Source organism: Polaromonas aquatica (assembly GCF_050626995.1).
In the GTDB taxonomy this organism is placed as follows: domain Bacteria; phylum Pseudomonadota; class Gammaproteobacteria; order Burkholderiales; family Burkholderiaceae_C; genus Polaromonas; species Polaromonas aquatica_A.
The window spans coordinates 3,340,411-3,453,787 of the sequence record NZ_CP192467.1 but is presented as its reverse complement, the minus strand read 5'-3'; the positions used below and the strand labels follow the sequence as shown (position 1 = coordinate 3,453,787).

The 113,377-nt window shown below is 60.8% G+C and carries 109 protein-coding genes, 1 tRNA gene and 1 riboswitch (1 of these 111 cut by a window edge); of the genes, 60 read left to right on the top strand and 50 right to left on the bottom strand.

Translation table 11 applies throughout. The annotated features are described in order from the left end of the window. The 4 genes from tilS to cysS form a co-directional block, all read right to left on the bottom strand. On the bottom strand, positions 1-352 hold the 5' end (the start) of the coding sequence (gene tilS, locus ACQ4MS_RS16610; protein ID WP_431095737.1) for a tRNA lysidine(34) synthetase TilS. 656 nt of this gene lie to the left of the window's left edge; only the first 352 of its 1,008 coding nucleotides appear in the window; the start codon lies at positions 350-352; its stop codon lies beyond the left edge, outside the window. Between the two features lie 32 nt (positions 353-384). Next, positions 385-1,365 carry an acetyl-CoA carboxylase carboxyltransferase subunit alpha gene (locus ACQ4MS_RS16605; RefSeq protein WP_092131429.1) on the bottom strand — a complete coding sequence of 327 codons (981 nt, stop codon included), beginning with the start codon at positions 1,363-1,365 and terminating at the stop codon, positions 385-387. A gap of 27 nt (positions 1,366-1,392) precedes the next feature. After that, on the bottom strand, positions 1,393-2,100 hold the full coding sequence (locus ACQ4MS_RS16600) for a DNA-3-methyladenine glycosylase family protein (RefSeq protein ID WP_431095736.1): 708 nt from the start codon (positions 2,098-2,100) through the stop codon (positions 1,393-1,395). A 76-nt stretch (positions 2,101-2,176) separates the two neighbouring features. After that, a complete protein-coding gene (gene cysS, locus ACQ4MS_RS16595; protein ID WP_431095735.1) occupies positions 2,177-3,553 on the bottom strand; it encodes a cysteine--tRNA ligase in 1,377 nt (458 codons plus the stop codon). 321 nt (positions 3,554-3,874) lie between these two features. On the opposite strand from cysS, the gene ACQ4MS_RS16590 reads away from it, so the two are divergent. The 9 genes from ACQ4MS_RS16590 to ACQ4MS_RS16550 all read left to right on the top strand — a co-directional run bounded on the left by ACQ4MS_RS16590 (position 3,875) and on the right by ACQ4MS_RS16550 (position 12,288). Continuing rightward, entirely contained in the window at positions 3,875-4,909 is a 1,035-nt protein-coding gene (locus tag ACQ4MS_RS16590) for a L,D-transpeptidase Cds6 family protein (protein WP_431095734.1), read from the top strand. Between the two features lie 87 nt (positions 4,910-4,996). Next, a complete protein-coding gene (locus ACQ4MS_RS16585; RefSeq protein WP_431095733.1) occupies positions 4,997-6,244 on the top strand; it encodes a L,D-transpeptidase family protein in 1,248 nt (415 codons plus the stop codon). Continuing rightward, complete coding sequence (locus ACQ4MS_RS16580) at positions 6,244-6,969, top strand: peptidylprolyl isomerase (protein WP_431095732.1); 726 nt, start codon at positions 6,244-6,246, stop codon at positions 6,967-6,969. Before ACQ4MS_RS16585 ends, ACQ4MS_RS16580 begins: the two co-directional genes overlap by 1 nt. Before the next feature lie 33 nt (positions 6,970-7,002). Next, entirely contained in the window at positions 7,003-7,512 is a 510-nt protein-coding gene (locus tag ACQ4MS_RS16575) for a peptidylprolyl isomerase (RefSeq protein ID WP_431095731.1), read from the top strand. 37 nt (positions 7,513-7,549) lie between these two features. Further along, positions 7,550-8,353, top strand: a complete 804-nt coding sequence (locus ACQ4MS_RS16570) for a UDP-2,3-diacylglucosamine diphosphatase (protein ID WP_431095730.1) — start codon at positions 7,550-7,552, stop codon at positions 8,351-8,353. A gap of 37 nt (positions 8,354-8,390) precedes the next feature. Then, positions 8,391-9,158, top strand: a complete 768-nt coding sequence (locus tag ACQ4MS_RS16565; RefSeq protein WP_431095729.1) for a zinc-dependent peptidase — start codon at positions 8,391-8,393, stop codon at positions 9,156-9,158. Between the two features lie 192 nt (positions 9,159-9,350). Further along, on the top strand, positions 9,351-10,262 hold the full coding sequence (locus tag ACQ4MS_RS16560) for a hypothetical protein (RefSeq protein ID WP_431095728.1): 912 nt from the start codon (positions 9,351-9,353) through the stop codon (positions 10,260-10,262). A 239-nt stretch (positions 10,263-10,501) separates the two neighbouring features. Further along, positions 10,502-11,098, top strand: a complete 597-nt coding sequence (locus ACQ4MS_RS16555; protein WP_431095727.1) for a sigma-70 family RNA polymerase sigma factor — start codon at positions 10,502-10,504, stop codon at positions 11,096-11,098. Next, the gene (locus tag ACQ4MS_RS16550; protein ID WP_431095726.1) at positions 11,095-12,288 is read left to right on the top strand and encodes an ankyrin repeat domain-containing protein; all 1,194 of its coding nucleotides are present in this window, start codon (positions 11,095-11,097) and stop codon (positions 12,286-12,288) included. Before ACQ4MS_RS16555 ends, ACQ4MS_RS16550 begins: the two co-directional genes overlap by 4 nt. Positions 12,289-12,395: 107 nt before the next feature. Here ACQ4MS_RS16550 and trhA read toward each other — a convergent pair whose 3' ends face one another. From trhA to ACQ4MS_RS16535, 3 genes are all read right to left on the bottom strand, one after another. Continuing rightward, positions 12,396-13,073 carry a PAQR family membrane homeostasis protein TrhA gene (gene trhA, locus ACQ4MS_RS16545; protein ID WP_431095725.1) on the bottom strand — a complete coding sequence of 226 codons (678 nt, stop codon included), beginning with the start codon at positions 13,071-13,073 and terminating at the stop codon, positions 12,396-12,398. Then, on the bottom strand, positions 13,070-15,931 hold the full coding sequence (locus ACQ4MS_RS16540) for a DUF349 domain-containing protein (protein WP_431095724.1): 2,862 nt from the start codon (positions 15,929-15,931) through the stop codon (positions 13,070-13,072). The genes trhA and ACQ4MS_RS16540 overlap by 4 nt, the downstream gene beginning before the upstream one ends. A 185-nt stretch (positions 15,932-16,116) precedes the next feature. Continuing rightward, complete coding sequence (locus tag ACQ4MS_RS16535; RefSeq protein ID WP_431095723.1) at positions 16,117-20,325, bottom strand: DUF748 domain-containing protein; 4,209 nt, start codon at positions 20,323-20,325, stop codon at positions 16,117-16,119. A 904-nt stretch (positions 20,326-21,229) separates the two neighbouring features. On the opposite strand from ACQ4MS_RS16535, the gene ACQ4MS_RS16530 reads away from it, so the two are divergent. The 20 genes from ACQ4MS_RS16530 (at position 21,230) to tolA (ending at position 40,929) form a co-directional block, all read left to right on the top strand. Next, entirely contained in the window at positions 21,230-22,111 is an 882-nt protein-coding gene (locus tag ACQ4MS_RS16530; RefSeq protein ID WP_431095722.1) for a transglycosylase SLT domain-containing protein, read from the top strand. Positions 22,112-22,246: 135 nt separating this feature from the next. Then, positions 22,247-22,376: riboswitch (ZMP/ZTP riboswitch) on the top strand. A 46-nt stretch (positions 22,377-22,422) separates the two neighbouring features. Beyond that, positions 22,423-23,667: a serine hydroxymethyltransferase gene (glyA, locus tag ACQ4MS_RS16525; protein WP_431095721.1), complete on the top strand. Its 1,245-nt coding sequence runs from the start codon at positions 22,423-22,425 to the stop codon at positions 23,665-23,667. 100 nt (positions 23,668-23,767) lie between these two features. Further along, a complete protein-coding gene (gene nrdR, locus ACQ4MS_RS16520) occupies positions 23,768-24,217 on the top strand; it encodes a transcriptional regulator NrdR (RefSeq protein WP_431095720.1) in 450 nt (149 codons plus the stop codon). An 85-nt stretch (positions 24,218-24,302) separates the two neighbouring features. Then, a complete protein-coding gene (locus tag ACQ4MS_RS16515) occupies positions 24,303-24,884 on the top strand; it encodes a GspH/FimT family pseudopilin (RefSeq protein WP_431095719.1) in 582 nt (193 codons plus the stop codon). Positions 24,885-24,897: 13 nt separating this feature from the next. Continuing rightward, positions 24,898-25,488 carry a type IV pilus modification protein PilV gene (gene pilV, locus ACQ4MS_RS16510; RefSeq protein WP_431095718.1) on the top strand — a complete coding sequence of 197 codons (591 nt, stop codon included), beginning with the start codon at positions 24,898-24,900 and terminating at the stop codon, positions 25,486-25,488. An 8-nt stretch (positions 25,489-25,496) separates the two neighbouring features. Further along, a complete protein-coding gene (locus ACQ4MS_RS16505) occupies positions 25,497-26,429 on the top strand; it encodes a PilW family protein (RefSeq protein WP_431095717.1) in 933 nt (310 codons plus the stop codon). Then, positions 26,426-27,010 carry a pilus assembly PilX family protein gene (locus ACQ4MS_RS16500; protein ID WP_431095716.1) on the top strand — a complete coding sequence of 195 codons (585 nt, stop codon included), beginning with the start codon at positions 26,426-26,428 and terminating at the stop codon, positions 27,008-27,010. The genes ACQ4MS_RS16505 and ACQ4MS_RS16500 overlap by 4 nt, the downstream gene beginning before the upstream one ends. Continuing rightward, on the top strand, positions 27,007-31,674 hold the full coding sequence (locus tag ACQ4MS_RS16495) for a pilus assembly protein (protein WP_431095715.1): 4,668 nt from the start codon (positions 27,007-27,009) through the stop codon (positions 31,672-31,674). The genes ACQ4MS_RS16500 and ACQ4MS_RS16495 overlap by 4 nt, the downstream gene beginning before the upstream one ends. Before the next feature lie 20 nt (positions 31,675-31,694). Next, a complete protein-coding gene (locus tag ACQ4MS_RS16490) occupies positions 31,695-32,132 on the top strand; it encodes a type IV pilin protein (protein ID WP_431095714.1) in 438 nt (145 codons plus the stop codon). 134 nt (positions 32,133-32,266) lie between these two features. Beyond that, positions 32,267-32,761 carry a hypothetical protein gene (locus ACQ4MS_RS16485; protein WP_431095713.1) on the top strand — a complete coding sequence of 165 codons (495 nt, stop codon included), beginning with the start codon at positions 32,267-32,269 and terminating at the stop codon, positions 32,759-32,761. A 41-nt stretch (positions 32,762-32,802) separates the two neighbouring features. Then, positions 32,803-33,915, top strand: coding sequence for a bifunctional diaminohydroxyphosphoribosylaminopyrimidine deaminase/5-amino-6-(5-phosphoribosylamino)uracil reductase RibD (gene ribD / locus ACQ4MS_RS16480; RefSeq protein ID WP_431095712.1), 1,113 nt, complete (start codon positions 32,803-32,805; stop codon positions 33,913-33,915). Positions 33,916-34,157: 242 nt separating this feature from the next. Further along, the gene (locus tag ACQ4MS_RS16475; protein ID WP_431095711.1) at positions 34,158-34,817 is read left to right on the top strand and encodes a riboflavin synthase; all 660 of its coding nucleotides are present in this window, start codon (positions 34,158-34,160) and stop codon (positions 34,815-34,817) included. A 2-nt stretch (positions 34,818-34,819) separates the two neighbouring features. After that, positions 34,820-35,926, top strand: coding sequence for a bifunctional 3,4-dihydroxy-2-butanone-4-phosphate synthase/GTP cyclohydrolase II (gene ribBA / locus ACQ4MS_RS16470; protein WP_431095710.1), 1,107 nt, complete (start codon positions 34,820-34,822; stop codon positions 35,924-35,926). Between the two features lie 60 nt (positions 35,927-35,986). Next, on the top strand, positions 35,987-36,451 hold the full coding sequence (gene ribH / locus ACQ4MS_RS16465; RefSeq protein ID WP_431095709.1) for a 6,7-dimethyl-8-ribityllumazine synthase: 465 nt from the start codon (positions 35,987-35,989) through the stop codon (positions 36,449-36,451). A 37-nt stretch (positions 36,452-36,488) separates the two neighbouring features. Beyond that, positions 36,489-37,004 carry a transcription antitermination factor NusB gene (nusB, locus tag ACQ4MS_RS16460; RefSeq protein WP_431095708.1) on the top strand — a complete coding sequence of 172 codons (516 nt, stop codon included), beginning with the start codon at positions 36,489-36,491 and terminating at the stop codon, positions 37,002-37,004. Between the two features lie 25 nt (positions 37,005-37,029). After that, on the top strand, positions 37,030-38,226 hold the full coding sequence (locus ACQ4MS_RS16455) for a pyridoxal phosphate-dependent aminotransferase (RefSeq protein WP_431095707.1): 1,197 nt from the start codon (positions 37,030-37,032) through the stop codon (positions 38,224-38,226). Positions 38,227-38,350: 124 nt separating this feature from the next. Beyond that, on the top strand, positions 38,351-38,773 hold the full coding sequence (ybgC, locus tag ACQ4MS_RS16450) for a tol-pal system-associated acyl-CoA thioesterase (RefSeq protein WP_431095706.1): 423 nt from the start codon (positions 38,351-38,353) through the stop codon (positions 38,771-38,773). A gap of 13 nt (positions 38,774-38,786) precedes the next feature. Further along, on the top strand, positions 38,787-39,479 hold the full coding sequence (tolQ, locus tag ACQ4MS_RS16445) for a protein TolQ (RefSeq protein ID WP_431095705.1): 693 nt from the start codon (positions 38,787-38,789) through the stop codon (positions 39,477-39,479). Between the two features lie 107 nt (positions 39,480-39,586). After that, positions 39,587-40,027, top strand: a complete 441-nt coding sequence (locus ACQ4MS_RS16440) for a biopolymer transporter ExbD (RefSeq protein ID WP_431095704.1) — start codon at positions 39,587-39,589, stop codon at positions 40,025-40,027. Between the two features lie 17 nt (positions 40,028-40,044). Then, positions 40,045-40,929, top strand: coding sequence for a cell envelope integrity protein TolA (gene tolA / locus ACQ4MS_RS16435; protein WP_431095703.1), 885 nt, complete (start codon positions 40,045-40,047; stop codon positions 40,927-40,929). 54 nt (positions 40,930-40,983) lie between these two features. On the opposite strand, the gene dnaE is transcribed toward tolA, so the two are convergent. Next, the gene (gene dnaE, locus ACQ4MS_RS16430; RefSeq protein ID WP_431095702.1) at positions 40,984-44,466 is read right to left on the bottom strand and encodes a DNA polymerase III subunit alpha; all 3,483 of its coding nucleotides are present in this window, start codon (positions 44,464-44,466) and stop codon (positions 40,984-40,986) included. An 83-nt stretch (positions 44,467-44,549) separates the two neighbouring features. Between dnaE and ACQ4MS_RS16425 the strand changes: the two genes are divergently transcribed. Beyond that, on the top strand, positions 44,550-45,359 hold the full coding sequence (locus ACQ4MS_RS16425; RefSeq protein WP_431099605.1) for a sulfurtransferase: 810 nt from the start codon (positions 44,550-44,552) through the stop codon (positions 45,357-45,359). Between the two features lie 126 nt (positions 45,360-45,485). After that, complete coding sequence (gene egtB, locus ACQ4MS_RS16420) at positions 45,486-46,829, top strand: ergothioneine biosynthesis protein EgtB (protein ID WP_431095701.1); 1,344 nt, start codon at positions 45,486-45,488, stop codon at positions 46,827-46,829. Between the two features lie 16 nt (positions 46,830-46,845). On the opposite strand, the gene ACQ4MS_RS16415 is transcribed toward egtB, so the two are convergent. From ACQ4MS_RS16415 to ACQ4MS_RS16390, 6 genes are all read right to left on the bottom strand, one after another. After that, complete coding sequence (locus ACQ4MS_RS16415) at positions 46,846-47,541, bottom strand: DUF599 domain-containing protein (RefSeq protein WP_431095700.1); 696 nt, start codon at positions 47,539-47,541, stop codon at positions 46,846-46,848. A 55-nt stretch (positions 47,542-47,596) separates the two neighbouring features. Beyond that, positions 47,597-48,481, bottom strand: a complete 885-nt coding sequence (locus ACQ4MS_RS16410) for a pirin family protein (RefSeq protein WP_431095699.1) — start codon at positions 48,479-48,481, stop codon at positions 47,597-47,599. Further along, positions 48,478-48,885 carry an OsmC family protein gene (locus ACQ4MS_RS16405; protein ID WP_431095698.1) on the bottom strand — a complete coding sequence of 136 codons (408 nt, stop codon included), beginning with the start codon at positions 48,883-48,885 and terminating at the stop codon, positions 48,478-48,480. Before ACQ4MS_RS16405 ends, ACQ4MS_RS16410 begins: the two co-directional genes overlap by 4 nt. 25 nt (positions 48,886-48,910) lie before the next feature. Further along, positions 48,911-49,465, bottom strand: a complete 555-nt coding sequence (locus ACQ4MS_RS16400) for a flavodoxin family protein (protein ID WP_431095697.1) — start codon at positions 49,463-49,465, stop codon at positions 48,911-48,913. A 93-nt stretch (positions 49,466-49,558) separates the two neighbouring features. Then, positions 49,559-49,954: a DoxX family protein gene (locus ACQ4MS_RS16395; protein WP_431095696.1), complete on the bottom strand. Its 396-nt coding sequence runs from the start codon at positions 49,952-49,954 to the stop codon at positions 49,559-49,561. Positions 49,955-50,079: 125 nt separating this feature from the next. Next, entirely contained in the window at positions 50,080-50,781 is a 702-nt protein-coding gene (locus ACQ4MS_RS16390; protein ID WP_431095695.1) for a pirin family protein, read from the bottom strand. A 125-nt stretch (positions 50,782-50,906) separates the two neighbouring features. Here ACQ4MS_RS16390 and ACQ4MS_RS16385 point away from each other — a divergent pair, with 125 nt between their 5' ends. From ACQ4MS_RS16385 to ACQ4MS_RS16365, 5 genes are all read left to right on the top strand, one after another. After that, the gene (locus ACQ4MS_RS16385; RefSeq protein ID WP_431095694.1) at positions 50,907-51,854 is read left to right on the top strand and encodes a LysR family transcriptional regulator; all 948 of its coding nucleotides are present in this window, start codon (positions 50,907-50,909) and stop codon (positions 51,852-51,854) included. 183 nt (positions 51,855-52,037) lie between these two features. Further along, positions 52,038-53,111, top strand: a complete 1,074-nt coding sequence (locus ACQ4MS_RS16380) for an NAD(P)/FAD-dependent oxidoreductase (RefSeq protein WP_431095693.1) — start codon at positions 52,038-52,040, stop codon at positions 53,109-53,111. 112 nt (positions 53,112-53,223) lie between these two features. After that, positions 53,224-54,204 carry a tRNA glutamyl-Q(34) synthetase GluQRS gene (gluQRS, locus tag ACQ4MS_RS16375; protein WP_431095692.1) on the top strand — a complete coding sequence of 327 codons (981 nt, stop codon included), beginning with the start codon at positions 53,224-53,226 and terminating at the stop codon, positions 54,202-54,204. Then, positions 54,201-54,941, top strand: coding sequence for a tRNA (guanosine(46)-N7)-methyltransferase TrmB (gene trmB / locus ACQ4MS_RS16370; protein ID WP_431095691.1), 741 nt, complete (start codon positions 54,201-54,203; stop codon positions 54,939-54,941). Before gluQRS ends, trmB begins: the two co-directional genes overlap by 4 nt. 51 nt (positions 54,942-54,992) lie before the next feature. Further along, on the top strand, positions 54,993-55,874 hold the full coding sequence (locus tag ACQ4MS_RS16365; RefSeq protein WP_431099604.1) for an RluA family pseudouridine synthase: 882 nt from the start codon (positions 54,993-54,995) through the stop codon (positions 55,872-55,874). A gap of 62 nt (positions 55,875-55,936) precedes the next feature. On the opposite strand, the gene ACQ4MS_RS16360 is transcribed toward ACQ4MS_RS16365, so the two are convergent. The 15 genes from ACQ4MS_RS16360 to ACQ4MS_RS16290 form a co-directional block, all read right to left on the bottom strand. Beyond that, positions 55,937-56,479 (bottom strand): class I SAM-dependent methyltransferase, encoded by a 543-nt coding sequence (locus ACQ4MS_RS16360; RefSeq protein WP_431095690.1) that lies wholly within the window; start codon positions 56,477-56,479, stop codon positions 55,937-55,939. 120 nt (positions 56,480-56,599) lie between these two features. After that, positions 56,600-57,289 (bottom strand): hypothetical protein, encoded by a 690-nt coding sequence (locus tag ACQ4MS_RS16355; protein ID WP_431095689.1) that lies wholly within the window; start codon positions 57,287-57,289, stop codon positions 56,600-56,602. A 58-nt stretch (positions 57,290-57,347) separates the two neighbouring features. Continuing rightward, positions 57,348-57,695 carry a hypothetical protein gene (locus tag ACQ4MS_RS16350; RefSeq protein WP_431095688.1) on the bottom strand — a complete coding sequence of 116 codons (348 nt, stop codon included), beginning with the start codon at positions 57,693-57,695 and terminating at the stop codon, positions 57,348-57,350. A gap of 30 nt (positions 57,696-57,725) precedes the next feature. Continuing rightward, complete coding sequence (locus tag ACQ4MS_RS16345; protein ID WP_431095687.1) at positions 57,726-58,025, bottom strand: hypothetical protein; 300 nt, start codon at positions 58,023-58,025, stop codon at positions 57,726-57,728. 10 nt (positions 58,026-58,035) lie between these two features. Beyond that, on the bottom strand, positions 58,036-58,617 hold the full coding sequence (locus ACQ4MS_RS16340; RefSeq protein WP_431095686.1) for a DUF2867 domain-containing protein: 582 nt from the start codon (positions 58,615-58,617) through the stop codon (positions 58,036-58,038). A gap of 97 nt (positions 58,618-58,714) precedes the next feature. After that, positions 58,715-59,122, bottom strand: coding sequence for a hypothetical protein (locus ACQ4MS_RS16335; RefSeq protein WP_431095685.1), 408 nt, complete (start codon positions 59,120-59,122; stop codon positions 58,715-58,717). 93 nt (positions 59,123-59,215) lie between these two features. Continuing rightward, positions 59,216-59,878 (bottom strand): HAD family hydrolase, encoded by a 663-nt coding sequence (locus ACQ4MS_RS16330; protein ID WP_431095684.1) that lies wholly within the window; start codon positions 59,876-59,878, stop codon positions 59,216-59,218. 38 nt (positions 59,879-59,916) lie between these two features. Further along, the gene (pyrF, locus tag ACQ4MS_RS16325; protein ID WP_431095683.1) at positions 59,917-60,612 is read right to left on the bottom strand and encodes an orotidine-5'-phosphate decarboxylase; all 696 of its coding nucleotides are present in this window, start codon (positions 60,610-60,612) and stop codon (positions 59,917-59,919) included. 399 nt (positions 60,613-61,011) lie between these two features. Continuing rightward, positions 61,012-61,533, bottom strand: a complete 522-nt coding sequence (locus tag ACQ4MS_RS16320; RefSeq protein WP_431095682.1) for a hypothetical protein — start codon at positions 61,531-61,533, stop codon at positions 61,012-61,014. A 414-nt stretch (positions 61,534-61,947) separates the two neighbouring features. Beyond that, a complete protein-coding gene (locus ACQ4MS_RS16315) occupies positions 61,948-62,355 on the bottom strand; it encodes a DUF2251 domain-containing protein (RefSeq protein ID WP_431095681.1) in 408 nt (135 codons plus the stop codon). Between the two features lie 86 nt (positions 62,356-62,441). Next, positions 62,442-63,011: a hypothetical protein gene (locus ACQ4MS_RS16310; protein ID WP_431095680.1), complete on the bottom strand. Its 570-nt coding sequence runs from the start codon at positions 63,009-63,011 to the stop codon at positions 62,442-62,444. A gap of 530 nt (positions 63,012-63,541) precedes the next feature. Then, the gene (locus ACQ4MS_RS16305; RefSeq protein WP_431095325.1) at positions 63,542-63,904 is read right to left on the bottom strand and encodes a hypothetical protein; all 363 of its coding nucleotides are present in this window, start codon (positions 63,902-63,904) and stop codon (positions 63,542-63,544) included. Positions 63,905-63,996: 92 nt separating this feature from the next. Beyond that, entirely contained in the window at positions 63,997-64,344 is a 348-nt protein-coding gene (locus ACQ4MS_RS16300; RefSeq protein ID WP_431095679.1) for a hypothetical protein, read from the bottom strand. 390 nt (positions 64,345-64,734) lie between these two features. Further along, a complete protein-coding gene (locus tag ACQ4MS_RS16295) occupies positions 64,735-65,856 on the bottom strand; it encodes a transglutaminase-like domain-containing protein (protein ID WP_431095678.1) in 1,122 nt (373 codons plus the stop codon). A gap of 128 nt (positions 65,857-65,984) precedes the next feature. Further along, positions 65,985-66,530 (bottom strand): TlpA disulfide reductase family protein, encoded by a 546-nt coding sequence (locus ACQ4MS_RS16290; protein ID WP_431095677.1) that lies wholly within the window; start codon positions 66,528-66,530, stop codon positions 65,985-65,987. Between the two features lie 176 nt (positions 66,531-66,706). Between ACQ4MS_RS16290 and ACQ4MS_RS16285 the strand changes: the two genes are divergently transcribed. Together ACQ4MS_RS16285 and egtD are read left to right on the top strand one after the other, a co-directional pair. After that, entirely contained in the window at positions 66,707-67,213 is a 507-nt protein-coding gene (locus tag ACQ4MS_RS16285; protein WP_431095676.1) for a GNAT family N-acetyltransferase, read from the top strand. A gap of 242 nt (positions 67,214-67,455) precedes the next feature. Next, positions 67,456-68,484 carry an L-histidine N(alpha)-methyltransferase gene (egtD, locus tag ACQ4MS_RS16280; RefSeq protein ID WP_431095675.1) on the top strand — a complete coding sequence of 343 codons (1,029 nt, stop codon included), beginning with the start codon at positions 67,456-67,458 and terminating at the stop codon, positions 68,482-68,484. A gap of 121 nt (positions 68,485-68,605) precedes the next feature. Here egtD and alaS read toward each other — a convergent pair whose 3' ends face one another. Both alaS and ACQ4MS_RS16270 read right to left on the bottom strand, forming a co-directional pair. Beyond that, positions 68,606-71,272, bottom strand: a complete 2,667-nt coding sequence (alaS, locus tag ACQ4MS_RS16275; protein WP_431095674.1) for an alanine--tRNA ligase — start codon at positions 71,270-71,272, stop codon at positions 68,606-68,608. Between the two features lie 93 nt (positions 71,273-71,365). Beyond that, positions 71,366-72,781, bottom strand: coding sequence for a PLP-dependent aminotransferase family protein (locus ACQ4MS_RS16270; protein ID WP_431095673.1), 1,416 nt, complete (start codon positions 72,779-72,781; stop codon positions 71,366-71,368). 181 nt (positions 72,782-72,962) lie between these two features. Here ACQ4MS_RS16270 and gabT point away from each other — a divergent pair, with 181 nt between their 5' ends. The 11 genes from gabT (at position 72,963) to ACQ4MS_RS16215 (ending at position 82,802) form a co-directional block, all read left to right on the top strand. Further along, positions 72,963-74,255 carry a 4-aminobutyrate--2-oxoglutarate transaminase gene (gabT, locus tag ACQ4MS_RS16265; RefSeq protein ID WP_431095672.1) on the top strand — a complete coding sequence of 431 codons (1,293 nt, stop codon included), beginning with the start codon at positions 72,963-72,965 and terminating at the stop codon, positions 74,253-74,255. Positions 74,256-74,281: 26 nt separating this feature from the next. Further along, the gene (locus tag ACQ4MS_RS16260; RefSeq protein ID WP_431095671.1) at positions 74,282-75,367 is read left to right on the top strand and encodes an ABC transporter ATP-binding protein; all 1,086 of its coding nucleotides are present in this window, start codon (positions 74,282-74,284) and stop codon (positions 75,365-75,367) included. A gap of 68 nt (positions 75,368-75,435) precedes the next feature. Then, the gene (locus ACQ4MS_RS16255) at positions 75,436-76,464 is read left to right on the top strand and encodes an ABC transporter substrate-binding protein (RefSeq protein WP_431095670.1); all 1,029 of its coding nucleotides are present in this window, start codon (positions 75,436-75,438) and stop codon (positions 76,462-76,464) included. A gap of 20 nt (positions 76,465-76,484) precedes the next feature. Then, positions 76,485-77,738: an ABC transporter permease gene (locus tag ACQ4MS_RS16250; protein WP_431095669.1), complete on the top strand. Its 1,254-nt coding sequence runs from the start codon at positions 76,485-76,487 to the stop codon at positions 77,736-77,738. Positions 77,739-77,776: 38 nt separating this feature from the next. Then, the gene (locus ACQ4MS_RS16245) at positions 77,777-78,601 is read left to right on the top strand and encodes an ABC transporter permease (protein ID WP_431095668.1); all 825 of its coding nucleotides are present in this window, start codon (positions 77,777-77,779) and stop codon (positions 78,599-78,601) included. A 173-nt stretch (positions 78,602-78,774) separates the two neighbouring features. Beyond that, positions 78,775-80,253: an NAD-dependent succinate-semialdehyde dehydrogenase gene (locus ACQ4MS_RS16240; protein ID WP_431095667.1), complete on the top strand. Its 1,479-nt coding sequence runs from the start codon at positions 78,775-78,777 to the stop codon at positions 80,251-80,253. After that, positions 80,250-80,699, top strand: a complete 450-nt coding sequence (locus tag ACQ4MS_RS16235; RefSeq protein WP_431095666.1) for a DsrE family protein — start codon at positions 80,250-80,252, stop codon at positions 80,697-80,699. The genes ACQ4MS_RS16240 and ACQ4MS_RS16235 overlap by 4 nt, the downstream gene beginning before the upstream one ends. Positions 80,700-80,761: 62 nt before the next feature. Beyond that, positions 80,762-80,835: transfer RNA gene (locus ACQ4MS_RS16230), tRNA-Gly, on the top strand. A 159-nt stretch (positions 80,836-80,994) separates the two neighbouring features. Then, positions 80,995-81,576: a MarR family winged helix-turn-helix transcriptional regulator gene (locus ACQ4MS_RS16225; RefSeq protein ID WP_431095665.1), complete on the top strand. Its 582-nt coding sequence runs from the start codon at positions 80,995-80,997 to the stop codon at positions 81,574-81,576. 89 nt (positions 81,577-81,665) lie between these two features. Then, positions 81,666-81,821, top strand: coding sequence for a hypothetical protein (locus tag ACQ4MS_RS16220; protein ID WP_431095664.1), 156 nt, complete (start codon positions 81,666-81,668; stop codon positions 81,819-81,821). A 102-nt stretch (positions 81,822-81,923) separates the two neighbouring features. After that, entirely contained in the window at positions 81,924-82,802 is an 879-nt protein-coding gene (locus tag ACQ4MS_RS16215; RefSeq protein WP_431095663.1) for a DMT family transporter, read from the top strand. A 44-nt stretch (positions 82,803-82,846) separates the two neighbouring features. On the opposite strand, the gene ACQ4MS_RS16210 is transcribed toward ACQ4MS_RS16215, so the two are convergent. Beyond that, on the bottom strand, positions 82,847-83,485 hold the full coding sequence (locus ACQ4MS_RS16210; protein ID WP_431095662.1) for a 3-oxoacid CoA-transferase subunit B: 639 nt from the start codon (positions 83,483-83,485) through the stop codon (positions 82,847-82,849). A gap of 1 nt (position 83,486) precedes the next feature. Further along, complete coding sequence (locus tag ACQ4MS_RS16205; RefSeq protein ID WP_431095661.1) at positions 83,487-84,194, bottom strand: CoA transferase subunit A; 708 nt, start codon at positions 84,192-84,194, stop codon at positions 83,487-83,489. 97 nt (positions 84,195-84,291) lie between these two features. Between ACQ4MS_RS16205 and ACQ4MS_RS16200 the strand changes: the two genes are divergently transcribed. Beyond that, the gene (locus ACQ4MS_RS16200) at positions 84,292-84,849 is read left to right on the top strand and encodes a LuxR C-terminal-related transcriptional regulator (protein ID WP_431095660.1); all 558 of its coding nucleotides are present in this window, start codon (positions 84,292-84,294) and stop codon (positions 84,847-84,849) included. 70 nt (positions 84,850-84,919) lie between these two features. On the opposite strand, the gene ACQ4MS_RS16195 is transcribed toward ACQ4MS_RS16200, so the two are convergent. Together ACQ4MS_RS16195 and ACQ4MS_RS16190 are read right to left on the bottom strand one after the other, a co-directional pair. After that, positions 84,920-86,395, bottom strand: coding sequence for a protein kinase domain-containing protein (locus tag ACQ4MS_RS16195; protein ID WP_431095659.1), 1,476 nt, complete (start codon positions 86,393-86,395; stop codon positions 84,920-84,922). Further along, positions 86,392-87,144 carry a metallophosphoesterase family protein gene (locus tag ACQ4MS_RS16190; RefSeq protein ID WP_431095658.1) on the bottom strand — a complete coding sequence of 251 codons (753 nt, stop codon included), beginning with the start codon at positions 87,142-87,144 and terminating at the stop codon, positions 86,392-86,394. Before ACQ4MS_RS16190 ends, ACQ4MS_RS16195 begins: the two co-directional genes overlap by 4 nt. A 244-nt stretch (positions 87,145-87,388) precedes the next feature. Between ACQ4MS_RS16190 and ACQ4MS_RS16185 the strand changes: the two genes are divergently transcribed. Next, positions 87,389-87,874, top strand: coding sequence for a GNAT family N-acetyltransferase (locus ACQ4MS_RS16185; RefSeq protein WP_431095657.1), 486 nt, complete (start codon positions 87,389-87,391; stop codon positions 87,872-87,874). An 8-nt stretch (positions 87,875-87,882) separates the two neighbouring features. Here the strand turns inward: ACQ4MS_RS16185 and ACQ4MS_RS16180 are convergent, their stop codons facing one another. From ACQ4MS_RS16180 to ACQ4MS_RS16165, 4 genes are all read right to left on the bottom strand, one after another. After that, positions 87,883-88,239 carry an HPF/RaiA family ribosome-associated protein gene (locus ACQ4MS_RS16180; RefSeq protein ID WP_431095656.1) on the bottom strand — a complete coding sequence of 119 codons (357 nt, stop codon included), beginning with the start codon at positions 88,237-88,239 and terminating at the stop codon, positions 87,883-87,885. A gap of 288 nt (positions 88,240-88,527) precedes the next feature. After that, complete coding sequence (locus ACQ4MS_RS16175; protein WP_431095655.1) at positions 88,528-89,376, bottom strand: extracellular solute-binding protein; 849 nt, start codon at positions 89,374-89,376, stop codon at positions 88,528-88,530. Continuing rightward, on the bottom strand, positions 89,373-90,062 hold the full coding sequence (locus ACQ4MS_RS16170; RefSeq protein ID WP_431095654.1) for a phosphate ABC transporter ATP-binding protein: 690 nt from the start codon (positions 90,060-90,062) through the stop codon (positions 89,373-89,375). The genes ACQ4MS_RS16175 and ACQ4MS_RS16170 overlap by 4 nt, the downstream gene beginning before the upstream one ends. After that, on the bottom strand, positions 90,059-90,805 hold the full coding sequence (locus ACQ4MS_RS16165) for an ABC transporter permease (protein WP_431095653.1): 747 nt from the start codon (positions 90,803-90,805) through the stop codon (positions 90,059-90,061). Before ACQ4MS_RS16165 ends, ACQ4MS_RS16170 begins: the two co-directional genes overlap by 4 nt. Positions 90,806-91,004: 199 nt before the next feature. On the opposite strand from ACQ4MS_RS16165, the gene ACQ4MS_RS16160 reads away from it, so the two are divergent. After that, complete coding sequence (locus tag ACQ4MS_RS16160) at positions 91,005-92,117, top strand: substrate-binding domain-containing protein (RefSeq protein WP_431095652.1); 1,113 nt, start codon at positions 91,005-91,007, stop codon at positions 92,115-92,117. A gap of 35 nt (positions 92,118-92,152) precedes the next feature. Here the strand turns inward: ACQ4MS_RS16160 and senA are convergent, their stop codons facing one another. Next, on the bottom strand, positions 92,153-93,409 hold the full coding sequence (gene senA / locus ACQ4MS_RS16155; RefSeq protein WP_431095651.1) for a selenoneine synthase SenA: 1,257 nt from the start codon (positions 93,407-93,409) through the stop codon (positions 92,153-92,155). Between the two features lie 470 nt (positions 93,410-93,879). Here senA and ACQ4MS_RS16150 point away from each other — a divergent pair, with 470 nt between their 5' ends. The 4 genes from ACQ4MS_RS16150 to ACQ4MS_RS16135 all read left to right on the top strand — a co-directional run bounded on the left by ACQ4MS_RS16150 (position 93,880) and on the right by ACQ4MS_RS16135 (position 99,625). Then, positions 93,880-95,646 carry a hypothetical protein gene (locus ACQ4MS_RS16150; protein WP_431095650.1) on the top strand — a complete coding sequence of 589 codons (1,767 nt, stop codon included), beginning with the start codon at positions 93,880-93,882 and terminating at the stop codon, positions 95,644-95,646. Between the two features lie 139 nt (positions 95,647-95,785). Continuing rightward, a complete protein-coding gene (gene selD / locus ACQ4MS_RS16145) occupies positions 95,786-96,847 on the top strand; it encodes a selenide, water dikinase SelD (protein WP_431095649.1) in 1,062 nt (353 codons plus the stop codon). Positions 96,848-97,219: 372 nt separating this feature from the next. Beyond that, complete coding sequence (locus tag ACQ4MS_RS16140) at positions 97,220-97,819, top strand: TRAP transporter small permease subunit (RefSeq protein ID WP_431095648.1); 600 nt, start codon at positions 97,220-97,222, stop codon at positions 97,817-97,819. 15 nt (positions 97,820-97,834) lie between these two features. Beyond that, complete coding sequence (locus ACQ4MS_RS16135) at positions 97,835-99,625, top strand: TRAP transporter large permease (RefSeq protein ID WP_431095647.1); 1,791 nt, start codon at positions 97,835-97,837, stop codon at positions 99,623-99,625. A 49-nt stretch (positions 99,626-99,674) separates the two neighbouring features. Here the strand turns inward: ACQ4MS_RS16135 and ACQ4MS_RS16130 are convergent, their stop codons facing one another. The 7 genes from ACQ4MS_RS16130 to ACQ4MS_RS16100 form a co-directional block, all read right to left on the bottom strand. After that, positions 99,675-99,809: a hypothetical protein gene (locus ACQ4MS_RS16130; RefSeq protein ID WP_431095646.1), complete on the bottom strand. Its 135-nt coding sequence runs from the start codon at positions 99,807-99,809 to the stop codon at positions 99,675-99,677. A gap of 57 nt (positions 99,810-99,866) precedes the next feature. Beyond that, a complete protein-coding gene (locus ACQ4MS_RS16125) occupies positions 99,867-100,946 on the bottom strand; it encodes a TRAP transporter substrate-binding protein (RefSeq protein WP_431095645.1) in 1,080 nt (359 codons plus the stop codon). Between the two features lie 231 nt (positions 100,947-101,177). Beyond that, the gene (locus ACQ4MS_RS16120) at positions 101,178-102,257 is read right to left on the bottom strand and encodes a TRAP transporter substrate-binding protein (RefSeq protein WP_431095644.1); all 1,080 of its coding nucleotides are present in this window, start codon (positions 102,255-102,257) and stop codon (positions 101,178-101,180) included. 252 nt (positions 102,258-102,509) lie between these two features. After that, positions 102,510-103,589 carry a TRAP transporter substrate-binding protein gene (locus tag ACQ4MS_RS16115; RefSeq protein WP_431095643.1) on the bottom strand — a complete coding sequence of 360 codons (1,080 nt, stop codon included), beginning with the start codon at positions 103,587-103,589 and terminating at the stop codon, positions 102,510-102,512. Positions 103,590-103,862: 273 nt separating this feature from the next. After that, entirely contained in the window at positions 103,863-105,764 is a 1,902-nt protein-coding gene (dxs, locus tag ACQ4MS_RS16110) for a 1-deoxy-D-xylulose-5-phosphate synthase (protein ID WP_431095642.1), read from the bottom strand. Positions 105,765-105,829: 65 nt separating this feature from the next. After that, positions 105,830-106,750: a polyprenyl synthetase family protein gene (locus ACQ4MS_RS16105; protein WP_431095641.1), complete on the bottom strand. Its 921-nt coding sequence runs from the start codon at positions 106,748-106,750 to the stop codon at positions 105,830-105,832. 60 nt (positions 106,751-106,810) lie between these two features. Continuing rightward, positions 106,811-107,068, bottom strand: a complete 258-nt coding sequence (locus tag ACQ4MS_RS16100; RefSeq protein ID WP_431095640.1) for an exodeoxyribonuclease VII small subunit — start codon at positions 107,066-107,068, stop codon at positions 106,811-106,813. 277 nt (positions 107,069-107,345) lie between these two features. On the opposite strand from ACQ4MS_RS16100, the gene ACQ4MS_RS16095 reads away from it, so the two are divergent. The 4 genes from ACQ4MS_RS16095 (at position 107,346) to ACQ4MS_RS16080 (ending at position 110,855) form a co-directional block, all read left to right on the top strand. Continuing rightward, positions 107,346-108,464 carry an aromatic ring-hydroxylating oxygenase subunit alpha gene (locus ACQ4MS_RS16095; RefSeq protein WP_431095639.1) on the top strand — a complete coding sequence of 373 codons (1,119 nt, stop codon included), beginning with the start codon at positions 107,346-107,348 and terminating at the stop codon, positions 108,462-108,464. A gap of 105 nt (positions 108,465-108,569) precedes the next feature. Further along, a complete protein-coding gene (locus ACQ4MS_RS16090; RefSeq protein ID WP_431095638.1) occupies positions 108,570-109,472 on the top strand; it encodes a DMT family transporter in 903 nt (300 codons plus the stop codon). Between the two features lie 10 nt (positions 109,473-109,482). Further along, complete coding sequence (locus ACQ4MS_RS16085) at positions 109,483-110,382, top strand: sulfurtransferase (RefSeq protein WP_431095637.1); 900 nt, start codon at positions 109,483-109,485, stop codon at positions 110,380-110,382. Between the two features lie 206 nt (positions 110,383-110,588). After that, positions 110,589-110,855 carry a hypothetical protein gene (locus ACQ4MS_RS16080; protein WP_431095636.1) on the top strand — a complete coding sequence of 89 codons (267 nt, stop codon included), beginning with the start codon at positions 110,589-110,591 and terminating at the stop codon, positions 110,853-110,855. A gap of 129 nt (positions 110,856-110,984) precedes the next feature. On the opposite strand, the gene ACQ4MS_RS16075 is transcribed toward ACQ4MS_RS16080, so the two are convergent. The 3 genes from ACQ4MS_RS16075 to ACQ4MS_RS16065 form a co-directional block, all read right to left on the bottom strand. Beyond that, positions 110,985-111,170, bottom strand: a complete 186-nt coding sequence (locus ACQ4MS_RS16075) for a hypothetical protein (protein WP_431095635.1) — start codon at positions 111,168-111,170, stop codon at positions 110,985-110,987. Between the two features lie 353 nt (positions 111,171-111,523). Further along, positions 111,524-112,786 (bottom strand): FAD-dependent oxidoreductase, encoded by a 1,263-nt coding sequence (locus tag ACQ4MS_RS16070; RefSeq protein WP_431095634.1) that lies wholly within the window; start codon positions 112,784-112,786, stop codon positions 111,524-111,526. Between the two features lie 80 nt (positions 112,787-112,866). Then, entirely contained in the window at positions 112,867-113,331 is a 465-nt protein-coding gene (locus tag ACQ4MS_RS16065; RefSeq protein ID WP_431095633.1) for a hypothetical protein, read from the bottom strand. Between the last annotated feature and the right edge of the window lie 46 nt (positions 113,332-113,377).

Sequence of the window (113,377 nt, the reverse complement as noted above, 5' to 3'; positions counted from 1 at the left end):
CACTAAAAGCTTTGTAACGCGCCTTGCGCGCCGCATCTTCGGGGCTTTCACCAGCGGCATAGCGGGCATCCACACGCTGAATGATCAGCGGCACATTCAGTTGCGCGCACAGGGCAACGCAATGCCGCTCAAAGTCGTCGGCCGCCGCCTGCAGGCCGTGGTGGATATGGATGGCATACACCTGACCCGGCCATTTCCCGGCGCAGGCCACCAGCAGGGCAACCGAGTCGGCGCCGCCGCTGAGCGCGACGGCCAGTGGCAAAGAAGGCTGAAATTGGGAGATTGCAGCGGCGATCACGGCGCTGTCACTCTCGGCCTCAACTCCATGGGCTTTCGCATGGTGGCGGACCATGGTCTTGACGCTCCAGCGTATGCCGGGGCGCTTTACTTGCCGGCGTCGGCCTTGGTGTCTGTGAAGCGGCCGTAGCTTTGCAGGCGCTCGTAGCGGCGGTCCAGCAGTTCCTTGACCTTCAGGTCGCTGACCTGGCGGAAGGCGTCGTTGAGGGCGCGCTTGAGGAAAGCCGCCATCTGCTTGTGGTCGCGGTGGGCGCCGCCCACGGGCTCGTTCACGATCTTGTCGATCACGCCCAGGGCCTTGAGGCGGTGCGCGGTGATGCCTAGGGCCTCTGCGGCTTCCTGCGCCTTGTCGGAGGTCTTCCACAAAATGGAAGCGCAGCCTTCGGGGCTGATGACGGAGTAGATGGAATACTGCAGCATCACAACCTGGTCGGCCACCGAAATGGCCAGCGCGCCGCCGGAGCCGCCTTCGCCGATGATGGTGGTGATGATGGGCACTTCGAGCTGCGCCATCTCGAAGATGTTGCGGCCGATGGCCTCGGACTGGCCGCGCTCTTCGGCATCGATACCGGGGTAGGCGCCGGGGGTGTCGACAAAGGTGAACACCGGCAGCTTGAACTTCTCGGCGGTTTTCATCAGGCGCAGGGCCTTGCGGTAGCCCTCGGGCTTGCTCATGCCGAAGTTGCGCAGGCCGCGCTCTTTGGTGTCGCGGCCCTTCTGGTGGCCCAGCACCATGCAGGCCGTGCCGTTGAAGCGGGCCAGGCCGCCCACAATGGACAGGTCATCGGCAAAGTGCCGGTCGCCGTGCAGCTCGACGAAATCGGTGAAGATTTCGTTGACGTAGTCCAGCGTGTAGGGGCGCTCTGCGTGGCGCGCGATCTTGGTAATCTGCCAGGGCGTCAGGTCGCTGTAGATGTCTTTGGTGAGCTGCTGGCTCTTTTTGGCCAGCTGGTCGATTTCTTCGGAAATGTCGACGGCCGACTCGGTCTGTACGTAGCGCAGCTCTTCAATTTTTCCTTCAAGCTCCGCAATCGGTTGCTCGAAATCGAGGAAGGTCTTCTTCGCCATGTGCTGCTCCTCAAGGCTTCATGAAACTTAAATTTGCTCGGTACCCGCTGGGGTACCCAGAACCGGTAATGGGTCCAGAGAGCGCCAAATATACCAAGTTGCCACGCTGCAGTAGGGCGCCCAGGCGGCAGCCACCTCGCGCGCGTCGCTGCGGCTGACGGATTCACCTGAAAAGTAGTTCTGGCTGATGCCGGTGATCAGCCCCACATCGTCCAGCGGCAGGACGTTGGGCCGCATCAGGTAGAAAATCAGGAACATCTCGGCCGTCCAGCGGCCAATGCCACGAATGGCCACCAATTCCGCAATGATGGCCTCATCGTCCATCGACTCCCAGTCCTTCACGTGGACGGTGCCGGCATCGAAGTGGATCGCCAGGTCCACCAGGTATTCGACCTTGCGGGCGCTCAGCCCGGCGGCGCGCATGTCGTCGACCTTCAGGCGCAGAACGTTGCCGGGCGTCACTTTTTTAGGCAATGCCGAAAATTTTGCCCAGACGCTTTGCGCCGCCTTGACCGAAATTTGCTGGCCCACAATGCTGCGCGCCAGGGTACCGAAAGCATCGCCGCGTGCCTGCAGACAGGCGTCGCCGAACTGTGGAATCAGCCGCTTCATCACGCGGTCTTTTTTGACCAGGTGCTTGCAGGCGTCGGCCCAATATTCCGGCACGGTGGTGGCCGGCTCGGGAACGTCGGCCAGCTCGGCGCTGGCCGGGCCGCTTTTTACTATCTTTTTCATAGCTGCTTGCGCACGCCTTTATTGGCCTGGAGGCCGAAATGGCATGAAAAACAGGGTGAAAAAACGACTTTCAAGCTCACGACTGCACCTCCCAGGTGGTACCGCTGGGCGAATCCTTCAACACAATGCCGTTGGCCATCAGGTCCTTGCGGATGCGGTCGGCTTCGGCGAAGTCTTTTGACAGCTTGGCGGCTGCGCGCTGCGCAATCAACAGCTGGATACTGGCGTCATCAAGGCCGGCGCCAGCCTGAAGGTAGGCCCCAGGCGCGCCCTGCAGCAGGCCCAGGCAGCCACCCAGGTTTTTCAGCAAGCCGGCCAGCTCGGCAGAGCCTGTCCGGTTGACTTCACCTGCCAGCTCAAACAGCACGGCGACAGCTTCCGGCGTGCCGAAGTCTTCGTCCATGGCCGCCTTGAAACGTGCTGCAAATGGCTGGCTCCAGTCCGTTGCGAGCTCAGCAGGTTTGACCAGGTCGAGCGACGTATAAAGCCGCTTGAGCGAGCTGCGCGCGTCATCCAGGTGGGCGTCGCTGTAGTTCAGGGCACTGCGGTAGTGCGCGCGCACGATGAAGAAACGGATGGTCTCGGCATCGTACTTGGCCAGCACTTCGCGGATGGTGAAGAAGTTGCCCAGCGATTTGGACATCTTCTCGTTGTCGACGCGCACAAAGCCGTTGTGCAGCCAAAAGCGGGCCAGCGGCTTGCCGTTGGCACCCTCGCTTTGCGCGATCTCGTTCTCGTGGTGCGGGAACTGCAGATCGGCACCGCCGCCGTGAATGTCGAAGGTATCGCCCAGGGTGCCGCGGCACATGGCCGAGCATTCAATATGCCAGCCTGGGCGGCCGGGGCCATAGGCGCTGTCCCACTTGGCATCGTCCGGTTCAGTGGGTTTGGCGCTTTTCCAGAGCACGAAGTCCAGCGGGTCGTCCTTGCCCTCCAGCACCGCGACCCGCTCGCCGGCGCGCAGCTCGTCGAGCGACTTGCCCGAGAGCTTGCCGTAGCCGGGAAACTTGCGCACCGCGTAATTCACGTCGCCGGTGGCCCCCTTGTAGGCCAGGCCTTTTTCCTCGAGGGTGGCGATCATGCCCAGCATCTGCGGCACGTACTCGGTAGCGCGGGGCTCCAGTGACGGCGGCTCGATGCCCAGCGCGCCGATATCCTGGTGCATGGCCGCGATCATCTCGTCGGTCAGCTGGCGGATGGTGATGCCGCGCTCAACCGCACGTTTGATGATCTTGTCGTCGATGTCTGTGATGTTGCGCACATACGTAACCTTCAGGCCACTTGCCTTGAGCCAGCGCTGCACCACGTCGAACGCCATCATCATGCGCGCATGGCCGATGTGGCACAGGTCGTAAATTGTCATTCCGCACACATACATGCGCACGTGGCCGGGATCAAGCGGGGAAAATTCTTCCACGGCACGCGACAGCGTGTTGTAAATGCGAAGGCTCATGAAAATTATGCTGCGGTGTCCGGCATCGCCGGAAGCCGCCGATGCTCGGGCAAAGGAAAGAAAGCTTTATCTCACGGACGCCGCAGGCGGGCAAGGGCCAATTGGCGTACGCGCAAAAACATGCGATAAAAACGGAAAGTACGGAATTCCGGGGGACATGAACTATACCCCCCTCAGTTACAATCAAGCAGTATATCCAGCCCATCTGACAACGTTCAGCCCGCTCGCGGAGCGCACTGAAAAGCCGGGCTGTTTAGTTGACTTTCTGCCCAACAGCGGCCCAACAGCCGCCGGGGCTCTAAAACAAATCGCGAGAGTGCCATGCCCACGCCAAACTTCCTTACACGCCATCGACTGTCTGCCGCCCTGCGCATGCTGGCGGTGGCGGCCACCCTGTCGGTGTCCGTGGCCCACGCCGACGACTATGCAGATGTCAGCCGCCTGATGCGTGCCGGCCAGTATGCCGAGGCGCAGTCCAAGGTTGACCAGTACCTTGCCAGCAAACCGCGCGACCCGCAGATGCGTTTCTTCAAGGGCGTGATCCAGACCGAGACCGGCAAGACGAACGAGGCCATTGCGACCTTCACCAAAATCACCGAGGACTATCCCGAACTTCCAGAGCCGTACAACAACATGGCCGTGCTGTATGCCGGCCAGAGCCAGTTCGACAAGGCCCGGGCAGCACTGGAAATGGCCATCCGCACCAACCCGAGCTACGCCACGGCACACGAAAACCTGGGTGACGTCTACGCCAGGCTCGCCAGCCAGGCCTACAGCAAGGCCCTGCAACTGGACGGCGGCAACGCGGCCGTTCCGCCCAAGCTGGCACTGATCCGCACCCTGTTCTCCGCCGAGTCCAAAAACCTGGCCAAGCCCGCGGCAGCAGCACCGGCCGCAGCTCCAGCGCCCGCTCCCGTCGCCAAGCCGGCACCCGCCCCAGCACCCGCAGCCCCTGTGGCCGCAATACCCACGCCCCCGGCGGCCGCCATACCTGCGGCACCGGCTGCCGCAGCAGGCGCTGAAAAAGAAGTCGAAGCAGCCGTGCGCAGCTGGGCCCAGGCCTGGTCCGACAAAGACATGAACGGCTACCTCGGCAGCTACGGCCAGAACTTTGACCCTCCAGGCAAGCAGGCACGCAAGGCCTGGGAAGAAGACCGCCGTGCGCGCATCGTCGGCAAGTCGCGCATCAGCGTGAAGCTTTCCGACATGGCCATCGCCGTGCAGGGCGCCAAAGCCACGGCCCGGTTCAAGCAGGACTACAACGCCGACTCCATCAATATCTCCAGCCGCAAGACGCTGGAGATGGCCAAGGCCGGTGATCGCTGGGTCATCGTCAAGGAATCCACAGGCGGTTGATCGCCAGCAGCCTGCCTGACCCAAGTGCATTGTTCCGCCTGTCCTTGCCCGTTCCGTGTTGACCGGTAATCTTTCGTGGAAGTCCGCATGAAAAAAGCGGCCGCAGCGCTTCTCTTCATCGCCCCCTGCCTCGTGCTGGCCTTTTCGCTGGCGCGGGCAGAAACCCGCGCGCACGCCAACGGCAAACGGCCCTCTCCGGCACCAGCCACCGCCCCGCATGAGGCGCGCGGCGGCGAGGCAGAAGCCCGGCTGATTGATATCTACAAGTTGATCGGCCAGTCAAAACCACGCGAAGCCCTGCGCAGGGCCGAAGGCCTTGTCAAGGACCATCCCAATTTCCAGCTGGCGCAACTGGTGTACGGTGACTTGCTGGCCAGTTTTTCGCGTCCCGTGCGCACGCCCGGCGATGTTCCGGATACCGTCGGCAAACCCGGGGCCGCCATGCTGGCGGAGCTGCGGCAGGAGTCGCAACTCCGCCTGCGCGCGCTGCGCGAGCGGCCAGCTCCTGGCATGGTGCCCTCCCAGTTTTTGGCGCTGTCACCGCGCAACAAGCACGCCATCGCCATCGACGCGTCCAGGTCCCGCCTGTACCTGTTCGAAAACACCAGCGCAGGCCTGAAGCTCGTGGCGGACTACTACATCTCGGTCGGCAAATCAGGCATCGAAAAATCCGTCGAAGGCGATCTGCGCACGCCCGTCGGCGTCTATTTCATCACCAGCAACCTGGATCCCAAGTCGCTGCGAGACTTTTACGGCTCTGGCGCACTGCCCATCAATTACCCGAACCAGCTGGACATCAAACGCGGCAAAACCGGCGGCGGCATCTGGCTGCATGGTACGCCGCCAGCGCAATTTTCCCGCGCGCCCCTGTCCACCGATGGGTGCGTCGTGCTTGCCAACCCCGACCTGGAGCGCATCATCCGCACGGTCGAGGTGCGCAGCACGCCCGTGGTGATAGCCCATAACCTCAAATGGATGGCTCCGCAGTCGCTGGCAGCTGACAGCAAGTCATTCGAAAACGTGCTGCAAGGCTGGCATCACGCCAAGTCCAGCGGTGACATGGCCAAACTGACTGCCTGGTACGCACCCGATTTCCTCAGCTACGGCAAGACGCTGGCCGAATGGACGCCGCTGCTACAAAGCGAGATCAAACAGCTCGGCGGGCGCGACATACAACTCAAGGACGTGTCTTACCTGCGCTGGACCGACAGCACCGATACGATGGTGGTAACCTTTGGCGAACTGATCAAGGGCGCCAAAACCGGCCGTACCAAACGCCAGTACTGGGTCCGCCAGGGAAGCCAGTGGAAGATATTTTTCGAAGGAACCATTTGATGATGGCAGTTCACAAGATGCTTGCCGTGTTGACGGCACCGTCCGCATTCCAACCCCTGCGCCGCGCCGCATTCGCCCTGGCCGCCGCAAGCTTTGCCTTGCTGTCCGGCCCGGCGCTTGCGCAAAATGCGCCCAAGGTCAAGTTCGCCACCAGCGAGGGCGACTTTGTCGTTGAGGTCTATCCCGACAAAGCGCCCAAGACAGTTGAAAACTTCCTGCAGTACGTCAAGGACAAACACTATGACGGCACGATTTTCCACCGTGTGATCAGCAACTTCATGGTGCAGGGCGGCGGCTACGACGCGACTTATGCCGAAAAGAAAACCCGCCCACCAGTGCCGCATGAAGGCCGCGAGGCGCTCGCCAAGGGTGGGCCCAAAAATGTGGTCGGAACCCTGGCCATGGCACGCACCAATGATCCCAATTCCGCGTCGTCACAGTTCTTCATCAACGTGAAGGACAACGACTTCCTGAATCCCACGGTAATCCCTCCCGGTGACCCGGTTCCGAAGTTCGAATACCAGGGGCGTGTCTATGAAAACACCCCACGCGCCCAGCTCGTCAATGCCCCCCAGCTATACGGCTATACCGTGTTCGGCAAAGTCGTGAGCGGCATGGATATCGTGAACAAAATCAAGGCCGTCCCCACTGGCGCCGGCGGTCCCTTCCCGACGGATGTCCCCAAGACGCCCGTCCTCATCAAATCTGCCACCCTGGTCAACTGACCTTTCCATCTTTTAACCCCTCAGAGGACCACCATGAGCAATCCCAAAGTTGAACTTCATATTGCCGAATACGGCGTCATTACCCTGGAACTGGACGAGGCCAAGGCGCCCAAGACCGTTGCCAACTTCCTGAACTACGTCAACAAGGGCCACTACGCCAACACGGTGTTTCACCGCGTGATTCCCGGCTTCATGGTGCAGGGCGGCGGTTTCGAACCCGGCATGAAACAAAAGCCCACCGACGGCGAAATCGAGAACGAAGCCAACAACGGACTGAAGAACGACAACTACACCGTGGCCATGGCGCGGACCAACGCACCGCACTCGGCCTCCTCGCAGTTTTTCATCAACGTGGCTGACAACGGCTTCCTGAACCACACCGCACCGAACGCGTCGGGCTGGGGTTATGCCGTGTTCGGCAAGGTTGTTGCCGGCACCGATGTCGTCGACAAGATCAAGGCCGTCAAGACCGGCCGCAAAGGCTTCCATGATGACGTCCCGATGCAAGACGTGATCATCCAGAAGGCCGTTGCGCTGGCCTGAGGCGCCGGCAAACCGCGCTAGCGCCCTGCCCCTGCCGGTGAACACCCCACAGACCGTACCCCAGCCGGCGGAGCTTTTGGCGCCGCCGTCCTGGCGTACGGTCGATTTCATTTCGGACCTGCACCTGCAGGCCTCGGAGCCCGCTACCTTCGCGGCCTGGGAGCACTACCTTGAGACCACGCCGGCCGACGCGGTCTTCATCCTGGGTGACCTGTTTGAAGTCTGGGTCGGCGATGACGCCGTGGGGAATGACCTGCTGGATCCCGCCGCCGGCTTTGACGCGCGCTGTGTACAGGCCATGGGCGATGCCGCCAGCCGGCTGGCCCTGTTTTTCATGCACGGCAACCGCGACTTCCTGGTGGGCCAGGCCGTGATGGACCTGTGCAACACCACCTTGCTGGCAGACCCGACCGTGCTGGTGTTCCCGGCACTCACGGAACAGCGCTGGCTGCTGTCGCACGGCGACGCGCTGTGCCTGGACGATGTCGACTACATGAACTTTCGCCGCCAGGTCCGCAGCCCCGAATGGCAGCGCGCCTTCCTGGCCAGGCCGCTGGCTGAACGCCAGGCGATTGCGCGCGGGCTGCGCGAACAAAGCGAAGCGCGCAAACAGTCCGGCGCGCAATATGCCGATGTCGACCCCCAGGCTGCGCGCCAATGGTTACAAGCCGCCAACGCCCGCACGCTGATTCATGGCCACACACACAAGCCTGCCGTGCACGACCTGGGCGGCGGCGTCTCCCGCGTAGTGCTGAGCGACTGGGACCTGGGCGCTACGGTGCCGCGCGCAGAGGTGCTGCGCCTGACGGCCGGAGGAATGCAGCGGATTACGCTGTGCTAACCCTTGTTTCATTTCGTTTAACCACAACCTCCACTTCATGCTGAACTGGTTACGAACACTTGGCGGCGCCAGGGCCCCTGCCAAAACCATCCCCGATACCCTGTGGATGGATACCCTGCTGCAATTTCCCTTTCTGGGCCGGCGGCCCGTCGCCGAGCTGCAGGAGTTGAACGCATTGACGGAAAAATTCCTGAAGCAAAAGGAATTCACCGGCGCACACGGCCTGAAGGTCACCGATGAAATGGCAGTCGCGATTGCCGCGCAGGCCTGCCTGCCGGTGCTGCACCTGGGCCTGCGCTGGTACGACGATTTCAAGGGCATCGTGGTGCACCCCGGTGCCATGCTGGCGCGCCGCAAGGTCACCGACCACGCCGGCGTGGTGCACCACTACAACGAAGAGCTGCTGGGCGAAGCCATGCAGGGCGGCCCCGTCACCCTGAGCTGGCAGGACGTGGCCAGTGCGGGTGACTCGGCCGAGCATGGGCACAACGTGGTGATCCACGAGTTCGTCCACAAGATCGACATGCGCGACGGCATGGCAGACGGCTGCCCGCCCCTGCCCACGCGCAGCGCCCACATGTCCTGGCATGGGGTCATGCAGCCGGCTTACGACGAGTTTTGTGAAAAAGTCGCCATGGCCACGCGCTTCGGCGCCGAGGCGCCGTGGCTCGACGACTATGCCGCGAAGTCACCGGCGGAGTTTTTTGCCGTAGCGTGCGAAGCCTATTTCGTGAACCGCACGCGCTTCACACAGGACTTCGCGCCCCTGACAGCGCTGTTCGACAAGTTTTTTATTCCCAAATAAGCTGCCGGCGATTTTTTTGGCTCCAGCGGCCAAATTCATCATCAATAACGCTGTCAGCCCAATATATATGGGCGATTATAGCTATCAAATTGATAGCACCCGAAAAATCTGACCCGGTGATTTTCGGGCCGGTTTAACCCCGTTTTCCCCGCCCTCTCGTTTCAACGGACTCCACCACTTCCTGGAGTCCCCATGAAAACCTCGCTTCTTGCCTCCTCCCTCCTGCTGGCCACCTGCACCCTGGCCGCCCTGCCCGCGCACGCCATCGGCCGGCTGGCCGATGTGACCGTGATCGACCGCAACACCGGCGCCACGCTGCCGGTGTACCGCCACCGCGGCGAATATTGGGTAGCCGGCCAGTACGGCGCCAAGTACGCGATCGCGGTGCGCAACAAGCTTGGTGAACGCGTGCTGGCCGTCACCGCCGTCGACGGCGTGAACGTACTGAGCGGAGAAACCGCCGCCTGGGACCAGACCGGCTATGTGTTTTCGCCGTGGCAGCACTACCAGGTCACCGGCTGGCGCAAAAGCAGCAGCGAAGTCGCGGCCTTTGAGTTTTCCGCGCTCGGGGATTCTTACGCAAGCCGCACCGGCAGGCCCGGCAACGTCGGCGTGATCGGCGTGGCGCTTTTCAAGGAACGCCTGCCGGAGCCAGTCGCCCAAGCGGCGCCTGCCAGCCCCGCCCGCGCAGAACGCGCTGAACGCGAAGCCGACGCACCCGCCAACCTCAAAAGCGCCCCGCAAAGCGGCGCCGGCAGATCGGCCCTGGCCGACCAGAGCAGCAGCGAGGCGGAAACCCCTGCGCAGGCCCCAAGCGCCTCTGCGGGACTTGAAGGCATGGCCAGAAGGGCGCCGGTCCCACCGCCTGCCGCCCTGCCCGCACCCAAGCTGGGCACAGGGCATGGCGCCCGTGAAACCTCGATGGTGTCCCACACTTCTTTTGCCCGCCTGCAATCGCAACCCAACGAGGTCATCCGCATCCGCTACGACAGCCGCGAGAACCTGATTGCGAGTGGCGTGATCCGTGAACCGGTACGGCCACTTCCCGGCCCCAATCCTTTCCCCGAATCCCGCAGCTACTCCTATGTTCCGGATCCCTATTAACGGAGCAAGAAGCTGTACGCAGTGCGCGACCGCAGCGGCTCTCCTTCACCAGCATGAGCCGCGGAACCGGCTTTGCCGGGCCGCAGGACGGGCGGCCCCCGAGGGGCTGGAGCCCACGGCTCCAAGCCTGCCTGCGCAGGCTTGGACGGGCGACAGAGGCGAAGCGTCTCGCGAGCCGCGGCCTGCAAGGCCTCGGGAGCTACACGCAGTGAGCGACCGTGGGGGCCATAATCTGGCGCATGCCCAGCGCCACGACAGACAACGCAGCCGACGACAGCGACGAATCGCTGATGCTGCGCTTTGCGGGCGGCGACATCGGCGCGTTCGATGTGCTGTATGCGCGTCACGAACTGGCGGTGTGGCGCTATGTGTTTCGCAGTGTGCGTGTGCAGGCTGTGGCCGATGACCTGCTGCAGGACGTGTGGTTTGCCGTGGCGCGCAGCGCGCCTACTTATACCGTGTCGGCGCGCTTCAAGACCTGGCTGTTCACCATGGCGCACAACCGGGTAGTCGACCACTTCCGCACGGCCAAACAGCACGTGAGCATTGATGCACAGGGAGACGACGACGAAGGCCTCGGCCTGGGCGACACGCTGGCGGCCGATTCGGGCTTCGGCCCGGTACGCCGGCTGGAGTCCAGTGAACAGGCCGCGGCACTGATTGCCGCGGTCGAGCGGCTGCCTCTTGAGCAGCGCGAAGCCTTCCTGCTGCAGGCCGAGGCAGGCCTGAGTGTGGAAGGCATCGCTGAGGCCACCGGCGTGAGTTTTGAAACCGCCAAGAGCCGCCTGCGCTACGCACGAAACAGCCTGCGCCAGCAGCTACAGGAGTTTGCATGACAGAGCCCGATCACAGCCCGCACAGCGACGAGCTGCTGCAGCGCTACCGGGAGGCCAGCGCAGAGGACACACGCCGCCCCGGCGCGCATGTGCGCGAAGCCGTGCGCGCCCACGCGCAGATGGTGATCAACGCCGGCAAGCAGCCCGGTGTGTCGCAAGCCGGCGCCACCGCCAATGCAGTGCAGCGCCCCGCAGCCAACCAGTCACGCTGGAAAATCTCCGCGCTGGCAAGCGTGGCGCTCGTGGGCTTGACCGGGCTGTTGATGCTGCAGTTTGACCGGGGTAACAACGAGGAAAAAGAACTGGCCTTCGGTCGGCCCAGTCCCACGGCGCAACCGTCGCCGGCAACTTCACCTTCGGCAGCAACGGCAACGGCACCAACGCCTTCACCACCAATGACCGCAATTCCCGGCCCTGTAGTGCGGCAAACACCTGCACCGGAACCCGACGCCCGGAAGCGGTCCGTCGAAACTGCCAAGCCGGCGTTGAAGTCGCCGGCCCCTTCGGCGCTCGACAAATCAACGGCCTCGCCCTCGGTCAACGAGGCAGCCGCGCAGAAGAAAGAAGCGAAGGCGCCACTGGGCGGTGTCGCAGCCCCTCCCCCTGCGCCGTCTCCCTTGCCAGCGCCCGCTGCTGCGCCTGCGCCTCCCGCCACCGTGCAGGACAGTACCCAGCCTCCGCCGGCACCATACACGGCAGGCGCACGGATCGGATCGTTGACAGCGTCACCACCACCATCGCAGGCGGACACGCCCGCCGCAGCGCCGGCTGCGCGGCCTGTACCTGCCGCGCCTTCTGCGCCAGGCGCTGCGGCGGCCCCCGCGCCTGAAGCGCGCGCCGCAGCGGCTCAACAAAAACAGGAAAACGCCCTGCAATTTCGCGCACCGCGTGCGGAAACGAATGCAGGGCCCAACCGCCTGGCCGGTGCGCTGCAGGACGCGGCCCGCGCAGGACGCCTGGAGCTGCTGGAACGCCTGCTGCAGCAGGGCGCCCCCGTCAACGCAGCCGATACGGCAGGCCGCACACCGCTGGTCCTCGCCGTCATGCAGGGCCACACCGCCGTGGTTCAGCGCCTGCTGGCAGCCGGGGCCAACCCGGCACTGGTGGATCAGGACGGGCTTAACGCCCTGCAACATGCACGGCGGCTGGGCTTTGACGGCATTGCCCGCCTGATTGAAGCAGCATCCTGAGTGTCAGAGCCGCATTGCGATGGAAAATTACAAGGAAATCGGTCTCTAGCCCAAGAATAAAGGGCATCAGCAGCTATGCTTTTGATAGCAACTACAGACCGCAGATCTCAGCCGGCGTAATACAGTACCGCCACAAAATGGCAAACCGTGCCAGCCGCGACAAACAGGTGCCACACAAAGTGGCCGTAGCGGACGCGTGAATCGGTGGCGAAAAAGCCCACCCCCAGCGTGTAGAAAAGCCCGCCAGCGACCAGCCAGAACAAACCCCAGTTCGGGATCAACTCCAGCATCGGTTTGATGGCGATGAGGGCAATCCACCCCATCGCCACATACAGCGCGGTAGAAACACGCGGGTAACGGATGCCCGCCACCGCCTTCACGGCGACACCCGCAATTGCCATGACCCACACCAGTCCGAACAGCGTCCAGCCCCAGGGCCCGCGCAGCACGCCCAGCGTGAACGGCGTGTAGGTACCGGCAATCAACAGGTAGATGGCGCCGTGGTCCAGGATCTGGAAGACACTCTTTGCGCGCGCCGCACGCACGGCGGGCAGCGCGTGGTAGAGCATTGAGGTGAAGTACAGCAACACCATGGTGGCCGCAAACACGCAGGCGGCGGCGATGTCGATGGCATCGCCGTTGCGCACGCTGGCCACCACCAGGAAAGGCGCTGCAATCACGGCGGCCAGCAGCGCCACACCGTGGCTTATGCTGTTTGCGATTTCCTCGCCCAGCGTTTGCTGGCGGTCTAGCACCGCCACCACAGCAGCGGCGTCTTCCTTCATCGCTTGAGCAGCGCCTTCAGCACGTTCTGCACACGCCGCGCCTTGGTGGGGTCAAAGTCGGCGGCCAGCACCTGGGCTGCGTCTTCGCCCCAGGTTTCAGCCGGCGCCGGCGCATTGCGCTTGGTCAGCAGCTGCAGTTGCAGCATGCGGCGTTCGCTGATGTGCTCGGCCGGCGTCGGCAACTCGGCGGCGATTTCCAGGCGCAGCAGCGCTTCGGAAGCATCCTTGCCCGACGGGGTGCTGACGGCTTGCACCCAGCGGTTGCGGACAGCGGGCGGCACGGCTTTGCCGAGTTCCTGCGCGCTTGGCAGTTGTTCCGGGTCGCGCTTTTCCCAGGCAGTCAGCAGGTTCGTCAGCACCTCGCCGTGCGCCTGCATGGCGAGCTTCTTGAGCGCCTGGTTGGCGGCCTCAAAGGCTTCGCGCTGGGCACGGAAAGCCGCATCGCCCAGTCGCGGGCCGCGCTCTTCAAAGGCCGGACGCGCGTTGCGGTCACCACGGTCTCCCCGATCATTGCTGCGGGGGCCGCGGTCATCACGGCCTTCGCGGCCTTCCCGGTAGGGCTCAAACTTGTTGTCGGTGCTCTGGCGCGGGCCGCCGGGCTTGCTGCCTGGGCGTGCGTCCTTGCGGTCGCCGAACTTGCCGCCGCGCCCAGCCGCTGCGGGCTCGGCTTTCTTCATCCCGGGACGGTCGTCGCCGCGCCGCGCCACCACGGGCTTGGGTGCGGGCTTGGGCGCAGGTGCCGGTTCGGCGGGAGCACTGGCCGGCTCGCCTGCTTCAGCAAATTCAGCGGCGGCAGCTTCCGCGGCGCCCTCGGTCACCGGCGAATCTGCTACGTTTTCTGTAGCTGCTTGCGCAGATTCTGCCTGGGATGCGGGCTCATTTTCTTTTGAAACCGGGATGGCATTGGTATCAGCCAGGGCAGCCTCAACCGACTGCGCCGCTGGCGCTGCGGTTGCCGCGGCCGGTGCTGGCACAGGCACTTGCCCGCGCACAATCGCTTCGAGTGCCTTGGCGGCGGCGTGGATTTTTTGTGCGTCGCCACTGGCGGTGGCAGCTTCAACAGCTTTGGAAGCTTCCAGCACCATGCGGTCGTATTCCCCCAGGGCAGCGGCAGCTTTTTCACGCTCGGCGGTCTTGCGCTGGAAAGCGTCGTCGATGGGTTTGCGGAAGGCGTCCCACATCTTCTGCTCTTGCTTGCGCTCGATGGGCACGGCCTGCGCCTCATGCTGCCAGCGCTGCTGCAGCGACTTGACGGCGTCGATGCGCAGCATTGGCTCGGCACCCAGCACATTGGCTTCTTCAATCATGGCCTTGCGGCGCGCAATGCTGTCGTGGCGCGCAGCGGTCAGCGGGGCGTCTGCAGCGTCCATCGCGGCTTTCCACACAGGCTGGATTTCAGCAAATGCCTTTTCACCCAGGTGGCCGGCTTCACGCCATTTTTCGACAAAGCCATTGAGGCTGCGGATGTGGTGCTTCCAGTCGGTGTTGCCCTTGTTGGCTTCGGCCCAGGCCAGCACTTCATCAATCAGCAGCTTGCGCTCGGCCTTGACGGCTTCGCTCTGCTCTTTGACTTTCTCGAGCCAGGCTTCGACGACCTTGTGCGCTTCATTGCATGCGTCGTCAAAACGCTTCCACAGCGCGTGGTTGGGCGTGCCGCCCTGGTCGCTGGTCTTCCACTGCTCGCGCATGGCACGCAGGGCTTCCTGTTGTTTGCGCCCGCCCAGCGGCTTGGCCGCCAGGGCCTCGGCTTTTACGACAAGTTCTTCGCGAATCTGGTCGGCGCGCCAGCGCTGCCAGCCTTCGAGTTCACCGGCGGCCGTCAACGCGGCGTGCGCGGCGGCTTCGAGCTTGCTGTCGATGTTGCGGATATGTTCTTTCAGCGCATGGCGCAGGTCGGCCGCGACCTTGGGGGTGGACTTGCCATGGCCTTCGGTGACCTCATGCTCAAGCTTGGCCAGCGCGGCCTGCACGATGGCCGACGACTTCTCGCGCATGTCTTTGAGCACGGCGGGATCGATCTTGGCCTTGGGCGCGCGTGCGGGCTGCTCACCCGCTGCGGGCGGCAGGCCGCGTGCGGCGCGCAGCTCATCGGCCCACACAGGTACGGCGGGCAAAGGCGCGGCGGTATCTTCAGCGGCTTTCTGGGCTTGGGCGAGTGCGCCCTGGAAGGCCTCCCACACGGCAAGCAACTGTGCGCGAGATGCGTCGAGCAGCGGCGGAAATTTTGCGTCCACGCTGGCCCAGTTGGCGTCGTGCGTGATCTCGTCGGCCTGCGACTGCCAGTGCGTGACGTCACCGCGCAGGGATTCGAGGGCGGCTTCGGCATCGCGCCAGGGCTTGAGCGACAGCACCTCGGTGCGCTGGGCCAGCAACACGGCCGCTTCGCGCTGTACCTGGGTGCGGTGCTGCAGGTCTTCAATCGTCTTGACGCGCTCGGCGAGCTGGACCTTCAGGCCGGCGAGAGGTTCCTTGGACAGCGGTGCGCCAGCTTTGGCGGCGTCACGCTGCCAGGCCAATGCATCGGCCAGGTTGAGCTTCGGCACGGCCAGCAGTGCCTGGGCTTTTTCGGCCCACTCGGCGGCCACGGCTTCCTGACCCTTGCTGCGCTTGAGTTCGTCGAGCTTTTCTTTCAGCGGCTTGGCGGCGCCCTTGTCGCGATTGGCCAGGTCTTTGTAGACCTCGGCCATCTGCTCGGCCGAAGGCTCGGTCGCCAGCCAGGTGCGGATGCGCGCGGTGCGCTCGCCCGAGGTCGGCGCGGAGAACGCGCCGCCGGTCAGGCCGTCCAGCGGATGGGCTTCTGCCTGCTTGGTGGTGGGCGTTTTCACGGCAGGGGTTTCGGGTTTGGAAGATTTAAACATGGGGGCGCAAGGTCAAAAAATAAGTGCCGCCAGCCACAAGGCACCCCGGGAATGAGGGACTTTGCAGGCGGCAGCGGGTGTTGGGATTGGATGGGGAGCCGGCGCCGCAACCCGTGTTGCGCGTCCAGGCCCAAAAGCCCCATAAAAGCTTTATCAATAAAGCGCTGCCGCTATTTTCGCTGTTTTTAAGGCATCGCCAAATTCAGCTCCGCGCGCGGTGTCCATTTGGCCTCCGGCGGTATGGCTTTGGCGGCGCCGAGAAAGAGTCTTTCAGGGGGCAAATCACGCGATGCAAGGTAATCTTTCACCGCCACACCCCGCTGCACGGCCAGTTCGCGCATGGCGCTGTCGTTGACCTGGATATCGGCCAGCAGCAGCTTTTCCATCTCGGGCACGGGCAAATCCCTGGCCAGGCCTACCAGATTGCGCGGCTTGGGCATGTCAGCGCGTTTGTAGACCTCTTTAAGCAGGGCGGGGTATTCGGCCGGGCTGATGCTGATGGCGGCGGAAGTGGTGCCGCCGTCCTTCACGGTGAGGCGGCGCTTTTCGGCGCGCACCAGCGAATCAAGCCGCTCGCGTTTAAAACCGTCCCGCTCGGCATCCACGCTGCTGGTGCCGACCACGGTGAGCCGCAGCGCCGGCCGCTCGGCCAGCGCCTTGGCCACCTTGTCGAGGCCGGCTTTCGCTTCAGGCCCCAGCTCGGCGCTGCCGGCGTTAAAGCCCACAGTGCTGAGTTCTTCCCCACCGCCGCCGAACGCATTGGCCAGCAAGCTGAATGGCGCGGTGACGGCCTTGACGATCACATTGAGGATGACCTTGACGATGACGGGCCCGAGGCTGAACTGCGGATCATTGAGCGAACCGCTGATGGGCAGGTCGATGTCAATCACACCGTTGCGGTCGGCCAGCAAGGCCACGGCCAGCTTCACCGGCAGGCTCGCGGTCGAGCCTTCCACCTTGTCGCCAAAACTGAGCTGGTTCAGGATGACCTTGTTGGTGGCAGTGAGCCGCCCGTCGGGTAGCACCACATAACCCACATCCACACTGAGCTTGCCGCGGTTGATGCCATAGCCCGAGTACTTGACGGAGTACGGCGACAGCGGCGGCAGCTCCAGGTCGCGCACCCTGCCTTTGATGTCGAGCGCCAGCGGCTTGGCCAACGGGTTGAGCTTGCCCAGGATTTCCAGCGAAGCCGTGCCCTCGGCCCGCCCGCGCAGCTCCAGGTCGGCCATGTTGGGCACGGGGGCGGTGGTACCCGGCACCGTGGGTGTGACGGAAGAAAAAGCGCTGAGCTTGCCGGTCAGGTCGCTCAGGTCAGCCGAGTAGTTGGGCTTGACGAAGCGGTCGGAGAACAGCACCTTGCCGTTGATGAGGCTGATCGGGCCGAAGTTGACGATGGGTGGCGGTAAGCCGGCTGCCGCTGTGGCGGAGGCCATCGGGCTGACCGGTGCTGTCGATATAAATTTTGAGCCTTTTTGGCCCCCGGCCGGTAATGGTTGTGCGCCAGCCGCTATCGTTTCAGGAGCAACCGAAGGCAGTGATGATACCGGCGACTGGGCTGGCGTGGCGGGGCCGCTTGTTGCACCGGCATTGACAGCCCCCGTGTCCTTGCCGTTCTTCACCAGGTTCTGCAGGTTGATGCGGCCGTCGGGCAACACGATCACGCGCGCAAAGAAGTCAGTGAGCACAGTCTCCCGTACATCCACCCGGGTGGCCCTGGCCGGGTCCAGCGCCACATTCAGGCCGCGCAGGTTCAGCGCCTTCCAGGCGAGCAGATCTTCGCTGGGTGCCAGGGTGTTGGCGCGGAACTCTTCCAGCGACACGTCCCCTGTCACCTGCGCCTGTGGGCCGGCTGGTGCCTGCCGGTAAGACACGCGCCCCTTGAAGCTGGCATCTGCGCGCAGCAGCTCGATGTTGAGAACGTCGGCAATGTAGGGCTCGAACGCCTGCATCGGCAACCGGTCGACCACCAACCGGCCCTGGGCCTGGACCGGGCTCAAGCCAAGGCTGCCGTTGAAGTCGACCTTGCCGGGCTCAAATCGCCCGGTGGCCAAGCGCAGCGAGGCCGTCAGCGGCATGGGTTTGGCGGCCGGGGTTTTGGCGTCCCGCCTGTCGTCCAGCGCCAGCCCTCCCAGTTGAGCCCTGGCGGCGGTCACTTCAAACACCACCGGCTTGCTGCCCGACTGGTCGGAAAAGGACATGGCACCGCCGTCGAGCTGCACGTCTGCGATGGCCACGGCCCATGAAGGTGCCGCCGCAGGTGCTGCCGCGTCGGTAGGCCGCGGCGCCGGCGTTGCCGTGCCCGGGCTCACCATCCACCGCTGGTACATCCAGCGCTTGTCGGCATCACGGTCCACCTTGGCCTTGGGCTGGTCCAGCACCATTTTTCCGGCCTTGAAGGACTGGCCCGTCACGTCGATATCCACCTGCGCAAGCTCGGCGCGTTTGACGGACACCAGCGAGACCTTGCCCTGCACCAGCTGGATGTCACTGACAGCCAGCTGCGGGGCGGTGAGCTGCAGCTGCTGCGGCTTGTCACCGCTGGGCGCCCGCCAGTCCACACCGAGCTGGGCATCCAGTTGCCCATTCAGCGCCGGCAGCAGGAACTGGCCGACGTATTTGGCAGCCATGCCTAGGGGCCACGCCGCCACGGTGGCCGTGGCCCGGGCGGCCTGGTCGGTGGCCGTGCCGCTGAAGGTGAGCAGCGCGGGTGTTGCAAGCGCTTGAGTGGACGGCGCCGGTGTCTTGGAGGGTTGTTTGGCGCCAGTTTTCGCCGGTAGCGGCGCCGGCGCTGCGGGTGGCGGCTCCAGTCCGATTGAGCCGTTGAACTGCAGAGGGGCGCCGGCCGCAAAGGGCATGGCGATATCTGAAACATCGAGCGTCAGTCCGGCAAGGCGGATGTCGGCGGGTGACGCCAGCGTTTCGTCCAGCCAGTTCACCCGGCCGGCACGCACCGCCACACGAGCTACCTGTATCTTCCAGGGCGCGGCTGAAGGAGTTGCCCCGGCTGAAGGCACAGACGCCGGGGTGCTGGCCGAAGCTACCCCAGCCGGCGCCTGGGCCTGGGCCTGGGCCTGATTATTTGAAGCATTTTGGCCTGTAGCCCCTTCTGATTGGGCGCCAGCAGCTCCTTTTTTAATAGCACCCGGTGCATCGGGCGGCAGCAGGTTCAGCCGCCCTGACCGGTCGCGGGCGATGGACAGCGTTGGCGCTGTGAGCTCTACCGCCGAGAGTTTGACGAACTGTTCCAGCGGACGCACGTCGTCCATCGCAACCTGCAGGCGCTCAAACGCCAGCAACTCAGCGCGGGCTGCCGGCTGGGCATCGGTATCTGCAGCAGGCTTGCCGGCGGGGCCGGGTTTTGCGGCCCGGGCAGGCGCAGTCGCCGGCACTTGCCCGGCCGCTTGCACGGCCAGCACACGCACCTTTTCCGCTGTCACGGTTCCGGAAATCCGCACCACCGTGGCGGGCGTCTGCTCGAAGGCGACCCTGGCGTCGGCATGCAGCACTGCGCTTTGCAGCTTGATTGGCAGGCTGGCCGGCCAGTAGCCAAGGTAAGGCGCCAGGTCCAGCCCGCGCAAGGTAAGGGAGGCATCGGTTTTGTGGGTCTGGGCGAAGGGCGTGCCTTCGGCGGCTGTGTCGAAGCTGCTGCCGTTGAGCTTGAAGGCCAGGTGCGGCGAGGTCTTGACCTCGCGCTTGGAGGCGAGGTTGCTCAGGAAGGGCACCGACAGGCCTAGTTCCCGCAGTTCATGGGTCTTGCCGACGGCCTGGTCGGTGAAGTCCATGCGCCCGCCGCTAGCCACAATGTTGTAGACCGCAAACCGCAGCGGGCTGCCGGCCGGTGCGTCAGCGGGCGTTTTGAAACGCTCCAGGATGTCGTCGACGTCATAGCGCCCTTGTCCCTGGTGCGTCAGGAAGGCCACGGGTTCCTCCACCACCACGGCGTCGGCCACCGGGGCAAGCCGCAAGAGGGACGCAAGTTCGGCATCTATATATATGCGCTTGACGGAAAACTGGGGAGTTCCCTGGGGAGATGCCTGGGAGGATGAGGCGGAAACGCCGCCTCCAGCCGGCCCGGCCCTGGCGATGGCCAGGTCATGAAGGGTTAGTTCGAGCGACCAGGGTTTGAAGTCGACCCCACCCACCGTGACGTGGCGGCCCAGCTTCTCAGAGGCGATTTTCTCAAGCTGGGACTTCAGGATGGGCGGCACAACGGCATAGGCCACTGCCCAAACCAGAAGCAGCGCGCCGACGGCCCACGCGGCGCGGCGCTGCCAAAGACGCGACCGGCCCATAGCCGCCGCCCGTCCCGGCAAGGTTCTAGCCGTCTCCTTCCAGTTGATCTCTCGCCATTTGATTTCCCACCATCTGTTTCTCAGTTCATGACTTGCCATAGGCGTCGAGTTTTTAACGCGACAGCCAATCGGTCAATGATTTATTTGAAAAAGACAGTCACTCAAAGGCTGCCCGCGTTCGGTCGGGCGCATCGGATGAACTGGGTGATCGGGCCGAATGTGATGGCGTGCCGCTGGCTACTCAGTTTTTTGGGCAGCGAGCGGAATGACCATCCAAAGGCATACCCGTGCCGGGCTTGCGCCGACAGGCAACACAATGGGCTCCCCAAATAAAAACCCCGGTCAGTAAAACTGGCCGGGGCTGACGGCGGGCATTTATGACCATGCCGTCGGGGTTCCGCAAAGGAGAGAGTAATCGTCTCACAGTGCGATGAAAGCAAGTGATTGCTTTCGGTTTTACCGGGGTTGGTTACCTGGTTGGATGCCTGAATCAACAGGCAATTGCAGGTTAAACCTCTTGGGCGCCCCAGGCAAGACCATCTTTTCAATCGCAGCGCCTGATGTGATTGCCACTGCCTTTGGAGACCCGCCAGGAGCCCAGGGTCGGTCTAAAAAGACTACATCAGCCGTCGAAAACGGCCTACAACCGGACCCGTGAAGGGCTGATCCCACTTTTTATGGGCTAAACCTAACTTAGAGCTTGGTCTCAAAAAGCGCCCGTAAATGCCTTGATTCAGACCGGTTTTGCCGGGAATCAAGGTTTTTATTTGCATTTTTGATATAAAGAATCAATTTGTTATTATTGACAGGTTATTAACCAACCCCATAGAATCCCGCCAGTCCCACGAATCCTAGGGACAACCCGAACCCGCTGCCCTATTCTTCCAAGAAGCCGGCAACGTCAAACAAGGGTCAACACCCACAAGGCTTGCCTTGGTTTGATGGCGACCCAATCAAAGCCTGCTTGGCCCCCAAAGGGCCTGCAAGCGTAGAAAGGAGTGCTATGACAGCGCTAGGACAATTCGGCCTTAACCTGAATGTCGCTGCACACGTGAAAAATGTGCAAAGCAGTGTTTCCAACATTGTTGATGACATCGCCCAAGGCTTTTTCGAGATTACCCACAACAGCTTTGCCCTTTTGGGCCTTGCCGTCGTGTTTGCGGTGATCACCCTGACAGCCCGTCCCGACTTGCGTCAGGCCGGTGAACTCAAACTCATGACCTGGCTGCAGGAGCGCCGGGAAGCCGCCATCGGCTTTACCGAGCCTGGCGCCATTGAGCGTGCCACGGCGTCCAACCCGAAAGACCTGCCGTCCCAGCAGGCTGCGGTGGCGTACTGGCTGAGCAAAAAATACGGCGTGGCCCCGGAACCGCTGAGCGTGCTGGTGGCCGAAGCCTTCGAGATCGGCCAGAAAGCCAAGCTGGATCCCACCCTGATCCTGGCCATCATGGCAATCGAGTCCGGCTTCAACCCGTTCGCGCAAAGCCCGGTGGGCGCCCAGGGGTTGATGCAGGTCATGACCAAAGTGCACCACGACAAATACGACAACTTCGGCGGCAACCTGGCGGCGTTTGACCCGGTGACCAACCTGCGTGTCGGCGTCAAGGTGCTGCAGGAATGCATCGCCCGCGCCGGTTCCATCGAAGGCGGCCTCAAATACTATGTGGGCGCAGCCAATATGGACGACGACGGCGGCTACGCCAGCAAAGTGATGAGCGAGCACGCCCGCCTGCTGGCCGTGGTGGCGTCTGCCTCCAAACGCGGGACACCAACGCCTTTCTTTGCCGCACCCGGCACATCGCGCCCGGTCCCGGCCTCCCTGCCGGCCAAACCGGAAGCTGAAATCAAAACGCCTGAAAAGGTGGCGCTGCTGAACCAGTCCTGATGGGTCGCTTGCCGGCCTTCGAGCCGCATTCACCGCCTCAAAGCCGGGCCGCAGCCAAAGCGCCCCGGCTTTTTGCTTCCCGGGCCGCAGTGAGTAACCTGGAAGTGGCGGGTTTCGGGCGCCCTCAGTTACACTAACGAGGTGCGCAACTGGCGATAGGCTCAAGGTTTTCGCAACCATTGGAGCTGACGTGGGACACCACTGGGAAGCGCACCGCTGAAAGCCGTTGGGCCGAAGCGTTCAGCCGTTCGCCTGGGCAGCCCTTGCTTCCTTTCACCAAAGGACAAGGATTCAAGTCTTGAAGGACTGCCATGTACCACCGCAACATCCTGGTTGAACAAACCGACCCCGAAATCTTCGCCGCCATCCAGGCCGAAAACGCCCGGCAAGAACACCACATCGAGCTGATCGCCAGCGAAAACTACGCCTCGCCCGCCGTCATGGCCGCACAGGGCTCACAGCTCACCAACAAATACGCCGAAGGCTACCCCGGCCGCCGCTACTACGGCGGCTGCGAGCATGTCGACGTGGCCGAGCAGCTCGCCATCGACCGCATCAAAACCATCTTTGGCGCCGAAGCCGCCAACGTGCAGGCGCATTGCGGCGCATCAGCCAATGAGGCCGTGTTCCTGGCCTTCCTCAAGCCCGGCGACACCATCATGGGCATGAGCCTGGCCGAAGGCGGCCACCTGACCCACGGCATGGCGCTGAATATGAGCGGCAAATGGTTCAACGTCGTCTCTTACGGCCTCAACGACAAGGAAGAGATCGACTACGACGCGATGGAGCGCAAGGCCCACGAAACCAAGCCCAAGCTGATCATCGCCGGCGCCTCGGCTTACAGCCTGCGCATCGACTTCGAGCGCTTCGCCAAGGTGGCCAAGGCCGTCGGCGCGATCTTCATGGTCGACATCGCCCACTACGCCGGCCTGGTGGCCGCGGGCGTGTACCCCAACCCGGTGCCGCATGCCGACATCGTGACCTCGACCACGCACAAGAGCCTGCGCGGCCCGCGCGGCGGCATCATCCTGATGAAGGCAGAGCACGAGAAAGCCATCAACAGCGCCATCTTCCCCGGCCTGCAAGGCGGCCCGCTGATGCATGTGATTGCCGCCAAGGCCGTGGCCTTCAAGGAAGCCATGGCGCCCGAGTTCAAGGCTTACCAGCAGCAGGTCGTGAAGAATGCGCAAATCGTGGCCGACACCCTGACGCAGCGCGGCCTGCGCATCGTCAGCGGCCGCACCGAAAGCCACGTCATGCTGGTGGACCTGCGCGCCAAGGGCATCACCGGCAAGGAAGCCGAAGCTGTGCTGGGCAGCGCCCACATGACGATCAACAAGAACGCGATCCCGAACGACCCGGAAAAGCCGATGGTCACCAGCGGCGTGCGCATCGGCACCCCGGCGATGACCACCCGCGGCTTCAAGGACGAAGAAGCCCGCGCCACAGCCAACCTGATCGCCGACGTGCTGGACAACCCGCGCGACGCAGCGAACATTGAAGCCGTTCGCGCCAAGGTCCACGCCCTGACCAGCCGCTTCCCGGTCTATCGCTGACCATGGCGGACAGCACAGGCACTATGATTTTGATAGCTGTTTGCGCACGTCCTGATTGGGCTGAAGGCCGATTTGCACCTTCAACTTCGGGCTACATCCCATGAAATGCCCCTTCTGCGGCCATCTCGAAACCCAGGTTGTCGAAACCCGGGTGGCCGAGGATGCCGACTTCATACGCCGCCGCCGCCAGTGCGGCGCGTGTGAAAAACGCTTCACCACTTACGAGCGGCCGGACGTCACCTTCCCGTCTATCGTCAAGAAAGACGGCCGGCGCATCGAATACAAGCGCAGCAAAGTCCTGGCGTCCCTGAACCTGGCACTGCGCAAGCGCCCGGTGAGCACCGAACAGGTCGACTCGGCAATAGAGCGGATTGAAGAAAAGCTGCTGAGCCTGGGCCTGCGCGAAGTCGCCTCCAACCGGATCGGTGAACTCGTCATGCGCGAGCTGAAGAAGCTCGACAAGGTGGCTTATGTGCGCTTTGCCAGCGTCTACCGCAGCTTCGAGGATATTGACGAGTTCAAGACCCTCGTGGATGAAGTAAGGCGTTAAAAAAGCAAGACTTGGCACGACGGATGGCGCATTAGCCGCGATGGGCGGCGGCAAGCTTTGGACAGGGCTTGCTTACACTTTGCCAATGAATTCTCACACACTACGCATCGGGCGCCCTCAAAAGGGTTTCACGCTGATCGAGTTATTGATCACAGTGACGATCTTGGGCGTTTTAATGGCAGTAGCACTGCCAAGCATGAAGTCATTCATTGTCAGCAACCGTCTTTCTTCCAATGTCAATGGATTCGTGGGGCTGATTAATTACGCGCGCAGTGAAGCCATCACCCGCAATCAATCGGTGATCATCTGCCCAAAAAGCAACGCCGCCATCACCTGCGCAGCTTCCCAGTTCTGGAATGAGTATGAAACCCAGGTATTTGTGGATGTCGATGGCAGCGACACCCGAAACGCAGGAGACGTTTTGCTCAAAACCGTACCTGCGATGGACGTCAATGGGACCGAAATGGCTTTTGTCAGGCCGGCAGGTGCTGCGAACATAAAGTTTGGCGCAGTCGGCATGTCACAAACTGCCCATCGATTTAACATTCACGCAGTTGCAGCGTCGGATGTCGACTACGAATACAAATACGGAAGATCAGTTTGCATCAGCAAACCAGGGCGTGCCAGGGTTATTTCGTACTCTGCCAACCAATGTGACGCATTTTGACCATGACCTCACCATGAAACTGAAAAATATCACCCAGTTGCGCCGCCACGCGCGCGGCGCCACGCTGATTGAAGCGCTGGTTTCCATTCTTGTCCTGTCGCTGGGCTTAATGGGTATCGCAGGCTTACAGTTAAACGCAATGGCATACCAAAAATCCTCGTGGGCGACGCACCGGGTTGCCGAACTGACGAGTGACATTGGTGAGCGAATAAGGGCGAACCCTGCCGGAGCAACCAACGGCAACTACACCTACACCGCCAACTATGCGACAGCCAAGACCGCAGCCATCGTCAGCAACAGCTGCCGGACCTCTGGCGCCGCCTGCACGACGGCACAGATTGCCAATGACGACCTGTCCGCATGGATCGCAAAGGCTCAAACAGCGCTTCCAGGCGGTGCAGTGAACCTTGAAGGTGCCAGCAATACGGGGTTTACTGTCACGGCCATGTACATGGACAAGGACTTTGTTAACAACACCGGCGTCCTTCAGTCCTCAGCCGTTTGCACCACCGCAACCGTCGGCATCGCCTGGCGAAACTGTTGCCCGGCGGCGGCTGCCACGCCCGCCGGAGTCCGGTGCTCCAGATCCGACATCATTCCATGAGAACAGCCATGCGTTCCATACAAGTCCCGCAGGGATCCCGGCCTAAGCAAAACTTGGGCTTGACATTGATCGAGCTGATGGTTGGCCTAGTCATTGGGCTGGTCCTGGCAATTGTTGCTTCATCGACTTATCTGTACTCCAAGCAAGCCTTTAACGCCGTCTCCGAAAACTCCCAAATGGAGGAAAACGGCCGATTTGCTCTCAACCTCCTCGCACGAAACATACAAAGTGCCGGGTACGTTTCAATCGACCCCAAGGCCAACGGCCCCCAAGGTCCTAGCGACCTGAAAATTCGCGGCTGTGACTTTGGAATGACCAACCCCAAATCCGCCACCTCGACAGCAGACCTGGCTTGCCTGACATCTACCCCCGCAGGGACTACGCGGTCTGCCTCCATTGGCGTTTACTACGATACAGACGCGTACGATACATCTGGCGCGAAATTTCAAGGTTTCGACTGTCTGGGTAACGCGCCTGTCACCGTTCCCAGTAATCCTGCGGGTGGCAGCCCGACCTATGAAGTAAGGTCATATTTCTTTATCTCCACCGCCACCGCCCAGACGCCCTATGGAACTACCACGATGGGTCAATTGAGCTGCGTCACCGACCCCACGACAGCGGCGGGAGCCACTGCGACATTCCAGGCACAGCCGCTCATCCCTGGCGTCCACCAGATGGCAGCAACCTACCTGACCCCATCCGCCATCGACAAAAATGCCGCGCAAGGCGGCAACACAGCCACGGCTCTCGAAACCGCAGGGACGTGGTCTCAGGTAGTGGCCGTGGAGTTGTGTGTTCTGACCAAATCCATCCAGCCCTCCGGCAATGACACCGCAACGCAGGTAACTGACTGTTATGGCAATAGCTTCACGCCACCACCTTCGCAGAGCTTTCGACGGTTTACAAGCATCGTGAACTTACGAAACAGGACGCCAGCATGAACAGCTTTCATCGTTTTCGTTTTGATATGCAGCCGCGAATGCCAGGTCAGCGAGGAATATCGCTCGTTATTGTCATGATTTTCCTTGTGATCCTGAGTGCCCTCGGGATTACTGCCATGCAAAGCTCGACCTTCTCTTCACGCATTGCACGAAATGAATCTGACCGCAATCTGGCTTTTCAGGCAGCTGAAGCCGCCTTGCGCGATGCGGAGCTTGATATTAAAAACTTGCGCGTCGATAAATCGTTGTGCACACCAACAACGGCCGGCTGTCGGACTGAACTGATTAACCGCGGTGACGGCTTCGACGCCACTTGTCCATTGGGCAGATGTGACTCCTCAGCGATCGCAACACCTGTCTGGGAGGATGCCGCCAAGTGGACCACTACCGGTGCAAGCGTCGCTTACGGCACCTACACAGGTGCAGCGGCGCTTCCCGTCGTGGCACAGCAGCCGCGTTATTTACTTGAGTACTTCCCCCTTGGCGACTCAACCGTGTATCGCATTACGGCCGTAGGTTTTGGCGCGAACACCTCCACACAGATCATGCTTCAATCCGCTGTTAAGGCACTCCCCCTATGAATACTACTCACGGAATATCTTGGTTTAAAAAACAAACCGTTTATGTCTGGATCAGGGAGCGTTTCAAGTTTTTCCTGTTATTTGGCAGCGCTTTGCTTGCACTACAAACGCACGCGGTGAATTTCACACCTTTGCCACCTTATCTTTCAGAGATTAAGGGTGCGCCAATGGTCATGCTCAACTTGTCACGGGACCATCAGCTTTTTTACAAGGCCTACAACGAATATTCCGACCTCGACGGTGACGGTGCTCCGGAGACCCAATACAGGCACGCCTATAAGTATTACGGTTATTTTGACAACCAGCGCTGCTACCAGTACAGCACCACCAACAACCGGTTTTTCCCGACCAGGCAAGTTGCCAGTGACGGCTATTGCAACTACACCGGCGGTAGCTCGGAATGGAGCGGCAATTTCATGAACTGGGCAACCATGACCCGCATGGACGTGGTTCGCCGGATTCTCTATGGCGGGTTCAGAAGCACGGATGATTCGATCGTTTCAGGCACCTCATTAACGGTGCTGGAACGCGCCCATTTGCCGACAGATGCCCATGCATTCGCGAAATACTATGTGGGCGCCGACATCAGCAAGCTGACGCCCTTTAACAAGGCGGAAATCACGCTGTGCAACGCCTCCTTCAGCAATACTGCTGCACCGTCCATTCTTGTTGCGGACGGAAACTATTCATTGTGGAACGCCAACGAGCGCTGGCAATGTTACTGGAGTGAAGACAAGGCCGCCTCCAACGGAAATGATCCTGCATTGACCGGCTTGAACGCGGCGAGTTCCAATCCGTCCCGTGCAAGCAAAGGACTCGGAACGGGCTACGCGGCAGGCAGCTATACCGCCAGGGTGGAAGTTTGCAAAACCGGCTTGACCGGCGGGCTCACCGCAGACGAAGAAGCGCGCTGCAAACTTTACCCGCTGGGAAATTACAAACCCATTGGACTGCTCCAAAAGTATGGAGAAAGAAATGAAGCTGCTTTCGGGCTAATGACAGGAAGCTTCGACAAAAACATCTCGGGCGGCGTGCTGCGCAAGAATGTGGCCTCCTTTACCGACGAGGTCGATATTGATGATGGTCAGTTCAAAAACTTCAACGGCATTGTGACCGCGCTCAACAAACTCAAAATTTACGGATACAGCTACGCCGATGGCACTTATGAAAACACTGTCGGCAGATGTAATTTCCAGCAAATTGGCTTGGTAGACGGGGAGTGTTCCAGCTGGGGTAACCCTTTGGGTGAGATGTACCTGGAGTCGCTCAGATACCTTGCGGGGAAAACAGCCACCGCTGCTTACGTGGCCTCCCCGGCAACCAGGGACACCAGCCTGGGCTTGACGATCACGGCATGGTCGGATCCTTTTGCAACGACCACCGTCGCGGCTTTTGGCGACAGGTTGTGCCGCAGAAGCAGTGTCGTGAATTTCAATGCGAGCGTGACATCGTTTGACAACGACCAATGGACCGGGGCGTCAAGTATTTCAGGCTTATCCACGACCACGGTGGACACCTACACGAATCAGATTGGTGCAGCGGAAGGTTTGTTTGCTGCTGGCAAGACGTGGCCGATTGGCCGCAATGGAACGAACAATAACGGCTATTGCAGTGACAAGGCGCTGACCTTTACCGGAGTCACATCGTTGGCAAATGCGACGGGTGTCTGCCCTGAGGCTCCGACCCAGTTCGGAGGGTACAAAATGGCCGGTGCTGCGCTGTACGCGCACACCACGCCGATTCGCAGCGATTTCACAATTCCGGCCAATAACAGGCGCGCGTTCAGGGTGGATACCTACGGCGTCGCTCTTGCCACAGGTAATCCCCGCATCAAGGTTCCTGTGCCAGGCCAGCCTGGAAAGTTTGTATTTATTTCACCCGCCTACCGTCTGGATGTCGGCACCGGTGGCGGCGGAACACTGGTCGATTTCAAAGTCGTTACCCAGACCCCAACGGCCGGCAAATACCTCATCAACTGGGAAGACTCCGAACAAGGCGGGGACTATGACCAGGACGTTTTGGGCATTCTTGAATACTCCGTGGTTGGTACAACCATCAGCATCAAGACCTACGTTGCCGCCGAGGCCACTGGCCAACCACAAGGTTTTGGCTACGCCATTACCGGTACGAACGGAAAGGACGGGATCCACTTCCACTCCGGCATTGAAGGTTTCGACTACAACGATCCGCGCAATATCACCGTAACACCCGCCACGAACGTAAATGGCACCGGCGGTTGCAATAATTGCCAGGTCGCACAGACCGCAACCACAGCCGCCTATTCCATGGTGGGTGTCAGTGGGGAAGAACTTCAGGATCCGCTGTGGTATGCCGCCAAATACGGCGGCTTTGATCGCGATAAGACGACCACATACACCCTTGGCTCTGTTCTTCCCATCGATTCCTGGGATCTTAAGAAAGCCGATGGATCGACGGGTACAGATGGCATTCCCGATAATTTCTTTTATGCCGTCGACCCTGCGCAGCTGGAAAAATCACTGGAGCAGGTCTTTTCAACCATCCTGAAAGCCGGCGGAGCAGCTCCTGCCGCTACATCCGCACGAACCGATGCAGGGGGCTTTGCCTACCAGAGCTCCCACAGCATTAAACCTGCCGGCGGAGGGGCCGATGCCGACGCCAGCGGCCAGTTCCAGCGGTTCAGCTTTCAAAGTAACGGTTTGCTTTCCGCGTCACCTGACTGGGACGCTGGTGCGAAACTCACCATCCAGAACTGGGATACAGGGCGAAGAATACTTTCCTTGAACGGTACGGGAACGATTCCATTCAGGTGGACCAATTTGGACGCAGCGCAGCAAACGGCATTGCGAACCAACCCGCAAACCGGCGCTGTTAACAATGTGGCAACCGGTCAAAACCGCCTGAACTGGCTCCGGGGCGACAACACGAATGAAACTGCAGCGGGTGGGTTACGGGCCCGGCCCGCGACCAAACTGGGCGCAATCATTAACTCCACACCATGGTTCGTGGGGCCGCCATCTGCCGGCTATACCAATTCGGCCTATGGGGGTGGATACAACACCTTCCGAACCAACAATACGGCTACCAATGCTGTGTTTGTGGCCGCCAATGACGGTATGTTGCATGCCATCAACGGAGCAACAGGAGATGAATTGTTTGCCTATGTGCCACGCGCGCTCTACACCACTTCAGCTACTGCGCCTTATTCCAAGCTTTCAGCAATTACCGCCAAGGATTTTGCGCTCAATTCGGGAACAAACAGTATCAATGTGGACGGCAGCGTGATGGCTGCCGACATGAAGGTCGGAGGCACCTGGTCGACCTATCTCTTCGGCACGTTGGGACGGGGTGGTAAAGGGGTTTATGCCCTGAATGTCACCAAGCCCCAAAACATCACGGAAGCGTCCACTGCGGTAGCTAAATGGGAATTCACTGAAGCCACGGGCGATCCGGATATGGGCTATATCGTGGGACGTCCTTCCTCCCGGTCAAACGGGCAGCCTTTTCAAACCGGCTATATGGCCAACGGTAAATGGGCGGCTATTTATGGCAACGGATATAACAGCACCAGTGGCAAAGCAGCACTATTTATCCTCTTCGCTGATGGCCCAGCCAGCGCCGGAACAACAACATGGACGGCGGGAACACATTACATAAAAATCCCGACAGGAACCGCGGGTAATGGACCCGACAACGGACTGGGCATACCAATTGCCATCGATACCGATAACAACGGTGCGATCAACGTCGTTTATGCAGGCGATCTGAAAGGAAATGTCTGGAAATTTGACGTAAGCAATAGCGACCCGGCGCTCTGGAAAGTTGCGACCACAAGCAACGTACCGCTGTACCAGGCCAGCACAACCATCACGGGTAGTACAACCGCCGTGGTTCAACCTATCAGCACGGTGGTTCAGCCCTTCCCTCATCCGAATGGGGGGTACCAGCTTGTATTTGGAACCGGTAAGTCACTTGAAAGTACCGACTATCCAATGTCAGTGTCCTTCACCAATACTATTTATGGTATTTATGATCGTCCTGGCAATACGTCCACTCTCACAGTGGGCCTCACTGACCTGGTTCACAAGTCGACTACTTTTTCGGCTCCCACCCGATATATTCAGAACAACACCGTCAACTACACCAACAAAGATGGGTGGTATGTGAACCTTCCCTTACCTTCAGAGGGGATAGTGTTCAATTTGCTGGCTGAAGATAGCAACAGGGTGTCAATAAAGTCTATTGCGCCTGACGGGACGTCAGATGGTTGCCGTGTGGATAGCGTAAGCATTACTATGGATCTGGACCCCATCACTGGAAGCCCCATACCCAACGCAGTTGATGGCGCACCTGCGATAAACGGCTTTTTGGCGGCAGGAACCACCTCCAATAACAGTTTTGAAATTGGTAGAGGTGGTATCTATAGAAAACCGACACCTCCAGCCAGCACCACTGCTTGCATTCCAGGTAGCCCCAACTGTGTGTGTAACCCGGCGGCCGCGACCGAGTGCGTGCTCTGTCTGGATCCGGCAACGTGCAACCCGCCGTGGGCCCCGAAAGATGCCAATCAATGTGTATTCCGTAAGCTGTCAGCTCTTGGTACAGGTGGTGTGGAAACCACGTTGCGTTACGGAAGTTGTAGCGACGGGCGCCTGACCTGGCGTGAAATTCTCCGCAATCGCTAAACATGCAACGAGGAAAAGCTATGCATACTCAAAAACTGCGTGGATTCACGCTGATCGAGCTGATGGTGACGGTGGCTATCATTGGAATTCTGGCTGCCGTAGCGCTTCCATCGTACTCAGAGTACGTCAAGCGCTCAAAGCGCGCGGAAGCACGTGCCGAGGTATTAAAGGCCGATGGGTGGCTGGAGCGGTTCTACACTGAAAATAACAACTACGCCAGCAACCCGCCAACCAACAATGTGAATGCAGGTTTCAGCGCACGATTTTCAGCAGTCCCCAGTACAGGCGGGGCCAATTACACAGTGACCCTCGCCGTATCAGCTGCGGCGTACACCGTTACGGCAGCACCCATAAATTCGATGGCTGGTGACAAATGCGGTTCATACGTGAAAACGAATTTTGGTTCGATTACCGTCCCGACTGCAAGTGCCAGCGATGCTCCGAAATGTCTAAAGTGACATAAATGTCTTGGTGGTGGAGATGTGTACTCCTGGTGCTGGTGTGCGCCGCTCATATTTCAGTTTTTTTTGTCTTTAACTCAGCGCACCGCTCTCCTCCAGCAAGAATATCTCGAAGCGCTTCGGTGCATTCGATGACCCTATACAAAATCCCCACTTTGAGTGCTGAGGATAGCCGGCAAAGCAGTTACGAGCCCGCAAGGGCTCGTAACATTACGTCGATCAAACCACTCCACGCCCTACATCCGGGCCTTCATCCTGATGAGCTATCCATCAGTGCCGTGGCCTTCTCCAGCACTGACAGTCAAGGCGCAGCCTTAGACATCGAGAATTTTCTGGAGGCCGATGCGGTGGACGAAACAGCGCTACCAGAAGAGCGGTTTGAAGAGATTCTGAAACAATCTTTGCCATTAGGCTTGCAAGCCATAGAACTGGAACTCTGGATTGATCACACTGGAAACACGGTGCTCGTACGATGTCTTGATCAGGATAACTGCGGTGACTCCGCCGATAGCCTTAAACAACTGCTAACGTTACGTTTCACACCAGCCGTTAAAGACGGCATCTCGGTTTCGAGCCGCAAGCATATTTCTATTCACATAGACCCGCCGCCAACTTTTGGTCTTTAATGATAGGTCGAGTCCTTCAATGGGAAAGCTTATCGATCCAAATGACCGACGAAATCCAGAACAACTTATCAGCAGCACTCCACACACTGGCAACACAGGCTTCGGGCCTGTGCTCACCAAATCCTGCGGTCGGATGCATCATCACTGACAAGGCATCCAACGTGTTAGGTCAAGGCCACACCCAGCAGGCAGGCGGCCCGCACGCCGAAATCATGGCCATGCGCGATGCCGCGAACAAAGGCCATTCACTCAAGGGCGCAACCGCCTACGTCACGCTTGAGCCCTGCTCCCATCAGGGGCGAACAGGCCCCTGCTGCGATGCGCTGATCGCGGCAGGCATCAAAAAGGTGGTTGCATCGATCGCCGACCCCAATCCGCTGGTGTCCGGCCAGGGTTTTGAGCGCCTGCGGGCAGCGGGCGTGGAAGTCGAAGTTGGCCCCGGCGCGGCAGAGTCGCGTGAGCTGAACATTGGATTTTTCAGCCGGATGATCCGCAAAACCCCTTGGGTTCGATTGAAAGTCGCGGCCTCGCTGGACGGCACCACGGCATTGGCCAACGGCCAGAGTCAGTGGATCACTTCGCCTGAGGCGCGGACCGATGGCCACGCGTGGCGGGCCCGGGCCTCCGCCGTGCTGACAGGCATCGGCACCCTGCTGGAGGACGATCCGCAACTGGACGTCCGGCTGGTGGAAACACCGGTGCAACCCTTCCGCGTGATTGTCGACAGCCTTCTGCAGACGCCGCCTGGCGCGAAGATATTCCAGTCGGGTGGGCCGGTCTGGATCTACACCGCCACGCAGGGCTCACCCCAGGAAGCCGCGCTGGCCGCCAAAGGTGCGACGGTAATCTGCCTTCCCGACGCCCGGGGGAAAGTCGATCTGGCGGCCATGATGAAAGACCTGGCGATGCGCGAGATCAATGAACTGCACATCGAGGCCGGCAGCAAACTCAACGCATCCCTGATCCGCGGCGGGCTGGTGGATGAATTTCTGGTTTACCTGGCGCCCAAACTGCTGGGGCCGGGCCAAGGCATGGCCGCCCTGGAAACTTTGCAAACGCTCTCAAGTGCGCTCGAACTGCAGTTTCTGTCTACCGAGAAAGTCGGACCCGACCTGCGTATCGTCGCCCGTGTGGTGGGCCGCGACGCTTTTTAGCCCAAGATGGACGCCGGCCTGCCTGGTGACGGCATGCGAGACGCCACAGCATCGCTATCAAAACAGTAGCTACTCGCGCCCATCAATCTTGGGCTACAGCTCTCTTTCTTGTATAAAACTGCCTGATTTGGCCCGCGCGCGCCACTGCCAGCCCTGTGAATCACAGGCTGGACGCCCCCTTTTCCGAGGCCTTTGGCGCCGGTCGGCGGCGCCGCACCCGGAATCCCTGCGAAAATGGTGCCATGTTTACCGGAATCATTACCGGCTTGGGGCGGATCGTCGCCATCCAAAGCCTGGGCAGCTCTTCAGACCATGGCAAGCGCCTCACCATCGAGGCGCCTGCGGGTTATCTTGATGACGTGGGCCTGGGCGACAGCATCGCACTCAACGGCGCCTGTATGACGGCCACGACGCTGGACCTTCCCCTCAATCGCTTCACCATCGACATTTCCGCAGAATCCCTGGCCAAAACCACCGGCCTGGCAGAAACCGGCCCCATCAACCTCGAAAAGGCCCTGCGAGCGCATGATCGCCTCGGCGGCCACATCGTCTCGGGCCATGTGGACGGCATCGGCAGCGTGACGCACTTCGCCCAGGTGGGTGAAAGCTGGGAACTGCGCATCCGCGCGCCGCGCGAGCTGGGCAAGTACCTGGCGTACAAGGGTTCCATCACCGTCAACGGCGTGAGCCTTACCGTCAACCGGGTCACAGACCTGGCCGATGCAACGGGTGGTGCGGGTGGCACCGAAATCAGCATCAACCTCATTCCCCACACCGTGCAGAACACCGCACTGGGCCGGCTGGCCGCAGGCTCCCACGTCAACCTCGAAATCGACCTGATCGCGCGCTACGTTGAGCGCATGCTGGGCGACACCCATAACAACACCTCCAAAAAGCCCTGAACATGACCACTGCCATTTCTCCCGTTGAAGACATCGTTGCCGACATGCGTGCCGGCCGCATGGTCATCCTGATCGATGAAGAAGACCGTGAAAACGAAGGTGACCTGGTATTGGCAGCAGACCACGTCACGCCAGAAGCCATTAATTTCATGGCGCGTTTCGGGCGGGGACTGATCTGCCTGACCCTGACCCGCGAGCGCTGCGAGCTCCTGCAGCTGCCGCCCATGGCCACGCGCAACGGCACCAAGCACTCCACCGCTTTCACGGTTTCCATCGAAGCCGCCGAAGGCGTGACCACCGGCATTTCAGCCGCCGACCGTGCCCGTACCGTGCAGGCCGCAGTCGCCAAGGACGCCAAGGTCACCGATCTGGTGCAGCCCGGCCACATCTTTCCCCTGCAGGCTGTTGACGGCGGCGTGCTGATGCGCGCCGGCCACACCGAAGCTGGCTGCGACCTGGCCGGCATGGCCGGCTGCTCGCCGGCTGCCGTGATCTGCGAAATCATGAAGGACGACGGCACCATGGCCCGGCTGCCGGATCTGCTGCTGTTCGCGGCGGAGCACAACCTGAAGATCGGCACCATCGCCGACCTGATCGAACACCGCAGCCGCAATGATTCATTGGTGGAAAAAATCGGCAGCCGCGCGCTGCAGACCGCCTTTGGCGAATTCACCGCCCACGCCTTTCGCGACAAGCCCAGCCAAAGCCTGCACCTGGCCCTGGTCAAGGGCGCCTGGTCAGCCGACGATGTTGTGCCGGCACGGGTACATGAGCCTTTGTCAGTGCTGGACGTCCTTGAAACAGGCCGCTCCATGCACTCGTGGAGCCTTGACCAAAGCCTCAAACACATCGCAGAGCAAGGCAAGGGCGTTGCCGTACTGCTCAACTGCGGCGAAAGCGCGGCGCAGTTGCTGGCACAGTTTGAAGGCACCGCGCGTGCCAGCCAGGCGCCCGAGCGCGGCCGTATGGACTTGCGTACCTATGGCGTGGGTGCACAAATCCTGCGTGAATGCGGCGTGCACCGGATGAACCTCATGGGCAACCCGCGCCGCATGCCCAGCATGACGGGTTACGGCCTTGAGATCGTAGGCTACACGGCCAAAAACTGAGGCTGTCTTTCCGCTATTTCATCCATCAATAAACCAACAAATCAATCAAAGGGATTCATCGTGTTTGGAGCAGAAAAAGGTTCAGGCGACAAGCTTGACGGCAAAAAACTTTCCATCGGCATTGTTCAGGCTCGCTTCAATGAAGGCATCACCAATGCACTCGCGGAAGCCTGCAAGCACGAGCTGTCCGCGCTGGGAGTGCAGGACGACAACATCACACACATCAAGGTGCCCGGCGCACTTGAAGTCCCCGTTGCGCTTCAGGCCCTGGCGGAAAGCGACAAGTACGACGCATTGATTGCACTGGGTTGCATCATCCGCGGGGAAACTTACCATTTCGAACTGGTGGCCAATGAAAGCGGCTCAGCCGTCACACGCCTGGCGCTTGACTACCAGTTGCCCATTGCCAATGCCATCCTGACCACGGAAAACGTCGCGCAGGCCGAAGCCCGGCAGGTCGACAAAGGGCGCGACGCTGCCCGCGTTGCCGTCGAAATGGCCAACCTGATCAATGAAATTGCCTGAGCGCCCGCTCCTGCATCCCTAACCCGACTGGCACCTCATGGCAGACCCCATCACCAAACCCAAACGCCCGCCTCAAACCCGTACCGGCCTGACCGACACCGGTGTCAAAAAAGCGGCAGATAAATCCGCCCGCACACGTGCACGCGAGTTCGCGCTGCAGGCGCTCTACCAGCACCTGGTGGGCCGAAACGAGGCCGACTCCATCGACGCCTTCACCCGCGACCTGGTGGGTTTTCACAAAGCCGACTCCGCCCACTACGACGCGCTGTTGCATGGCTGCATCGAGAGCGCCACCACGCTCGACGCGCACATCACGCCGCTGCTGGACCGGCCCATGGCCGAAATCTCCCCGGTCGAACATGCCGTGTTGTGGATAGGTGCCTATGAGTTCACCCACTGCCTGGACGTGCCCTGGCGCGTCGTGATCAACGAGTGCATCGAGCTTGCCAAAGCCTTCGGCGGCACCGATGGCCACAAGTACGTCAACGGCGTGCTGAACAAAATGGCGCCCTCGCTGCGCGCCGCCGAAGTTGCCGCCGACAAATCCCGATAGGGGCTTGCCCCGCGAAAGGCCAGCCTTGAAAATCGCCCAGCGGGCTCAGCGGATTGAGCCCTTCTACGTCATGGAGGTTGCCAAAGCGGCCTCCGCAATGGCGCAGGAATTTGCGCACAGCGCGTCGCCGATGATCTTCCTGAACATCGGCGAGCCCGACTTCACGGCACCGCCCCTGGTGCAGCAAGCCGCTGCCCGCGCCATTGAACACGGCACCACGCAGTACACCCAGGCCACCGGCTTGCCGGCCTTGCGTGAACGCATCAGCCAGTGGTACGCCTCCCGCTTCGGGGCACAGGTGGCCCCTGGCCGCATCATCATCACTGCGGGCGCCTCCGCTGCCTTGCAGCTCGCCTGCCTGGCCTTGATTGAGGCGGGTGACGAAATCCTGATGCCGGACCCCAGCTATCCGTGCAACCGGCATTTCGTCAGCGCCGCAGAAGGCAATGCGGTGCTGGTCCCTACCACCGCCGAAGAGCGCTTTCAGCTGACCCGCGAGAAGGTGGAAGCGGCATGGAACCCCAAAACACGTGGCGTCCTGCTGGCTTCCCCGTCCAATCCCACAGGCACCTCGATTGCGCCGGAAGAGCTGCAGCGCATCCACGAATTTGTGCATAGCCGCGGCGGCATTACGTTGATCGACGAGATCTATCTGGGCTTGAGCTATGAAGAGCATTTCGGCCATTCGGCGCTCGCCATGCCCGGCGAGCTGGGCCAGAGCGTCATCAGCATCAACAGCTTCAGCAAATACTTCAACATGACGGGCTGGCGCCTGGGCTGGCTGGTGGTGCCCGAGGCGCTGGCGCCGGTGATCGAGCGCATCGCGCAGAACCTGTTCATCTGCGCCAGCACGGTCGCCCAGCATGCCGCCCTCGCCTGCTTCGAGCCGGAGAGCCTGCAAGAGTACGAACGCCGCCGCGCCGAATTCAAGGCGCGCCGCGACTACTTCATTCCTGAACTCAACCGCCTGGGCCTCACGGTTCCGGTGATGCCGGACGGCGCGTTTTACGCCTACGCCGACTGCACGGCCGCGGCCACCCGGCTGGGCGTCAGCGGCAGTTGGGACTTCGCCTTCGAACTCATGAAGCGCGCCCACCTGGCCGTCACGCCGGGCCGGGATTTCGGGTACGCCGCGCCTGAACAGTTCGTACGGTTTTCCACCGCCAATTCCATGGACCAATTGAAGGAAGCTGTGGCTCGCCTGGAGGCTGCCCTTGCCTAGTCAGAGGTCGATCAAGTCAAACGTAGGCGGCATTCCTTTCAAGCAGGGGCCGCGGGACTGGCTTCGCCAGACCGCAGGCGCAGCGGCCCTCTCGGGGGGCAGCGCATTACACGAAGTGAAAAGCGTGGGGGCCACATTCAGCTGGCCCGTACGGGTTTATTGGGAAGATACCGACGCCGGCGGCATTGTTTTTTACGCGAATTACCTGAAATTTTTTGAACGTTCGCGCACCGAATGGCTCAGATCCCTCGGTGTTGAACAGCAGCGCCTGCGGGAAACTACCGGTGGCATATTTGTGGTGGCTGAAACCACCATCCGCTACCATCGCTCTGCCCGCCTGGACGATGAACTCATTGTTACGGCAAGCCTGATTGAAGCAGGCCGCGCGTCCATGATAATTGGCCAGCAGGTGCTATTAAAAACAGAGCAAGAAGGACAAGCACCCATCCTGCTCTGTGAAGGAAGTATCAGGATCGGCTGGGTCGACGCCGCCAGCCTGCAGCCCAGGCGGATTCCTGCTGCCATTCTTGACAGCCTAAAAACTTGAGCAAAGCTTCAACATGAATCAAGACCTTTCCATTGTCAGCCTCATCCTCAATGCCAGCTGGGTCGTTCAGGCTGTGGTTGCGCTGCTGGTCGGTGTGTCCATTGCCAGCTGGGCCGCCATTTTCCGGAAAATCATTGCCCTGAAAAAAGTGCAGAAGCTCAATGACGAATTCGACCGCGAATTCTGGTCGGGTACGAGCCTCAACGACCTGTTTGCCGGCGCCGCACAGAATGCCAAGCATTCCGGCCCGATGGAGCGGATCTTCGCCAGCGGCATGCGTGAATACCAAAAGCTGCGCGAGCGCCGTATTGTTGACGCGGGCACCTTGCTGGACGGCGCCCGCCGCGCCATGCGCGCGAGCTACCAGCGCGAACTTGATGCCATTGAGGCCAATCTTGCCTTTCTCGCCACGGTGGGTTCCGTCTCGCCGTACGTCGGCCTCTTCGGCACGGTCTGGGGCATCATGCACGCCTTCACCGGCCTGGCGGCCCTGGAGCAGGTCACGCTGGCCACAGTGGCGCCGGGCATTGCCGAGGCGCTGGTAGCTACCGCCATCGGCTTGTTTGCGGCTATCCCGGCTGTCGTGGCCTACAACCGCTTCTCGCACGACATCGACCGCATTGCCAACCGGCTCGAAACCTTCATCGAAGAGTTCTCCAACATCCTGCAGCGCAACCTGGGCGCCCAATCACCTTCGGGCCACTAAAAATGTCGGCCCCCACGCTTTTCACTTCGTGTAATACGCTGCCCCCCCAGGGGGCTGGCCTTGCTCGGGGCGGCCCTTCGCTGCGGCCGTCCGTCTAGGAGACCGCCATGCCAGCAGTCAACTCCCGCCGCGGCCGTGGCCGGCGCACCATCAGTGAAATCAACATGGTGCCGTTTATCGACGTCATGCTGGTGCTGCTCATCATCTTCATGGTGACGGCGCCGCTGATCACGCCCAGCATGATCGCGCTGCCCAAGGTCGGCAAGGCGCCCAGCCAGCCGCAAAACCCGGTGCAGATCCTGATCAGCAAGGATGAAACCGTGCAGATCAAGATCAAGACCGACAGCGTGCCCAGCAATGTGCGCAACGTCGCAGGCGATATCGCCCGGCTGGAACCGGCCGTGAAAGCCGCCGGCGCCGAAGCGGTGCCCGTGGTCATCAGCGCCGACAAATCGATCAAGTACGAAACCGTGGTCCAGGTCATGGACAACCTGCAAAAAGCCGGTGTGTCACGCGTGGGTCTCTCGGTGCAAACCGGCAACAAGTAGCCTCCCGCACCCTCGCCATGCCCAGTGCCGCAGACCGCCTCGAATTCGGACCACCTCGCGACAGCGGGTCGCTGCGCGCATTCGGACTGGCCCTGCTCGCCCACATCCTGCTGATGGCCGCGCTCACCTGGGGCATCAACTGGAAGCACAGCGACAAGGCCGTGTCGTTCGAGGCCGAAATATGGTCCAGCGTACCGCAGGCAGCCGCTCCCAAACTGGTGGAAGCCCCTACCGCGCCTCCTCCACCGCCTGCTCCTCCCACACCGGAAGTAAAGACGCCGCCGCCGGCGCCCAATGTCGACATCGCCCTGGAGCAGGAGAAAAAGCGCAAACTGCTGCAGCAGCAAAAAGAGGCTGAAAACCAGAAGCAGGAAAAGCTCAAAGCCGAACAGCTCGCGAAAAAAGAAAAAGAACAGAAGGCCAAAGAAGAGCAGGCCAAACGCAAGGCTGCCGAAGAGGCCAAAAAGGCCGAGGCGAAGAAGCAGGATGCGAAAGACGACGAGAAGCAGAAGCTGGCCGACGCCGCAGCGAAGAAGCAACGCGAAGACAACCTCAAACGGATGATGGGCCAGGCGGGCGCCACCGGCAGCGCCGACGCCACCGGCACGGCACAAAAGGCCGGCGGTCCATCAGCAAATTACAAAGCGCGACTGGCGGCCTTGTTCAAGCGCCACGTCTACTTTCCAAATTCTGGAAGCATCGAGGGCAATCCTAAAGCCATTGTCCAGGTGCAAGTCTCTTCCACGGGTCTCATCCTAAGTTCGAAGCTGACAAAATCTAGCGGGGTGCAAGCTTGGGACGACGCTGTTCTCCGAGCAGTAAAGAATACAGAACGCATTCCTCCAGATGAAAACGGCAAGGTGATTACAGACTTTCCCGTTGAATTCGGGCCCAAGGACTAGGTGCTACATTTTTATAGCATACTTCCCCCGCTTTTACTGGGCTGAAGGCCTGTTTCACTCGTAAACAATCTGTACCAGCCCCTTGTCGGCTTGCGCCATCCAGCTGGCCAGCGCTGCATCGGTCGGAAAGAATTTGGCCGCCTCACCCAGATGAAGTTCCGCTGCCACACCGCCAGCCTCGCCCTGGCGCCTGAGGCTCAAACGTACCGGCAAGCCGCGGCTCAGCTCTCCCTGGTCTGACATCTCGCGGCGTGGCGGGAAATCCCTGACCAGCCTGGAAATATCCGGTGCCGTACCGTTGACCGCCACGCGCAGGTACTTGCCAAATTTGCAGCGGGCAGTTTCCAGGTCCCATACCTGCGTGACCTTGAAGCGGCGGCCGAAGCGCTCCGACGCACCCTGCAGCGTGCCCTGCACGATCACCAGTTCGTCGTCCTTGAGCAGGTTGCGGTTGGCATTGAATGTCGCTTCGTCCACCGAGGCCTCGAGCACGTCGGTCTTGTCATCAAGTTTGAAGATGATCAACTTGCCGCGGTTGCCGTTGATGATGCGCAGGTCGCTCAGGATGGCAGCCAGCAGCTGCGGTTCACGCGAGTCGATCAGGTCTTCTATCTTGCGTTTGGCGAACTGGCGGACTTCGGTCTCCACCTCATCAAACAGGTGGCCTGACAGATAAAACCCGATCGCGGTTTTCTCCTGCACCAGGCGTGCCTTCACGCCAAAGGGCATGGCCTCGACCAGCGGTGGCTCCTGGGTGCTGGCAGCGTGCGAATCGGACATGTCGAACAGCCCGCCCTGGTTGGCGTTGGCTTCGGTCGCGGCGGCGAATTCAAAGGCACGGTCCACCGACGCCAACAGCGACGCACGGTTGAGCTGCAGGTTATCAAACGCGCCACCCTTGATCAAGGCCTCCACCGTGCGCTTGTTGAGGCGGCTGCGGTCCACGCGCACGCAGAAGTCGTACAGCGAGGTGAAAGGGCCGCCTTCCTTGCGCGCCGCGACGATGGCAGCAATCGCCTGCTGGCCCGTTCCCTTGATCGCGCCCAGGCCGTAGCGCACCGAGGTCGCGCTGATGGGCTCGAACCGGTATTCGCCGCGGTTGACGTCGGGCGACTCGAACTGGATGCCCATCTTCTGCGCGTCGCCGAACAGGATCTTGAGCTTGTCGGTGTCGTCCATTTCCACCGTCATGTTGGCGGCAAAGAATTCGGCGGTGTAGTGCACCTTGAGCCAGGCCGTGTGATAGGCCAGCAGCGCGTAGGCGGCGGAGTGCGACTTGTTGAAGCCGTAGCCCGCGAACTTTTCCATCAGGTCGAAGACCTCGTCGGCTTTCTCTTCGCTCAGGCCGCCCTCGCCCGCGCCCTTGCGGAAGATCTCGCGCTGGGCGTCCATCTCCTCTTTTTTCTTCTTGCCCATGGCGCGGCGCAGCAAGTCGGCGCCGCCCAGCGAGTAGCCCCCCAGGATCTGCGCGGTCTGCATCACCTGCTCCTGGTAGACCATGATGCCGTAGGTCTCTTCAAGGATGGCCTTGACGCGCGGGTCCGGGTATTCGGGCACTTCCTTGCCCTGCTTGCGCGCGATGTAGGTCGGGATCAGCTCCATCGGCCCTGGCCGGTAGAGCGCATTCATGGCGATCAGGTCTTCCAGCCGGTCCGGCTTGGCGTCTTTCAGCATGCGCTGCATACCGATACTTTCAAACTGGAACACGGCTTCGGTCTGCCCGCGGCCGAAAAGCTCATAGACCTTGCGGTCGTTGAGCGGCAGGTCCTCGAATCTGAAGTCTTTTTGCGCCGGGTGGCGCGCAATGATGAACTCCCGGGCGATTTCCAGGATGGTCAGCGTCGCAAGGCCCAAAAAGTCGAACTTCACCAGGCCGATGGCTTCCACGTCGTCCTTGTCGAACTGGCTCACGGCGGAGTCGCTGCCGGGCTGCGCATACAGCGGGCAGAAGTCTGTCAGCCTGCTGGGCGCGATCAGCACGCCACCGGCGTGCATGCCGACGTTGCGGGTCAGGCCTTCGAGTTTTTGCGCCAGTTCCAGCAAGGTGCGCACATCCTCTTCCTTGCGCTCGCGTTCGGCCAGGACGGGCTCCTGCTCCTTCGCCTGTTCAATCGTGATGTGCTGGCCTGGCTTGTTCGGGATCAACTTGGAGATGCCGTCGCAAAAGCCATAGGGGAAGTCGAGCACCCGTCCCACGTCGCGAATGGCGGCGCGCGCGGCCATGGTGCCGAAGGTCACGATCTGGCTCACGGCCTCCTTGCCGTACTTGTCCTTGACGTAGTCGATCACGCGGTCGCGGTTGCTCTGGCAGAAGTCGATGTCGAAGTCGGGCATGGACACCCGCTCCGGATTCAGGAATCGTTCGAACAGCAGGTTGTATTGCAGCGGGTCCAGGTCGGTGATCTTGAGTGAGTACGCGACCAGCGAACCAGCCCCCGAGCCCCGGCCAGGGCCGACCGGGCAACCATTGTTCTTGGCCCAGTTGATGAAGTCACCCACGATCAGGAAGTAGCCTGGGAACCCCATCTTCAGGATGGTGTTGATCTCAAACTCCAGCCGCTTCACATACTCCGGCCGCTTCTGGTCGCGCACCGCCACGTCGCGGTACAGGTGTGCCAGGCGTTCTTCCAGTCCTTCGAAAGACGCATGGCGAAAGTATTCATCGATCGGCATGCGCACGCCGTTGACTTCCGGCGTCGGGTAGTCGGGCAGCATGGGTTTGCCCAGCTCCAGCGTGAGGTTGCAGCGCCGGGCAATTTCCACGGTGTTGGCCAGCGCGGTGGGTACATCGGCAAAAAGCGTGGCCATTTGGGCGGCCGACTTGAAGTACTGCTCTCGCGTGAACTTGCGCACGCGGCGTGTGTTGCCCAGGATTTCGCCTTCCGAAATACACACCCGGGCCTCATGCGCCTCGTAATCGTCGTAGGTCAGGAACTGAACCGGGTGCGTCGCCACCACCGGTAGCTTGAGCCTTGCCGCCAGCTGGACGGCCGCCGCCACATGGCGTTCGTCGTCGGGGCGCTGGGCGCGCTGCAGTTCCAGGTAAAAACGGTGGGGGAAGAGCCCTGCAAAGTACAGTGCGCACTCCACGGCGCGGGCGCTGTCGCCTTGCAGCAGCGCCTGGCCCACAGCCCCGCCCTGCGCCCCCGACAGGGCAATCAGGCCTTCATTCAGCTCCTGCAGCCATTCGAGCTTGACGACGGCCTGGTCGCGCACCACGTTTCTGGTCCAGGCGCGCGTCAGGATCTCGGACAGGTTCAGGTAGCCCTGGCGGTTTTGCACCAGCAGCAGCAGGCGTGCAGCGGGCGCCCCGGCGTCCTTGCCTGGCGCCTGCACCCATACATCAGCCCCAATCAGGGGTTTGACGCCAGCGCCGCGGGTTTCCTTGTAGAACTTGACCGTGCCGAACAGGTTGGACAGGTCTGTGATGGCCAGTGCAGGCTGGTGGTCCGCCGCCGCCGCGGCCACGACTTCATCGATGCGGTTGGTGCCGTCGACGACTGAAAATTCGGTGTGAAGGCGCAAATGAACAAACATGCGGATCATTTTAGGGCCGGGGCTGACCGCTTGGCCGGCACTTTGCCAGGCAATGCCTTTCAGGCCTGCCTACAATTCACCGCATCATGCAAATTCTGAACATTGCAGCCTATAAGTTCGTCACGCTGGCCCAGCCCGAAGTGCTGCAGACCAGCATCGGGCAAGCGCTGGAACAGCGCGCGATCAAGGGCACGGTGCTGCTGGCCGAAGAAGGCATCAACCTCTTCCTGGCTGGCCCCGCCGGCGATATTCATGATTTTTTGGCATGGCTAAAACAGGACGACAGATTCGCGGACCTGCAAGCCAAGGAAAGCTGGTCCGGCGCCCAGCCGTTTCGCAAGCTGCTGGTCAAGGTGAAACCGGAAATCATCCGCATGAACCACCCCGCCATCCAGCCGGCCGCCGGGCGCGCTCCGGCGGTGGACGCAGCCACGCTCAAGCGCTGGCTGGATGCGGGGCACGACGACACCGGCCGCCCGGTGGTGACGCTGGACACCCGCAATGACTTTGAGGCCGATGTCGGCACCTTCAAAAACGCCATCGACTGGCGCATCAGCAAGTTCACCGAATTCCCAGAGGCCCTGCAGGCGCACAAAGAGGAGCTGGCCGGCAAGACTGTGGTGAGTTTCTGCACCGGCGGCATCCGCTGCGAAAAAGCCGCCATCCTGATGCGCGAAGCCGGCATTGAAAACGTCTGGCAGCTCGAGGGCGGCATCCTCAAGTATTTTGAGGAAAGCGGGCGGGCGCATTTTGACGGTGAATGTTTTGTGTTTGACGAACGGCGGGCGCTGGACCCTGAACTGAAGCCTCAGGTCAATCCTGTGGCCAAGCCGCTGTCGAGGCCCACTCTCCCAGCCGTCCCCACAGCACTCGGGGTCTTGTCTGACAGCTGAGGGATATGTGCCGTGCGAAGCTTTCACCTGCTCACCGCCATCACCATCACATCGCATCGACACCCCTGCCTTACTTTTTGTGCATGCCAATGAGGCGTCCCGCGCCTCCAACACACGGTAGCCATCATGCCCCTAGAGTCATCCCATTCGCGTATCCCCTCCCCCCAGGCCCGGCCATCCGCGTTGGCCACACGGTTCAGCGCGGTGCGCCAGCAAACCGAAGCCCTGATCAAACCCCTGAGCCCCGAAGACTGCCAGCTCCAGTCCATGCCGGACGCCAGCCCCGCTAAATGGCATCTGGCTCACCTGACCTGGTTCTTTGAAACTTTTATCCTGGAACGCTTTGAACCCGGCTTCAAGCCGTTTGACGCTAGCTTCAGGGTGCTATTCAACAGCTACTACAACGGCGTGGGCGACAAGTACCCACGGCCCAAGCGCGGACTGATCAGCCGCCCTTCCCTGGAGGAGGTGCTCGCCTACCGCGCTCAGGTCAACCAGCGCATGCTGGAGGTGATCGCACAGGTGGCAGCCGGTGCCGACACCGCGCAGCAAAGCGAGTTGGCCGAGCTGGTCACCCTTGGCCTGCACCATGAGCAACAGCACCAGGAGCTGCTGCTGACGGACATCAAACACGCGCTGTCCTTCAATCCGTCGCACCCCGCCTATGCCACTCATTGGCCCCTGGCGGGCATCCATCCCCAACCTGTGAACTGGATACGCCATGACGGCGGCCTGGTCGCGCATGGGTTTGACGCCGGGCGCGACGGTGAGTTTGCCTTCGACAACGAGACACCCCGGCACAAGGTGTATGTGGCAGCCTTCGAACTGGCCAGCCGGCCCACCACCAACGGCGAACTTATGGCTTTTATCGCCGACAAGGGCTATCAGCGCCCGGAACTGTGGTTGTCCATGGGCTGGGACTGGGTGATGGAAAACCACATCAGCCTGCCCTTTTACTGGCAAGGCCGCGAAGGGGCTTACCAGCACTTCACGTTGCAGGGACTGATCGATGTGGATCCGAACACGCCGGCTTGCCATCTCAGTTACTTTGAGGCCGACGCTTTTGCACGCTGGTCCGGCGCACGCCTGCCGACTGAATTTGAATGGGAGCTGGCAGCACGCGGTGTGGCCGCCAGCGCCGCGCTGCAAGGCAACTTTGTGGAGAAAGCCGCCTACCACCCCCTGCCGCAGCAGGAGGAGAGCCATGGGGCGTCAGCGCAAATGTACGGTGATGTCTGGGAATGGACACAGTCCAACTACAACCCCTACCCCGGCTACAAGCCCTGGGAAGGGTTGGTGGGCGAGTACAACGGCAAGTTCATGTGCAACCAGTTTGTACTGCGCGGCGGCTCCTGCGCCACCCCGCAAAGCCATATGCGTGCGAGCTACCGTAACTTTTTCCCGCCCGATGCGCGCTGGCAATTCAGCGGCCTGCGGCTGGCGCGTGACCTGCCGGGCGGCCGGCCCTGAGAAGAACTATTTGCGATTACTCACGCAGCACGTCCAGCACGTCCGAGTTGAATTCACGGTTGTACAGGATCAGCACCACCACGGCAGTGGCCAGCGCAAACGCAAAGGTGGAAAAAAACCAGGCCATGATGGCAAAACTGAAGTAGTAGCCGCGCAATCCGTCGTTAAAGGTTTCAGCCGCCAGGCTCACCATGCGGCTGGCACGAGTGGCGAACGCTTCACGGTCGAACTTGCCCACTTCAAATTCCTGCGGTGACGGCAGGGAGCCGATGAGCAGGGCGACAAAGGTGTACTGGCGCATGGACCAGCTGAAGCGGAAAAACGCGTAAACAAACACCGCCACCATCAAAAGCACCTTGAGGTCGAATATCAGCACTGAGGTGCGCACGGCAAACGGGATTTCGCGCACCAATTCGGCCGCCTTGTCGGTGGTGCCCAGCAGCGCGAACAAGCCACCAATAATGATGATCGTGGTCGAGGAAAAAAAGGCCGGAGTGCTCGAGAGATTCTGCGTGATGATGCCGTCGATCACGCGCGGGTCGCGTGATGTCGCCTGCATCAGCCAATGGTGCCGGTAGCGGTTGGTAGTACGTAACAGCGAAGGCCGTTTTACACCATAGTGCCGGGCAAACCACGCATAGCCCATCCAGCCACCAAAGAACCAGACGATGGCTAACCAGTCCGACCAGGGAAGCAGGGTGAAAATTTGCATCGCGTGATCTTAAACGCAGCGCTTTTCTCAAAAGGCTTTGCCGGGCTACTGGTCTTCAGCCCGCGGTGAACTTCCGCTCGGGCAACGGAATGAATTCAGTCTCTCCGGGCACCTGCCCCATGGCCTGGGCGGCCCAGTCCTCGCCGGCCTGCACGATGCGCTCCTTGCGGCTGGAGACAAAGTTCCACCACATGAAGCGGTGGGCATCCAGCGCGTCGCCACCGATCACCACCAGACGCGTCGCGGTGCTTGCACTGAGCTGCACTGCGGTGCCGGGCGAGAGGGTCGCGAGCGTGTGCATCGCCAGGGGTTCCCCGTCCAGCAGCAAGTCACCGTCCACCGCATACAGCGCCATCTGCTCCGCTAGCGGCGGCAGTATGAAAGGCGTATCCGCTGCGAGCGCTATATCCAGATAAAGGGTTCTGGAAAAAGTCTTGACGGGAGAGACCTTTCCGAATGCGTCTCCGACCAGCACACGCACCACCGCACCGTCCACAGATACTTCGGGAATGCTATCCGCAGGTGTGTGTGAAAACACCGGCGCAGTTTCTTCAAACTCTGCGGGCAAGGCAGCCCATAGCTGCAGGCCATGGTTCACATAGGCGGTGTCACGCAGGTCGTCGGGCGCGCGCTCCGAATGCACAATGCCCCGTCCTGCCGTCATCCAGTTGATGGCCCCGGGCTCTATGCGCTGGGCAGAACCGATGCTGTCACGGTGCATCATGGCGCCTTCGAACAGATAGGTCACGGTAGCCAGGCCAATGTGCGGATGCGGCCGCACATCGTGGTCGGCGCCGGGCTGTTCAGTCACCGGGCCAAAGTGATCAAAGAAAATGAAAGGGCCAACCGATTGCTGCTGCGCGGAAGGCAGCAGGCGCCGCACCATGAAGCCGCCGCCCAGGTCCTTGTGATGCCCGGTCAGTTTCAGTGCAACGCTCACGCCAGCCGCTCCACATCAGTCGTGATTTCCGTCGTGACCGTGCTCATGAGTTTGTGCACGGGGCATTTCTGGGCAACGGTGTGCAGTTCCTGTAATTGGGCGTCTGTCAAGGCACCCTTGATCTGGAGTTTGGTGGCAAGCTTGTAAACGCCGGCGCGCTCCTGGGAGTCGTCCCGCTCAACCTGCGTTTTTATCTCGTCGACAGGGATGCCCTTCTTGCGGGCGTACCACATCACCGTCACGGCCTTGCAGGCGCCGAGCGCCGCGTCATACAGGTCATGGGGTGAGGGGCCTGCGTCGTCGCCGCCTTCTGCCAGGGTGGCGTCGGTAACCAGTTCGTGGCTGCGTATCTGCAGATGCTGGGCCAGCTCCGCGGGAAGGTTGCGCCTGAGTTCAATGGTCATAACAATTCCTGAAAAGAAAAAAGGATCAGGGAGCGAATCTCGCCGCTATACCGGCCACGCGCTGCCCAAAATTGCGGGCGTTGTCCAGGTCGCCTGCGTTCATTTCGCCGGCGCCTGCATCCGATGGCGATTGTGCGACAGCGCCACTGTAAGAGCCGAGATAGTTGGCGTCGCTGCGCTCCGCGGCCTTGCTGTTGCTGGGCATGACGCCCTGGCTGATCCAGATGCCGCCATGCTGCATGGCCAAAGTAAAGAGGTAATTCAGCGTCGACATTTTGTCGCCGCTCATGGCTGCGCTGTTGGTGAAGCCGGCAAACAGCTTGTCCTTCCAGGCCTGGGTGTACCAGGGTTTGGACGAAGCATCGGCAAACTTCTTGAACTGCCAGCTGACGCTGCCCATGTAGGTGGGAGAGCCCATGATGATGGCCGTGGCGGCATCAAGCGTTTCCCAGCCGCCTTCGGGCAGGTTGCCGTCGGCATCAATGGCCACCAGTTCGGCGCCCGCCCCTTCGGCGATTGATTGCGCCATGCGCTGGGTATGGCCGTAACCGGAGTGGTAAATCACGACAACTTTGGACATTCGTGTCTTTCGCGGCAGAGTTGATATCTGGAGCAGGCAAACAAAAGGGCTGCAGCTTTGGGCATGAACCCCTGCTGCAGCCCTGTTGACGAATCAGCCCTTGGTCTTGGCGTCCACGCTCCAGGCGCCACCACCAAAAGCCGCGATGCTGAACAGGCCGCCAACGATGGCCATGTTCTTGAAGAACGCCATTTGTTGCGTGGGGTCAACCCAGAACGCATGGAAGATGCAGGTGATGACAACCGTGAAGACGCCGATGGCCAGCGCCGCCCAGCGCGTCTGGAAGCCCACAGCCAAAAGGATGCCCAGGCCGAGCTCCACCACGATGGCAATGGCGGCTGCGACTTCAGGCAGCGGCACACCCTTGGACGAGATGTAGCCTACGGTGCCTGCAAAGCCGGCAATCTTGGAAAAGCCGGCAGGTACAAACAGCAGGGCCAGCAGCAGACGGCCAATCAGCGACAGCGGGTTTTGCAGGGAATTGAGCATGGTGAGTCCTTATAAATAAAGTTAACGGGGGAAATGATGGATGAAAAAAACACTCTGGGCAAGCGCCATGTGCTCATGCGCATGGCGTTGCACGGGGTGTAGGTTGGCGGTGTTTGCTCCGGGCCTTAAGGCGCCAGGTCAAACACCAGTACTTCGGCGCCCTGGCCTCCGGTCAGTTGCAAGGCGGCTTCCGACTGAAGTGCGGCGGCGTCGCCGGCCTTCAGCTCCCGGCCGTTGACTTCAAGCTGTCCACGGATCAGGAACACGTAGGTTTTGCGCTTCGCATCGAGCGGCAACGTGAAGGTTTCCGCGCCGTCAAACAGGCCCGCATACAGCCTTGCATCGGCATGGATCAGCACCGAGCCCTGGCTGCCGTCAGGCGAAGCCACCAGGCGCAAGGTGCCACGCTTTTCCGCATCGGCAAATGTTTTTTGCTCGTAGCTGGGGGGAATGCCGGTGACATTGGGCTCGATCCAGATTTGCAGGAAATGCGTGGTCTGCCCATCTGCGTGGTTGAACTCGCTGTGCTGTACGCCGGTGCCAGCACTCATGCGCTGTACATCACCGGGCGGGATGCCCTTGATGTTGCCGATGCTGTCCTTGTGCGCCAGCTCACCGCTCAGCACATAGCTGATGATTTCCATGTCCTTGTGGCCGTGGGTGCCAAAACCCCGGCCGGCGGCAATGCGGTCTTCATTGATCACACGCAGGTTGCCAAAGCCCATGTGCGCCGGGTCGTAGTAGCCGGCGAACGAAAAGGAATGAAAAGACTTGAGCCAGCCGTGGTCGGCGTAACCGCGTTCGCTGGAGGTTCTTAAAGTCATCATGAGGTGCTCCTTTCAAGGTGCGTTGAACTGCGTTTGCAATGACTCCAATGTAGGCGTGGGAGCCCTGCTTTCCATTGCTGTACTTTGATGGCATCATTCAAATTATTTGAACGTTATTCACTCCAATGACCAATAACCGCATACGCGACGCGCTGACGCCCGAGAGCATCAGCCTAATTGGTGCCGTGCACCGGGCCGGCAGCATGGCGGCTGCCGCGCGCGAGCTGGGCCTGGTTCCCAGCGCCCTCACCTACCGCGTCCGCCAGGTGGAGGACGCGCTCGATGTGCTGTTGTTTGACCGTTCATCACGGCAGGCCAAACTGACCGAGGCCGGCAAGGAACTGCTGCGTGAAGGCAACCGCCTGCTGGCTGAACTCGACGCGGTGGCCAACCGCGTCAAGCGCGTTGCCACTGGTTGGGAGCCGCAGCTCACGCTGGCGGTGGACAGTGTGATCTCACGCACCACCGTGATGGAGCTGTGCGAAGCATTTTTTGCCCTGAACCCGCCCACCCGCCTTCGGATCCGCGAAGAAGCGCTGTCGGGCACGCTGGAAGCACTCACGTCCGGCCAGGCCGACCTGGCGATTGGGGTGGCTATGGAACCGTCCACCAATACATCGGTGCAGCACAAGACACTGGGCAACATTCATTTCATCTACGCCGTGGCGCCGCACCACCCGCTGGCAAAGGCGGCCGAACCGGTGACGGACGCCATGCTGATGCCCCACCGTGCGGTGGCCGTGGCGGATTCGGTGCAGCGCGGCAGCGGCATCACCGTGGGCCTGCTCGGCGGGCAGGACATCTTTACGGTGCCGGGCATGCAGGAAAAACTGCATGCCCAGCTGCGTGGCTTGGGCGGCGGCTTTTTGCCTGAATACCTTGCACGCCCGCATGTTGCCACCGGCAGGCTGGTCGAGAAAAAAATGCAGCGTGCACCACGCCTGGTGCCCATGAGTTACGCGTGGTTGCGATCCGTTGACGGCCATGGCGGGCGGGCGCTGCAGTGGTGGCTCAAGCAACTGGAGAATCCCGCCACGCGAAAAGCCCTGCTGGAGCGCGACCAGTCTGCATGAAAACCCGTAGTGGCGCGCAATAACTGCGCATGCACCGCGGCTGCGTGTAGAGTGTGCGTAGAACAGCTTCCTGAAGTTTTCGTTTATGGTTGAGATGTGATGACCTACACCGGGACGCCGCAAACCGTTTGAATGACCCGCAGCACGCCCATTCGTCAAACCGCACAAATAAAGTACAAAGACATGACAAAAAAATCCATCCGCCCCCCTGAATCCGCGGCTCCGCGCCGCATTGCTGTCATAGGCGCCGGTATTGCGGGCATTGCCTGCGCCCGCACCCTGGTGCAAGCCGGCCACCGCGTCACGGTGTTTGAAAAAAGCCGGGGCGCGGGCGGCCGGATGGCCACGCGCGAAAGCGAATTCGGCGGCTTTGACCACGGCACGCAATATTTCACCGTGCGCGACGCGCGCTTTGAGAAGGCCCTGGCCACCGCCCCGGGGCTGGTCCGGCCCTGGAGCGCCAACACCGTGCGCATCCTCGATGAGCTCGGCCGTGTCGTGGCTTCTGCGCTGCCGCCCAAGGAGGCCCACTGGGTTGCCACGCCGGGCATGAACGCACTGGTCCGGCTGTGGGCCCAGCCATTGGCTGCTACGGGCCAACTCGCGCTTGAAACAGAAGTCATGCGGATCGAACCCGACAAACTGCACGCCGGGCAGTGGCAGCTGCAAACCGAAGGGCCTGGCGCAGACAACCGCGTGCATTCAGGTTTTGACACCGTCATCCTGGCGGTACCGTCTTCGCAGGCGCAGGCCCTGCTGCTCAGTTCACAGCAGGCCAAACCCCTGGTGGCCGAGCTGTCGGAAGTCAGCGTTGCGCCTTGCTGGACGCTGATGCTGGCTTTTCCGCAAGCAATGCAACCCACCATGGCGCACCTGGGTCCCCACTGGAATGCCGCGCGCAGCACGCACCACCGCATTGCCTGGCTGGCGCGGGAGTCTTCCAAACCCGGGCGCAGCCCGATCGAACGCTGGACCGTGCAGGCCAGCCCGGAATGGTCGGAACGCCACCTCGAAGACGATGTCGAGCGCGTCAAGGCCAAGCTCCTGAAGGCTTTCACTGAAGTGACCGGCATCCGCGCCCAGCCGCCGCATGCGGCAGTGCACCGCTGGCGCTACGCCCAGACGCAGCAGCCCCTGGGCAAAACACACGCCTGGGACGCCAAATCCCGCATCGGCGCCTGCGGCGACTGGTGCCTGGGTCACCGCGTCGAAGACGGTTTTGTATCGGGCCTTGAAATGGCCCTCGAAGTTTGTTAGCCCCCACGCTTGTCGCTTCGCGTACAGCGCTGCCCCCCGAGGGGGCTGGCCTTGCTTGGGGCGGCCCGGCGCGGCGGCCGTCAGGTTAGCCTTCTCATAGTTCCCTCTGTTTATGGCCTCTGGCTACAAAGGTAGATTTGCGCCCTCTCCCACAGGTCCGCTCCACGCGGGCTCGCTGGTAGCGGCCCTGGCCAGCTGGCTGGATGCCCGGGCTCACCACGGCCGGTGGCTGGTACGCATTGAGGACGTCGATACTCCGCGCTGTGTGCCGGGCGCAGACCGGGTCATTCTTGAACAGCTCGCCTGTTGCGGCCTGGTACCCGATGAAACGCCGGTTTACCAATCACAACGCGGCGCCCCGTACCAGAACGCGCTCGACTCGCTGATTGCCCAGGGCCTCGCCTACCCCTGTGCCTGCACGCGGCAGGACATTGCGCAGGCGCTGGCAGCTTCCGGGCAGCCACGCGAACGCCATGGCGAGCTGGTGTACCCCGGCACCTGCCGCAACGGGCTGCAGGGCCGCGCTGCGCGTGCGTGGCGGTTTTTGACGCAGAATTATGGGAAAAATAGCGGTATTGCCCAAGCAAAACGGGCGCAAGTAGCTATTAATTTAATAGCAACTGGCGCCACACCGCCGACTGCCACACAGGCCGAAGTCCGCTGGAACGACCGCCGCCTGGGCGCACAGATGCAAGACGTCGGCCGCGAGGTAGGCGACTTTGTCCTTAAACGCGCGGACGGCCTCTGGGCCTACCAGCTGGCCGTGGTGGTCGACGACGCAGCCCAGGGCATCACCGACATCGTGCGGGGCGAAGACCTTGCCGACAACACCGCGCGGCAAATCCTGCTGCAGCGCGCACTCGGCTTGCCACTGCCGCGCTACCTGCACACGCCGCTGGTGCTGGGCGCCAATGGCGAAAAGTTGTCCAAGCAGAACGGTGCCCAGCCGCTGGACACCTCCCAACCGCTGACGCTGTTGGCCCAGGCAGGCCAAACACTGGGGCTGGAAGTCGAGCGCATGGCCAACGCGCGGACGCCCGCAGAATGGCTTCAGCAGGCCATACCGCTCTGGGCGACTAAAATTGCCGGGTGATTGAAACCCTTCCCCCCGTACCGCCTGCCTCGCCTGAAGGCGCGCCCGCCGACACCCACCCGCCCCACAACATCCGCAGCTTCGTGCGCCGCACCGGCCGCACCACCGCAGGCCAGGCCAAGGCCTTTGCCGATGTGGGCCCGAAGTTTTTGTTGCCGTATGCCGATGCGCCGCTTGATTTCGAAAAAACCTTTGGGCGCAGCGCCCCCACCATCCTCGAAATAGGGTTTGGCATGGGCGAGGCCACTGCGCACATTGCCGCGCTGATGCCCGAGAAGAACTTCCTCTGCTGCGAAGTGCATACGCCCGGCGTAGGTGCCCTGCTCAAGCGCATTGACGAACAAAACCTGTCCAACATCCGAATCCTGCAGCACGATGCGGTCGAAGTGATTGACGACATGCTCCCGCGAGCCAGCCTCGATGGCGCGCACATCTTTTTCCCCGACCCCTGGCACAAGAAGAAGCACAACAAGCGCCGGCTGATCCAGCCGCCGCTGATCACCAAGCTCGCGGCGCGCCTCAAACCCGGCGGCTACCTGCATTGCGCCACTGACTGGCAACCTTATGCCGAGCAGATCCTGGAAGTCCTGGGCGCAGAACCGTTGCTGAAAAATACGGCAGACAACAGCGCCGGCGGCTATGCCCCCAAGCCGGCGTACCGGCCACTGACCAAATTTGAAAATCGCGGCATCAAGCTAGGGCATGGCGTGTGGGACGTCGTGTTTGTGCGTGCCTGATCTTGCGGCCGCGCGGGTGTGAGCAAAACACCCAAACTTGGACTGCACGGCATGCCGACGCGGGCCGGCATCAGCCCCAGCTGCGTCGGGCTTCCGGCCGGCAGCTGGCCCAGCATCACTGACTTTCTGGTGGAACGCTTCCCGGCGATATCGCGCGAAGTATGGCTGCAACGGATGCGAGACGGCCTGGTGGTCGATGAATTCGGCGAAACCGTTACCGCCGAACGCCCCTACCGCGGCCACATCCGCGTGTACTACTACCGCGCACTGGACGAAGAACCCCGCATCCCCTTTGAAGAAACCGTGCTGTTCCAGGACGAACACCTGGTGGTGGCCGACAAGCCGCATTTCCTGCCCGTCACACCCTCGGGCCACTACCTGCAGGAGACGCTGCTGGTCCGCCTGAAGAACAGGCTCGGCATCGACGGCCTCGTGCCCATCCACCGCATCGACCGCGAAACCGCGGGCCTGGTGCTGTTTTCAGTCAACCCGGCTGAACGTGATGCCTACCAGTCGCTGTTCCGCCGGCATGAAGTGACCAAGCATTACGAAGCCGTAGCCCCATGGCGCGGCGACATCGGCTTTCCCCTTATCCGCAAAAGCCGCATCGCCGAAGACGAGCCTTTTTTCCGGCAACGTGAAATTGCGGGTGAGCCTAACAGCTACACGCAGATCGATGTGATCAAGGTGCACGGCAACCACGCGCTGTATGGACTCAGTCCCGTGACAGGCAAGAAACACCAGCTGCGCGTGCACATGAACGCGCTCGGTCTGCCACTGCTGAATGACCGCATGTACCCGCCGGTAGACGTGACGCCTGACGACGACTACCGCTACCCGCTGCAGCTGCTGGCTAAATCCATTGCCTTTACGGACCCGGTAACAGGCAAGCAGCGGCACTTTGAAAGCCGGCTGGCGCTGCGAGACCTGTAGCGCTGACCTGGTGTATGTCACCCATGACGCCAAGCCGAAGGCGGCCTGCTGGAATGATGGGGTCAGGCGCCGCGTTGGACCACGACTTCCCACAGCGCTTTCTTGCGAACGTACTTGTTGGTCGTCTGGTGTTCCCTGGACAAGACCTGCCATCCGGCTGCGAACAGTTCGTTGACGCTTCCCTCATCGAAAAACCTCTTGGCCTGGCCGTCAACAAGGTAGTAGTTGGGCTCAATGGCAGGATGCCCAGTGGCTCCAAAGTTCTTATCCTCGACCGAGTTCAGCCGGCACAAGAGCAGCCCACCCGGCTGGAGCGTCTGCCTGATCCGGCTCACCAGTCCCAGGGTTTCATGCCATGGAAAGTAATGCAGGGTGAGGCTTGCCACAACGGCACCCGCTTCGCCAGGACGGAGGGGAAACGGATCCCTGATGTCCTGGCATGAGATGCATGCTTGAGGTGCCCGGAGCCTCGCAGCGGCGACAGAAGCGGCGGAAAGATCGAAGGCAAGAACAGAAAGGCCGGCATGGATCAAGGTGGACGTGTCTGCGCCGGTTCCACAGCCGATCTCAAGTACCGGCAATGAGCCGGCGGACTCCTGGAGCATCGGAAGCCATCGGCTAAGCCATGGGTCGTGGAGCATGCGTTCGTCGACTCCTACCGTTTGACATGACGGCGACGCAAGGGCTCAGCCCTTGTGACGTCCTCTCAATGGAAGGGTTAGGCCTCATGGAGAAGTACCTCCCTTCTTCAACACCTTGAAGTTGTCGTCAATGTAGACGGAAGAATTCGTCATGCCGTAGCCTGAACAGACAAATCCATTTAAAGGCAATACGCCGGGGGCATCAATGAGCCGGCCTCTAACTTCCTTGTGCCTCTTTCCAGCGCGCCGTGAGTGAATGGCAGCCCTGGTCAAATAGTTAAGGCTCACTTTATAGTGGGAGTTACTGGAATAGTCTTCATCGTCTTGCTGCTCTCCGATATGTTCAAGATCTTTGATACCGGCGTTGTAACGGAACTGCAGGGTGAAGCCCGAGAACCGGGCGGCGTCTGCGTAGTACACCGCCTGAACGACCAAGGAATTGTTCTTGATGTCCAGGTTGTAGAACTTGCTGGGGTGACAGAACTCACCAGACGTTGAAAGAACTTGATAGCTGCCATCCGCTCTTCCAATGAGAACGAATAACCGCTCCTCTCGCGGATCTTCGCCTTTGCGTCCAGTCAGCAGCAAGGACAAGTCGAGAACTCCGTCGCCATTCAAGTCTCCCTCCGCAGCTGCAGAGACGAAGTCGAGATGTCGAAACTCGGGTGCAATTGCGAGCAATGCCTTTTGCTCCTTGGATGTAGGTACGCCTGCGACACATACGTTGCACACACACAGGAGGACTTGAACGGCGAGTAGTCGAAATGCAGTCATGAGTGACGCCTAACGTGTATGTGAGCGGTCGCCACAGACGATCCATTCGACGGACGTGTCAGGAATCATCCTTTTCGAATACTTCATTCGTGAGTTCCTCGTCAAGTATCTCGTGCATCCAAGAGCCACCACCAGAGTAGATCAACTCCGCGTAGTCTGGCTTCTTACCGATGCCTTTTGTAAAAGCCAGTACAGGGTGCACATATTCCGCGCCAGTATTCATCACCCTCGACCCATCGACGATGCATGCCAAATGGAAGGCCAGATTCTCGGTCAACTCGCGCAGCCTCTTCTCCTTTTTCACTCCAGCTTCGACGAAGCCATCGCGGACGGTTATCAGGATCTCCAGCAGCATTCGTCGTTGGTGCGCCTCGAAAGCTGAAGAATCCTTCGCAAGGGTGCTCATTAATGACTCCTATGTAAGGTGACCGACACGTTAGACCGTACCGGCGGACCCTATGTCGATGGCTTTGAGCTTAACCGCTACGTTCAACCGAGCGGAAGCAGGCAAGGCGCCAAGGCCCATGACCTTCTCCTCAATGAAGCACAGGTGCCGAGAGATAGATTCGACCGACTCCTTGCGGGCAAGCATGACATAAACATGACCGATGTACGAGTCGTATTCGTCTCGTGGCCAGTCCGGATCATCCATCACTCCAATGGGGTCCCAATCAAATACAAGGACGTGCCGAATTGCGTCGGTTATCTCCATGGCGCGGCGGGCGCGAGTCGGCATGCTGTGCCGTCTAACAGCTGAGCGGGGCGACACGCGTTCGGTTGCACAAGCTTTCACTTGCCTTGGGCCACCCAACGCTTGCAGCGCGACGAAGACTGGCTTTCACAACCTGGCGATGGAAGGGAGCAATGACCGATAAGTAGGTTCGGCCCAAAAGGTTGTGGCAGTGAACGACGGTTGACAGGGTCAGTTGGTTACCGGTATTTGGCGGCAAGCCTGGCATGCAGAGAATTGACAGCCGGAAGTCAAGATGATTGTCATCCTCGCCCAGGACGACCTCAGTTTCGGTAGTGCCGAAGACCCTGAAGATGCTGATGCGGGGGACTGTAGCGTCACCAGAGAGCGTTGCGAGGTGTTTGGCGGTCTTTAGGCCAAATCCCGCAACGATTGCATCTCGAACGTTGAGGAGCGCTCCGATCCAGGATGGCTGCACCGAGAAGATGAATCGGGCCAAGACATCCGGATTTATAGAGGAATCAGAAGGAAGTTGAATCGAGAACGCGTCCGCGAGATTCACCGACTTGAATGCAGTAGCAACGGCAGACTGCGACGGGATGGCAACCTGTATTACCGGCGTGATTTTGCTTGGCATGGACGAACTTTCTGAGGTCTGACGTGGAGAGGGCCGGACTACGATAAGTAGCGGCGGAACAGCAGCCTGCTGTTGTAGGGCCGCGTCGATCGTCATGTTAAGCGTCACTGCCACTGCCGACCAGACTATTGAAAAGTGCTGCGACGAAGCCGACGACTAAGCCCGCAAAGGCAAACGGAAGAGGCCACCAGAGAGCGACTACAGCATACAACGTCCCGCAGGCACCAGCGTCAGCGAGAACGACATGCAGGCGAAAGGCTCGGTCAAAGCCTCCGTGCATTTTGTAGAGCGCCACGGTGCGACCGATGTTCGGAAGACAAACGGCGCAAAACAGAACGGCGAGCACAGCAGATAACGCCCACAAAAGCCACGGCTGCGAAGTGAACGATAGTGCAACCAAGCCGCCCAATGCCACCAGCCAGACAAAGATGAAATTTACGCCGGTTCGCCGCAAGCTCGCGAACAACCGGATGCTAAGTTCTTTGTGAGGATCGGCGACGGTCATTCTTTGATGTTTAACGTTTGATATGAGAGCCTTTGACCCGGCTTGCCGGGACAAATCCTCTCGATGAAAGGGTTGAGCTTCTCGTGCATTGTGTCAGTGATCTACGATCACGCCAAAGCCGGCCAACTGGCGCTGAAGCTCAGACGCGCCGTTTGAGCCAAAGAAGACCATTGCATTTAGTCCTGCCTGCTTTGCAGCCTTAACGTTTTCAGCTCTATCGTCCAGGAATAGCACGGCGCTTGCATCGCAGCCGAGTTGTGCAACGACTTTCTCGAAGAAGGCAACCTTGGGCTTAGCTACGCCAACAACGCACGAGTAGAACTCGGTGTCAAATAGAGACCTGTAGTTCAGCCCCTCAGACATATGCTTTGCGCGCGAGGTCTGCTGATTGCTCCCGACGTGGCACCGAATGCCCGAACGGCGAATGGATTGGACGGATTGCATGACATCTTGGTGAATTTCGATTGCATGAATAACGCTCAGCGCTTCGGAGAGAAAGCCTGATCGGCCCCATTTTGAGAGCACTGCATCGAGCCGCTCAGCGAAACCGCCTTCGGCTTCGAGCACTTCGGTTTCGGCTTCGAACACGTCAGCTAGAACGGCTTTGGCTTGCGTCTCATCTTCGAGCTTGAGAATGGACTGAAGCGCAGGTTGCCAGTGCCTTGTTGCGTATTGGAGAACGCCATCAGCATCAAAGAGGATGTTTTCTATGGCCACGAAACACTCAGAGATTTTGGCAAGTGAGATAAACGACATGACCCGGCTTGCCGGGGTATGTCCGGCTGATTGAAGGGTTAGACGCCATTGTTAAACGACTCGACTGCTGTGCGATACGCCGCCAGGGGCTCCGAAGCACCTGCTATGGCGCGGCCGATGACGATGTGAGTGGCACCTGCTTTGGCTGCCGCAGCAGGAGTGGAGATGCGCACCTGGTCTGCAGCCGTCGGCTGGGAAAGCTGAATGCCGGGGCAGACGATGAGTACTCCGGCAGGCAAGGAACCACGCAAATAGGCGGCCTCCTGGGCAGAAGCCACGACACCATGGCAGCCTGACCTGCAAGCCAGCGAAGCGAGGCGGAAAACCTGGTCCTTGATTGATGGTGCGAGACCGATCTCTGGGAGCTCGGCGTCAGAAAGGCTTGTGATGACCGTAAGGCCAAGGACTTTTAAATTCGGGTATGACTCGGCAGCAGTAGCAGCCGCTCGCAGAACAGCCGAACCCGCTGACGTGTGGACCGTAACCATTGAAGCCCCAAGTTTGCCAGCGGCTTTGACTGCATTCGCTACAGAGTTCGGTATCTCATGAAGTTTGAGGTCAAGGAAGACCTGTTTTCCTGATGACACCAGCTCTCGAACTACCTGCGGTCCAGACTCTGTGAGCAGCTGAAGGCCGACCTTGTAGTGATCGGCTTCGGGGCCGAGCCGATCGACCAACGCTAACGCCGCAGCCGAGGATTCGAAGTCAAGCGCGATGATGACTGGTGATGGCATATCTGAAATGGCTTCTAACGTCGGAGTTGACCGGCACGCAGTGGCATTGCGCCGCGAGACGTATGCTCTCGCGCACGGCTCGCGGCGCAATGCCGCTGCGTTTCCGTGTCGAACGACCTGTTAGACCGCATACGCGCAATCATCGCTCAAGCAGCCACGACAGCACAGGGGCAAGGAGCATGACGGCGCCGACCAGTGCCCACCCGAACAACTCTCGCCGGCGCAGCCGGTACCCGCGTTTCTCCAAGTAGGCGTGAAGCGGCCCAACAAGGCTCCAACCCAGCGCCATCCGCTTCGGCCCGGAGCTTGTCCGCACAAACCAGAACAGCAGCGCCCACACGCCGAAGCCAGCGCAGACAAGGAGAACGTAGACGGCGTAACCGGGCATGGCTTTGCGGTCTAACGTTGGACCTGAGCGGCGCCGGGAAGCGTGGGTAGCACGCTGGAAGATGGCCGATCGATCGAAGGGTTAAGGGGCTTTATGCGCCGCGTTGGCGGCAGGCCGCGATCGCTAACCTCGTCAGCCAGCAAGCCAAACAGCGCCATGCATATCAAGAGCGCCAAAGCCCACGGCAGATTGCTACGTATCCCCCCCGCAGTTTCTCCAAAGAAATGAAGCCAATAGTTCCTTTGCTTTGAGGGAAGAAGCACCAAACAAATCGGAAGAGCAACACCCGTGAGAACGATGAGCCCGGTGGCCCAGAACCAATCGCGAAAGTAACGGAAGAAGGCTTCTGAATTCTCCCCGTACGCATATGCCATGTACGGATTACTGTTCTTTCTTTTAATGAGCACCTCACCATCAATGAACGTTTCCCAGCCGAGGTAAAAAAAATAGCTGCCAAAAGCGACCAATAGGGCAGACGCAATGAGGAGCCGTACGATCCCGCCCCTTCGGCTTGAAATGACTGATCGTGCCATAGCAGCCACCTAACGTCGGCCGTGAGTGGACCACGACGGCGCACTCAGCCTTGAAGAATGGCGACCACGTTGGCCGCCGTTGTGGGTCCATTCGACGAACCTGTTAAGTCTCGCCGTCCAACCGATCACACCGTTCAATTTGCACTCCTCGGCTTGTTCGCGTCGTCTTCATTCCAAAGACTGTACACGCGACCAAGCCCATATTCACTCTCCAGCCGTTCCGTCGCATCGTCGAGACTTCTGGCCACTACGGTGACACGAAAGACAGCGGCAAGCGGGCCTGGATGCGAGATTAGCGCTTCGTACGGTCGTAGTTTCAGGTGCGCGTCCATCGCGTGATTTCTCTTGAGACTTAACGTTTGACTTAAGTGGCCTGCCGAAGGCAGGTCCGCTTGAAGGAAGGGTTAGAGCGCTTCACGCAAAGAGCTCAATTGCGGTTTCGCGCCACTCGTGGCCTTGACTTGCCCAAGCACCGGCGGGAGACGGCGGAGGAAAGCCAGTGCGACAGTAGCCTTGCTTTGCCGCGAAATCAAAGACTGCATGAGGATGTCCGTTGATTAGCAAGACGGCCTTCTGGTTGTCGAGCGACCAACCGATCTTGACCGTCGATGGCTTGGCGCGGTCAGAGACATTGGTGACATTGTAGATTTGGAGGGCATCCTGAATAGGTTGCCCTTCGTGCGATGTGTCGAGCGCGTAGAAGTAGCCAGTACTCCCGTCGTCTTCAAAGACTACGACGAGTGAACCTTCTGGCGCTGGCCCCTCGATGACGGTTGGCTGACCTACGAGGAACTCGTGTTCTGAGGTGATTTGGATTGGCATCGGGAATGACTCGTGCGCTCTAACGTTGAGTTGAGCGGGCTGCGCGGCTGTTTGCGCAGCTCCGCTCGACCATCGGGTTAGGTGTCCTACTCTCGCGTTCTTGGTTTACGTGTTTCATGATTCTTCTGAAGCCTTTCTTTCTCAAGATCAAAATTAGCTGCATTGCTCTTCGCCACCATCGCATCCCAAGCGTCTTTATCGCATTTCCTTCGCCAAGTAATGAGTGCTTCATTTCCCAGATACCTGTCAATATGCATGCGCAACGGAAAGCCGCCAGGGAAGTCGCCGAATGTGGCGCACAACGGACCGCCATATATTTGCAGTGGGTCAGTTGTCCCGATAACGTCAACCTTGTGCTTACCTAGTAATGCGTACTTCTCAACGCAGGTTACGGTCTTGATGTAAAGCGGTGAATCTTCAGTAGGCTGGTAATGCTGCTCAAACAACAGCGGTTTAAGGTCTGACATATCAATGTCCACCAACTCATAGAGGCTCTTCTTTACAAGCCCAGTCGTAGCAATGTGGCTAGCTTCTGACTTTGGAAACATTGGCGAGAGCGAGAAGCGATCAAGGACGATCGCACATCCCCAATACCCATCGTCTGGATTGGTTCGAATTACATCCCCTGGTTGTAGCGCGGAGACAGCAACTTTCATAGACACTTAACGTTGGCGATGAACGGTCGACAACGGCGTGCCGCGCTCCGAAGAATGAGGCATGCAGCCACCGCCGTTGACGATCCGATCAATCAACAAGTTAAGCCTTACTTCTTTCACACCATCTACCTGCTGCTGAGCGCTGCGCCTAGCACCGCAAAAACAACAAATGCCAAAACCACGATAACGGCGCAAAACGCATATGCGAAGAACAATGGCACTTTACCTTTCGCCATGTACAGCCAACACGCAAGCGCCAGGCCAACAAGTAAAAGTAACCCGCCACGCCAAACGCTCAATAGGCCAAGAATAATCGCAATAATCTTATTTATGGTGATGGATTGCGGCTCAGGAAGTCCTTTCGCGGTTAGCTCCGGTGACGAGGGCAGAGGTGCACCACATACAGTGCAAACAATCGCATCGTTATCGCCTGTCGTGGCGCACTTTGGGCAGAACGGCATAAGGTTTAATGTTTGACATGAGAGGCGCTTGGAGGCCGAAGGCCGGAAAGCGTCCTCTCGATGGAACGGTTAGGCCGCATTGCCAGGTGGGATGCGCGGCGGCTTTAGCGTGGGGAATCCCAGGCGTTCCGCTCTGACGAAAAGTTCGTTGATCTTCCCTACGACTTCCGAAAGCGAGAGCATTTCCGCCGCTTCGGCCTCTTTCATAGGGTACAGCGCGACGTCAATGTCTTGGCCGCGCCTGTATGGGCCAGGATAGCAACCTACCCATGTATAGGAGATCGTGTCTTGAAAGGTAGGTAGCAGTTCGCCTTGGGAGGACTCATGCATTCCTGAGAAAACAAGCGGCTCAATCCCTGGGATAGTCATCTCAATGTCCGCAAACGTAAGACGGTAGTACGTTTGCCCTACGACGAGCGATGAAGTTTCCATGCGGTCTAACGTTTGAGATGAGAGGCGTGACCCGGCTTGCCGGGGTACGTCCTCTCGATTGAAGGGTTAGGCATTTTTGCCACGAGAACGCTTCATTCTGCTAGCGACAAGACGACTTCACCTTCATTGAAGGCTACGTTGATCACGAGTTCTTGCTGAAGCTCGACGATGAAGTACAGGGTATTCGACTCTTGCCGGTGTTTCTTCGTCGGGTCTTCCTCTCGAACGACAACGCGGTGCTCACCTTTTGGAAGGGTTGCGTACCACTTCAATGGATCGCTTCTTGTTGATCCAGGACCACGGCGGTGAGAGTTTCCATCTATGTAGACGCTCCAAGACCAAAGCTCACCCGGAATGTTCCCGTCTTCGCGCAGCATCAGTTTGCATAGATGCTCGCCTCGCTCTGCCAGAGCGGCGTTGCATAGGTTATCTGCGGTCATCAGAGACTCCCAGATTGCAAAGTGCTTCGAATGAACTTCATGAGTTGTGCCACCAACGCGGAAATTAAATGCCTAACGTAATGTATGCCGCAAAACCTGCGGTATAACCTGGCGCTTGCAATCTAATCTGGACATTCAAAACTCCTGTAAGCCGCTTGTATGCTGGGCCTCAAGACAACATACTGTAAATTAATACAGTTATAAAAATTCTGTGAAACCCCGCAAATTTTCAGTCCAGTTTCACACAGCTTTTGACGTTGGGCAAATTGATGACGCCGATCCAAACAATGAAGCGCTTTACAGCAAGCCGTCCTGACAACGCCGGCTCCCATCGCGGTTTCATTGTTTCCTGCATCATCAGCCCTTGTCAGGCTGCACGCAGCCTAATGCTCAGGCCATGACCTCTTTTGCCGTGATTTGATATTTGAAATCATCCGGCGCGTAAGAATCAAAACGGCCGGCTGCGTTTTCAGCCACGGGGTACATGAAGAAGCCAAGCTTCTCGCCGCTGGCCTTGGGCAGCGCGACGTCATGGGCGGTGTTGTAGGCCATCCAGTTGCCTTCCCAGCCGCCAAACAGCGCCTTGTTCACGGGCGCGACCACCGGGTTGGTGGTAGTTTTGATCCACTCGGCTGTTTCGAGGCGCATGACCTTGGCCACGTCGGCCGGATCCATCGCCACCCAGCCGTAGCCCTTGAGGTAAACCTCTGAGCGGCAATGCTGCGCGCCCTTCAGGCTTGCCGGGTTGCCCGAGAGCTCCTTGTAGCCGAATGCCGACGGTACCAGGCGAATGCCGTAGACGTCACGTGCCGGCAGGCCAACCGAGCGGCACAGGCCCACAAACAGCGCATTCAGGTCGGCGCACTTGCCGCCCAGGTTGCCGGTTTCGAGCATGGTCTTGATGTCGCCCTCACCGCAACCGCGCACCTTGGGTTCGCGGTAGGTGTTGGCCACGATCCAGTCGTAGATTTTTTGCGCTTTTTCAACATCAGTCTTCACGCCCTGGGTGGCGGCCTGTGCGGTCTTGCGCACAATGCCGTCGGTCGGGATGAGGACCGTGGGACGCGTGAAGTAACGCAGCGTGTCGGCGCTTTCAGCCGGGGCTGTCTTCTGCGACCAATCCATCGCACGGCCTTGCGTCTGTACGCGGCTGGTCAGCTCCACGTAGGGTTTTGGCTCGCCCGCTGCAAACTCCACATACAGCATCTTGGCGCCATCCTGGCCGTCTTGCATGAGCTGGGTGATGCCGTTACTGGAGAAACCATTGTCCAGCGAACGCTGGTAGTCGCTGTTGACCGAGGGAATCGGCAGCCACACCTTGGTCACGCCTTGCGGTTTGAGGATGTCGACACGGGTCGTCACATCAAAGGTGCGCCAAGTACCGCTTTGGGGGGCGAAGTTGCTGCGGCTGGGCGCGGCAACGGGTGTCTGGGCAAAGGTGATGGCGGGCAATGCCGCGGCTACGGCAGCTGCCGCGGTATTTTTCAGAAAGGCTCGGCGTACGGTGGTCATCAAAAGATCTCCGGATGGGGTGAGGGCGACGTGCACCGCGGCAGGTAAAGATGCCGCGGGATGTCTGGGCCGCAATTATCGCCTCTGCCCTCGCCTTGCTCCGGGGCCGGGTTTGCCTGCGGGCACTGTCAGGCCCTAAGCAGTCCCGCAATCAGCTTTTCAGCCGCTGCACCGGTCCAGTCGACCTCCCCCGTGACCCGCTGGCGCGGCCGGCCGGTGCGGTCGATCATCAGCGTAGTCGGGAACACCTTCACGCCCCAGCCTCTGGCCACTTTGCCGTCCAGATCGAGCAGCACCGGCAGCGTGACACCGGTGGTTTTGGCGAACTGCAGCGCGCGCGCCGCCGGCTCCTTGAAGTTGATGGCCAGTACCAGCAGTTTGTCGTCGCCGTAGAGATCGGCAATCTGCTGCAGCGTCGGCATTTCAGCGCGGCAGGGCTCGCACCAGCTGGCCCAGAAATTCAGCAGCACGGCCCGCCCACGCAAATCCGCTGGGCGCCAGGTCTTGCCGGTTGTGTCCACCAACGAGAACGCTGCCAACGGACCAGCCCAGGGGGCGACTTCATACGCCGGGCCGGTGAGCCCCTGCGACATGGCAGGAAGCATGGCCGCACCTGAGCCGGCGGCGACTGTCTGCTTCAGGAAATGGCGGCGGGAAATAAACAGGGTCGGCATGGGCCTGGCGTTAATACGCTGATACGCAGGTTGATGGGTAAATGGGATGGGTGGCTTCTATCGCCGCAAGAACAGCAAGATTGCGCAAGGACAAGCACAGCCTGCATTTTAGGGACCGTATAGCATCTGCTGCAGCGCCCCGGCGTCTTCCAAGAAATCACAGTACAGGAACTTTCATGAACATCAACATCCGCGACGCGCAAGCCAGCGACGCCGCAGTGATCCACGCCTTCATCGTCGAACTGGCCATCTATGAAAAAGCAGAGCACGAAGTCATCGCGAGCGTCGCGGACATCGAGCGCAGCCTGTTTGAGCCGGGCACGCCCGCCCGGGCCCTCATCTGCGAGATAGACGGCCAGGCCGTGGGCTTTGCGGTGTACTTCCTCAGCTACTCCACCTGGCTGGGCCGCAAAGGCATGTACCTGGAGGACTTGTACGTATCGCCCCAACATCGCGGTAGCGGCGCCGGCAAGGGGCTGTTGCGTCACCTGGCCCGGCTGGCTTTTGACAGCGGCTGCGGACGGCTTGAATGGAGCGTGCTGGACTGGAACGAACCGGCCATCCAGTTTTACCAGTCGCTGGGCGCCAAGCCGCAAGCTGAATGGGTGCGCTACCGCATGGCCGGCGAAACCCTGCAGCGCTTCGCGCAAGGGGACACAAGCCATGTTCAGCCAACGCCCTGAACTGATCGTGCAGTATCGGTGCGGACCGGCTTTTTGTAAGAAAAGGAAGCATTCAACGACCAAGTGACACAGGGAGTACAGATGGCGATGGTTGACCGCGTGCAGCTCAGTTGGCGGTCCGCAAACCCTATATAGGACAGCATTTGGCCGATGTCGCTTGCACCCGAAGCGGTTCAGTCCTACAAAGGTGCCTCGCTATCTGCTTTTAAATCTGTCGATATCACTTAACTGGCTGATCCAACGTGAACCTGCCCCTCAAATTTCCCGGCCTCGTTGAGGCCCTTCCAACGGCATCGCCGCAGTTCATCAACCTCTACAACGAGTCACAGCCGGGCCAGACCCAGAGTGTGGCGCAGGAACTGGAAGAGGGATTGCTTGAACCTTCGGCCACCATCAGCCCCAAATTCTTTTACAACGAGCTGGGCTCGAAACTTTTCGAGGCCATTACAGGCCTTGAGGAGTACTACCCGACTCGCACCGAGGCCGCCATCTTTGCGGCGTCTTACCCGCAGATCGCTGCCACGCTGAGCGAGAGTGGTATCCACCACGCCTGCCTCATCGACCTGGGCGCCGGCAATTGCGCCAAAGCTGCAGCGCTCATTCCGCATCTTCAGCCGCGGCAATATGTGCCGGTCGACATCTCGGTGGAATTTTTGCGCGATGCCGCCGCGCAGGTGCAAAACAGTTTTCCCGCACTCGACATCGTCGGCCTGGGCATGGATTTCTCGTCCGGCCTGGTATTGCCCCGCGAAGTGCAAAGCCAGGAGCGAGTGTTTTTCTACCCTGGCTCCAGCCTGGGCAACTTTCATCCAGCAGAGGCCCTGCGGTTCTTGCAGCACATTGCCGACCCGGCGCAGGGCAAGGCGCGCGGCCTGCTGCTGGGCATTGACCTGGTAAAGGACACCGCACGGCTGGAAGCGGCTTACGACGATGCACTGGGCGTGACGGCCGCTTTCAACAAAAACCTGCTGCTCAATGTCAACGGGCTCCTTCAGGCGGATTTTGATGTTCGCCAGTGGCGCCATGTGGCACTCTTCAATGCCGCGGAGTCGCGCATCGAAATGCACCTCGAAGCCCTGTCGGAGCTCACGGTGCGCTGGCCTGGGCATGCGCGGCGCTTTGGCGCTGGCGAGCGTATTCACACCGAATGCTCCTACAAGTACACCGTGGAAAGCATGACGGCACTGCTGCGGCAAGCCGGATTCGGGCAGGTTCACTACTGGACCGACCCGCAAAGCTGGTTTGCGGTGTTCTGGGCCGCCGTGGAGTGAAAAAGGGATGAAAAAGGCCAATTTCTTGAATGAAATTGGCCTTTATCCCTTTAATAATCGGCGCGGGCAGCTATCAAATCAATAGCAATCTGACGTGCATCGGGGGCACCTCAAGACCGCCTTAGGCACGCTCGGTCACCCAAGCCTGCACCGACTTCAGCGCATCGCCCAGCTTCGAGGCGTCCGTACCACCGGCCATGGCCATGTCGGCCTTGCCGCCGCCCTTGCCGCCCACTTGTTGGGCCACAAAGTTCACCAGTTCGCCGGCCTTGACCTTGCCCACGCTGTCGGCCGTCACGCCTGCAGCAATCTGCACCTTGTCGCCATCCACGGCGGCCAGCACGATGACAGCGGTTTTCAGTTTGTCTTTCAGCTTGTCCATGGTGTCGCGCAGCGTCTTGGCATCGGCGCCTTCGAGCTTGGCGGCCAGCACCTTGAGGCCCTTGACGTCCACCGCCTGCGTGAGCAGCTCATCGCCTTGCGAAGACGCCAGCTTGCCCTTGAGCGCGGCGATTTCTTTCTCGAGCGACTTGACCTGGTCCAGCACCTGGCCGATGCGGCCCTGCAGTTCCGAGGGGCTGGCCTTGAGCGAGCCGGCCGCGGCCTGCACCGTGGATTCGAGCGACTGCAGGTAGGCCAGCGCGTTCTCGCCGGTCACGGCTTCCACGCGCCGCACGCCCGTTCCCAGGCCGCTTTCGGCGACGATCTTGAAGAGGCCGATGTCGCCGGTGCGCGCCACGTGCGTGCCGCCACAGAGTTCCTTGCTGGAGCCAATGGTCAGCACACGCACGCTGTCGCCGTATTTCTCACCGAACAGCATCATGGCACCGGTCTTCTGCGCGGCTTCCATGTCCATCACGCTGGCATCGGTCGCCACGTTGGAGAGGATTTCGGCGTTGACACGGGCTTCGATCTCGCGGATCTGCGCGTCGGTGACGGGTGCGTTGTGCGCGAAGTCAAAGCGCGTGCGCTCGGCGTTCACCAGGCTGCCCTTTTGCTGCACATGGTCGCCCAGCACTTCGCGCAGTGCTTTGTGCATCAAGTGCGTGGCGCTGTGGTTGCGCACGGTAGCGTGGCGACGCGCCATATCGACGCCGGCCTTGACAGTGTCGCCAACGTTCAATGTGCCTTGGGTCTGTGTACCGAAGTGGCCGAATACGTCAGCCTTGATTTTTTGGGTGTCATTCACCCCGAACTGCACCCCTTCGGCTGCCAGAACGCCGCTATCCCCCACTTGGCCGCCACTTTCGCTGTAGAAGGGGGTCGTATCCAGTACCACGATTCCTGTTTCCCCTTCTTTAAGCTGCTGTACCGGAACGCCCTCTATATAAAGCGCAAGCACGCGAGCCTGCTCTTCAAGCCTTTCATAGCCTGTGAATGCATTTGCGTTGCCTGAGTAATCCAGGGAGCCCTTCATCTTGATCTTGTCTTTGTTCGCCTCCCGCGAAGCGTCTTGCTGCTGCTTCATCGCGGCATTGAAGCCGGCCTCATCCACCTCGACGCCGCGCTCGCGGCAGACGTCGGCCGAGAGGTCCAGCGGGAAACCATAGGTGTCATGCAGCTTGAAGGCCACGTCGCCAGGCAGCACCTTGGCGCCGCCTGCCAGCGCCGTGTCCAAAATAGTCATGCCGATTTCCAGCGTTTCAAAGAAGCGCTCTTCCTCGGCCTTGAGCACGGCGGTAATGCGGGCTTCGTCGGTCTTGAGCTTGGGATAGGCGTCGCCCATCAGGCGAGCCAGGTCGGCCACCAGCTTGTGGAAGAAGGGCGTCTTCTTGCCTAGCTTGTAGCCGTGGCGGATCGCGCGGCGGATGATGCGGCGCTGCACGTAGCCGCGGCCTTCGTTCGACGGGTTCACTCCGTCGCTGACCAGGAAGGCGGTGGCGCGGATGTGGTCGGCGATCACGAACAGCGACTTGTTGCCCAGGTCCTTCTCGCCGGTCTCACGGCTGGCGGCCTTGATCAGCGCCTCGAAGATGTCGATTTCATAGTTGCTGTGCACGTGCTGCAGGATGGCGGCCAGGCGCTCCAGGCCCATGCCGGTGTCCACGCAAGGCGCGGGCAGTTTGGTGACGCTGCCGTCGGCCGCCATGTCGAACTGCATGAACACGTTGTTCCAGATTTCGATGAAGCGGTCGCCGTCTTCATCCGGGCTGCCGGGCGGGCCGCCGGGGATGTGGTCGCCGTGGTCATAGAAGATTTCCGAGCACGGGCCGCAGGGGCCGGTGTCGGCCATCATCCAGAAGTTGTCGGACTTGTAGCGGCCGCCCTTGTTGTCGCCGATGCGGATGACGCGCTCGGGCGGCAAGCCGATCTCCTTGGTCCAGATGTCGTAGGCCTCGTCGTCTTCTTCATACACCGTGGCCAGCAGGCGCTCGGGCGGCAGCTTGTAGACCTCGGTCAGCAGCTCCCAGGCCCACTTGAGCGACTCGCGCTTGAAGTAGTCGCCGAAGCTCCAGTTGCCCAGCATCTCAAAAAAGGTGTGGTGGCGCGCGGTGTAACCCACGTTCTCCAGGTCGTTGTGTTTGCCGCCGGCGCGCAGGCAGGCCTGTACCGAGGCCGCGCGCACGTAGGGGCGCTTGTCGGTGCCGAGGAACACGTCCTTGAACTGCACCATGCCCGAGTTGGTGAACATCAGCGTCGGGTCATTGCCCGGCACCAGCGAGCTGGACGGCACCACAGTGTGGCCCTTGGACGCGAAGAAGTCGAGGAAAGTCTTACGAATGTCTGCGACGGTGAATACGGGCGTTGAAGCTGACGTGGAGGCTGACTTGGAAGTGGGATGGCTCATGGTCTGCAATAGTGGTTTTGGCAAGGCGGACGCCCTCGGGCTCACCCGCTTTGGCTAAGCCTTTGATTATAGGTTTGAGGGGGATGCCCCCGCTTATTGGGCCGTCTGCCGGCCCAGATCAATGCGGTGGGACAAAAAGCGCCATATGCGCTCATCGTCGCTGAAAGCCACGTTAAAGCGGAGCCAACCCGTCGGATGGGGCTCCAGCAGAAACAATTGTCCCGGGCCGAGCATGATGCCCTCGGGCGTGGCCTCTTTGGACAGGACGGCTCCATCGGGAAGGTCTGGATGCCGGGCCCACAGGTACATGCCGGCGCCTGGTTCATGGAACAGCTCGAAGCCCAGGCCGGTCAGGTTCTTTTCAGTCTTGCGGTGCGCTACCGCCAGCTTCTCGCGAAGTGACTTCAGGTGCTTGCGCCAGCGGCCGTCGGTGACCACCCCGAAGGTCAGCCGCTCGGAAATATCTGACGAGGTAAGGCCCGAAATCATCTTGAGCTGGGCCAGGTCCTCGATCAGCTCTCCTCGCGCCAGCAGGTAGCCCACGCGTAAATTGGGCGAGATGGTTTTGGAATAGCTGCCGATGTAGACCACGCGCTGCAGCTGGTCCAGGCTGGCCAGCGTGGACCGCGAGACCGGGTCCATGTCGGCATAAATATCGTTCTCCACCAGCGTGAAGCCGTGCGTCTCAGACAGCTGCAGCAAGCGGTGCAAATGGGCCGCCGAAGCAATCGAGCAGGTCGGGCTTTGCAGGCGGGGCTGCGTAAAAAAAGCCTTGGGCTTGTGCACGGCCAGCAGCGCCTCCAGCGCGGCCAGGTCATAGCCCGTGGGGGTACGCGGCACGCCAACGAGGTTGGCGCCCAGGAAACGCAGCATGAACATCAGGTTGGGATAACCAGGGCTGTCCACCAGCACGGTGTCCCCCGGTTTGATCAGTTGCCGGGCCACCAGGTCCAATGCCTGGCTGGAGCCTTGCGTCAGCAGCACCTGGTCAACCTCAACCGATATCTGGTTTTCGGCCAGCGCCTCCGCGATGACCATGCGCAAGGCCATATGCCCATAAGGCAGGCCGTAACCTTCAAGTGAAGAGCCGTCCGTCGACAGGTGCCGCATGCTGCGGCGAAGCGCATCCCCGAACAGGAAATCATGCGGCAACCAGCCGCAACCGGGTTTCATCGGCAGGTTGCGGTTCTCGAAAATCTGCTTGAGGTACCAGCGCGCGTCAAATTTCGGCTGCGGGGGCTGCGCGTACGGCGCGCCGGATGCACCATCATCGCCCCTGCGCTTGACGAAAAACCCGGCATTGGCCCGGGAAACCAGCCATCCCTGGGCCACAAGCCGGTCGTAAGCCTCTACCACCGTGAAAACGCTGACGCCATGCATGGCGGCAAAACCGCGGATGGAAGGCAGCTTGACGCCCGGTTTCAGCGCCTGCCCGGCAATCATGCCCCGCAGGCCGTCGACGATCTGGCTCACAAGGGGGGTCTGCAGTTCCGGGCGAAGTGTGAGCATCAAAAAACCAAAAAGGGCAGATTGTGCATCGCGGACCTCATGCACCGGGTTGGGGAATCCATGTACAGGATTCTAGACCCGCACAGTGTGTTGAAAACAGCGCGGTGGTGTACATGGACGGGCCTGGCGCGGACTTCTAAAGTCCACCCATCTTCTTCTTTCAACCTGAAATCACCCGAACATGCAGCCAAACCAGACCTCCAGCAACGCCGCCCTGATGGCGCGCCGCCAAGCCGCCGTGACACGCGGCGTAGGCCAGGCCCACGAGATTTTTGTCAGCCGGGCCAAAAACGCCGAATTGTGGGACGTTGAGGGCCGCCGCTATATCGACTTCGCCGGCGGCATCGCCGTACTCAACACCGGGCACCTGCATACTGAAGTCATCGCCGCCGTCAAGGCCCAACTCGACCTCTACACGCACACCTGCTTCCAGGTCGTCGCCTATGAGCCCTACGTTGAACTGGCGGAAAAGCTCAATGCCCTGGCACCCGGCAACTTCGCCAAAAAGACCCTGCTGCTGACCACCGGCGCCGAAGCGGTCGAGAACGCAGTCAAGGTAGCGCGTTCCTACACCAAGCGCCCCGGCATCATCGCTTTCACGGGCGGCTACCACGGCCGTACCAATATGACGCTGGGCATGACCGGCAAGGTAGCGCCCTACAAGCTGGGGTTCGGCCCCTTCCCCGGCGAAGTGTTCCATGCCGAATACCCCAACGCCCTGCACGGCGTGAGCATCGACCAAGCACTGCATTCGGTTGAACAGATTCTGAAAAACGATGTGGAACCCGAGCGGGTGGCGGCCTTCATCATTGAACCGGTGCAAGGCGAGGGAGGCTTCTACATTGCCCCGCCCGAGTTCATCAGCCGCCTGAAAGCGCTGGCCGACAAGCACGGCATCCTGCTGATCGCCGACGAAGTCCAGACTGGCGCAGGCCGCACCGGCACCTGGTATGCCAGCGAACAGTGGCCGGTAGCGCCCGACCTGATCGCCATCGCCAAATCCATGGCGGGCGGTTTCCCGATCTCGGGCCTGGTCGGCCGCGCCGAGGTCATGGATGCGCCTGGCCCTGGCGGCCTGGGCGGCACCTATGCCGGCAGTCCTATCGGCTGCGCGGCAGCACTGGCTGTACTCAAGGCCTTTGAGAAAGAAAAACTCCTGGCACGCAGCAAAACCCTGGGCGCCCACCTCATCAAAGGCCTGCGCGCGATTTCGGCCCAGGAAACCGCCATTGGCGACGTACGCGGCCTGGGCGCCATGGTGGCGATTGAGCTGTTTGAAAACGGCGACCCCGCCCGCCCTGACGCGGCATTGACCAAACGGGTGGTGGCCGAAGCCGCCCGGCGCGGGCTGATATTGCTCTCATGCGGCACCTACGGTAACGTGATCAGGATTCTGGTTCCCCTCACCGCGCCGGACGCCTTGCTGGACGAAGGCCTGCAAATCCTGGCCGACAGCTTCACCGCATCGCGCTGATCTTCGTGGACAGCTCAGGAAAACCGATGACTGATAACGATGTGCTTGTGCGCTTTTCCGGCGTACAGAAAACCTATGACGGCGAACAGCTGGTCGTGCAGCAGCTTGACCTCGACATTCATCGCGGGGAATTCCTGAGCCTGCTCGGCCCTTCCGGCTCGGGGAAAACCACCACGCTGATGATGCTCGCTGGTTTTGAGTCGCCGACGGCCGGGGAAATTTTTCTCGACGGCTCGCAGATCACCCGCACGCCGCCGCACAAGCGCAACTTCGGCATGGTGTTCCAGAACTACGCCCTCTTCCCGCATCTCACTGTGGGCCAGAACGTGGCCTACCCGCTCACGGTGCGCAAGGTGTCAAAAACCGACCAGGCCAGCCGCGTGCAGCGTGCGCTCGACATGGTTCGCCTGTCGGGCATGGCTGACCGCCTGCCCGGGCAGCTTTCAGGCGGCCAGCAGCAGCGCGTGGCCTTGGCGCGGGCGCTGGTGTTCGAGCCCCAACTGGTGCTGATGGACGAACCGCTGGGCGCGCTCGACAAGCAGCTGCGTGAGCACATGCAGATTGAGCTGAAGGAGCTGCACAAACAACTGGGCGTCACGTTCGTGTATGTCACGCATGACCAGGGCGAGGCGCTCACGATGAGTGACCGGGTGGCGGTGTTCAACGACGGCGCGATCCAGCAGCTGGCGCCCGTAGAGGCACTGTATGAAACACCTTCCAACCGTTTTGTCGCCGGCTTCGTGGGCGACAGCACGGTCCTTAAAGGCAAGGCAAGCGCCACCGGCATTGAGCTGCCGGATGGCCGTGTTCTCAACGGCACCAACGTCAATCACGCGGCTATCAGCGCGCAAGTGGAGGCCTACATCCGGCCGGAGCGCATTGTGTTGCATCGACAGGCAACGGGCTCATCTGCCGGCGTGCTGCCGGCCCGCGTGGCCCGCATCATTTATTTCGGCGATCACCTGCGCTTGTTATGCGACATCGGTAGCGGCCAGGCGGAAGCCACGGTCAAGCTGCCCCTCACCCTGTTGAACGGCCTGGCGCCGCCGCAACCGGGTGAAGTTGTGCATCTCGAATTTCCCGCTGCATTCACACGAATCTACGCGGCCTGAAGGTCCCCGTTCCCCTGCACCTTTCAACGTTCACCTTGCCCTTTATCAACCACCGAGGAAATAGCACCATGAAGAAAAACATCATCGCCCTTGCCATGGCTTCTTGTCTGGCCCTGCCTGCGCTCGCGCAGCAGCAGATCACCGTCGTCAACTTCGGCGGGGCCAACGCCAATGCGCAGAAAAAGGCCTACTACGAGCCCTTCGAAAAAGCCGGCACCAAAGTCGTCGCTGTGGAATACAACGGCGAGCAGGCCAAGATCAAGGCCATGGTCGAGACGAAAAAAGTCACCTGGGATGTGGTCGAGGTCGAGGCACCTGATGTGCAGCGCGGTTGCGACGAAGGTTTGTTTGAAAAAATCGACTTCAGCAAGATCGGCCCCAAGGCAGACTTTTTGCCTGCTGCGGTCAAGGAATGCGGCGTAGGCGTTTTTGTGTGGTCCACCGTGATGGCCTGGAATGCCGACAAGGTCAAAACCGCCCCCACCAGCTGGGCCGACTTCTGGGACGTCAAGAAGATCCCCGGCAAGCGCGGCATGCGAAAAGGCGCCCGCTACAACCTCGAATTCGCTTTGATGGCCGACGGCGTCAAACCTGCCGACGTCTACAAGGTCCTGGCCACCAAGGACGGCTCTGACCGCGCATTTCGCAAGCTCACAGAACTCAAGCCCAACATCCAATGGTGGGAAGCCGGCGCCCAGCCCGCCCAGTTCCTCGTGGCTGGTGATGTCGCCCTCAGCACCGTCTACAACGGCCGCATCGACGCCGCCAACCGCGAAGGCCGCAACCTGAAGATCTACTGGCCCGGCGGCATTTACGACCTGGACTACTGGGTCATTCCCAAAGGCGCGCCCAACAAGGACGCATCGATGAAATTCATCGCCTTTGCCAGCCAGCCCGCCACCCAGGCCGTCTATGCCCAGAACATTGCCTACGGCCCGGTCAACAACCAGGCTTTGGCCAAGCTCGACAAGAAGGTACTGGACGATCTGCCAACGTCGCCTGCCAATGCGAAAGAGGCCATCCAGATGAATGTCGGCTTCTGGGCCGACCAGGGCGAGGCACTTGAAAAACGCTTCGCCGCCTGGGCCACGCAATAAGCTGACGGAGCAAGCACGCGATGAGCAGTATCACCAGCCAGGGCGCATTTCAGGGAAATGACGCCGCCGCGTTGCGCATCGCGCTGTCGCGCGCGGATGCACGACGAAAATGGCGCGCCTTTGCGCTTACCGCGCCTTTGCTGGTGTTTTTACTGCTGACCTTGCTGGTCCCGATTGCGGCCCTGCTGCAACGAGCTGTTGAAAACCCGGAAGTGGTGGCGGCGCTGCCCCGGACAGTGCAAAGCCTGAAAGACTGGAACCCCGAGGCTCCACCGAAACCCGCGAGTTACGCGACGCTGGTAGAAGATCTGGGCCATCTCTCCGACAGCTCGGACGCTGGCGCGCTGGCACGTCGCCTCAATTCTGAAGTCCCCGGTGCGCGCTCCCTCGTGATGGGAACGTACCGCGCACTGCCCATCCCGGGCACTCCTGAAGAAATACAGGCCAGGCTGCTCCAGCTCGATCCGCGCTGGGCGGAGCCGCTCTTTTGGCAGGCGATTGCCAAGAACAGTTCCCGCTGGACGCCCGACTATCTGCTGGCATCGATCGACCTGCAACGCGACAGCAAAGGCAAGGTGGAACGCATGCCACCAGACCAGCGTGCGTTCGGCGCCATCTTGCTTCGTACCTTCCAGATCAGTTTTCTGGTCACCGTTTTTTGCCTGGCGCTGGGTTACCCGCTGGCTTGGTGGCTGGCCTCCTTGCCGGCACGCAAGGCGAACCTGCTGATGATCCTGGTGCTGGTGCCCTTCTGGACATCGATTCTGGTCCGGGTAGCGGCCTGGATCGTCCTGCTGCAATCCGAAGGGCTGGTCAATCGCGGGCTGATGGGTATCGGCCTCATCGACAGCCCGCTGGCGCTGCTGTTCAACCGCGCAGGCGTGGTGATTGCCATGGTGCACATCCTGCTGCCCTTCATGATCTTGCCTCTTTACAGCGTGATGAAAAACGTGCCGGCAACTTACGTCCGGGCCGCCGTTTCATTGGGCAGCGCCCCACTGTCTGCCTTCCTTCGGGTGTACGTGCCGCAGACCTATCCCGGTATCAGTGCCGGCGCGCTGCTGGTGTTCATTCTCTCGATTGGTTATTACGTCACCCCCGCCCTGCTCGGCGGCGCCGATGACCAGATGCTGAGCTATTACATCGCCCGGTATACCAACGTCGAAGTCAATTGGGGCATGGCCTGTGCGCTGGGTGCTGTGTTGCTGATGGCCACCATGGTTCTTTACAGCGTTTACCGGCGCATCGGCAAGGCCGAACTCAGCATCGGCTGACATTCCTTTTCTTTTTACAGACGCAAACACCGTTCACCATGTTCAAAATCAAAGGGCCCGCCTTTCCCCGCTATGCCAGCCTGGCAGACAAAGCCGGCTGGTGGTTGGTGCGCGCCGTGTGCGTTGCCATTCTGGTCTTCCTGCTGGCACCCATCCTGGTCATGGTGCCGCTGTCTTTTTCCGACAGCTCTTTTCTGAGCTACCCGATCCCGGGCTGGTCACTGAAGTGGTATCGCAACCTGCTCGATTCGCCGGAATGGGCCAGGGCTGCGAAAAACAGTTTCATCGTCGCCCCCGCTGCAACCTTGATCGCCACCACGCTGGGAACCTTGGCGGCCGTTGGCTTGTCCAGAACCAACTTCCGGTTCAAGAGCCTGCTCATGGGCATTCTCATCGCGCCCATGGTGGTCCCCATCGTCGTGGTCGGTGTGGCCACCTATCTCTATTTTGCGCCGCTGGGTCTTGCTGACAGCTACTTCGGACTGATCGTGGTGCATGCCGCGCTGGGTGCGCCCTTTGTACTGACCACCGTACTTGCAACGCTCGCCGGCTTTAACCACAACCTCGTCCGCGCATCGCTCAGCCTGGGGGAAACTCCGTTGCGGACGTTTTTCAGGATCACCCTGCCGGTCATTGCACCGGGTGTCATCTCCGGCGCACTGTTCGCTTTCGCCACGTCGTTTGATGAGGTGGTGGTCACGCTGTTCCTGGCAGGCGCGGACCAAGCCACGCTGCCGAGGCAGATGTTCACCGGCATCCGGGAAAACATTTCGCCGACCATCGCGGCCGTGGCGACATTGCTGATTCTTTTCACCACGGGGCTTTTGCTGTTTCTCGAGTGGTTACGCGGACGCCGGGACTGACAAGGCATTTGTGATGCCAGGCCCCAGCAGGACCGCCAGCAGCAGCCAATAACACCCGTCCCTCCCCGGAACTGGGGAACGTGCAGTCACAAAACACCCCGGCCCGAAAGCAGTCAAAATCAGTCCCATTGCCCAGATACCCGCAAACACATCCCACCTTTCAGGACATATCCATGGACATGAAAACCTCCCCCATCTCCTTTCTCAAAGATCCGAGCATTTTCAAAACCGACGCCTTGGTCAACGGCCAGTGGGTCGCGGGCAAGGCCCGCTTTGACGTGAATGACCCGGCTACCGGCTTGAAGCTGGCCGACGTGGCCAACCTGGGCCCCCAGGACGCCGAGACCGCCATTGCCGCCGCCAACGCCGCCTGGCCCGCCTGGCGCAACAAGACCGGCAAGGAGCGCCACGCCATCCTGCTCAAGTGGTACCAGTTATTGATGGCCAACCAGGAAGACCTGGGGCGCATCATGACCGCCGAGCAGGGCAAGCCCTTTGCCGAAGCCAAGGGCGAGATCGCCTACGGCGCGAGTTTTGTGGAATGGTTTGCCGAAGAAGCCAAACGCGTCAACGGCGAAACCCTGCCGCAATTCGACAACAACCGCCGGCTGATGGTCATCAAGCAGCCCATCGGCGTGTGCGCGGCCATCACGCCGTGGAACTTCCCCCTGGCCATGATCACGCGCAAGGTCGCCCCGGCGCTCGCCGCAGGCTGCCCTGTGGTCATCAAACCCGCCGAGTTAACCCCGCTCACCGCCCTGGCCGCCGCCGAGCTGGCCATTCGCGCCGGCATCCCGGCCGGTGTGCTCAACGTGCTGACGGCGGACAGCGGCAACTCGATCGCGGTAGGCAAGGTGTTTTGCGCCAGTGACATCGTGCGCCACATCAGCTTCACCGGCTCCACCGAGGTCGGCCGCATCCTGATGGCGCAGAGCGCACCCAGCATCAAGAAGCTCGCGCTCGAACTCGGCGGCAATGCGCCCTTCATCGTGTTTGACGACGCCGACGTGGATTCCGCCGTCGAAGGCGCGATGGCCAGCAAATACCGCAACGCCGGCCAGACCTGCGTCTGCGCCAACCGCATTTATGTGCAGGACGGTATCTACGACCAGTTCGTCGAAAAGTTTGCCGCCAAAGTCAAGTCACTCAGGGTAGGCAACGGCTTTGAAGATGGCGTGGTGCAAGGCCCTCTCATTGAAGACGCTGCCGTCGACAAGGTGCAGCGCCATGTGGATGACGCGATGGCCAAGGGTGGCAAGCTGCTTGCGGGCGGCCACAAGATCAAAGGCCAGTTCTTTGAACCGACCGTTATCTCCGAAGCCACAGCCGACATGCTGTGCGCCAGGGAGGAGACATTTGGCCCCTTCGCGCCGGTCTTCCGCTTCCACAAAGACCAGGAAGCGATTGACGCAGCCAACAACACGGAGTTCGGCCTGGCAAGCTATTTCTACAGCCGCGACATCGGCCGCATCTACCGTGTGGCTGAAGCGCTGGAGTACGGCATGGTCGGCATCAACGCCGGTGTCATCGCCACCGAACATGTTCCGTTTGGCGGGGTCAAACAATCCGGCCTGGGCCGCGAGGGTTCCCGCCACGGCATGGACGAGTACCTTGAGATGAAGTATTTGTGCCTCGGGGATATCAGCAAGTGAACCGCAGGTTTTTTATCCAGTTCGGCGCCATGGGGTCGCTCGCCCTGATTGCTCCTTTTTTGATAGCTGCGCGCGCACAGACAACAGGGGCAGCAGGCACAAAACGCCACAAAATGGTGATCCAGGTCAGCGACAACGACCCAGCGAAGTGGAACCTGGCTCTGAACAATGCCAAAAACCTGCAGGACGACGTAGGCGCCGCCAATGTCGACATTGAAATCGTCGCCTACGGCCCGGGCATAGCCATGCTCAAACTGGAGTCACCCACCGGCTCGCGCATCGCCGACGCCGCCAAAGCCGGCATCAAGGTCACCGCTTGTGAAAACACCATGCGCGGCCAGAAACTCAGCAAGGACGACATGCTGGCCGGCATCAGCTATGTGCCAGCCGGCGTTACCGAAATCATGAAGAAGCAGGGTGAAGGCTGGGCTTATTTACGGCCCTGATTTTCGGGTTTTAAAACTGCTGGCCAGGTGGTTTTACAATCAGGTACGAATAGGTACGAATCGCGGGTGTAGTTCAATGGCAGAACGGCAGCTTCCCAAGCTTCATACGAGGGTTCGATTCCCTTCACCCGCTCCAGTATTCCTGTCTTGAGGCCTTAAGCCGCCCCCCAGCGGTGACTCACACGACGCCGTGCTGCGCAGCACCGCTTCCTCATCTCGGGTGATCCAGCCGAATTCCTGGCCTGCCGTCTACGAGGGCACCCGCCCCCCACCAAGTGCGTCACAATGCCGACTCATGAGCAACGACACGCAAAACATCCTCCGCCATTGGCGTGAGGCCGTTCCCAATGACCGCCTGGCGCACCTGGTCCGCGATGCATCACGCGCCTTTCACCGCGCGCTGCAAGTGCGCCTGGCAGAGCATGGCGTGCCTTTTGGCCACTGGACTTTTCTGCGGATTCTCTGGGAGTCGGACGGCCTGACGCAAAAGGAACTCAGCGAGCGTGCCGGCGTGATGGAACCCACTACCTTTACGGCAATGAAAGCCATGGAGTCGCTGGGTTACATCGTCCGCAAGCAGCTGCCCACCAACAAAAAAAACATGTACGTGTACCTGAGCGACAAAGGCCGGGCACTCAAGGGGCTGCTGGTGCCCCTGGCCGAGGACACCAACGCCGTTAGCGTCGAAGGCATTGCGGCTGAGGACATCAAAACCACGCGCGCAGTGCTGCTGGCGATGATTGAGAACCTCGCGAAAGATGAGCTGCTGCAGACGTCGCTTGAAGTCAAACGCAAGCTTGCCGCCAGGCCTGCCGCTACGGCTGCTTCGCCTGCTTCAACCACCCGCAGCAAGCGGGGTAAAAAAGCCGCGCCCTGAAAGCCGCGGGTATCTCCGCCTGAGCTCATTGCTCCCGCCACCGTTTTACCGGGTTACCGGGTTACCGGGTTACCGGGTATAGTGTTTCCATGAACACGCCCTTTTCACGCCATGCCACCGCGCCAGCCCTGCTGGCCGGCGACATGCGCCTGACGGGCGGCTTTACTGCTCCCCCACCTGCCGCACCTCCGCGCAACGTGGTCGCTTCCGGCGCTTATCCGCCGGCCGCGCACGTTCCCGGCTGAGTCCCAGCCGGTCCAGCTCTCCAGCCTCGTTTGATTCAGCCACTGGCGCAGCCGCGCCACGTGCGCTCGCTGGAGCTTGTCCTCTTTTCGGCAGGTAATTTCATGATTTCAAAAAACACGGCCTGGGCCACCTTCGGCCCGACTTCCCTTTTCGTCCTGATCTGGAGCAGCGGCGCGCTTTTCTCCAAACTCGGGCTGCAGCACGCCAGCCCTTTCGCCTTTCTGGGTTTACGGTTTGCCCTTGCGCTCAGTGTTCTGCTCGCGCTTGGGCTGGCCGGGCGCCGCTGGCTGCCGGCGCCCGGCACGCGCCTGCATGTCGCACTCACAGGACTTCTGATGATCGGCAGCTATTCCATCTGCCATCTGCTGGCGCTCGACCACGGTCTCACGCCCGGCGTACTGGCTACTGTGCTGGGCGTGCAGCCCATCCTGACGCTGGCATTGACGGAGCGGCAGGCCTTTTCAAGGAGGCGCCTGGCAGGCCTCGGACTGGCTCTGGGCGGGCTGGTGCTGGTGGTGTACGAAAGCATTGCGCGAGCGCACTTCACCGCCACCGGAATACTGTTTGCTTTCGGCGCATTGGCTTGCATGACATTGGGCGCCATTTTGCAAAAGTCGGTCAAACAGGCGCCGCGCGACGTGCTGCCACTGCAGTTGGCCTGCAGCCTGCTGCTATGCCTGCTGTTCGCGCCGTTTCAGCCTATGGCTGTCGACCTGAGCACCGGCTTCTGGGTGGCATTGGTATGGATGGGCGTTGTGATGTCCGTGGTGGCCACGCTGCTGCTGTACCGCCTGATCCACGCCGGTAACCTGGTCAACGTCACCAGCCTGTTCTACCTGGTGCCCGCAGGTACGGCTGCCCTGGACTACCTGGTGCTTGGCAACCGCCTGGCGCCCTGGAGCCTGGCTGGCATGCTGGCGATCCTGCTGGGCCTGATGCAGGTTTTCCGCAGCTCCGCACAGCGCGCAACCGCACGCTGAAAGTTGCCGGGCAGCGGCCAGAAGGCCGCTGCCCGGCTCGCATGTCAAAAAATCAGCGGGACACCCGTCTTGGCCTGCAACACCTCGCGGGTCACGCCGGGGGCGAGTTCCGCCACCTTGAGGCCCTCCGGCACCACGTCCATCACGGCCAGGTCGGTGATGATGCGGTCGACCACACCGACGCCCGTCAGCGGCAGGGTGCACTTCGGCAGTATCTTCATGTCTTCGGTGCCGTCTTTCTTTTTGGCAACGTGCTCCATCAGGACAATCACGCGCTTCACGCCCGCGACAAGGTCCATCGCGCCGCCCATGCCCTTGACCATCTTGCCCGGGATCATCCAGTTGGCGAGATCGCCTTTTTCGCTGACCTGCATGGCACCGAGGATGGACAAATTGATCTTGCCGCCGCGAATCATCGCGAAGCTTTCGTGGCTGCCAAAGATGGACGACCCCTTGATGGTGGTCACCGTCTGTTTGCCGGCGTTGATCAGGTCGGCGTCCACTTCGTCTTCTGTCGGAAACGGGCCAATGCCCAGCATGCCGTTTTCGGACTGCAGCCACACTTCCTTGTCACCGGTGAAGTTCGCCACCAGCGTCGGGATGCCGATGCCGAGGTTCACATAAAAACCGTCTTCGAGTTCCTGGGCGGCACGCGCCGCCATCTGGTCTTGGGTCCAGGGCATATCAAACTCCCGCTTTCTCGGTAAGGGTCCGCTTTTCGATGCGTTTTTCCGGGTTCGCATTCAGCACGATCCGGTGCACATAAATACCCGGCAAGTGGATGTCATCAGGGGCCAGCTCACCGATCTCAACAACTTTCTCCACCTCGACGATGCAGATCTTGCCGGCCATCGCGGCGGCCGGATTGAAATTGCGGGCCGTGAGGTTAAAGCGCAGGTTGCCGGACTTGTCCGCGGTATGCGCCTTGACCAGCGATACGTCGGGCACCAATGAACGCTCCATCACATAGGTCTCGCCGTCGAACTCACGCAGTTCCTTGCCATCGGCCACCTGGGTGCCCACGCCTGTCTTGGTAAAGAAGGCCGGAATGCCCGCGCCGCCGGCGCGCAGCTTTTCGGCCAGCGTGCCCTGGGGCGTGAAGTCCAGCTCCAGTTCGCCCGCCAGGTACTGGCGCTCGAACTCCTTGTTCTCGCCGACATAGCTGGAAATCATTTTTTTGATCTGCCGGGTTTCCAGCAGCTTGCCGAGCCCGAAGCCGTCAACGCCGGCATTGTTGGAAATCACGGTGAGGTTTTTCACCTGGCTGTCACGCAAAGCGTCAATCAACGCTTCGGGGATACCGCACAGGCCGAAACCGCCGACGGCCATCAACTGGCCGTCCTGGACGACGCCCTTGAGAGCCTCCGCGGCGGAGGGATAAAGTTTTTTCACAAATAGTCTCCTTGTGTGGTGACGCTGGCAAATGCCATCCGCAATCCACTACGATACTACTTATCAGGTTACGTAGTTTTCCGTAAAGGTAAGTACTGTGGAAGTCGATTACCAGCTTGCATTCGATTTGGCGCCGGTGGGGTTGGTGCTGTCCCGCAACCGCTCGATTGTGGACTGCAACGAGCATTTGTGCGAGATGTTTGGCGCCACACGCAAGCAGCTCGCCGGCCAGTCATTCATGATTCTTTATCCCAGCGCAGACGAATACGAACGCACAGGCGCGCGCATGATTCCCATCCTGAACGCCAAGGGCCTGTATTCCGACGACCGCATCATGAAGCGCGTGGACGGCCGCAACAAAGGCGAGACTTTCTGGTGCCACGTCACGGGGCGGGCGATCAATCGCAGCGCACCGCACGAAGCCGGCATCTGGACCTTCGAGGACCTGAGCTCGCGCAGGCCTGTCACGGCCGAGCTCACCGCACGTGAGCGCGAAGTGGCCGCACACCTGATGGACGGCATGACCTCCAAGGAAATCGCCCGCGCGCTGGTGATCAGCCACCGCACCGTCGAAATTTACCGCGCCCGCCTGATGCGCAAGTACAAGGCATCGACCACTGCAGACCTGGTACACCGGCTCATGGCCGGGTCCTGAGCGAGCCACCAGTTGCTATGTTTTATATAGCGCTTTACGCCCAAAAACAAAGGGCTTTAGGCCTTTTTTCTTAAACCATTGACGCGTTGATGCCGGCCAGCGTCGGCTGAGCTGCCTCCTCATTCGCCAGTTGCTCAAACGGCAATGCCTGCTTCACCAGGATCACTGTGCAAGGCGCGGCCATGGCGACCTTGATCGGCACTGTCGCCAGCAGGCGCTGCATCTGCAGGCCATGCGTCGCCGCCCCCATCACGATCATGCTGACGTGATTGCCCTGCGCATAGTGCAGCAGTGCCTGGGCGACATCGCCCGACTCGATGACGTGGAAAGACACCGTCTGGCTGTCCAGTTGCAAAGGTTGCGCCCATTGCCGAAGCATGCCGAGGTAGCGCCGGTGCACGGTGGTTTCGCTGGTTTGCGAGTCGTGGCCCGGTGTGGTGGCCGGATCAATCACCGTCACGCAGGTGAGCCGCGCACGCGGTGTTGTGCCCAGCACCCGCATCACGGCGCGCCGCAGTGAATACAGCGTGACGTCGCTCACGTCCAGGTAGGGCACGGCCACCATGACAATGGGCGCCGCATCAATTTGCCGGGATGGGAGCGGGCTGGGCTGGTAGTCTTTGCCCGCGGCGCGCAGCCACCTCTTGAAGTGGCCCCAAAAGCCCACGGGCCGCAGACGCCGCCCCAGTCCGGTTACGGCGATCTGCTGCGGGTCTGAGAGGTCCAGCGCCAGATGTGCGGCCGACGCATAGCGCCTGTCGGCTTCGTTCTGCAGGCAATGCAGGATCACTTCCTGCAACCATTCGGGCAGGTCGGGCCGCAGCGCCCGCGGCGGCGCCGGATCCATCCACAGGCGCTGCCGCAGGCCACCGCGGGTCTGCGGGTTACCGAAGGGCAGCTCGTGCGTAGCCAGCTCGTACAGCATCACCCCAATGGCAAAGATATCGCTGCGTGGGTCACCGCGCACACCCACCACCTGTTCGGGCGCCATCCAGGTGGGAGAACCCACAGCGGGACGCAACTCTTCGGCCAGCAGATCCGGGTAATGCGCATGGCGGGACAGCCCGAAGTCGAGCAGCACAACCCTGCCGTCGGGGCGTACCAGCACGTTCGCCGGCTTCAGGTCCAGGTGGCAGGCATCCTGCAGGTGCAAGCTGTGCACCGCCTGCGCCACAGCCGCCCCCAGGCGGGCAATTTCTTCCGCAGGCAGCGGCGCCCCCGCTTCGTCCAGCAATTGTTGCAGGGTGCGGCCGGGGATGTATTCCATCACCAGGTAGGGCAGCTTTTCAAGGTCTCCTGCGGCCACCAGCCGCGGCACATGCGGCCCCGTCAGTACCGACAGCAGCAACAACTCCACCTCAAAACCCACGATGTTTTCCGCGCCATCGCCGGGCGTCATGCGCGGCACCTTCATCACCAAGGGGAAAGGCACGGCGCGCGCCGCGTCGGCATATCCCACCTGGTAAATTTGCGCCATGCCGCCGGCGTGCAGGCATTCGCCCACCACAAATCCGTCCATCACAGTGCCAGGTGCCATCAATCTCAAAGACCCGCCTCCAGTCGCTGTGCAAAGTATTCGGGTAGACCCGCCGCGCGTACGTCGGCCGCAGCCGCCAGATGGTCATAGGCCACGCGGTGAAAAGTCAGCTCGGCTTGCTCCGGGTCAAACATCGCATACATGGCTTTGGTATTGCCGTCGCGCGGCTGGCCTACCGAGCCTACGGTGGCGATCCAGCGGCGATGCGCCGGCACCGGGATGGTCACACCAGGCGTAGGCTGAAAGCGCATCAGTCCCTGCCCCGCACCCCGGAAATACAGCGTCTGCTGGTGCACATGGCCGCAGAACACATAACACACGTCCGGGTCGAGGGATGCCGCGTCAAGGCTCGCCTCGGCGCGGCGTTCGTTGTCTACATAGTGCCAGCGCCCCGGCGAGTCGGCACTGGCATGCACCAGCAGCGCGGTGCCGAGCGTAGCCGTCAGCGGCAGTGCCTCCAGAAAATCCAGCGCATCCCTGCCCAGCCGTTCGTGGGTCCAGGCGGCGCCACTCTGGTCGAGCGTACGGACCTGCGCGGGTGGCGTCACGGTGTGCTGGTCATGGTTGCCTCTGAGCACGACGGCACCTTCGCTGGCCAGGCCGCGAATCCGATCCACCACCTCGGCCGGCTGCGCGCCATAGCCCACCAGATCTCCCAGCACAGCCAGGCGGCCAGCGCCCTGCTCCGCCGCGTGGGCAAGGCAGGCTTCCAGCGCACGCAGGTTTGCGTGCACGTCCGAGAGCAAGGCAATTTTCATAGGGTGGCTGCCGTTCTATTCCGCAACAGGCAGTAGCAAGAAAGCACAACCTCATGCCATCCGTTGCGGGACAGTACAGTTTGCCGGAAAAGGAAGCGACGTGGCTGCTTTATGTCATGACGCGGCCGGTGTGCGGCCTCAGGTAAGATCTCGGCCGGCAAATTGCTATTGAAGTTATAGCATCCTGCGCCCGTTCCGACTGGCCACAGGTCAAAATAACGCTAACTCTCTGGTATCCCCACTCATGCTTGTCCGGCCTTACAGGGATTCTGACCTTGCCGCTGTCGCCCAGCTGTTCACTGATGCGATTCATGGCCTGGCGGGAAGCCACTACGACGCTGTGCAGCGTGAGGCCTGGGCGCCCCGCCCACCCAACCTGGGCCTATGGAAAACGCGGCTCATTCCATTGCACATTTTGCTCGCGCAAGGCACGGAAGGCGGTAATCCGCTGGGCTTTATCGGCTATGAGGAAAGCGGCCATATCGACCTCCTGTTTACATCGCCCGGTGCTGCACGCCGCGGTGTTGCTTCACAGCTTTACGGTCACGCCGAAGCTGCGCTGCGCAGTCTAGGCGCCGTGGAGCTGTTTACCGAGGCCAGCCTGGCAAGCCGGCCATTTTTTGAGCGCCAGGGATTCGTGGTGAAGGAAGAACAAAGCGTTGAACGGCGCGGAGCCGTGCTTCGCCGCTTCGCGATGGCCAAAGCCTTCGGCCCGGGGGCCGAGGACTAGCCGGCGACTCAGAGAGCGTCTGGCTCGTGCCGGATGGTTTCGCGGGCGCGGTGATGATCGCGCAATTTCCCCAGCGTGTGGTCAAGCATCCGTTTGAGCTTGTCGCTTGCACCGCGGAAGGCTTCATCCTGGCTGGGCGCGTGGTGGTTGACGGCCAGCGGTTCGTGGTGCGCCAGCCGTGCTTCCATCACGCAGCGCTTTTGGTCCGGACTGATCTTGTCGCTGTTTTCATCGCTCATATGGACTTCAATGCGTGTGATATCGCCCTTGAAGCGGCTCAATGAGCTGTTGAGTTCGGTGCTCGCCCAGCGCTCGAATGCTTCGCCGGTATGCATGGTGTGATTGGAATTGACTTGGACTTGCATGGGTTTTGTTTTCCTTTCAGAACGGTTTCAGCGAAGAGGCCTGCCGGCCGGGCTGTGTCGCAGCGGCCTGGATAGCGGCTGAAAATTCATTGTGCGCCCTGTGCCCAGGCAGGCGTGTAGTCCTTGACCCCCACTCTGAAGTAAAGGCGGGTATTCCGCATCACAAGTTGCGATTCGGTAAAAGTATGTACGGCGAGTATGTACGGCGGCGACGCCACGATTCGTCACTCCGTGCACACTGCATCGGCGCCGTCACATCCAGTTGCGGTTTGCGGTTCTTCCTGGTGTTTACTTGTTCGCGTTAGGAAAAAACAGCTGCTCGCCGTTGATCTTGTAGCCAGCGATCACATTCTGGCCCGCGGGCGAAATCACCCAGTCGACAAACTTCTGTGCTTCCACCACTTTGGCCTGCGGGTGCCTGGCGGGGTTCACCACCATCACGCCATACTGGTTGAACAGCCGCGTGTCACCTTCCACCAGGACGGCCAGGTCGCCGCGGTTCTTGAACGAGAGCCAGGTGCCGCGATCGGCCAGCACATAGCCGCCGCTGCTTGCTGCGATATTGAGCGCCGGGCCCATACCGCAGCCGCAAGCCTTGTAGTTGCTGAAGGCGGGCTTGTCGGCCGGCGTTTCAACGCCTGCAGCTTTCCAGTAGCGAAGCTCGGCGGCGTGGGTCCCGCTCTTGTCGCCGCGCGAGATAACGTTGGCGTTCGCTGCGCTGAGTTTTTTCAGCGCATCAACAATGTCCTTGCCCTTGGTCCTGGCTGGGTCGGCCGCCGGGCCGACCAGCACGAAGTCGTTGTACATGACGGGAAAGCGCTTGATGGCAAAGCCTTCGGCTACCACTTTTTCTTCGGCCACCTGGTCATGCACAAACAGTACGTCGGCGTCCCCCCGGCGGCCCATGTCGATAGCCTGGCCGGTGCCGACCGCCACCACCTTGATGTCGATGCCGGAAGCCTTTTTGAACTCAGGCAGCAGGGCGCCAAAGAGCCCGGATTGTTCAGTCGAGGTGGTTGACGCCATCACGATTGGCTGGATCTGTGCCATCGACAAAGTGGCGCACAGTGCAATCGGGAAAAGAGCCGCGGTCCGGATGGATTTCAAACTACGCGACATCATGCTCAAACTGTTCATGCAAGCTCTCCTTTTAAAAATGCTTCGGCCGCCGCGGGGACGGCGCCATTGAAAAAATCCACAGTGGGCATGTCGGCTACCAGCCGGCCATGCTCGAGGTAAATCACACGGCTGGCCAGCCGCTTGACCTGCCCCAGGTTATGGCTGCTGAAAACAAGGGTCATACCGGCATCGGCAAATTCCGCCATCAGGCGCTCCACCTCGCGCTTGGCCGTGGGGTCCAGGCTGGCTGTGGGCTCGTCGAGCAGCAGGACCTGCGGCTTGAGCGCCCAGGCGCGCGCCAGCGCCACACGCTGCTGCTGCCCGCCCGACAGCGCCTTGGCGTTGCGGGCGGCCAGGTCTTGCAGCCCTACACGCTCCAGGGCGGCCAGTGCCTGGGCCCTGGCTTCCTGCCAATGCATACCGCCTAGCCACAGCCCCAGCGCCACGTTGTTTTGCACGCTGGCGCGCAGCATGTAGGGCCGTTGGAACAGCATGGCCTGGCGCAGCTGCACATCATGCTGAAAACTGCCGGCACACGGCCTTACAAGGCCGTTGAGGGTCCGCAGCAGCGTGCTCTTTCCGCTGCCGTTGGCGCCCACCAGCGCCAGTCTTTCGCCCGCGGTAATGCGCAGGCTGCAGCCGCTGAGCGCCTGCACCTGGCCGAACTGCACCCCGATGGCGTGCAGATTGAAAACCTGTGTCATGGCTGGGCGCCTCCGGCGGCCAGTGTCACATCCGGCAGCCGGTCATCCAACTGCTCCCGCCAGCGCCGCACCAGCGCGATCAGGATGTTGAGCAGCAGCACCACACCCAGCAGCACCATCCCCAGCGCGAGCGCCAACGGCAGGTCGCCCTTGCTGGTTTCCAGCGCAATTGAGGTCGTCATCACACGCGTGAAGCCATCGATGTTGCCGCCGACCACCATCACGGCGCCAACCTCCGAGATTGCACGGCCGAACGCGGCGATCAGCACCGTCAGCAGCGCGTAACGCTCGTCCCACAAAAGAATGAGGCCGCGCATGAAACGCCCCGCGCCCAGCGACTGGAATTGCTCGCCGTGGCTGCGGTCTGCGTCTTCAATGGTCTGGCGAACCAGGGCCGTGACGACCGGCAGCACCAGCACGGCCTGCGCCAGCACCATGGCCTTGAAGGAAAACAGCCAGCCCAGGAAACCGAGGGGACCGGTTCGGGAGAGCAACAGGTACACCACCAGCCCCACCACAACCGATGGTAAGGCCAGCGCCGTATTGAGCAGGGCCAGCACCGCGCCGCGGCCGCGAAAGCGCGACACGCCCAGCCATGCACCGAGCAGCAGGCCACCGCTGCAGGCAATAAGACAGGCGCTGGCGCTCACGGCCAATGAACGGGCCACGATGCTGGCCAGCATGGGATCGAGCGAGGTGATGAGGGTGAATGCCGTGGCGGCGCTGTCTGAGAAGGTGTTCATGTGTGAGGCAGTACCAATCGTACGGCCTAAGTCCTTGATTTGCATTGGGAATCATCGCTATGAATGCATTTGCATAGGCCGACCGGAGGAATCCGTCTATCCGTGCCGGCCTGTTCTTTCCCATTCGTTCAGGCACTCACCGATGCGCCATCGAGGCGCGCACCGGTGCACTCATAATCCATGCACTCTCTGCCATGCCATGCATAAAGTCGAACTTTCTTACCTGCTCACGCCACAGCGCGGCAAAAACACGCTGATACGCAACCCGTTGATGGACCTGCTCCATGCCGTGCGCGAGCAAGGCTCCATCTCCAAAGCCGCCAAGGCGCTCGACCTGTCATATCGGCACGTGTGGGGCGCCCTCAAGGACTGGGAACAGACCCTGGGGCGCACACTCATCATCTGGGACAAGGGCCAGCGGGCGCGCCTCACCGAGTTTGGCGAGAAGCTGCTGTGGGCCGAACGGCAGGCGCAGGCTCGGCTGGCGCCACAGATCGAAGCCTTGCGCGGCGACATCGAGCGGGCTTTTTCCACCGCCTTTGACGACAACGCCCATGTGCTCACGATGTACGCCAGCCACGATACGGCGCTCTCGGCCCTGCGTGAGCAGGCTGGCCCGCACGGGCTGCACCTGGACATCCGCTTCATGGGCAGCGTCGATGCCATCGCGGCCCTCAATGCAGGGCGTTGCATGATGGCCGGCTTTCACACCCAGGACCGGCCCGACAGCCAATCCGTCACTGCGCAGACTTACCGCAAGCTGCTCAAGCCCGGGCTGCACAAGCTGATCGGCTTCGCCCATCGCAGGCAGGGCCTGATCGTCGCCAAAAACAATCCACTACACATCACCAGCATCACCGACCTCGCGAAGCCAGGTGTGCGTTATGTGAACCGGGCGGAAGGCACCGGCACGCGCGTGCTACTAGACGAGCTATTGGACAAGGCCGGTATGGCGGCTTCAGGTATCCAGGGCTACCCGAGCCAGGAGCCGTCGCATACCGCCGTGGCGCAGGCGATCGCCAGCGATGTGGCCGATGCTGGCCTGGGTATTGAAACAGCAGCGCGCGAGAAAGGCCTGGGCTTTATCCCCCTGGCCGAGGAGCGCTACCACCTGGTTTGCCTGAAATCCGAACTGCCCACGCCGCAGGTGCAGGCACTGCTCAAGGAGCTCCAGAGCCGCGACTGGCAGGCCACGCTGGAAGAATTGCCCGGCTACAGCGGTGAAACAGCCCAAAGCGGCAAAGTGCTGTCCCTGCGCGCCACCTTGCCCTGGTGGACGTACCGCAAGGAAAAACCAGAAAAATACGCCTGAAGCCCTTTCATAATGGGCGCAACCAGCTATTGTTTTTATAGCAAACAAGACCTGAAGCCACAGAAAATATCGTCACGCCCCGGCAGGCAGAAATTGCGGAACCGGGGGTGCTTCAAGCGAGCACGCGTTGCAAAAGAGGCGCCGCGCAGCACCTTATGGGTACCAAAGCAGGGTTCGGAATACTCCCGGTACGGGCCAGGCACAAAACCGGGGTAGGCGCGAAATGTGGTCGCCGTCCATTCCCACACATCACCCCAACGAAATCCCCTGCGCGCGGCAGTATGCGCGGCGACCTCCCATTCCACCTCTGCGGGCAGCCGCCGTCCCGCCCAGCGGCACCACGCGTCAGCCTCCCACCAGGTCATGTGCATGGCCGGCTGGTTGCCCAGCATGCGCATCGCCGAACCGAACCGTGTCTGCATCACGGCACCACTGGCCACACCGATCTGTTCAACGTAGCGCGGGCCGCGCCTGCCTTCGCTTTTCACCGTGGCCTGCAACCAGTCCCATCCCGCAGCTTGCCAGAACTCAGGCCGGTCATAACCGCCGTCATCGACAAACTCCACGAATTGCGCCCAGCTTACGGGCTGCGCGTCAATCTCGAACTCCGGCACCTCGACGTCGTGCTGCGCCAATTCATTGTCAAAGGCAAAACCTGTGGCGTTTGACGGCGCGGCCGAGCCCATTTTCCAGACGGTAGCCGGAATCAGCAACGCGTCGCGCAGTCCCATGGCTGGGGGCGTGAAGGCTTGGAGCAATTCCCTGTCCATGGGCACACCCAATAGTTGCGCGGCATGGATCAATGCTTCGGCCCGCATGTCTTCATGAAACAGGCACAAGCGGTAGAAATAGAGCGCGTCATCGTCCTCCCCGGCTTTGTCCAGCAATTCCAGGGTGCTTTCCAGCGTAGCGAGCAGGTAGGCCCGGCATCTCTCCACATCCGGCAGGTCAAGCGACCAACGCTGGCTGTGCGGCAAGCCTGCCGGATCCCACCAGCGGTCAGCATTGGGCTCAATGGACGCGAGCCGTGTGGGCCCCGGCGCGCACGACCAGCCCTGCGCACGCTGCACATTGCGGCCAATCCACCACTCCTGGAACCAGCCCACCTGGCCCAGCATCCACAGCGGAGGGCTCAGCAGCGGAGATACCGGTACGGCAAAGCCGACGGACTCCAGCGCCTGCTGGTACTGGCCAAAAACCCGCAAGGTGTGGTTACGGGCATCCATCAGCGCCAACGACAGGACATCACGGCCGGCGCTGCGCATCAAGGGTGAGTCAAACAGGCTGTTCATGGTGACGAATGTTTGAGGGCGTAATAAATGAGGTGATGGATGAGGCCGGTACGCCGATAAAGACGTCGGTAAGGCATTGAATGAGGCGAGTAATGAAAAGGTGTAGCGCCCGCATCCCGGACAAAGTTGTGGCGAGGCTGCCGGGGGATGGACACAAACAAGGCACCACCATGTCAGGCGCCGGCTAAAACCAGAATAGCAGACGGGGACCGGCGGCACGTCGCATAAGTGATTAGGTTGCATGTTGGCCTGGAGTACAAATGAGGGGCCAGGCCAGGCATTGCCACGCCGCCAAAAATATTGATGAAAAGGTGTCGCGCCATGGCGACTCACCCCCTTTTGTAACAACACGTACACGGATAGACTCCGGCGAGTCGCGCTGCATATTAATAAGAATGCGTACTGGTCTTGAAGACGCACCGACTGACCCTTCCCCCCCCGCTCTTGACTTATCCACCGGCATGCCACTTATGCAACCACACGATCTGAACTCATCGCCCGCCGAGCTCGACATGACGCTCCTGGACCTCGGGCCGCTGGCATGGGTGCTGGAAGAACTGCGCAAGTCGCTGGAAGGCGCCAATAAAGCGCTGAAGCGCTTTTTGCGGGAAGCCGAAGGCGTCAGCAACTCTGATCTCGCCGCACTCGATGCCGGCCAGCTGCGCACAGCCCGCCAGCAATTGCACCAGGCGGTCGGCGCGCTGGAGATGGTCGGCATGAGTGCCCCCGCTCTGGTGCTGCGGGCGATGGAGACGGCCGTGCAAAAGTTCATCCAGACACCGGGGCAATGCACGCAGGACGCCGCCGCCAAGATTGAGCTGGCCGGTTTTTCCCTGACGCATTACCTCGAAGACGTGCTGGCCGGAAAACCGGTGTCTGCGGTATCTCTCTTTCCCCAGTACCGCGACATCCAGGGCCTGGTCGGCGCGGATCGTGTTCACCCGGCGGACCTATGGGTGTTTCAATGGCGCTGGATAGAGCCGGTCCTCAATATCACCGTCGATGCCCGGGTGTACGGCGGCGAATCCCGGCAACTGCTGGACCGGCTGATGCTGACACTCATCCGCACGGGTGATGCCGAAGCCGCGCAAAGCCTCAGCGACGTGTGCCTGGGGTTTGCACAGGGCCAAACCGGCATTGAACCCAGGACCTTCTGGAAGATTGCGGCCGCGTATTTTGAGGCGCTGGCAAAAGGCCTGCTGAAGATCGACCTCTACGTCAAGCGCGCGACACTGCGCATCCTGCTGCAGTACGTCTGGCTGGCCAAGGGCACGGAGGCATCGGCCAGGCTTGCGGAGGATCTGCTTTTCCTGTGCTCCCAGGCGAAGGTGCCGCGCTCCAGCGACGCCCCGGTGCTGTCGGCGGTCCGTTCAAGTTATGGCTTGACGCGGTTCAAGCCGGTTGACTACGAGTCGGTCCAGTTTGGCCGCTTCGCCCCGGCGCTGATCGCGCAGGCCCGCAAGCGTATCGGCTCGGCCAAGGAAAGCTGGTCCGCGGCCACGGCAGGAGACCTGGGCAAATTCAAATCGCTGAATGACCAGTTCAGCCTGGTGACGGATTCTCTGGTCAAGCTGCATCCCCCGAGCGAATCGATGGCGCGCGCGCTGACGCGTGTGATCGCCACCACGGTCAGCTCTGGCCAGGCACCCAGCCCCGAGCTGGCGCTGGAAGTGGCAACCGCCGTGCTGTATCTGGAAGCTGTGTTTGACGATTTCGATCCCAATGACCCGCGCTTGTGGGCCCGCACGGCGCGGCTCGCGGAGCGGCTTGAAAGCGCCAGGACCGGCGGTCAGCCGCAACCCCTGGAGTCGTGGATGGAGGAGCTGTACCAGCGCGTCAACGACAAACAGACAATGGGAAGCGTGGTGGGTGAACTGCGGGTGGCGCTCGGCGTGCTGGAAAAATCCCTTGACAGCTTCTTCCGCACGCCGGAGGACAAGAAGCCCCTGGCCGTGGTGCCGGGCCAGCTCGCGCAGATGCAAGGCGTGCTGTCCATGCTGGGGGTAGACCAGGCTGCATTGGCAGTCATGCATATGCGCGAGCTTGTAGAGCAAATGCTCAAACCCGACGCCAATGAGCAGCAGGCCCGTATTGCCGGATCGTTCGACCGCCTTGGCAATAACCTCGGGGCCCTGAGCTTTCTCATTGACATGCTCAACTACCAGCCCGCCCTGGCCAAAAAACTGTTTGTGTATGACGCGGTGAAGGGCGAACTGAAGGCGGACAAGGACAACTGAACCGCAAGGGCGCGGCCAGAGCGGACCTGGGGATGGCAGGTCACATGCGTGAGCAAACATCCTTGTTTTAAACTGGTTGCTACGCCAAAAAACCCGCGTACCGCGCGGTACCGCGGGAAAGCCATTGAAAGCGCCTGCCATGAACGCCCCTGAAATACGTCCGACTACCCCGCCCCGGCTCACGAGCCTCTCACATGGCGGCGGATGCGGATGCAAGATTGCCCCGGGTGTTCTGAGCGAAATTCTCAAGAACTCCAGCAACCTTCCCATTCCGCCGCAGCTGCTGGTGGGCATTGAAACAGCCGACGACGCAGCCGTTTACCTGCTCAATGACGAGCAGGCGCTGATCGCGACGACCGATTTTTTCATGCCCATCGTCGATGACCCCTATGACTTCGGCCGTATCGCCGCCACCAACGCGATCAGCGATGTCTACGCCATGGGCGGCACACCCATCATGGCCCTGGGACTTGTGGGCATGCCCATCAACGTTCTGCCGCTGGAAACCATAGGCGCCATCCTGCGCGGCGGGCAGGATGTTTGCCGCGAAGCAGGCATTCCGATTGCAGGCGGCCACACCATCGACTCCGTGGAACCGATCTACGGCCTGGTAGTGCTGGGCCTGGTGCATCCTTCGCGCGTCAAGAAAAACTCGGGCGCGCAACAAGGCGATGTACTGATCCTGGGCAAGCCCCTGGGTATCGGAATCCTGTCGGCGGCACTCAAAAAAGAAATGCTCGATGCCGAGGGCTACGCGCGCATGGTCGCCCTTACCACGCAGCTCAACAAGCCGGGCATTGAACTGGCGCGCATGGAAGGCGTGCACGCGCTGACCGACATCACCGGGTTTGGCCTGGCCGGCCACGGGCTGGAACTGGCACGCGGGGCAGGCGTCCAGTTGCACATCGACTGGCCAAGCGTGCCGGTTGTGGCAGGCGCGCGCGCACTCGCAGCACAGGGCTGCGTGACGGGCGCTTCAGGACGCAACTGGGCCAGCTATGGCGACGAGGTGCGTTTGCCTGCCGGCTTTTCCGAAATGGACAAGGCCTTGCTCAGCGACCCGCAAACCTCAGGAGGCCTGCTGGTCTCCTGCAGCGCGGATAGCGCCGCCGGGGTGCTGGCAATTTTCCACTCCCAGGGGTTCGGGGATGCGGCTGTAGTGGGGGAAGTGACGGCCGGGAAGGGAATGATTGTGCGCTGAGCGAAGGCGAAAAGCCCCCTTGAATCACGGACAAAAGTTCAATGCCACATGTTCGGTACATGCAGCTGGAACGGCGATGGGAGCAGGACCCGGATCGGCAGCCAATGCCGACGTCAGCAGGCAGTGGATCTGGAGCCGCTCCCTGGCACCAAAACAGAGGACGAACAGGCTATCGGCTTGAAAAGCTCCCAAATCCGGGCGAACCACGCGTTTACCCCTAGGTATCCAGGGGCCTACCGTCAAAATGCTGTCAGCTTGCCTTTTATAGTTCTTTATAAAATTCCGTGTCGCACGAATCCATCCGGACTCCTCGCTTAAAGCGGGGGCTCTGGATGAATTTTTATGCGCATCCCTTTACCCTGGAGACAAACAATGCGCGCATTACTGAAGTTTTCAAATGCGGTGGACTGGCTCAACACGCAGATTGGCAAATACGTCATCTGGCTGATATTGGCCTCCACCGTGATCAGCGGCCTTAACGCCATCGTCCGCAAGGTGTTCAACGTGAGTTCGAACGCCTACCTGGAAGTGCAGTGGTACCTGTTTGCCGCCTCCTTCCTCATCGCGGCCGGCTATACCTTGCTGCAAGGCGAGCATGTCAAGATCGACGTGATCTCCAGCCGGCTCTCCAAGCGCGGGCAGATCTGGGTGGACATCATCGGCTTCATTCTCTTCCTCACGCCGGTATGTGTTGCCCTGCTTTACTACGGCATTCCGTTTTTTGTTCGCGCCCTCCAGTCTGGCGAAGTTTCCGGCAACGCGGGTGGCCTGATCCGCTGGCCTGTGTACGCGATGATTCCGCTCGGCTTCACCCTGCTGCTGCTGCAGGGCTGGTCGGAGCTGATCAAGCGAATTGCCTTCCTCAAAGGCCTGATCGAGGATCCGACCGTCAGGAAGGTGGAAAAAACCGCCGAAGAGGAACTCGCCGAAGCCATCCGCAGGCTTGCTGAAACCAAAACCAGCGCCAGCTGATCGGGAGACACATTCATGGAATTTTTCATTCAAAATCTCGCCCCGATCATGTTTCTGGGGCTCATCGTCTTCCTGCTGATGGGTTTTCCGGTTGCTTTCAGCCTGGGTGCCTGCGGCTTGTTCTTCGGCTTTATCGGCGTTGAACTGGGTGTACTGCCGGAGGCACTTTTACAAGCCCTGCCGCTGCGTGTTTTTGGCATCATGCAGAACGATACGCTGCTGGCGATACCGTTTTTCACGCTGATGGGGCTCATTCTTGAGCGAAGCGGCATGGCGGAAGATTTGCTCGACACCATTGGGCAGCTCTTTGGCCCGATTCGGGGCGGATTGGCGCTGGCGGTGATTTTTGTCGGCGCGTTACTGGCGGCAACGACAGGCGTGGTAGCCGCATCGGTGATCTCCATGGGCCTGATCTCCCTGCCCATCATGTTGCGTTATGGCTATGACAGGCGCATCGCCGCCGGCGTCATTGCCGCATCCGGAACCCTGGCGCAAATCATCCCGCCGTCGCTGGTGCTGATCGTGCTGGCGGACCAGATGGGCCGCAGCGTCGGCGAAATGTACAAGGGCGCCTTCATTCCCGGCTTCGTGCTGACCGGCATGTATGTCCTGTATATCGTGGGTCTGGCCGTCTTCAAGCCGCAATGGGTTCCGGCCTTGCCCGCAGAAGCACGCACCATCCGTGAAGACAATGGCAAAACTGGCCTGCTGTCGCTGGTCATCCTGTCAGTGGTTGCCACTTCCAGCGCTGTGTACCTCGGCCAGAATTACGCCGCGGTGCAGAGCTGGATGACCGGCGTGACAGTAGCCACCGTGCCGACAGATGAAACCATTGTGATTTCCATGTGCGCAGGCGTCATATTCGCGTTTTTGATTGCCGTCATCAACAAAATTACCCGCTTGAACCTGCTTTCACGCATGGCCGAGCGCGTAACTTTTGTGCTGATCCCACCGCTGCTGCTGATCTTCCTGGTGCTGGGCACGATTTTCCTCGGCATTGCCACGCCGACGGAAGGCGGAGCGATGGGCGCATTGGGAGCCTTCGTCATGGCCCTGGTACGCCGCAGGCTCAGCTTCTCGCTGCTCAAGCAGGCGCTGGCCACCACAACGAAGCTGTCGTGCTTTGTGGTGTTTATCCTGATCGGCTCCACGATGTTCAGCCTCACTTTCCAAGGTGTTGATGGACCCATATGGGTTGAGCACTTGCTCACCGGCCTGCCCGGTGGCCAGACCGGCTTCCTGATCGTGGTCAACGTGCTGATTTTCTTTCTGGCTTTCTTCCTGGACTTCTTTGAACTATCGTTCATTGTGGTGCCGCTGCTGGCACCCGTTGCGGAAAAGCTCGGCATTGACCTGATCTGGTTCGGGGTACTGTTAGCAGTGAATATGCAGACTTCGTTCATGCATCCGCCTTTCGGATTTGCGCTGTTCTACCTGCGTAGCGTGGCGCCCGTTAAGGCCTATACGGACAAAGTCACCAAGAAACTGATCGAGCCGGTTACGACCATGCAGATTTACTGGGGCGCCGTGCCGTTTGTGTTGATCCAGATCGTCATGGTCGGGTTGATCATTGCATTCCCCGGCATCGTCTCCAGCGGCCTGGACAAAAAGGAGGTCTATGACCTGGACAAGGTGCGCATCGAGATGGAAAACAACATGCCCGCCATGGAGCCGGTAACGGATCCTTTCGCAACCAACCCCGACGCCCCCGCTTCGGACGCCGCGAGCGGCATGCCCGCGCCCGAGGCCGCACCCGCTGAAATCGACCCCATGAAAGCACTTGAAGAAGCCGCCAAAAAGAAATAGGCGAGCGCTTTCTTCCCCAGCCCCGTTTTTACGGGGCTTTTTTTTGTGCTCACGCAAACACCAGCGTGCGGTTTAAAACCAGCGTGCCGTTAAATCGTGCGCCGGACGCCGCCGGTACGCCGGGGATGGGCGGATAGTCTTCGACCTCTGTGCAGACCGGCAAAGGAAATGATGAGCGAGGCAAGGTGGGGCAAAAAAAAGCCCCGCCAAGCGGGGCTTTTGGGCGAAACGCTTGCGTCTCTTACATCTTGCGGCTTTGCATGAAAGTGTCGAAGCGTGATTCAGCAAAACGGAACCAGAGGATCTGGTCGCGCTGGAAGGCACGGTAGTCGCCGTAAATTTTCTTCCAGTCCGGGTTCTTGGCAGCGATTTCTTCGTACAGGTCCATGGAGGCCTTGAAAGAAGCTTCCAGCACCGCGGAAGGGAAAGGCAGCACTTTTGTGCCTGAGGCCACCAACTGCTTCAGCGCGCCGGGATTGCGTGCGTCGTACTTGGCCTGCATGTCGATGTGTGCATGGGAAGCAGCGGCCTCCACGATGGCTCTGTATTCCGCGGGCAGAGCATCCATAGCCTTGTTGTTGATAAAGAAATCAACCTCGGGGCCGCCCTCCCACCAGCCGGGGTAATAGTAGAACGGCGCCACTTTGGCAAAACCGAGCTTCTGATCATCGTAAGGCCCGACCCATTCGGCGGCATCCAGCGTCCCTTTTTCGAGGGCCTGGTAGATTTCGCCGCCCGGCAAATTCTGGGGCACCACACCGAGTTTTTCGACGACTTTGCCGGCAAAACCACCGATGCGGAACTTCAGGCCCTTGAGGTCGGCAACCGTCTTGATTTCCTTGCGGAACCAGCCGCCCATCTGGGTGCCTGTGTTGCCGCCGGGGAAGCTCACCATGTTGTACTTGGCGTAGAACTCGTTCATGAGCTTGCGGCCGTTGCCTTCATACATCCAGGCAGACATCTGGCGGGAGTTCATGCCGAAAGGAATGGCGGCGCCAATGGCGAACGCCTCGTTCTTGCCGAAGTAGTAGTAAGGCACGGTGTGGCACATCTCCACGGTACCCTGCTGCACGCCGTCAACGACGCCAAAGGCGGGCATCAATTCGCCGGCCGCGTGCACGCTGATCTGGAACTTGCCGCCGGTCATCTCGCTGACCTTCTTGGCGAACACTTCAGCGCCGCCGTAAATGGTGTCAAGCGGCTTGGGGAAGCTGGAAGCCAGGCGCCAGCGGATGGCGGCCTGCGCGTGAACCGCCGGGGCGATGCCAGCAGCGAGAACGCCGGCAATGCCGGCGTTTTTGATAAGTGAGCGACGATCCAAAATACTATCTCCTGAAGGGTTTCGAATTTGCGGGCCCTGAAAGAGCACCCGCCGGACCGCTCAAGCCGGAACGCCCCATACAGGCCGCCCCCTCAAGCAAAGGTCAGCCGGCGATTCTGTCAGTTTTCATGCGCAGTCCCACCCGTTTTTACCCGTAGTGTTTGAGGCAATAAAAAAGCCGCCTCTGGGAGGCGGCTTGCAGAAAGCTGACGACTCTGAAGGATCGCCAGTTTAAAGCTTCTGGCCCTGCATGAACCGATCGAAAGTGGCCTCCGTAAAACGGAACCAGAGGTTTTGGTCGCCGCGGAATTTGGCGTAATCGGCGTAGACCTTCTTCCAGTTCTCATTCTTGGCACTGAGTTCGTCATACAGTGCCATGGACTCTTTGAAGGCCGCATTCAGCACGTCGACCGGGAAAGGCCGCAGCTTGGTCCCTGCGCCCACCAGTTGCTTGAGCGCTCCGGGATTCTTCGCGTCGTATTTGGCCTGCATGTCGCCATGGGCCTGGGCCGCGGCGGCTTCCACAATGGCCTTGTTTTCAGGCGTCAGCGCCTCGAAGGCCTTGTTGTTGATGAAGAAGTCCAGCTGAGGGCCGCCTTCCCACCAGCCAGGGTAGTAATAGAAGGGAGCTACCTTGCTGAAGCCCAGTTTCTGGTCGTCGTAAGGGCCCACCCATTCAGCGGCATCAATCGTGCCCTTTTCCAGCGCCTGGTAAATCTCGCCGCCGGGAATGTTTTGCGGCACGCCGCCAATGCGCTCAAGTACCTTGCCGCCGAATCCGCCGATGCGCATCTTCAGGCCCTTGATGTCCTTCAGCGACTTGATTTCCTTGCGGTACCAGCCACCCATCTGCGCGCCCGTATTGCCGCCAGGAAAGTTGATGATGTTGTATTTGGCATAAAACTCGCGCATCAGTTTCAGGCCGTTGCCCTCATACATCCAGGCACTCATCTGGCGGCTGTTCAGGCCGAAAGGAATGGCGCATCCGAGCGCAAACGTTTCGTCCTTGCCGAAGAAGTAATAAGGCGCCGTGTGGCATGCCTCAACCGTGCCCTGCTGGACGCCGTCCACCACGCCAAACGCTGGCATCAGCTCGCCGGCAGCATGGACCGACACCTCAAATTTGCCGCCGGACATGGCTTTTACCGCCTTGGCGAACACCTCGGCAGCGCCGAAGATAGTGTCAAGCGATTTTGGGAAGCTGGATGCCACACGCCAGCGAACAGTAGCCTGCGCATGAACGGCGGGTGCTACACCCGCTGCCAGTACACCGGCGATGCCGGCATTTTTGATTAGTGAGCGACGATCCATAAAACTCTCTCCTGAAGTTATCGAATTTTGCGTTGATCTGCCTGATCGGTTCGGCGTACTGCAATAGTCGCATTGCCTTGCTTGACTCGGCGGCGCATCGACACTTTGTCATTCTTTTGCATAAAAGCACCCCGTTTTTACCCGTAGATTGACCACAAATAACCGTTTGCCAGGCAGCGTATGGACGAGCAGCCTCCCGCAGCGGCATTGCCAGGCGCAAGCCGCTCCCCTTGCCTGATCAAACTGACAGCTTTAGAGCTTCTGGCTTTGCATGAAACGGTCAAATGTCGCTTCGGTGAAACGGAACCACAGGTTCTGGTCACCGCGGAATTTTGAGTAATCCGCATAGACCTTGCGCCAGTTCTCGTTTTTGGCTGACAACTCCTCGTACAGCTTCATGGACTCCTTGAACGCCGCGTTCATGACGTCCGCCGGGAAGGGGCGCAGCTTGGCACCCGAGGCCACCAGTTGCTTCAAGGCGGTGGGGTTCTTGGTGTCGTACTTGGCCTGCATATCGACGTGGGCCGCTGCGCTGGCGGCTTCCACGATAGCCTTGTACTCGGGCGACAAGGCGTCGTAGGCTTTCTGGTTGATGTACAAGTCCAGTTGCAGGCCGCCCTCCCACCAGCCGGGGTAGTAGTAGTTGGGCGCCACTTTGTTGAAGCCCAGCTTCTGGTCGTCATAGGGTCCGATCCATTCGGCCGCGTCAATGGTGCCTTTTTCCAGCGCCTGGTAGATTTCGCCGCCGGGGATATTTTGCGGAACACCGCCCAGACGCTCGATGACCTTTCCGGCAAAACCGCCGACGCGGAATTTGAGGCCTTTCATATCGGCGACGGTCTTGATTTCCTTGCGGAACCAGCCACCCATCTGGGCGCCGGTATTGCCGCACGGAAAGCTGATCATGTTGTACTTGGCATAGAACTCGCGCATGAGCTTCAGGCCGTTGCCTTCGAAGGTCCATGCGCTCATCTGGCGACTATTCAGGCCGAAAGGAATGGCGCCGCCGATGGCGAAGGTCTCATCCTTGCCGAAGAAATAGTAAGGCGCTGTGTGCGCTGCTTCAATCGTGCCTTGCTGCACACCATCAACCACGCTGAACGCAGGCATGAGTTCACCGGCGGGATGCACTGAAATTTCGAATTTTCCGCCCGAGATGGCCCTGACGTGCTTGGCGAAACTTTCCGCGCCGCCGTAGATCGTGTCCAGCGATTTGGGAAAGCTGGACGCCAGGCGCCAGCGAACAGCGGCCTGCGCGTGAACAACTGGCGCAACGCCTGCTGCAAAAACGCCGGCGATGCCGGCGTTTTTGATAAGTGAACGACGATCCATCAAGTTGACTCCGAAAGAAAAAAAAGAAAATTCCACTCAGCGCTGGCATCCGCCAGGCAGCTTTGCAGACCTTCAAGAATTCTAAAAATGAGAGGGGATCGACCCGGCCGGGTTTACCCTTGAAGAGCTGACGGGAAGCTGTCTATGTGGTCCCCACGCTCCCCCACTTTGTGTGGGTCGCTGCCCCGAGGGGCGCGGCGTCTGCGGCCCGGCAAAGCCGGTTCCGCGGCCCCTGCTGGGCTGGAAGACTTCAGGGCCTCGCTGGATCCGTGCTCAGGCGACGGACTTGAGTGCTGGTTTGCCGGATTTCAGCAGCGCGCCAAACCGCGCCGTGACGGCCGCTTCGATGCCGGCGGCATCAAGGCCTTGCAACGCCAGCAGTTTGGCTGGGTCGCCGTGTTCGATGAATTCGTCCTTCAGGCCCAGATGGAGCACCGGCTTGGTGATGCCCGCGGCTTGCAAGGCTTCGCTGACAGCGCTGCCAGCGCCGCCCATGATGGCGCCCTCTTCAACCGTGACGAGGGCTTCATGGCTGGCTGCCACCTTCAACAGCAGTTCGGCGTCCAGCGGTTTGGCCCAGCGCATGTTGACCACGGTGGCGCCGAGTTTTTCGGCGGCTTGCAGGACCGGATAGAGCAGAGTGCCGAAGGCCAGGATGACAACACCTGCACCTTCACGGCGGACCTCGCCCTTGCCGAAAGGCAGTGCTTCCAGTCCGGTCCCCGGCTCGATGCCGGCGCCGGCACCACGCGGATAGCGCACAGCGACCGGATGGTTTTGCTCGAAGGCCGAGCTCAGCAGCTTGCGGCATTCGCTTTCATCGGCAGGACAGGCCACGCTCATGTTGGGAATACAGCGCAGGTAAGGAATGTCGTAGGCCCCCGCATGCGTGGCGCCGTCGGCGCCGACCAGGCCGGCACGGTCCAGTGCAAAAACGACGGGCAGGTTCTGCAGGGCCACGTCATGGATGAGCTGGTCATAGCCGCGCTGCAGGAAAGTCGAATAAATTGCGACGACGGGCTTGAGTCCTTCACAGGCCATGCCGGCGGCAAACGTCACGGCGTGTTGCTCGGCGATGCCGACATCGTGATAGCGCTCGGGAAAGCGTTTGTGGAACTCCACCATGCCCGAACCTTCACGCATGGCAGGCGTGATGCCAACAAGCCGGCCGTCGTGCTCGGCCATGTCGCACAACCACTGGCCAAACACCTGGGTGAAAGTCTGCCTGGCGGGGGCGGCTGATTTTTGCAGGCCCATGGCCGGGTCAAATTTTCCGGGTCCATGGTAGGCAACCGGGTCGGCTTCAGCAAGCTTGTAGCCCTGTCCTTTTTTGGTGACCACGTGCAGGAACTGCGGCCCTCCCTTGCTGTCCATCAGGTGCTTGATGTTTTCCAGCGTGGGGACGAGCGACTCGATGTCGTGGCCGTCGATGGGGCCGATGTAGTTGAAGCCGAAGTTTTCAAACAGGGTGGCCGGCACCACCATGCCCTTGGCATGGGACTCCAGGCGCTTGGCCAGCTCAAGCAGGGGCGGGGCCACACGAAGAACCTGCTTGCCCACCTGTTTGGCGGACGCATAAAAGCGCCCACTCATCAACTGGGCCAGGTAGCGGTTCAGCGCACCCACCGGTGGGCTGATGCTCATGTCGTTGTCGTTGAGCACAACCAGCAGCTTGCAATGGTCGTGAACACCCGCATTGTTCAGGGCTTCGAAAGCCATGCCCGCGCTCATGGCGCCGTCGCCGATGATGGCCACGGCATGGCGGTCCTCGCCTTTTTGCTGGGCAGCCAGTGCCATCCCCAGCGCGGCGGAGATCGAGGTTGACGAGTGGGCGGTGCCGAAGGTGTCGTATTCACTCTCGTCGCGGCGCGGAAAACCCGACAGCCCGCCAAATTGGCGCAGGCTGCCCATGCGCTCGCGCCGGCCGGTCAGGATTTTGTGCGGATAGGTCTGGTGGCCCACGTCCCACACCAGGCGGTCTTCGGGTGTGTTGAAAACATAGTGCAAAGCCACCGTGAGCTCCACGGTGCCGAGGTTGGAACTCAAATGCCCACCGGTTTTTGAAACACTGTCGAGCACATAAGCCCGCAGTTCGTCGGCAAGCGGTTTCAATTCGGTACGGGGCAGGCTCCGCAAGTCGGCGGGGCTGTTGATGGTTTCAAGCAATGGGTACATCGTGGTGTCGCTGTTTATGGCAAGGCCGGCTTCCCGGTCCGCAGTATTCATTCCGGATGACGGCTTCAATGATGACGGTTTACAAGCATGTCTGCCAACGCACGCAGGGCTTCGGTGTGGCCCAATTCGCTGGCATCCAGGCTGCGCAGCGCCTTGCCCAGCAATTGCTGGGCATAGGCTTTGGAGTCTTCAAGCCCCATCAGCGATACGAAAGTGGGTTTGTCCTGGGCGGCATCCTTGCCAGCCGTCTTGCCCAAGGTGGCGGAATCAGCAGTGACATCGAGGATGTCGTCAACTACCTGGAAGGCCAGGCCGACGGCGGCGCCATAGTCACGCAAAGCATCCTGTGCGGCTGGCGTTGCAGCGCCACAGGCCGATCCCATCATCACACTGGCCTGCAGCAGTGCGCCGGTTTTCAGGCGATGCATCTCGTGCAGCTGCTCAGAGGTCAGCGGCATACCCACGCTCGCCAGGTCAATAGCCTGCCCGCCGGCCATGCCCTGAAAACCGGCCGCCTGGGCCAGCATGCGGCACAGGCGCGCCTGGGTAGCCGCATCCACGGAGCCGTCAGGTGGCGTGAGGAATTCAAACGCCAGCGCCTGCAGGGCGTCACCGGCCAGCAGCGCCTGGGCCTGGCCGAACTTGACATGCACCGTCGGCTTGCCTCTGCGCAGCACATCGTTGTCCATGCAGGGCATGTCGTCGTGCACCAACGAATAGGCATGGATCAGCTCCACCGCGCAAGCTGCCCGCAGTGCGGCCTGGGCATTGCCCTGGACAGCCTCACAGGCCGCCATGACCAGCAGGGGCCGCAGGCGTTTTCCGCCATCAAGCACGGCATAACGCATGGCATCACCCAGCCCCGCAGGCGCAGGGGCGTCACTGGGGCAAGCCACCCAGCGCGACAGTGCGTTCTCAACATTGGCAAGCTGCGCTGCACTCCAGGCGCTCAACGTGAACAGGGGCAGTTTTTCAGGGGCGTTCAATCGGAAGTTCTCTTGTTGTGTCTATATCAAATGGGGGGTGGAGCCGCGTCAGCGCCGGGCCTATTCCTGCGTCCAGGATTTGAGTTCCGAGCCTTCCAGTACCTTGATCTGGGTTTCCACCGCCTCAAGCTTGTCCCGGCAAAATTTCAGCAGCTGCGCGCCGCGCTGGTAGCCGGTAAGCAGTTGATCCAGCGGTAGCTGGCCGGACTCCAGGCTGTCGACCAGCCCTTCGAGCTCCTGCAATGCGGCCTCATAGCTGGCAGGCAATGCCGCAGCGGCGGAAACAGGGGCAGCAGCAGATGAAGGACTTTTTGCCATGATGATTGGATGAGGGCTGATTTTAGGCCGTTGCTGGCAGAAAACGGCCCCGGCCATCGGGGGCCATGAAACCATATGTCCCCATTATCCGGTGGCCGCGTGCAATGACCGGCAAAAAGGCCCGCGCGGGTACAATTGATAACAGTTCTCGATAACGGCAGTACCCCTGCTGTGGGATATTCGGCCTTGTTTTACCCGTGGGCTGCCGCTCAGCCTGCCTTTCCGCCTGTCAAGTGCTTCACCGCTTTTGCACGGCGGCATGTTCACCGAAATTTGCATGTCTGATCTCAGCCTCCGTCTCCTGCAGGCCACCAGCCAGCTCCCCATTTCCAGCTATTTTGATGCGGGCCTGTACCAGCGGGAGCAGCAAAAACTGTTTGCCCGCGGGCCACGCTACCTGGGCCACGAACTCGCAGTGCCCAACCTGGGCGACTATTACGCCCTGCCACACGAGGGCGAGGGCCGCGCACTGGTGCGCAATGCCTCGGGCATTGAGCTGATTTCCAACGTCTGCCGCCATCGCCAGTCCACCATGCTGCAGGGCCGCGGCAACACCGGCAGCAACATCGTCTGCCCCCTGCACCGCTGGACGTACAACACCTCGGGTGAACTCATAGGCGCGCCGCATTTCGAGATCGACCCCTGCCTGAACCTGAACCGCTACAAGACCACCACCTGGAACGGACTGGTGTTTGAAGACAACGGCCGCGATGTCGCCGCCGAGATGTCGCAGCTGGCGACCTATGCCGACCTCGACTTCACCGGCTACCAGCTCGACAAGGTGCACCTGCACGAGTGCAACTACAACTGGAAAACGTTCATCGAGGTTTACCTGGAGGACTACCACGTCGGCCCGTTTCACCCCGGCCTGGGCGGCTTTGTCACCACCGATGACCTGCGCTGGCAACTGGAGCCTGAGTACTCGGTGCAGACCGTGGGGGTATCGGACAAGCTGGGCAAGCCAGGCACCGATACCTACAAGAAATGGCACGACGTGGTGCTGCAGTACCGAAAGGGCGTACCGCCCAAATATGGGGCGATCTGGCTGACCTACTACCCGCACGTGATGGTCGAGTGGTATCCACATGTGCTGGTGGTCAGCACGCTGCATCCCCAGGGGCCTGATAAAACGCTCAATGTGGTCGAGTTTTTCTACCCCGAGGAAATCTGCGCTTTCGAGCGCGAGTTCATCGAGGCACAGCAGGCCGCCTATATGGAAACCTGCGTGGAAGACGACGAGATCGCCCTGCGCATGGACGCCGGCCGCAAGGCCCTGATGGTTCGCGGCGACAACGAGTTTGGGCCCTACCAGAGCCCCATGGAAGACGGCATGCAGCACTTTCACGAGTGGTACCGCCGCGAAATGGGCGCCAGCAAAACCACGCAGATGATTTGAGGGAACGCACGGCACGCTATGAATTTAATAGCTGCTTGCGCCCGCCCTCTTTCGGGCCCAGCCATTTTTCACTTCCATTCACCTCCAATAACCGCCGTCTGAACGATGCAAGCTGTCTGGATGATTCTTTCCTCCTTCCTGTTTGCGACGATGGGCGTCTGCGTCAAGTACGCGTCGGAGCATTTCAACAGCGCTGAACTGGTGTTTTACCGCGGCATCCTGGGCATTGCATTCATGGCCGCCTACGCCCGCGCGCGTGGCATCACACTGGCCACACACTATCCGGCGATGCATGCGTGGCGCAGCGTGATCGGCGTCATGTCACTGTCGGCCTGGTTTTACGCCATCGCACATTTGCCGCTCGCAACCGCCATGACGCTCAACTACATGAGCAGTGTGTGGATCGCAGCCTTCCTCGTTGGCGGCGCGCTGATGCTGGGCAAGGCCGGCCAGAAAGGGCCAAGCCAGGGGCCTTTGGTGCTGGCCATCCTGGCAAGCTTTATCGGCGTCGTGATGCTGCTGCGCCCCGCCATCGACCAGAACCAGACCTTCGCCGGGCTGGTGGGCCTGATGTCGGGCCTGGGCGCAGCCTTTGCCTACATGCAGGTCATGGCCATTGCCCGCATGGGCGAGCCCGAAACGCGCACCGTGTTTTACTTTGCCGTGGGCACGGCAGTGGCTGGTGCGCTGGGCATGCTGGTGATGGGCATCACACCGTGGAACTGGCAGCATGCGCTGTGGCTGCCGCCCTTGGGCATCCTGGCCTCGCTGGGCCAGCTGGCCATGACCAAGGCTTATTCCATGTCTGAAAACCACGGCGGCACGTTGATGGTCGCCAATCTGCAGTACTCGGGTATTGTGTTTGCAGCCCTCTACAGCCTGATCCTGTTTGGTGACAATATCCCCCTGATCGGCTGGGCCGGCATGGCGCTCATCATCGTGAGCGCGATTGCGGCCACCGTGCTACGCGCACGTGCCGCGCCCAATGCACCCGCCGAAGAACACTAAGGAGCTTTCCATGAGCTACACCACGCTGATTTCCGTAGAACAGCTGCAGGCCCTGATCGCATCGGCCAAGCCCCTGCGCATCTTCGACTGCACTTTTGACCTGATGAAGCCCAACGCCGGGCAGGAACAGTACCTGGCCTCGCACATCCCGGGCGCGGTGTATGCCAATCTGGATACAGACCTGAGTGCCAAACACGGCGTGCCGGGCGCCCACGGGGTGATCACGGCCAAAGGTGCCGACGCGCCTGCATCGGGCGGGCGGCACCCGTTGCCCAATCGCGAGAAATTCGCCATCTGGCTTTCCAGCGTCGGCTTTGCCAACAACATGCAGGCAGTCGTGTACGACCGCAACGGCGCCAATTACTGCGGGCGCCTCTGGTGGATGCTCAAGTGGGCGGGCCATGAAAACGTGGCTGTGCTCGACGGCGGACTGCAGGCCTGGCAGGCAGCGGGCGGCGCGGTGAACAGCGGTGAAGAGCCCGCGCACTTTCAGAGCAGCTTTTTGCTGGGGCCGGAAAAAACCGTGCTGGTATCGGCCGAAACCGTGGCCGACCAGCTTGGCCGGCCGGCACAGACGCTGATCGACGCACGCGCCACACCGCGCTTCAAAGGCGAGATTGAGCCGCTGGATCCGGTCGCGGGCCACATCCCGGGCGCACTGAACCGCCCTTTCAGCCTGAACATCGGTGCCGATGGAAAATTCAAGCCGGCTTCCGAACTCAAAGCGGAATTCGAAGCCTTGCTGGCGGGACGCAACCCGGCCACCGTGGTGCACCACTGCGGCAGCGGCGTCAGCGCTGTCCCCAACCTGATTGCCATGGAGCTCGCCGGGTTGGGGAGAACCGGTCTTTATGCCGGCAGCTGGAGCGACTGGTGCAGTGACCCCAAGCACCCGGTCGCACAAGGCTGACGCTCACAGCGCGTCAAAAGCAGGCTCTCCCGGCCAACGAACGTTTTAGAACACAAAAAAACCTGCAGCGTTGATGCCTGCAGGTTTTTTTTTGCGCCGGGGCCGGCCCTGCGGGCCGATCAACGCACTCCGAAGAAGGCCGGGTTTATTTGGCCGGGGCGCTGGCTGCCATGCCGGGTGCGTCGCCCCCTGTATTGGGTGATGACATGGTGCTGGTTCCCGTTGTGCTGCTGCTTGTGGGGGTACTTGTAGTTGAGCTGCTGTCCGTAGGGGATGGTGTGGGCGAAGGCGTGGTGGAAGGTGTGGCTGCGGGAGCAGGCGTCGAAGGCGATGCGCCGGTATCTTCCACTTTTTTGCCACAAGCGCCCAATGCCAGCAAAGCAGTCAAGGCGACGGCGGTAAGGGCAACGGGTTTGAATTTGGATGCGTGCATGTCGGTTCCTTTTTGTGAAAATGAATTGGCTGAGCGGTGAGTGGCTGAACGTCAGCCGGAGTTCAATTTAGCCCGGGACGCCGCGCTTTCCCCATGAGACGGTGTCCCACAGGGCTGTAAGAGTTTTTCCCCTGATGGCCCACGAATGCGTTGAGAAAAAACGCCTGCGTCAACACGCGCGGGCATGGCCGGACAGCCGGATGCGCTTGTGCGGGTTGTCAAGGCGTGAGCCCGATGAAGGGCCTGCACCGCGGCTGCTCCGGGAGCCGTTGTCCGGCCTGTCACCAACGCGCCCTTTGGAAGGGCTGGGTTCAGGCCTGTGGGACTGATGAAGTATCTCTGCGGTGGTTTTCATGGCAATCTCCTTGAAAGGCATCCCGGTTCGCGGCAAAAAACCGTTGCGAGGTACGGACTGTGGGGGTGGGTTGTGGCGCTTGCGCGCCTGCTGCGCACCTGTGCCTGCCTCTTAACTGTAGGCACCATGTAAATCCGCCTATGTAGTCAATGCCTGCGGAATTCGTAGGAGAAGACCTACAAGGCCGCTTCCTACCAGCGAATGCTGGCGCTCATGCCCCCTGCGCGAGTGGAAAAAAGTCCGGTCAATGAGCAAGCAGGCACTTCCAGGAAATGACCGAAAAAGTCGACAAAACATCACCCCGTCCTGATGAAATGGGCGCAACCAGCTATCAAATTAATAGCAACCAGCATCTAGCCCACAGCGGCATCCACGGGCCTCACCGGGGAGCTCACGTGCTCAGGCCGAACACCGACACCGACTGCGTAGGCCGGTAAGGCCTGTAGCAGCGGCCAGCGGCGCATCAGTTGGAGCGGCCAGGGCAACGCCATGGGCGGGCCATCACGGCCTCGTGCAGCCAGAACCGGGCTGAGCAGGCGATTCTGGATCGCCACTTGCGCCGCCTGCGTGAGGCGGGTGGGAAACAAGCGGCGCTTTTCCACCTGGGCCAACAGCGGGGTCAACGCAACGGGGTCCACCTGCGAACTGGCCAGCGGCGCAGCCAGCGTATTGGCCGCCGCCACCGCGTCCTGCACTGCCAGGTTGATGCCAACCCCGCCCACCGGCGACATCGCATGCGCAGCGTCGCCTATGCATAGCAAGCCGGGCTTGTACCAGCGTTCCAGCCGGTCGACCGTGACACTGAGCAGCTTGATATCGTCCCAACTGGCCAGGGTATGGATGCGGTCAGCGAAGAGCGGTGCCACTTTCACCATGTCGGCCCTGAATGCTTCCAGTCCTTGCGCGCGAACCGCCTCGATGCCGCCTTTGGGGATGACGTAGGCACATTGCCAATACGTGCGGCGGTCAATCATGGCCAGGAAAATGCCGCTGGTGATGCGCCCTCCCGTGACCGATGGATCGCCCGGCATTTTGGGCAGGCGCATCCACAGCACATCTATCGGCGCGCCGAGGTCCCGCACCCTCAGGCCTGCAGAACTTCGCACGGTGGAGCGACGGCCATCCGCGCCGATCACAAGGTCTGCCATTACCCGCAACGGCCCCTCAGGCGTGGTCGCCTGCACACCGGTCACGATGTCGCCGCTCTGGACCACTTCGGTTACCTCGGCGTTCTGGATCAGGCGAAAACCGGGGTACAGCTCTGCTTCATCGCGCACGAAGTCCAGGAACTCCCATTGGGGCATCATCGCGATGAATTTGCAGCGCACACGCAAATGCCTGAAGCTGGCCAGCACGGTTTCGGTGTCGCCGACCATGGCGCGCAACTCGCTCACCTGGTCATGCGGGCGCGCCAGGAATTTTTCAAGCAAGCCCAGTTCGTGAATCACCTCCAGTGTGGAAGGATGCACCGTGTCGCCGCGAAAGTCGCGCAGGAAATCCGCATGCTTTTCCAGCACCAGCACTTCCACGCCGGCGCGTGCCAGCAACAGGCCCAGCACCATGCCGGCAGGCCCTCCCCCGGCAATACAGCAGCGAACGCTTAAAACCCCGGTCATGGTGTCGTCTCCTCAGGGGGAAAGTCTCTGACCTTATAGAAGCTTGCATCCCGGTGCAAGCCAGACAGCGCTACGAGACGCTAGCGAACGGCGTTGCCGGTACTGTTGTTCGGGCTGCTGTTTTTGCTGCCGCTGGAAGTCGGCATGCTGCCAAGCTGGCTGGCCGGAAGCCCACCATTGCCGGTCACACCCGCAGGACTGGAGGCACCGGCAGAGGGAGCTGACGCCGTCGTGCCGCCGGGGCCCGCGGCGCTGCCACCTGTCGCCGCGTTTGATCCGCCTGTTGACGGCCCACCTGAGGCATCAGGCGCCGGAACGCCTCCCTTGAAGCCGCTGCTGCCGCCCGCCGGGCTATCGCCGGCCGCAGGGGCACGGGTATCGGCGCCCATGGCAGCTGGAGGTGTAGAACCGGAGCCCGTGCTGCCGGGCGTCGTTCCTGGGGCGCTGCTGTCCTCTTTGCCGCATGCGCTCAAACCCAGGGCTGCAGCGACCACGACGGCGAACACGCTGGACCGTGACTTAAGGGACAGGGCGGATAAATGCATCTGGTTTCTCATTGGGTTGGCTGGGAGATAAGCAACGAGATAAGTG

Coding starts and splice junctions, on each gene's coding strand:
- ACQ4MS_RS16605 (WP_092131429.1), bottom strand. CDS start 1,365: ATGGCGAAGAAGACCTTCCTCGATTTCGAGCAACCGATTGCGGAGCTT.
- ACQ4MS_RS16600 (WP_431095736.1), bottom strand. CDS start 2,100: ATGAAAAAGATAGTAAAAAGCGGCCCGGCCAGCGCCGAGCTGGCCGAC.
- cysS (WP_431095735.1), bottom strand. CDS start 3,553: ATGAGCCTTCGCATTTACAACACGCTGTCGCGTGCCGTGGAAGAATTT.
- ACQ4MS_RS16590 (WP_431095734.1), top strand. CDS start 3,875: ATGCCCACGCCAAACTTCCTTACACGCCATCGACTGTCTGCCGCCCTG.
- ACQ4MS_RS16585 (WP_431095733.1), top strand. CDS start 4,997: ATGAAAAAAGCGGCCGCAGCGCTTCTCTTCATCGCCCCCTGCCTCGTG.
- ACQ4MS_RS16580 (WP_431095732.1), top strand. CDS start 6,244: ATGATGGCAGTTCACAAGATGCTTGCCGTGTTGACGGCACCGTCCGCA.
- ACQ4MS_RS16575 (WP_431095731.1), top strand. CDS start 7,003: ATGAGCAATCCCAAAGTTGAACTTCATATTGCCGAATACGGCGTCATT.
- ACQ4MS_RS16565 (WP_431095729.1), top strand. CDS start 8,391: ATGCTGAACTGGTTACGAACACTTGGCGGCGCCAGGGCCCCTGCCAAA.
- ACQ4MS_RS16560 (WP_431095728.1), top strand. CDS start 9,351: ATGAAAACCTCGCTTCTTGCCTCCTCCCTCCTGCTGGCCACCTGCACC.
- ACQ4MS_RS16555 (WP_431095727.1), top strand. CDS start 10,502: ATGCCCAGCGCCACGACAGACAACGCAGCCGACGACAGCGACGAATCG.
- ACQ4MS_RS16550 (WP_431095726.1), top strand. CDS start 11,095: ATGACAGAGCCCGATCACAGCCCGCACAGCGACGAGCTGCTGCAGCGC.
- trhA (WP_431095725.1), bottom strand. CDS start 13,073: ATGAAGGAAGACGCCGCTGCTGTGGTGGCGGTGCTAGACCGCCAGCAA.
- ACQ4MS_RS16540 (WP_431095724.1), bottom strand. CDS start 15,931: ATGTTTAAATCTTCCAAACCCGAAACCCCTGCCGTGAAAACGCCCACC.
- ACQ4MS_RS16535 (WP_431095723.1), bottom strand. CDS start 20,325: ATGGCAAGTCATGAACTGAGAAACAGATGGTGGGAAATCAAATGGCGA.
- ACQ4MS_RS16530 (WP_431095722.1), top strand. CDS start 21,230: ATGACAGCGCTAGGACAATTCGGCCTTAACCTGAATGTCGCTGCACAC.
- glyA (WP_431095721.1), top strand. CDS start 22,423: ATGTACCACCGCAACATCCTGGTTGAACAAACCGACCCCGAAATCTTC.
- nrdR (WP_431095720.1), top strand. CDS start 23,768: ATGAAATGCCCCTTCTGCGGCCATCTCGAAACCCAGGTTGTCGAAACC.
- ACQ4MS_RS16515 (WP_431095719.1), top strand. CDS start 24,303: ATGAATTCTCACACACTACGCATCGGGCGCCCTCAAAAGGGTTTCACG.
- pilV (WP_431095718.1), top strand. CDS start 24,898: ATGAAACTGAAAAATATCACCCAGTTGCGCCGCCACGCGCGCGGCGCC.
- ACQ4MS_RS16505 (WP_431095717.1), top strand. CDS start 25,497: ATGCGTTCCATACAAGTCCCGCAGGGATCCCGGCCTAAGCAAAACTTG.
- ACQ4MS_RS16500 (WP_431095716.1), top strand. CDS start 26,426: ATGAACAGCTTTCATCGTTTTCGTTTTGATATGCAGCCGCGAATGCCA.
- ACQ4MS_RS16495 (WP_431095715.1), top strand. CDS start 27,007: ATGAATACTACTCACGGAATATCTTGGTTTAAAAAACAAACCGTTTAT.
- ACQ4MS_RS16490 (WP_431095714.1), top strand. CDS start 31,695: ATGCATACTCAAAAACTGCGTGGATTCACGCTGATCGAGCTGATGGTG.
- ACQ4MS_RS16485 (WP_431095713.1), top strand. CDS start 32,267: ATGACCCTATACAAAATCCCCACTTTGAGTGCTGAGGATAGCCGGCAA.
- ribD (WP_431095712.1), top strand. CDS start 32,803: ATGACCGACGAAATCCAGAACAACTTATCAGCAGCACTCCACACACTG.
- ACQ4MS_RS16475 (WP_431095711.1), top strand. CDS start 34,158: ATGTTTACCGGAATCATTACCGGCTTGGGGCGGATCGTCGCCATCCAA.
- ribBA (WP_431095710.1), top strand. CDS start 34,820: ATGACCACTGCCATTTCTCCCGTTGAAGACATCGTTGCCGACATGCGT.
- nusB (WP_431095708.1), top strand. CDS start 36,489: ATGGCAGACCCCATCACCAAACCCAAACGCCCGCCTCAAACCCGTACC.
- tolQ (WP_431095705.1), top strand. CDS start 38,787: ATGAATCAAGACCTTTCCATTGTCAGCCTCATCCTCAATGCCAGCTGG.
- ACQ4MS_RS16440 (WP_431095704.1), top strand. CDS start 39,587: ATGCCAGCAGTCAACTCCCGCCGCGGCCGTGGCCGGCGCACCATCAGT.
- tolA (WP_431095703.1), top strand. CDS start 40,045: ATGCCCAGTGCCGCAGACCGCCTCGAATTCGGACCACCTCGCGACAGC.
- dnaE (WP_431095702.1), bottom strand. CDS start 44,466: ATGTTTGTTCATTTGCGCCTTCACACCGAATTTTCAGTCGTCGACGGC.
- egtB (WP_431095701.1), top strand. CDS start 45,486: ATGCCCCTAGAGTCATCCCATTCGCGTATCCCCTCCCCCCAGGCCCGG.
- ACQ4MS_RS16415 (WP_431095700.1), bottom strand. CDS start 47,541: ATGCAAATTTTCACCCTGCTTCCCTGGTCGGACTGGTTAGCCATCGTC.
- ACQ4MS_RS16405 (WP_431095698.1), bottom strand. CDS start 48,885: ATGACCATTGAACTCAGGCGCAACCTTCCCGCGGAGCTGGCCCAGCAT.
- ACQ4MS_RS16400 (WP_431095697.1), bottom strand. CDS start 49,465: ATGTCCAAAGTTGTCGTGATTTACCACTCCGGTTACGGCCATACCCAG.
- ACQ4MS_RS16395 (WP_431095696.1), bottom strand. CDS start 49,954: ATGCTCAATTCCCTGCAAAACCCGCTGTCGCTGATTGGCCGTCTGCTG.
- ACQ4MS_RS16390 (WP_431095695.1), bottom strand. CDS start 50,781: ATGATGACTTTAAGAACCTCCAGCGAACGCGGTTACGCCGACCACGGC.
- ACQ4MS_RS16385 (WP_431095694.1), top strand. CDS start 50,907: ATGACCAATAACCGCATACGCGACGCGCTGACGCCCGAGAGCATCAGC.
- ACQ4MS_RS16380 (WP_431095693.1), top strand. CDS start 52,038: ATGACAAAAAAATCCATCCGCCCCCCTGAATCCGCGGCTCCGCGCCGC.
- gluQRS (WP_431095692.1), top strand. CDS start 53,224: ATGGCCTCTGGCTACAAAGGTAGATTTGCGCCCTCTCCCACAGGTCCG.
- ACQ4MS_RS16365 (WP_431099604.1), top strand. CDS start 54,993: ATGCCGACGCGGGCCGGCATCAGCCCCAGCTGCGTCGGGCTTCCGGCC.
- ACQ4MS_RS16360 (WP_431095690.1), bottom strand. CDS start 56,479: ATGCTCCAGGAGTCCGCCGGCTCATTGCCGGTACTTGAGATCGGCTGT.
- ACQ4MS_RS16355 (WP_431095689.1), bottom strand. CDS start 57,289: ATGACTGCATTTCGACTACTCGCCGTTCAAGTCCTCCTGTGTGTGTGC.
- ACQ4MS_RS16350 (WP_431095688.1), bottom strand. CDS start 57,695: ATGAGCACCCTTGCGAAGGATTCTTCAGCTTTCGAGGCGCACCAACGA.
- ACQ4MS_RS16345 (WP_431095687.1), bottom strand. CDS start 58,025: ATGCCGACTCGCGCCCGCCGCGCCATGGAGATAACCGACGCAATTCGG.
- ACQ4MS_RS16340 (WP_431095686.1), bottom strand. CDS start 58,617: ATGCCAAGCAAAATCACGCCGGTAATACAGGTTGCCATCCCGTCGCAG.
- ACQ4MS_RS16335 (WP_431095685.1), bottom strand. CDS start 59,122: ATGACCGTCGCCGATCCTCACAAAGAACTTAGCATCCGGTTGTTCGCG.
- ACQ4MS_RS16330 (WP_431095684.1), bottom strand. CDS start 59,878: ATGTCGTTTATCTCACTTGCCAAAATCTCTGAGTGTTTCGTGGCCATA.
- pyrF (WP_431095683.1), bottom strand. CDS start 60,612: ATGCCATCACCAGTCATCATCGCGCTTGACTTCGAATCCTCGGCTGCG.
- ACQ4MS_RS16320 (WP_431095682.1), bottom strand. CDS start 61,533: ATGGCACGATCAGTCATTTCAAGCCGAAGGGGCGGGATCGTACGGCTC.
- ACQ4MS_RS16315 (WP_431095681.1), bottom strand. CDS start 62,355: ATGCCAATCCAAATCACCTCAGAACACGAGTTCCTCGTAGGTCAGCCA.
- ACQ4MS_RS16310 (WP_431095680.1), bottom strand. CDS start 63,011: ATGAAAGTTGCTGTCTCCGCGCTACAACCAGGGGATGTAATTCGAACC.
- ACQ4MS_RS16305 (WP_431095325.1), bottom strand. CDS start 63,904: ATGGAAACTTCATCGCTCGTCGTAGGGCAAACGTACTACCGTCTTACG.
- ACQ4MS_RS16300 (WP_431095679.1), bottom strand. CDS start 64,344: ATGACCGCAGATAACCTATGCAACGCCGCTCTGGCAGAGCGAGGCGAG.
- ACQ4MS_RS16295 (WP_431095678.1), bottom strand. CDS start 65,856: ATGACCACCGTACGCCGAGCCTTTCTGAAAAATACCGCGGCAGCTGCC.
- ACQ4MS_RS16290 (WP_431095677.1), bottom strand. CDS start 66,530: ATGCCGACCCTGTTTATTTCCCGCCGCCATTTCCTGAAGCAGACAGTC.
- ACQ4MS_RS16285 (WP_431095676.1), top strand. CDS start 66,707: ATGAACATCAACATCCGCGACGCGCAAGCCAGCGACGCCGCAGTGATC.
- alaS (WP_431095674.1), bottom strand. CDS start 71,272: ATGAGCCATCCCACTTCCAAGTCAGCCTCCACGTCAGCTTCAACGCCC.
- ACQ4MS_RS16270 (WP_431095673.1), bottom strand. CDS start 72,781: ATGCTCACACTTCGCCCGGAACTGCAGACCCCCCTTGTGAGCCAGATC.
- gabT (WP_431095672.1), top strand. CDS start 72,963: ATGCAGCCAAACCAGACCTCCAGCAACGCCGCCCTGATGGCGCGCCGC.
- ACQ4MS_RS16260 (WP_431095671.1), top strand. CDS start 74,282: ATGACTGATAACGATGTGCTTGTGCGCTTTTCCGGCGTACAGAAAACC.
- ACQ4MS_RS16255 (WP_431095670.1), top strand. CDS start 75,436: ATGAAGAAAAACATCATCGCCCTTGCCATGGCTTCTTGTCTGGCCCTG.
- ACQ4MS_RS16250 (WP_431095669.1), top strand. CDS start 76,485: ATGAGCAGTATCACCAGCCAGGGCGCATTTCAGGGAAATGACGCCGCC.
- ACQ4MS_RS16245 (WP_431095668.1), top strand. CDS start 77,777: ATGTTCAAAATCAAAGGGCCCGCCTTTCCCCGCTATGCCAGCCTGGCA.
- ACQ4MS_RS16240 (WP_431095667.1), top strand. CDS start 78,775: ATGGACATGAAAACCTCCCCCATCTCCTTTCTCAAAGATCCGAGCATT.
- ACQ4MS_RS16225 (WP_431095665.1), top strand. CDS start 80,995: ATGAGCAACGACACGCAAAACATCCTCCGCCATTGGCGTGAGGCCGTT.
- ACQ4MS_RS16220 (WP_431095664.1), top strand. CDS start 81,666: ATGAACACGCCCTTTTCACGCCATGCCACCGCGCCAGCCCTGCTGGCC.
- ACQ4MS_RS16215 (WP_431095663.1), top strand. CDS start 81,924: ATGATTTCAAAAAACACGGCCTGGGCCACCTTCGGCCCGACTTCCCTT.
- ACQ4MS_RS16210 (WP_431095662.1), bottom strand. CDS start 83,485: ATGCCCTGGACCCAAGACCAGATGGCGGCGCGTGCCGCCCAGGAACTC.
- ACQ4MS_RS16190 (WP_431095658.1), bottom strand. CDS start 87,144: ATGAAAATTGCCTTGCTCTCGGACGTGCACGCAAACCTGCGTGCGCTG.
- ACQ4MS_RS16185 (WP_431095657.1), top strand. CDS start 87,389: ATGCTTGTCCGGCCTTACAGGGATTCTGACCTTGCCGCTGTCGCCCAG.
- ACQ4MS_RS16180 (WP_431095656.1), bottom strand. CDS start 88,239: ATGCAAGTCCAAGTCAATTCCAATCACACCATGCATACCGGCGAAGCA.
- ACQ4MS_RS16175 (WP_431095655.1), bottom strand. CDS start 89,376: ATGAACAGTTTGAGCATGATGTCGCGTAGTTTGAAATCCATCCGGACC.
- ACQ4MS_RS16170 (WP_431095654.1), bottom strand. CDS start 90,062: ATGACACAGGTTTTCAATCTGCACGCCATCGGGGTGCAGTTCGGCCAG.
- ACQ4MS_RS16165 (WP_431095653.1), bottom strand. CDS start 90,805: ATGAACACCTTCTCAGACAGCGCCGCCACGGCATTCACCCTCATCACC.
- ACQ4MS_RS16160 (WP_431095652.1), top strand. CDS start 91,005: ATGCATAAAGTCGAACTTTCTTACCTGCTCACGCCACAGCGCGGCAAA.
- senA (WP_431095651.1), bottom strand. CDS start 93,409: ATGAACAGCCTGTTTGACTCACCCTTGATGCGCAGCGCCGGCCGTGAT.
- ACQ4MS_RS16150 (WP_431095650.1), top strand. CDS start 93,880: ATGCAACCACACGATCTGAACTCATCGCCCGCCGAGCTCGACATGACG.
- selD (WP_431095649.1), top strand. CDS start 95,786: ATGAACGCCCCTGAAATACGTCCGACTACCCCGCCCCGGCTCACGAGC.
- ACQ4MS_RS16140 (WP_431095648.1), top strand. CDS start 97,220: ATGCGCGCATTACTGAAGTTTTCAAATGCGGTGGACTGGCTCAACACG.
- ACQ4MS_RS16135 (WP_431095647.1), top strand. CDS start 97,835: ATGGAATTTTTCATTCAAAATCTCGCCCCGATCATGTTTCTGGGGCTC.
- ACQ4MS_RS16120 (WP_431095644.1), bottom strand. CDS start 102,257: ATGGATCGTCGCTCACTAATCAAAAATGCCGGCATCGCCGGTGTACTG.
- ACQ4MS_RS16115 (WP_431095643.1), bottom strand. CDS start 103,589: ATGGATCGTCGTTCACTTATCAAAAACGCCGGCATCGCCGGCGTTTTT.
- dxs (WP_431095642.1), bottom strand. CDS start 105,764: ATGTACCCATTGCTTGAAACCATCAACAGCCCCGCCGACTTGCGGAGC.
- ACQ4MS_RS16100 (WP_431095640.1), bottom strand. CDS start 107,068: ATGGCAAAAAGTCCTTCATCTGCTGCTGCCCCTGTTTCCGCCGCTGCG.
- ACQ4MS_RS16095 (WP_431095639.1), top strand. CDS start 107,346: ATGTCTGATCTCAGCCTCCGTCTCCTGCAGGCCACCAGCCAGCTCCCC.
- ACQ4MS_RS16090 (WP_431095638.1), top strand. CDS start 108,570: ATGCAAGCTGTCTGGATGATTCTTTCCTCCTTCCTGTTTGCGACGATG.
- ACQ4MS_RS16085 (WP_431095637.1), top strand. CDS start 109,483: ATGAGCTACACCACGCTGATTTCCGTAGAACAGCTGCAGGCCCTGATC.
- ACQ4MS_RS16080 (WP_431095636.1), top strand. CDS start 110,589: ATGGTGCTGGTTCCCGTTGTGCTGCTGCTTGTGGGGGTACTTGTAGTT.
- ACQ4MS_RS16075 (WP_431095635.1), bottom strand. CDS start 111,170: ATGAAAACCACCGCAGAGATACTTCATCAGTCCCACAGGCCTGAACCC.
- ACQ4MS_RS16070 (WP_431095634.1), bottom strand. CDS start 112,786: ATGACCGGGGTTTTAAGCGTTCGCTGCTGTATTGCCGGGGGAGGGCCT.
- ACQ4MS_RS16065 (WP_431095633.1), bottom strand. CDS start 113,331: ATGCATTTATCCGCCCTGTCCCTTAAGTCACGGTCCAGCGTGTTCGCC.